Raw genomic sequence first — 112,739 nt, 5'->3', positions numbered from 1 at the left:
GGACATTGCGGGGCTCGTCCCCTAAACGCGCGTCAAACCACGTAAAAAACGAAGAATGAAACCCGGTCGGCAGCGAATCTGCGGACCCTCAGTAGACAAAGGTTGAGACCATGGCCGTCCAACAGAACAAAGTTTCCAAGTCGCGTCGCAATAACCGCCGCGCACACGACGCTCTGGTTGCTGCAAACCCGAACGAATGCGCAAACTGCGGCGAGCTGAAGCGCCCGCACCACGTCTGTGCGTCCTGCGGCCACTATGATGACCGTGAGGTCGTCGCTCAGGCCGACGAAATCGACCTGGACGAAGACGCGGCCTAAGCCTTTCAAAGCGCAGGCCAAGGCATGACGGAACAGCCCACGCAAACCGGACGGATCACAATCTCGGTTGACGCTATGGGCGGAGATTCGGGCCCCGCTATCGTTGTGGCGGGAATCGCCAAATCGGCGGACAAGAACCCCGACATCGCGTTCATACTGCACGGACCTGAAGCCGAATTGCGCAAGCTTGTTGCCAAACGACGTGTCCTGAACGGGCGCGTCGTTTTTCGTGATTGCACCGACGTGGTCACGATGGAGGATAAACCCAGTCAGGTTGTGCGCAACGGCAAGCAAACCTCGATGTGGTCGACGCTGGAATCGGTGCGTCAGGGCGAAGCGCATGGTGCAGTGTCCTGCGGCAACACCGGCGCGCTGATGGCGCTGTCGATGATACGGCTGCGCAAACTGCCCGGTGTGAACCGCCCGGCTATCGCGATTCTGTGGCCTTCGCGCAACCCGCAGGGGTTCAACGTGATGCTGGATGTGGGCGCCGATGTGCGCGCCGATGCGAAGGATCTGTTGCAATACGCGTTGATGGGCGCCTCTTACGCGCGCAACGGCATGGCGCTAGAGCGTCCCCGGATCGGCCTGCTGAATGTGGGCACCGAAGAACACAAGGGCCGCGCTGAATTGAAAGAAGCGCACGCCATGATCTCGGACTTTGCGGAACAGGCCAGCTTTGATTTCGTGGGCTTTGTTGAAGGGAGCGACATCCCCGGTGACAAGGCGGATGTCATTGTAACCGACGGGTTTACCGGCAATGTCGCAATCAAGACCGGCGAAGGCACGGCCAGCCTGATCGGGGACCTTCTGCGTCAGGCATTCAAGTACTCGCCCCTGTCCCGGCTGGCTTCGGTTCTGGCCATCACATCGCTGAACCGGTTGAAGAAACGTATCGACCCGCGCCGTGTGAATGGCGGGGTTTTCTTGGGTCTCAACGGCACGGTCGTGAAATCTCATGGCGGTGCAGATGCCACCGGAGTTTCGGCCGCCGTGAAACTGGCCTTTACCCTGGCGCAATCCGGGTTCTCTGAAAAATTGGCGGCACGGGTTGCATCGACGGTCGAGCTTGCACAAGATGCCGCCCACGCACCGTCCAAGGCGGGCGAATAACAAAAAAGGCAGTACCCCAACATGGCAGGCCGTTCAGTTGTTGTAGGTGTCGGACATTATTTGCCAGAGCGCATCGTTCCGAATTCCGAGTTTGAAGAGTCGCTTGATACATCTGATGAGTGGATCAAAACCCGCTCGGGTATCGAACGTCGTCATTTCGCAGCCGAAGGTGAAACCACCTCGGACATGGCGACCAAAGCAGCCGAAGCCGCACTGGCGGATGCCGGACTGACGGCGGATGACATCGACGCCATCGTGCTGGCAACTTCGACGGCGGACCTGACCTTTCCCTCAGCAGCCACCATGGTGCAATCACGGTTGGGTATGACCAAAGGTTTTGCCTTTGACGTCCAGGCCGTTTGTGCGGGATTCGTCTACGCTCTGACCAATGCCAACGCTCTGATCTTGTCGGATCAGGCCAAGCGGGTTCTGGTGATCGGGGCCGAGACTTTTTCCCGAATCATGGATTGGACGGACCGGTCCACCTGTGTGTTGTTCGGTGATGGCGCTGGTGCCTTGATTCTTGAACGCCAGGAAGGGGTTGGTACAGCCGAGGATCGCGGTATCCTTGCTACTGACCTGAATTCCGACGGCCGCTACAAAGACCTGCTTTACGTAGACGGAGGCGTCTCGACCCAGACCACTGGTTTTCTTCGTATGAAGGGCAACCAACTCTTCCGCCAAGCGGTGGAACGTCTGACCGCCACTGCCGAAACTTGCTTGGAAAAAGTTGGCCTTGGACATGAGGATGTGGACTGGATCGTTCCCCATCAGGCGAATATTCGCATCATTCAGGGCACCGCCAAGAAGCTGGGCGTTCCCATGGATCACGTTGTCGTGACACTTCAGGACCACGGCAATACGTCTGCTGCATCGATTCCCCTGGCTATGTCCGTCGCAAAGCAACGCGGGCAGTTCAAACCCGGCGATTTGCTGGTGACAGAGGCAATCGGGGGTGGATTGGCGTGGGGTTCTGTCCTCCTGCGGTGGTAACAGGCGCAAAACGGCTTACACACAGCCGTGCAATTCATTGATATTGACAGTGAATTTGCCCTGACCCTATGCTTTACCATCAACAGGGGAATTGGCATGGGCGACAAAACACTGACCCGAATGGATCTGAGCGAGGCCGTCTTTCGTGAGGTTGGCCTCTCACGCAATGAAAGCGCGCAACTGGTCGAAAGCGTTCTGAACCATATGTCCGACGCGCTTGTGCGCGGCGAACAGGTCAAGATTTCATCCTTCGGGACGTTCAGCGTTCGGGACAAAACTGCCCGCATCGGCCGCAACCCCAAAACCGGGGAAGAGGTTCCTATTCAGCCGCGTCGCGTGCTGACCTTTCGCCCGTCGCACCTGATGAAGGATCGCGTCGCCGCTGGGAACCGCAAGTAACATCAGGACAGCGACACCATGAGCAAGTCACCCGACGCCTTTCGCACGATCAGTGAAGTTGCGGACTGGCTGGGTGTTCAGGCCCATGTCCTGCGATTTTGGGAAAGCCGTTTCACACAGGTGAAACCGGTCAAACGCGCAGGTGGAAGGCGGTATTATCGCCCTAACGACATGCGCCTGCTTGGGGGTATCAAGAAGCTGCTGCACGAAGATGGGATCACCATCAAAGGCGTGCAGCGCATTCTGCGTGAGCAAGGCGTGGCTTATGTGGCTTCGCTGTCGCAGGGGCTTGATGAAACCGCCGAACCCGAAGCCAAGGCAAATGACGCGGTGGTGGTTCCATTTACTGCAAAACCAGAGCCCAGCCAGCAGATCACTCTGGACTTGGGAGATAGCGGCACGGCCCCCGCCCCCGCTGCGCCTAACGAAAGCCCCGTTGCAAAACCCGCTCCGTCCACGCCACAAGACACATCTATGCCGCGTGACGCGGTTGCACCTGGCCATGTCGAACGGTCATCGGCGATTTCCGGAATTGCAGCCCGCGCCTGGGCGCGAACCGATTTCGACGATGATCTTTTGCGCCGGATTGCACCCGTCGCAAAAGAACTACGCGCTGTTCTGAACAGAATTGAAAACCGATCCGCGGGATAAGAAAAAAGGCGATGATTTCCTCTTGCCCCCGCCGGGAAAGTCTTTATGAACACCTCAACGTCGGGCTATGGCGCAGCCTGGTAGCGCGTCCGTCTGGGGGACGGAAGGTCGCAGGTTCGAGTCCTGCTAGCCCGACCAAATCACACCGACGTTTATGGCAGACAGGCCAGATCCCGCTCTGGCATCAGGGGGATCGAGATGACAGGTGTATGCCCAAACCAGCAAATCGAAGGCATGATCGCACGCGGTGAAATCACTGCAAACCCAGCGGTCATCGACGCACAGGTACAACCGGCCAGTCTGGATTTACGTCTTGGAACAGTCGCTTACCGCGTGCGCGCGTCGTTTCTGGCGGGCGAAGGGCGATCCGTCGCCGACCGTCTGACCGAGTTTGAGATGCACCGCATCGACATCACCGACGGCGCTGTTCTGGAAAAGGGCTGCGTCTATCTGGTGCCGCTGATGGAATCACTCGCACTGCCCGACAGCGTGACCGCCGTGGCCAACGCCAAAAGTTCGACTGGGCGGCTGGATTTGCTGACCCGCACCATCACCGATGGCGGCACCGAGTTCGACCGGGTGCCCGCAGGCTATACCGGGCCGCTATATGCCGAGATTTGCCCGCGATCATTCTCGGTCCTGGTGCGGCCCGGAATGCGCCTGAACCAAATCCGGTTCCGTGAGGGCCAAGCGGTGCTGAGCGATGCGGAACTAAACGCGCTGCACGCCGAGTCGCCATTGGTGGATGGACCCGCAGTGATTCAGGACGGATTGGGCTTTTCGGTCGATCTGCAATTGCCCGATACCGATCTGGTGGGCTACCGTGCCAAGCCCCATACGGGGGTGATCGATCTGGACCGGATTGGTGAATACGACCCGCAGGAATATTGGGAAGAAGTGCGCACCACCGAGGGGCGCATCATCCTTGATCCCGGCGCTTTCTACATCCTGGTCAGCCGCGAGGCTGTTCATATCCCACCAATGTATGCCGCCGAAATGGCCCCTTATCTCGCTATGGTTGGTGAATTCCGGGTGCACTATGCCGGCTTCTTCGACCCTGGTTTTGGTCATGCTGCCGCTGGGGGTGCAGGTTCACGCGGCGTATTGGAGGTGCGCTGCCATGAGGCCCCATTCGTGCTAGAGCATGGGCAGGTCGTGGGACGGCTCGTCTACGAAAAAATGGCTAAAATGCCCACGCAGCTCTATGGGGCAGGCATCGCGTCAAACTATCAGGGACAGGGCTTGAAACTATCCAAGCACTTTAAAGCTGTCTCTTAAAACTTCATGAACCGCCGCATCTGGCGGGTCATCCGCTGCATCTGTTTCATGTTTTGCGCCTGACGGTCGCCGTTCTGTTTCATGTGCTGTGCAGCTTGAGGATCATTTGCAGAAGGCTGTCCCTGCTGCGGCTTTCCAACTCGGCCCGCCAAGTCGAACCCTTTATCGACGCCTTTTGTCACAAGCCGACGCATGACTTGACGCACAATCATATCTATCATTCGATTGGCATTCATTGCTTAACTCCGTTTCCTGCGCCTCAACATAGGTGATTCTTGCGTCAACAAAAGGGCTGCGCGATCACTCTTCCTCGAACAGCTCGGTCTGCTCGTCGTCATCCTCATCCTCGCGCCCTTCGCCCATTGGGATCGTTCCCGGAGGCGGCCGGTTTTCCAGCAGCCCGGCGGCGCGCAATTCTTGCAGCCCCGGAAGGTCGCGCGCGTTTTCCAGCCCGAAATGATCCAGAAACTGCGGCGTTACCACGAAGGTCACCGGGCGGCCTGGAGTCATCCGTCGGCGGCCCAGCCTGATCCACTCCATTTCCAGCAACTGGTCGATAGTCCCACGCGAGACGGACACGCCACGGATTTCCTCGATCTCGGCCCGTGTACAGGGCTGGTGATAAGCCACGATTGCCAGAGTTTCGATCGCGGCACGGCTGAGCTTGCGGGTCTCAACCGTTTCCTTCTGCATCAGAAATCCCAAATCGGGGGCGGTTCGGATGGCCCAGGCTTCGCCCACGCGCACCACGCGCACGCCGCGGCCTTGGTATCGTTTGCGCAACAGATCAACCGCTTGCGCCGCATCGCTGCCATGAGGCATCCGGGCCTCAAGATCGCCGATCGTCACCGGTTCGGCACTGGCGAACAGCACGGCTTCGACCATGCGCTCCTGTTCGGCCAAGGGGGGTGCTTCGAACAGTGTGCCGGTTTCCTCAGAGGTTTCAGTCACGTGTTTCGGTCCTCTTGCGCAGATGGATCGGAGCAAACGTCTCGCTCTGTTTGATTTCCATATGTCCCTCTTTCACCAGCTCCAACGAGGCCGCGAATGTCGCCGCCGTGGCCGAGCGCCGCCGCACCGGATCGGCGTCCCAGCCATCGGGCAGATAGGTTTCCATATCCGTCCACGCGCCCGCAAACCCGATCAGAGGGCGCATCCGTTCCAGCGCCTGTTCCATGGTAAAGACGGCATCGCGGTCCATGACAAAGGGTCGGAATTCGTCGCGGGTACGAATACGGGCATAGCCCTGCATCAGGTCAAGCAGCGTGGCCGAATAGGTCACTGTACGGATGCGGGTGATATCCTCACCCTGCCCGCGTTTGAAGAAATCGCGCCCCAGTTGGTCGCGCGCCATCAGACGGGCAGCCGCGTCGCGCATGGCCTGCAGACGTTCCAGTTGGAAAGCCAGGTGCGCGGCCAATTCCTCGCCCGACGGTCCTTCGTCATCGGGATCGGGCGGCAGCAGCAGGCGTGATTTCAGAAAGGCGAGCCACGCGGCCATGACCAGATAATCAGCGGCCAGCTCGATCCGCAGCGCACGAGCCTTTTCCACGAAGGTCAGATATTGCTGCGCCAGAGCCAGAACCGAGATTTTCCGAAGGTCAACCTTTTGCGTCCGCGACAGGGTCAACAGCACATCCAGCGGGCCTTCGAACCCGTCAACGTCGACAATCAACGCCTCGGCAGCAAGCCGATCCGCGACCGAGACCGGATCTTCGCTAAAAAGGTTATCGTTCATATACCTGCCCGCCCATTAGGGCAGATAGTTCCGCCTCGGCGGCTTCGATGTCAAGTTCCACAGGCTTTTGCCGCATCGACAGCGCCTTTTCGGCGCGTTTTTGCGCTTGCGGGGTCATCTCGCCAGCGGCGTCCAGCACCTTGGCGCGAGCCTCGAACGGGCCGTTGCAATGCAAGACCACGTCGCAGCCCGCAGCCAGCGCTTGCCCGGCGATGTCTTCGGGCGCGCCGGACAGGGCTTTCATCGAGATATCGTCGGTCATGATCAGCCCATCGAACCCGATCTTGCCACGGATCAGGCCGATCATCGTAGGTGAAATCGTCGCCGGTTGCGGGTCGATCCGGTCATAGACCAGATGCGCGGTCATCCCCATGGGCAGATCGTTCAAAGCCCGGAACGGTTCGAAATCGGCCCCTTCCAGCGCTTCTTGTGTCAGGTCCACATGCGGCAGGTCGTGGTGGCTGTCCAGCGTTGACAGCCCGTGGCCGGGCATATGCTTGATAACGGGAAGTACACCGCCCTCAAGATGCCCCTTCGCGACGGCGCGCCCAATCCTTGAAACCTTTTTAGGGTCAGACCCATAGCAACGGTTCTTTAGAAAAGCGTGCGTATCTGCGCGCGCCAGATCCAACATGGGGGCACAGTTACTGTCGATGCCCAGCTCGAACAATTCCCGCGCGATCAGGCGATAGCGCAGATACATCGCGCGTTCGGCGTGATCCCCGGCGCGTTCAGCGTTATCCAGCGGCGGCAGCCACTCGCGCGCAATGGGCGCGCGCAGGCGTTGCACGCGCCCGCCTTCCTGATCAATGGTAATTGGGCAATTGCGACCCACCGCCTCGCGGAACTCATCACATAGGGCGCGGACTTGATCCTCGGTCTCGATATTGCGGGCAAACAGAATGAACCCAAACGGGTTCGTTTCTCGAAACAGTTTCTTTTCCTGAGGCGTCAGGCGCAGCCCCTCGGCATCGGTAATCGCGGCGCAGAATGTCACCGAGCGGCCACCGGGATACAGTCAGCGCCTTGCCCTTGCAGCGCGGCACAGAACTGGCGTGAATCGCTCAGGTCATCAAAGCCCAGAACCCGCAGGCGATAAAACGTCCGGCCACCGCTTGAGGTTTTCTGGATAACACGCTGTTTTCCATCCATATACTCACCGAAACGCCCATTCAGACGATTCCATTCAGCCCGCGCGACATCAGGGCTTTCATACGCGCCCAATTGGGCCATGCGTGTACCTTTGGACAGCGCGTTCGGATCGACATCCAGCCCCACGGCCGCTTTGACAGCCGCGTTGATAGCATCTTCGGTTTTGCTGGATGCAGTAATGCCACTGGCAGTCGTTCGTGCGGGCCGCGTGTTCGGACGCAATGAGCGCCGGACGCCAGGCAGGGCTGCAACCGCAGGGTCCGGCAGTTGCGCGGCCAGATCGGCAGGATCAATCGCGGGTTCATCATCCAACGGACCCAACGAGGCCAGCTGCACACCTTCGTCTGTTTCGGGGTCGGGCGTTTCGGCCTCACCCGCCAATTCGGCAACCAACGCATCAACCGCGCCTTGACGCAGTTGAGCCGCCTCCTGGTTCGAGATTTCCTCTTCAACCACATGCACCGCAGGGGTTGCACGCAGCGGTTCAACCGGCGTGTCCTCATCCGTCAGGGAAACCGGACGCGGAGCAAGGATCAGACGATCTGCCGGAGGCGCTGCCGTCCCAACCGCAGCGACAGTATTTACTGCAAGGCCCTGATGATCAGCGGGGGTTCCACCGGGGTTTTCTGGCTGAATACGCATCGGGCCTTCAACAGCACGTACCACCGGAACGCCACTGACATCGCGCATCACAAGCTTGTAGCCCCAGACACCGATCCCCGCGACCAAGGCCAGGGATGCAACCGCGCCCAGCGCATTCACGATCCGACCTAAACCGGCGGCACGGGGCGCATCTTCGTATCCGTGCATCTCATCAGAATAGTCGTACCCATCCTGAGGATGCGGTTGATTCGTGTAATGCATCTGCTCGGGACGCATTTGCCCCGAGTAATCGTAGTTCGCCATGTCCGCCTCACCGCCCGTTTCGCGCCGGGAAATAAGGCGCGCGGGTCATTTCTTGCCTACCTCGAACCGGTGCGTCGGGCGGTGTTTGTTACCGCATCTCCTGCGCCGGGGTAACGCCAAGAATACCCAGACCCGCTGAAATCACAACAGAAACGGCACGGGCCAGAGCGATTTTTGACTGGCTTGTGGCAACATCGCCATCCTGGATGAACCGCAGCTGGGTTTCGTCGTTGCCCTTGTTCCACAGCGCGTGGAAGTCTCCGGCCAGTTCATAGAGGTAGAACGCAACGCGGTGCGGCTCATTCGTGCGGGCGGCGATTTCCACCAGTCGCGGCCATTCGGCCAGCTTTTTGGCGACTGTCAGCTCGGATACGTGATCGTTCTTACTCAGATCGGCCCCTTTGAGGGTCGCATCATCTGCGGCGATCCCGGCCTCAGCAGCGCGGCGCAACACGCTCATGACGCGGGCATGGGCGTATTGCACGTAGAACACGGGGTTCTCGCGGCTCTGCTCCAGCACCTTGTCGAAATCGAAATCCAGCGAGGCGTCATTCTTGCGGGTCAGCATCACAAAGCGGGTCACATCCGGCCCCACCTGATCCACCACATCGCGCAGGGTGACAAAGTTCCCAGCGCGCTTTGACATCTTGAACGGCTCGCCATTCTTCCACAGCTTTACCAACTGGGTCAGCTTGATATCCAGCGGCACCTTGCCATCAGACAGAGCTGACACAGCCGCCTTCATCCGTTTGACATAGCCGCCGTGGTCGGCACCAAACACGTCGATCAGCGCGTCAAAGCCACGGCTGACTTTGTCATAGTGATAGGCGATATCGGGCGCGAAATAAGTCCAAGCGCCGTCCGATTTCTTAACCGGGCGGTCCACGTCATCGCCATGTTCGGTGGATTTGAACAGGGTCTGCTCGCGCGGCTCCCAATCCTCGGGCTTTTTGCCCTTAGGCGGCTCCAGCACACCTTCATAGATCAGGCCTTTGTCGGTCAGCGACTGCAGCGCAGCCTCGATCCGACCTGTACCGTAGAGCGACTTTTCCGAGAAGAACACATCCATCTCAACGCCCAGCGCCTTAAGATCGGCGCGGATCAGGTCCATCATCGCATCGGTGGCAAAGTTGCGCAGGTCTTCCAGCCATTCGCTTTCAGGCTTGTCGATCAGGCTATCGCCGTATTTCTCTTTCAGCGCCTCGCCGATCGGGATCAGGTAGTCACCGGGATACAGCCCCTCGGCAATCTCGGGACTCAGGCCGTTGGCCTCGCGATAGCGTTCATAGGCCGAACGCGCCAGTACATCCACCTGCGCGCCGCCGTCATTGATGTAATACTCACGCGTCACATTATGGCCGGAATAGGCCAGCAGGCTTGCCAAGGCATCCCCGAAAACCGCGCCTCGAGTATGCCCCACATGCAGCGGACCTGTGGGATTGGCCGAGACATATTCCACGTTCACCTTCTGCCCATGGCCCATGGTCGAGCGGCCATAATCGGTTCCCTGTTCCAACACGGCAGCCAGCACTCCTTGCCAGACCGACGGCGCCAGACGCAGGTTCAAAAACCCCGGCCCTGCCACCTCGGCGCTGATGATCCGGTCATCTTCGGCCAGCTTACCGGCCAGCACATCGGCTATGTCGCGCGGCTTCATCTTGGCGGGTTTCGCCAACACCATCGCCGCGTTGGTCGCCATATCGCCATGCGCGGCATCGCGCGGAGGCTCAACGGCCACGTTGTCAAAGCTCAGCCCCTCGGGCAGCGCGCCTTCGGACTGCATCTGTGCCAGCGCGTCCAGTACCAGGGCGCGGATCTCGGAAAACAGGTTCATTTCGGATGTCCTTTTGCTTGCCCGGCGGTTTACCACGCAAACCAGCAAGGTCAATGGATGCCTAAAGTTTGCTCTTGGTTTAAGCGCATTCCCCATTAAAGTCGCGCAGAATTGCCTAATCGGAGACCATTCATGCGCCTTGCCCTGCCCCTAAGCCTGCTTCTGTCCTATGCCCTGCCCGTTCTGGCCGAAATGCCCGCACCGCAAGGACATGTGCTGGTGACACTGGGTGGCGCGGTCACTGAGACCAACCTGCCCGCGCGGGGCGAGAATGGCGGCGGGCTGCTTGGGTTTCTCGAAGTGACTCATGACGGGGCAGCAGGGTTTGACGCAGCCCTTCTGGACAGCCTGCCCCAGGTTCAGATCACCATTCCCTATGGCCCGCCCGATCATCAACGCGACTACACGTTTAGTGGCCCGCTGCTGTCGGATGTCATGATCCTTGCGGGGGCCGAAGGAAAAACCGCACGTCCCATGGCAATGGACGGGTATCAGGCGGAAATCCCATGGGACAGCATTTCGACGTACAAACCTATTTTAGCCACCCATGCCGACGGTGCACCGATGGGCGTCGGAGGATATGGCCCCACCATGATCGTGTTCCCGCCAACCGACGATGCAGACGCAGCCGACGCTCAAGCCAGCCAACAGGTCTGGGCGCTGGCCTATATCGGGATCGAGTGACCCGTCGGCGCGGGTCGCCCTGTCAACCGTACATGATCCTGTATCGCAAACCGGTCCGTCATTCCGGCGATATAGTCTGACACGATCCGGGCCAGAGCCGTTTTATCCGAAGCAGCCTCGATATCAGCGTGCCATCGCTCAGGCATTTGACGGGGGTCCCCGAGATAAATCGGGAACAGTTCCTCGACGATCTTGCCAACCTCGGCCCGGACCTCCATCACCGAGGGCGCGCGATACATCCGGGTGAACAAAAAGGCGCGGATATCCTGCAACTGCGCCCACAATTGCCCCGAGAACTGGATCACCGGGCGGCCCAAATGGCGGATATCTTCCACCGATAGCGCTCCGGATTCGGCAATCAACGCGGCAGATGTATCGATCACATCCGAGACCATGACCCCGAAAACGCGCCGCAGAGCTTCATGCCTGCGCCGATACGGATCAAGATTTGGATAGGCGCGATCAACCTCGGCATAGCATGCACCCACAATCGGCAGGGCTTGAATTTCATCATCGCTGAACAAATCGGCCCGCAAACCGTCCAGCAAATCGTGATTGTTATAGGCAATGTCGTCGGATAGGGCCGCAACCTGCGCCTCGGCGCTGGCATGAGTGTGCAGCTCCAGATCAAACGCGCCGTTGCACTCGGCCAGCGCCCAGGGCAATTCACCAACCACCGGACCGTTATGTTTGGCAATGCCTTCCAGGCACTCCCAAGTCAGGTTGCAACCGTCGAATTCGGCATAATGGCGTTCCAGCTTGGTGACAATCCGAATGGCCTGAGCGTTGTGATCAAACCCGCCATATGGCCGCATCAGCGCGTGCAATGCGTCTTCGCCCGTATGACCAAAAGGCGTGTGACCCAAATCATGCGCCAGCGCCACGGCCTCGGTCAGTTCGGGGTTCAGACCTAAGGCCCCGGCAATAGTCCGTGCAACTTGCGCCACTTCGATTGAATGGGTCAGACGGGTGCGGTAGCTGTCCCCTTCATGTTCGACAAACACTTGGGTCTTGTGTTTGAGCCGCCTAAACGCGCTGGCATGAATGATCCTATCACGGTCGCGCTGAAAGCATGACCGGAAACTGCTCTCGTCCTCCGGTACCAACCGCCCTCGTGCGCGGTCGGGATCCGAGGCAAAACCCGCTCTGTCCAAAGGTCTTGTCCTTGTCGCCTGTCCTTTGGTTACATATATTGTAGCGCAGCAAGGAAATAAACCTTTGGAGTCCGGCATGAATCTGCCCCCCACAGTCACCGAACGCGCCTTTGACCGTCTTGCCGAAATCGGCGCTGCGGATCAGGGGCAGGCTTTGCGCGTCGCGGTCGAAGGCGGCGGATGTTCCGGGTTTCAATATGAAATTGCGCTGGATCAGCCGAAAGACGATGATCTTGTGTTGGAAGGCAAAGGCCAAAAGGTCATCGTGGACTCGGTTTCCCTACCCTTTCTGGAAAATGCGGTCATCGACTTTACTCAGGAACTGATCGGTGCGCGGTTTGTCATCGATAATCCCAACGCCACATCGTCCTGTGGCTGCGGCACGTCGTTTTCGATGTAGCGTCGGTGGGGGCTTTGCCCCCACACCCCCAAGGTATTTTAAGCCAGATGAAGAGGGGTCCGCTCTCCGACCCTTCCGCCGGAGAGCTTCACCTGGCGCGGTCATCGGCGCCTCCGCCTGTACCGCGTCCTATAGATCGCAAAAGCTGGTTAACAATCCGTTTCTTCATCTGGCCAAAAATACCTCGGAGCGCGAGGCAGCGCCTCGCATCCCATACCGCCACTTGCCGCTGGGTTCATTCTGCGCGATAGGTTGCCAACAGCTTTGGAGGGCCGCGCATGAAAATCGCCACGTTCAACATCAATGGGATCAAAGCGCGTGCCGAGGCCCTGCCCCGGTGGCTGGACGAGGCACAACCGGACATCGCCCTGCTGCAGGAAATTAAATCGGTCGACGAGAACTTCCCCCGCGAGATATTCGAAGAACGCGGGTATAACGTTGAAACCCATGGACAAAAGAGCTTCAACGGGGTGGCGATCCTATCTAAACTCCCTTTGGAAGACGTCACACGCGGCTTGCCCGGCGATGACGAGGACGAACAGGCGCGCTGGATCGAGGCGACTGTGATTGGCAAACAAGCTCTGCGTATCTGCGGGTTATACCTGCCTAACGGCAACCCCGCCCCCGGTCCCAAATACGATTATAAACTGGCGTGGATGGAACGACTTTACGACCGCGCGCGCGACTTGATTGCAAGCGAAGAACCAGCCTTGATGGCCGGAGATTACAATATCATCCCGCAGGCCGAGGATGCTGCGCGGCCCGATGCGTGGCGTGCGGACGCCCTGTTTCGTCCCGAAAGCCGGGCAGCCTTTCGCAAGATTCTAAACCTAGGATTCACCGAGGCTTTTCGCGCACGCACTCAGGGCCCCGGCCACTATTCGTTTTGGGACTATCAGGCCGGTGCCTGGAACAAGAATGACGGCATTCGCATCGACCACTTCCTGCTGACACCACAGGCAGCCGATCTGATGCGGGATTGCCAGATTGATGCGGCGGTGCGCGGGCAGGAAAAACCCTCGGACCATGTGCCGGTTTGGGTGGATCTGGACCTTTAGGCGCTACGCCGTAGCGTCGTAGCTGTAAATCCACTCGTATTTTTTTGACAATTGCGGCCCCACTGCCATCAGGGCCATCTGCGCTGCCAGCCGCATGGGGCCGCTCAAGTGGAAATTGCGGGCGTTGGCACCTGCAGCGGCGACCACACGTGTGGCTCGGAGACGGCGACGGGCTTCATAGGAGGCCAGGGCTTGTGTAACACCCGACTGATCCTCGAAGGCGCGGGCAAGGCACCATGCATCCTCCAGCGCCAGACAGGCCCCCTGCGCCATAAAAGGTAATGTGGGATGGGCCGCATCCCCCAGCAAGGCAAGGCGTCCGTTCTGCCAGTTTTGCGCTACGGGGCGCAGGAACAGCGCCCATAGATGGGTCTCGGTCACCTGAGACAGGATATCACCCACCGGACCCCCGAAATCGGCAAACCGCGTGCGCAGGTCGTCGGGGTCGCCGGTCAGACGCCAGCCTTCTTCCTGCCAATCCGAACGTTCCTCGATCGCGACCACGTTCATCAGACGCTGGTCCCGCAGGGGATAGGTGACGACGTGGCGACCAGGTCCCATGGTCAGCGACGCGCGCGGTGTTTCATCACGATGCGACCACGGGATCGTTGCGCGCCATGCAATCTGGTGGGTGAACTGAGGCGCCTCGGCCCCGTTCAGGATCGGGCGAATGGTGCTGCGCCCCCCATCGGCCGCTATGGTGCATTCCGACCGCAGGTGTTCTCCATTGGCCAACACCAACTCGGCCTCGTTGGGATGTTTTAGGACCGTCTCGACCCGCGCACCCAGACGGATCTCAACCCCCGCCTCGATCGCTGCAGCACGCAGCAGGTCCAGCAGATCTGCGCGGTGATAATAGTAGGTCGGCCCGGCCGCAGGCGCAGGCATACGGCTGACCACACGCCCTTTGCGATAGTCGCGTAGCACCGTGCCATGGGACAGCTGGCCATGTTGCGGCTCGGCGCCAACCACGCCCAGCGCGCGCAGCACGACCATGCCATTGGCGCTGATCTGCAAGCCCGCGCCTACTTCGGTCAGGGCCGGGGCCTGCTCGAACACCGTAACTTGCGCTCCGCGTTGGCGCAGCACCAAAGCCGCTGCCAGCCCGCCGATACCGCCCCCAATGACACTGAATTTCAGACCGTCGATATTCATGACCCCGCCTTAAACGCAAAAACGCCGAGGCGACAGGCCTCGGCGTTTTGGAATCTCCCGCAGTACCAGCGATCAATCGTCGCGGTGCACCTTCTCGCGGCGCTCGTGGCGTTCCTGCGCCTCGAGCGTCATGGTTGCGATCGGGCGCGCATCCAGACGCTTCAGCGAGATCGGGTCGCCTGTTTTTTCGCAGTAACCATACTCACCCTCATCAATCCGGCGCAGGGCCGAGTCGATTTTAGCCACCAGTTTGCGCTGACGGTCGCGCGTACGCAGTTCCAAAGCTCGGTCGGTTTCCTCGCTTGCGCGGTCGGCAACGTCGGGGATGTTACGGGTGTTGTCCTGCAGACCTTCGATCGTGTCGCGGCTGCCTGCCAAAAGTTCGGTCTTCCAGTCCAACAGCTTGCGACGAAAATACTCAAGCTGCCTGTCGTTCATAAATGGCTCGTCTTCGGCTGGACGATAATCTTCGGGCAGAAATACTTCCTGCTTCATTTTTGCTCCCTCGGTGTGGCCTTCAACGCCGAGTGCACTCTCTTCACCAGACATGAGGCATTCCCTTCTGCGGAGCGTTTATCTGACGGCGCGGGGATTGTCACTATGCAAACGTAGCGCCGGACAAGTGTGATCATAATCAGTCTAAATATGAGACATCAAACAACAAAACCTTGTTTTTCTGTGAAAATTGGCGGACCTTTTCAAGGCAATCCCCAAAATGCCGCAGGGTCTGTTAGCGCTCGAATCAACCAAAGGCATTGGACTCGCTGACCAATTTGGCGCGACGGTACGCAGCGACGCGGGTTGTAAAAATCCTCACTGCTCTGTAACCCGAAGATCACAGGCCGCGCGATACAGGATGAGGACCCCATGACCGCACGTTTTCAAGGCACAGCCGAATATGTTGCCACTGATGATTTGACCATCGCGGTGAATGCCGCGGTCACACTGGAGCGTCCGCTACTGGTCAAGGGCGAACCCGGCACCGGCAAAACCGAGCTGGCCAAACAGGTGGCTGGTGCGCTGGGTCTGAAGATGATCGAGTGGAACGTGAAATCCACCACCCGCGCGCAGCAGGGCCTGTACGAATATGACGCCGTCAGCCGCTTGCGTGACAGCCAGCTGGGCGATGAGCGTGTGCATGACGTGTCGAACTATATCCGCAAAGGCAAGCTGTGGCAGGCGTTCGATGCCGACGAAAAGGTCGTGCTGCTGATTGATGAGATCGACAAGGCCGATATCGAATTTCCCAACGATCTGCTGCAGGAACTCGATAAGATGGAGTTCCACGTCTACGAGACCGGTGAGACGATCAAAGCCAAGAACCGGCCTATCGTGATCATCACCTCGAACAACGAAAAGGAACTGCCCGACGCCTTCCTGCGCCGGTGTTTCTTTCACTATATCCGTTTCCCCGATGAGACCACGATGCGCCGCATCGTCGAGGTTCATCACCCCGGCATCAAGGACGCGCTGCTGACCACCGCACTAACGCAGTTCTATGAAATCCGCGACACGCAAGGGCTGAAGAAAAAACCTTCGACCTCGGAAGTGTTGGACTGGTTGAAACTGCTTCTGGCCGAGGATCTGACCGCCGAAGATCTGAAACGCGACGGAGCGAATGCCCTACCCAAGCTTCACGGCGCGCTGCTTAAAAACGAACAGGATGTGCACTTGTTCGAACGTCTGGCTTTTATGGCGCGCAGCAAACGCTGATCATGGGGTGATCGGCCTTGCCATACGGCAAGCGGGCTGTCAGCATTGGTTAACGACAGCCCGAAGACCGGGCATCCGAGCAGATGGGACAAGCTGAGTGTCTGACACCCTTACGATCCGCGCCTTGCGGCCCGATGATCGCGCCCAATGGGCCGAACTATGGCGCGATTATCTGGCGTTCTATGAAACGACCGTTCCCGACGGCACCTATGACACCACTTTTGCCCGCCTTTTGGGGGATGACCCGAACGATTTTTCCTGCTTTGTCGCCGAAAGCGCCGGACAGTTGGTCGGGCTGACGCACTACCTGTTCCACCGTCATGCGTGGAAGGAAGAGTCTGTCTGTTATCTGCAAGACCTGTTCGCAACCCCGGCATCACGCGGTACCGGCGTCGGCCGTGCGTTGATTCAGGCTGTGTATGACGAAGCTGACCGTCAGGGCGCGCCCTCGGTCTATTGGTTGACGCAGGAATTCAACCACACTGCGCGCAAGCTCTATGACCGTATCGGCAAGCAAACGCCCTTCATCCGGTATCAACGCCCATGATCAGGCTTGGTGCGATGGTGTTCGGATTGGCCCTTGCAGGCTGCACCACGGTCACCCCACCCGAACCGCCGACGCGCGTCAAACCAACCGAAGACATCCTGCCGCCGGCCAAGTCATTCGCGACCGCGCGCCCTACCCCGCCCACGCGATCCAACGTGAATATCGCGCAGGATTTCGTGTCGCTTCATTTCGCGTTGGAAAGCGGCACTGCGCTGCCTGTCTTCACCCGGTTTGAAGAACCGGTAACCGTGCGCCTTACGGGTCAGGTCACCCCTTCAATGCAACGCGATCTCCGACGCCTTCTGACCCGCTTACAGCGTGAAGCCGAGATCGATATCCGGCAAATCCAGGACGGCCCCGCCAATATCACCATCGAAGCCGTCAGCCAGGAGCAAATCCAAAGTATCCTGCCCCAGGCGGCCTGTTTCGTGGTGCCCAACTCTTCGGACTTTGAGGAATACCGCCGGGATCGGCGCAAACAGAAAAGCAGTTGGCTCCGCCTGCGCAACCGGGAAAGACTGGGCATTTTCATCCCCTTCGACGCCAGCCCACAGGAAAAACGCGACTGCCTGCACGAAGAGCTGGCGCAGGCTTTAGGCCCTTTAAACGATCTGTATCATCTACCGGATTCGATCTTTAACGACGACAACATACACACCGTTCTGACTGGGTTCGATATGCTGGTCCTGCGCGCGGCCTATGCGCCTGAGCTGCGCAGCGGTATGACCCGCGAAGAGGTCGAGGCCGTCATACCTGACGTGCTCAAACGTCTGAACCCGCGCGGTGAAAACGTGCCGACGCAACCAACGACCCAGACCACGCGAGACTGGATCCGAGCCATCCAGAGTTCGCTCAACCCAAACCGCAGTGTTGATGCCAGACTGCGCTCGGCCAGTCGCGCCGCCCGGATAGGTGCGGAACAAGGATGGACCGACCACCGTCGTGCCTATCCCTATTTTCTGATGGGTCGGATGGAGCAGTTCGACAATCCGCAAAAAGCCTTGCGCGACTATGACACCGCCCTGCAATTCCTGCGCGCGACACCAAACACAGAAATTCATCAGGCGTATATCACGACCCAACTTGGAACTTATGCCTTGGCTCAAGGCAGCGGACCACAATTCCTGCCCGAATTGGACAAAGCCATCGACGTTATGACGCGCGCTGAAAACGCCTCGCAGCTGGCAACACTATTGCTGCTGAAATCCGAGGCTCTAAATCAGGCGGGACGCGCAACCGAAGCACGTTCCGTCAGGCTGGACAGTCTGGGGTGGGCACGCTACGGGTTTGGCTCGGAAACGGTGGTCCGGTCGCTGATGCAGGACGTTGCAGAGGCACCCGCGAATAACAGAGGCGGTTAACGCATGGTCGTAGTTCTGGGAATGGCATTACTGGGGGCGATCCTCGGAGCGATGGCCGCGCGCAAGCGTAACGGCAGTGGTGCGGACATGGCACAATACGCCGCGGGCTATGGTATCGCTTTTTCGCTGGTGGGCCTTATCCTGTCACTGATCATCGTCAGACTGATTTCGTAACCATGTTCCTGCCCTTCTTTGAGAACCTCCGCAAAGCCCGTATTCCAGTATCCCTGCGCGAATACCTGACCTTTCTGGAAGGCATGAAAAAGGGTCTGGCCACCTATGATGTCGAGGCGTTCTACTACCTCGCCCGTGTTTCGATGGTGAAGGACGAGCGCAATATCGACAAGTTCGACCAAGCCTTCGCCGCCAGCTTTAAGGGCTTGGAGGAAATCAGCTTTGATCAGGTGATCGAGGCCGTGGACATCCCCGCCGAATGGCTGGCCAAGATGGCCGAGAAACACCTGTCCGAAGAAGAAAAGGCCGAGATCGAGGCCATGGGCGGGTTCGAGAAACTGATGGAGACGCTGCAAGAGCGGCTCAAGGATCAGGAAGGCCGCCATCAGGGTGGCAACAAATGGATCGGCACTGCCGGAACCTCTCCGTTCGGGGCGTATGGCTATAACCCCGAGGGCGTGCGCATCGGCCAGAAGGAAAGCCGCCACCAGCGTGCGGTCAAGGTCTGGGACAAGCGCGAATTCAAAAACTTAGACGACACAGTTGAACTGGGCACCCGCAACATCAAGGTCGCCCTGAAACGCCTGCGCCGCTGGGCCCGCGAAGGCGCGGCGGACGAGCTGGATCTGGACGGCACCATCCGTGCCACCGCCGAACACGGCTATCTGGACGTCAAAACCCGCCCCGAGCGTCACAACGCGGTCAAAGTGCTTCTGTTTCTGGATGTGGGCGGATCAATGGACCCGCATATCAAGGTGGTCGAAGAGCTGTTCTCGGCCGCGCGGACCGAGTTCAAGCATTTGGAATATTACTATTTCCACAATTGCCTTTACGAAGGCGTCTGGCGCGACAATGCCCGTCGCTGGGATCAGCAAACGCCCACACACGAAGTGCTGCGCACCTACGGCCCTGATTACAAATGCATTTTCGTGGGCGACGCCTCCATGAGCCCCTATGAAATCGCCTATCCCGGCGGTGCCAATGAGCATTGGAACCAAGAGGCCGGGCAAGTCTGGCTGCAACGCGCCCGCGATCAGTGGAATTCAAACCTGTGGATCAACCCGGTGCCCGAGAAATACTGGGACTACACCCATTCCATCAGCATGATCCGCGAGATTTTCGAGGACCGCATGGTACCGATGACTCTGGCCGGGCTAGAGCAAGGAATGCGCGAACTGACGCGCTGAACCGGCTCTTAACTGCTTGTTGGCTCCCGGCCCGGCAATGCCAGCACTCGGGTCAGGGGTAAAGTCAGGCCCAGATAGGTTGACACCGCGCCCGAGTATTTTGGGACGTCGTCCAACTGATCTTCGACCCGCGTGCCGTAATAGATGTCGCAATCGACCTGTGGCAGTTCCATCTGCTGCGCCGTGCGGGCCGGAACCACCGACAGCGCGCCGAACAGGTAGGCCAGCATCGGATCGCCGCAGGATTTGCACAGACCGCGTGACAGAGGCGAAGGGCTTTTGGTGTGAATCCATTTGATGGTTGACGGATCAACAGGACGCGCCTGCCCCCGGCGCAGCAGCAAGGCATCCGCGTAGGGCGCCTGATAAACGGATTGGCATTTCGTGCAGTGGCAGCGGAAACGAACACGCGGCGCGGCTTTGACAATCACGTGAGTCTGGCCGCAGGTGCAGGAAGTCTGGATCTGTGTCATGCCGCAGGTTAAACACGCCACCCGCGACCGGTCAACGCGCCCTCACAGGCTGTTGCGCAGCGTCATTTTCCTGTTGCTTCGGCCTCTGCGCAGCCCCATATCTGATCTATGCTGCGCCTGACCCCGATCCTGTTGGCCATCGCCTATGCCGTCGTCATGTACCGGATTTCCGTGTGGCGTACCCATCGCGAATTGGACGCGAAATCGACCGAGTTGGCGGACCCTGCGCTGAAACGCATGACCGATCGTTTGGCGGCGGCGCTCGAGATCGAGCGGGTGCCGGTCTACATCTACGAAATCGACCCTGTAAATGGGTTGGCCGCGCCGGACGGGCGGATTTTCATCACGCGGGGGTTTTATCGCAAGTTCCGCGATGGCGACGTCTCGGCCGAGGAAATGGCCAGTGTGATCGCACATGAGCTGAGCCATGTGGCCTTGGGTCATGCGAGGCGGCGGATGATTGATTTCTCCGGTCAGAACGCGCTGCGGACGGCGTTGATGATGGTGTTGAACCGGTTCATTCCGTTTATCGGCGCGTGGATTGCGAATATGCTCGCGCATCTGCTGGCTTCGCGCTTGTCACGCGGCGATGAATATGAGGCGGATGAATATGCCGCCGCACTGCTGACCAAAGCGGGGATCGGAATAGGACCGCAGAAATCCCTGTTCCACAAGCTCGAAGAGCTGACCGAACAACGAGCCGGTGTCACGCCTGCTTGGTTGATGAGCCACCCCAAGACGGATGAGCGGATTGCGGCGCTGGAGGCGCTTGAACAGCGTTGGAGTGCGGGTGGATAGGTTGCGGCCGTGAGGGGCCAGCCCCTCACACACCCCGAGGTATTTTCAGCCAGATGAAGAGCGGATCGGGTTTAGGTGGTGAGGGCTTTGCCTAGGCGTGGGAGGCGGGCTTTTTTCATCAGTGCGCGCAGGGTCCATTGGTCGCCTGAGAGGCGGTTGGCCTCGGCTAGAACACGATTGGCAATGTCCGACAGGCCTTGCGGGTCGGCTTTCCAGAAGCCATGCAGCAGCGCGTCGGGGTCTTGGCGGATCAGGCCCTCCTCCGACAGGATGTTGCGGGGGAAATCCTTGGCGTTCATGGTGACGATCACATCTGATGACGAGGCTATGGCGGTGGCCAGCACATGAACATCAGCATCATCGGGCAGCCAGAGGCGCTGTTCCAGACCCGGTTGCGCCGCGCGTTCCGCCTTGGGCCACTGCGATTGCGTCAGGGCGATTTCGGCGCGGGCCTGTGCCTCGCCCGAAGGGCCCAGCTTGCGGGCGGCGCGGGCCCATTCTTCGAGAATGCGCGCCGACCATATGGGATCGAAATGACCTAGTTTTGCCGCGCCCAGCAGCATCTCTCGCATCACCGTGGGGTAGATGACGCAGGTATCCAGAACCGCCCTCACAGCCGGTAGAACACGGCTTTGAGGTAGCCACTTTCCGCCAGTTGCGGCAGTTGCGGGTGGTCTGGTCCGGCAGAACCCGTATGGATCAGTTGCGCCTGCCGCCCGGCCCGCCCGATCCCCCGCGATGAGGCGTCGCGGAAACGACCCAGATCGGCGGCATGGGAGCACGAGCACAGACCCAGATATCCGCCCGGTTTGACCAGCGGCGCGGCCAGACGCGCGATGCGTTCATAGGCGCGTAGGCCCGCGTCCAGTGCCAGTTTCGAGGGCGCAAAGGCAGGCGGGTCGCAGATCACTACGTCGAATTGCGCGCCCTCTTCGCCCAATTGGGTCAGCACATCGAAGGCATCGCCCTGCCGGGTTTGGAACCGGTCGGCACAGCCGGACGCCTGCGCGCCTTGGGCGGCTAATTCCAGCGCAGCGGCTGAGCCATCCACGGACAGTGCCTGCCCGGCTCCGCCAGCCAGCATCGCCAGACCGAACCCGCCCACATGGCTGAACACATCCAGCACCTGCGCGCCGGGTTGTACCAGCCGCGCCGCGAAGGCGTGGTTGGGGCGTTGGTCATAGAACAGCCCGGTTTTCTGGCCGCCGGTCAGGTCGGCCATATAGGTCGCGCCATTCATAGGCACCGGCAGCGGCGCATCGGGGGCCGTGCCGCGCAGGGTAAGGTTGGCATCGTCCAGCCCCTCAAGCCCGCGTGTCCGGCCCGAGGCATTTTTCAGCACCGTGGTCACGCCGGTCACCGCGACCAGCGCGTCGGTCAGAGTGTCCAGATGCGCCTCGGCCCATGCCGCATTGGGTTGGATGACGCAGGCGTCACCAAAGCGGTCGATGATGACGCCGGGAAAGCCGTCCGCCTCAGCATGGATCAGACGGTAATAAGGCGCGTCGAACAGGCGCTCGCGCATATCTAACGCGCGGCGCAGGCGGGTTTCGAACCACTCGGCGTTAAGTTCGGCATCCAGATCGCGGTCCAACACGCGGCACATGATCTTGGACTCGGGGTTTACTGCGACCAGCGCAATGGGCGCGCGGTTTTCGTCTTCCAACACCGCCAAAGCCCCCGCCGGAATTTTGCGGGTGCGGCGGTCGGTGACGATGTCATTGGCATAGACCCAAGGGAACCCGTGGCGCAGACCGCGCGCATTGGCTTTGGGTTTCAGGCGGATACGGGGGCGGTCGGAGGATTGGGTCATGCCGCTCCTCTTAGTGGCTCCGGCGCGCGGGGAAAAGCCCTAGCGATCGCGGGACCGCCAGCCGCCGCGGCGTTTGGGTTTTTGTGCTGCCTGCAATCCCTCGGTCAGCACCTGCGTCATCGGGTGATCCGCCTGCGCTGCGTAGACCGCGTGCAGATCGGTCAGCGCCTGCGTCTGGTCCCGATCCGCAGGCAGGCTGAGCGCCCAGTCCAGAAAGATGGTCCGGCATTCGGGCAATGTGATGCCCTCAATATTATAGGCCTCGCGGATCAGGCCCTTGTGGTCATTGGGGTCGTCACTGCGCGCCATGGGTATCCTCCGAAATCACGCGGCCGATGATCCCGGCGGCGGTGTCGTAACTGTCCTGCAGCGCGGCCTGGAGCTGTTCGACCTGTTCAAACCCGGTGGCCCGGCACAGGAAAGCGGTGCCACCTTCGCCGATCTTGTCGGCCTCGATCACCTTGCCCGACAGCAGCCGGGCCGCGCATTGCACCGACCAGCATAGATCATAGCAGCCCTTGAGCGTTTGCGCCTGCGCGACCTCCAGCAGCCCGGCAGCGACCGCACCGTCCAGCCCCGTATGCACATCGCGCTGCGGCAGACCGGACAGCAACGCGCCCGTCTCGGCCATCAGTTCGATATCCATCATGCGGCCTGCGCCGTTCTTGGCATCCCAGATACCGGCCGGAGATTTGGCAGCGGCAAGCCGCGTGCGCATCTCGGCCACTTCGCGCAGCACCTTCGCGGTATCGCGGGGACGGGTCAGGAACTCGGCGCGGAAGGTTTCGATATCCTGCGCCAGTTCAGCGGCCCCGGCCACCACACGGGCGCGGGTCAGGGCCAGGTGCTCCCACACCCAGGCCTCATTCTGCTGATAATTGGTAAAGCTGGCCCAACTGGTCGCCACCGGTCCCTGATTGCCCGAAGGGCGTAGGCGCATGTCGACCTCATAGAGCCGCCCCTGCGACATGGGCGCGGACAGGGCCGTGATCAGCGCCTGCGTGAACCGCGCGTAATAGGTGCGCGTGGCCAGCGGGCGCGGACCGTCGGACATGTCCTGATCCAGCGGGTCATAGATCACGATCATGTCCAGATCTGATTGCGAATTGATCCGCCCTGCCCCGATCGACCCCATGCCCAGCACCGCCGCCCCACGCCCCGGCGCGGGCCCGTGTTTGCGGGCGAATTGCCCGGCCACATGCGGCAAAAGCGCGGCGATCACGGCGCTGGCCAGATCGGCATAGTGCTGCCCGGCCTGCGCCCCGTCGATCAACCCGCGCAAGTGGTGGACGCCAATGCGGAAATGCCATTCCTTGCACCAGCGACGGGCGAAATCCAGCTGCGTCTCGTAATCCGCCTCTTGCGCCAGCGCCTGCTCCAGATCGGCCCGCAACACCGCTTGCCCGGGCCAGTCGTCAAAGAAACTGCCGCCAATCACCGCATCAAAGACTGAGGCATTGCGCGACAAATGTCCCGCCAGCGCATGAGACGTGCCAACAATATCCACCAGCAGGTCGATCAGATGGGGGTTGGCCTCGAACAGAGAAAACAGTTGCACACCTGCAGGCAAGCCCGACAGGAACCCATCGAGCGCCAGCAGCGCTTCGTCCGGTTTCGCGGTTTTGGCCAGACGCGACAGCAGTTCCGGTTTCAGCCGCTCGAATATACGCGCGCCCCGTTGCGAGCGCAGCGCTGGATAGGTCGGCCAGCGCGCCATGACGCCTTCGTCAAAGGTGACCTCGGGGGTCGGCGCGGGGGCTACTGCTCCGGGCGCGAAGAACCCTTCGGTCAGTTCATGCACCTCGGTCAGGCGGCGGGTGAGGTCAAAGGTTAGATCTTCGCTGTCCATCCCCATCAGGCAGGCGACGCGCGCGATCCCTTCCTCTGATTGCGGCACCTTATGGGTCTGGGCGTCGTGGATCATCTGGATGCGGTGTTCAACCTCGCGATGGGCGCGGTAATGATCGGTCAGTTTGTCGGCGACCTCCTGCGGCACCCAGCTTTTTTCGGCCAGCGCAGCCAGCCCTGGCACTGTGCCTCGGACGCGCAGATCGGGGTCACGCCCCCCAGCGATCAACTGGCGGGTCTGGGTGAAGAACTCAATCTCACGAATGCCGCCCTGCCCCAGCTTCATGTCGTGGCCCGGAATGGTCAGCGCACCGCCGGTTCCTTTGTTTTCGCGGATGCGCAGGCGCATGTCATGGGCGTCCTGAATGGCCGCAAAATCCAGATGCCGCCGCCAGACAAAGGGGCGCAGCGTGTCCAGAAACCGCTGCCCCGCCGCGATGTCCCCTGCACAGGGGCGCGCTTTGATATAGGCGGCACGCTCCCACGTGCGGCCGAGGCTTTCGTAATACCGCTCGGCGGCCTCTGCCGCTATGCAAACAGGCGTCACGCCCGGATCGGGGCGCAGACGCAAATCCGTGCGGAACACATAACCATCAGCGGTTTTATCGCTAAGCGTGGCGCAGAAGTTCCGCGTGGCACGCACCATGCCATGACGCGCCTCGTAGAAATCATCCGGGTCAAACCGAGTTTCGTCGAACAACACGATCAGGTCGATATCCGAGCTGTAATTCAGCTCATGCGCGCCCATCTTGCCCATGGCCAGAATAATCATCCCAGCGGCGGTCTCAACGTCGTCCTCGGTCATGCCCGGCAGTTTGCCGCGCCGGATCAGCGCCGCGATCTCGGCCTTAGCGGCCACATCAGCCGCCTGCGCACCGAAATCCGTCAGCGCCGCCGTGACTTTCTCTAGCCGCCACGCCCCCGCCACATCGGCCAGTGCGGTCAGCAACGCCATCCGCCGTTTGCCTCTCCGCAAACCGGGCTTCAGTTGATCCGGCGGCAGCGTGCGGGCGGCGGCCATCACTTCGGCCAGCGCCTGATCCGGCTGCTGCAAGGCCCCGGCCAGCCAGTCTTTTTCCCGCTCGATCAACCCTTTGAGATACGGGCTAGAGCCCGCGACACCCGCGATCAGATCAGCCTGTTCCGGCGTCAGATCCGCAACCAGTCCCCGTGTTTCTTCACCCAACGCGGGATCGAAAGGGCGTGGCATTCGGTGGATCGTCAGAGCGGACATGATGGGGCCTCCGGCGTGTTACTGCCCCCAAATGGCCTGATTTCAAAGGCTTGCACAAGTCCTATCTGCATCTCTGCGACACCCCCGCAAAGTCAATGTAAAACATTTTTACATATACCCCTTGCAACCTGCCGCCCAACTCCCATCTATTCAATGTGAAGGCAATTTACATCAACCCCGGAGACCAAAATGACCGCACTATCCGACCCCGCCGTCCCTTCAAATCCGGGATGGCTGCACCGTATCGAGGCCTGGCTGGACGACAAGGGCAAAGGCGCCTGGATTGCCGCCATGGTCCTAGGTTTCATCTTTTTCTGGCCTGTGGGCCTGGCCCTTCTGGCCTATATGATCTGGAGCAAACGCATGTTCAGCAAATCCTGCAGCCGTCGCACGTCCTGGAACAGCCACATGAGCGCGATGAAACCGTCGGGCAACAACGCCTTTGATGCCTATAAGGCCGACACCCTGGCCCGGCTCGAGCGCGAACAACAGGATTTCGAAGCCTTCCTGCGCCGCCTGCGCGATGCCAAAGACAAGGCCGAGTTCGATCAGTTCATGGACGAACGCGCCCGTGATAACCACGATGCAGACGAAAGCGACGCACGCGCCTGATCTGATCCTTGCCCTGCCCCGGTTTTCGGGACAGGGTGAACCCATTCAACGACGCGGATATCCCTATATGACTCATCTACCAGATCCAGATCGCCAACCGGAATTCTATCAATCGGTGGCGACCAAGCGCTTTGTTGCCTGGCTGTTCGATATCGCGCTGATATCGCTGCTTTGTATTGTGCCGGTCTTTCTAACTTTTTTTGCCGGACTGTTCTTTTTGCCTCTGATCTACGCCGTCATCAGCTTTGTCTACCGTGTCGTCACGATTGCGAACGGGTCGGCCACTTTGGGCATGCGTTTTATGGGAATCGAACTGCGCGATGCATTCGGCGCACGGATGGACCTGGGCAAGGCTATCGCCCATACAGCGGGATATTTCGTCAGCATGGCGATCTTTGTGGTGCAGGTCATCTCGGTCATCATGATGCTGACCAGTTCCCGCGGACAGGGCCTGACGGATTCCTTCCTTGGAACGGTGATGATCAACCAGCGCGCGTAATAGTAACCCTGTCGCGTGAATCACTTGGCGGCTCCGGGATCGATTGCTATCATCCCGGTCAGGAAACACGGGACTTTCATGCGACACACGCTGCCTATCGCGCCACAATTCTATGTGACGGCCCCACAGCCTTGCCCTTATCTTGAGGGCAGGATGGAGCGGAAGCTGTTCACAGCCCTACAGGGCGAAGGGGCGGATCAACTGAATAACTCTTTGTCGCAACAAGGGTTCCGGCGCTCGCAAAACGTCCTGTACCGGCCGTCATGTGCCGATTGCGCCGCTTGTCTGTCAGCGCGTATCGACGTATCCGCGTTTGCCCCCAGCAAAAGCCAAAAGCGCGCGGTCAAGCGAAACGCGTACCTGCAGCGCAAGGCCAATTCGCCTTGGGCCACCGATGAACAGTACGAGCTGTTTCGCCGCTATCTGGATACCCGCCATGCCGATGGAGGTATGGCCGATATGGACGTGTTCGAATTCGCCGCAATGATCGAGGAAACTCCGATCCGCAGCCGCGTTGTTGAATATGCGGACCCCGACACCGATGACCTGATCGCCGTTAGTCTGACCGATGTTCTGGATGACGGGCTTAGCATGGTCTACTCGTTCTATGACCCGCATCAACCGCGGAATTCCTTGGGCACCTATATGATCCTCGATCATATCGACATCGCACGCGAGGCCGGGCTGCCCTATGTTTATCTTGGATATTGGGTCCCTGGCAGCCCCAAGATGGGATATAAGGCCCGGTTTTCGGGGTTAGAGGCATATATTCAGGGTGAATGGGTCAAGGTCGGAAACCCGGATGATCTTGCAGGATCGGGCCACCACCCTCTGTCCACCGCTCCGATTGCCGAACAAGTGGCGAATATCCAATTGCCTGACCGACACCCGACCAAAGGCTGAAGTCCCATGCGTCAGAGCCTGCATGCGGTGACCCTCGTGGTGCCAGACTACGATGCTGCAATTTCATTTTACACGCAAACCCTGAGCTTCACGCTCGAGCAGGACATTGATTTGGGTGATGGTAAGCGTTGGGTGCGCGTGGCCCCTCCGAACGCGCCCGAGGGGTCTTTGCTGCTGGCCAAAGCGGCTGACGTCGATCAAAACAAGGCCATAGGCAACCAAACCGGCGGACGTGTCGGCTTTTTTCTGGCGACGGATGATTTTCACCGCGACCATGCGGCCATGACGGCAGCTGGCGTAACGTTCGAGGAAACCCCGCGTCATGAACCTTATGGAACCGTCGCGGTCTGGCGTGACCCGTTTGGAAATCGCTGGGACTTGATCGAGTTCAGCTAGCGCTTGTTCCAGCATATTGACTGTCTCGGGGCCGATCCCTCAGAAAAGATGAAGAATTATTAATCATCTAAATGGCGACTTCCCAACGCCCAGCGATTGAATCCTTACCCTACGTCACCAAGTACTCCTGATCCTCAGCCGTTCGGCCCCGTTTAGATCCGGGCGGCTGGGCTTCAATGACACAGCCCGTGATGCAACAGGTTCCCGACCTGCGGGTTTGGCTTTGGGAAAGGGAGACGGACAATGACCCATGCTATGCGACGGCTGCTTGCGGCCAACCTGACGACGCAAATTCTGACGGCCCTTGCGCTTGGTTCAGCCCTTGGACTGGCCCTGAACTATTGGCACATCCCGTTCCTTCAGGAGCACGTGGTCAACGGCCTGTTCACCATGGTCGGTCAGATGTTCCTGAACGCGCTGCAGATGCTGGTCGTGCCGCTGGTGGTGTTTTCCCTACTGTGCGGCGTGATTGGGATTGGTGATCTCAAAGTCTTGGGGCGTGTCGGAGGGCTGACCTTTGTGACCTATCTGGCGACCACGGCGCTGGCGGTGATGACGGCGCTTGTGTTTGCCAACATCATCAACCCCGGCATGGGTTTCGACGGTCTGCATATGGCCAGCGCGGATGTGTCCGTCGCAACGCAGGATACCGCGTGGCAGATACTGGCAAACATCATCCCCAAGAACCCGGTTCAGGCGCTAGCCAATGGCGAAATGCTGCAAATCATCTTCTACGTGATCGTTGTTGGTATCGCCGTACTAATGATCGGAAGCCGCGCCAAACCCTTTGTCGAGGGCTGTACCTTCATGAACGAACTGGCGATGAAAATCGTCGAGATCGTGATGGCCTTCGCTCCGATCGGCGTCTTCTGCCTGATTGCCAAGACATTTGCGCTGGAAGGGTTCGGCCTGTTTGCCCCCGTCATCGGATATCTGGCGACCATCAGCCTGACGCTTGTCTTCCACCTTTGCGTGACGTTGATGGTGCTGCTTTATGCCTGCACCGGCCTCAGCCCACGCGCGTTTCTGCGCAAGATGCGTTCGGCGCAGGTGTTTGCCTTCTCGACCTCAAGCTCGAACGCGACGATCCCGGCCTCGATGCAATGCGTGACGCAGCGCATCGGTGTAGACCGCTCGGTTGCCTCGTTCGGCATTCCGTTGGGCGCGACGATCAACATGGACGGCACCGCGATCATGCATGGCGTGGCGACGGTGTTTCTGGCCAATGCCTATGGGATTGATCTGGGCCTTGGTGGATCCATGACAATCATCTCGATCTCGGTTCTTGCCTCAATCGGCACTGCCGGAGTGCCTGGCGTTGGGATTGTGATGCTGGCCATGGTGTTGAATCAACTGGGAATGCCGCTGGACGGGATCGCCATCATCCTCGCCGTTGACCGGATCATCGACATGATGCGGACGGTGGTGAACATCACCGGAGACGCGGTTGTCACCACGATTGTCGCGCAGCGTGTCGGCAAGCTGGACAGGGCGGTATTCAATGACCCCGACGCAGGGACTCTGACCCCCGCCACGCTGGATATCGACCACGAGTCTGAGACTGCTTTTGCAAAACTGACGCATCCCAAAGCAAAAGCCTGAACAAAAAAAGACCGGAGGCCACAGGGCCTCCGGTCTGTTATTCTAATGTCGGCCTGATCAATTCGGGATCAGATCCGGCACGATGGTCACGATGGACGGGAAGAACCAAAGGATACCAATCCCGACTACCTGGATCAGTACGAATGGAATGATCCCGCGATAGATATGACCTGTTGTGACCTCTTTAGGCGCAACGCCCCTTAGGTAGAACAGCGCGAACCCGAAAGGTGGCGTAAGGAACGAGGTTTGCAGGTTCACCGCCACCATGATCGTCACCCATTTCGGATCGAACGACCCGCCATAGATCACCGGGCCCACGATGGGGATCACGATGTAGATGATCTCGAGGAAATCCAGCACAAAGCCCAGAATGAACAGTACCAGCATCACGATCAGGAAGACCGTGAACTCGTTGTCAAAACTGCGCAGGAACTGCTGGATATAGTGCTCACCCCCGAACGAGATCACCACAAGGTTCAGCAACTGCGAGCCGATCAGGATGGTGAAGACCATCGAGGTCACCTTGGCCGTCTCACGCACCACGGGCGTCAGAACCCCGCTGGTAAACAAGACCCAGCAACCAAACAGCAAGCCAAACAGGGCAAACAGATAGGCGCCATAGGCCACGATGAAGGCAATCCAGGTCTCGACGCTGACATCGCTTTGGTTGATGCGCAGGTCAAAGTTCACACCCATCAGCAAGGCCACGATCACGGCCAAAGTCGCCCAAATGATCACCTTGGCCGAGCGGCCCTGATCCTGCAGCTTGCGGTACGCGGCCAACATGATCGCCCCGCCTGCCCCCAGCGCCGCAGCGGGCGTCGGGTTGGTCACACCACCAAGGATCGAGCCCAAAACCGCGATGATCAGAACCAGCGGCGGGAAGACCACGCGGATCAGATCATTGGTCGCGCAGCGCGCAGCGGCCTCTTTGCAGCCATAGATGGCCAGCGCAAACGGCACCGCCAGCAGCATGAAGGTCGCACCGGAAGACGTAGTCGGCGCAATGAGCAGGACATCGACCAGCAGCATCAGCAACAAGCCGATTGCCCCTACGATCAGCGGCTGCGTCGGCTTCGATGGCGCAATGCCGCGACCCATGACCAGCGTCAGACCCAGCAACACGACCATGACAGCCACACCCGTGCCGATCGGCGCGGCAGCAGCAATCTTGGCTTGTTGCGCAGCAACCAGTTCTTCTTCGGTCAAGCGGGTCGATTCGGCGGCACCACCTGCGGCATCGATGGCCTCTTGCTCGGCCACCGCCTCATCCCAGGCCGATTGGCCATGCAGTTCGATCATCGAGGCTTTGCACTGCTCGGACACATTCGTGCGCAGCGACGCGCCCTCACCGATATCCGAGAAGGCCGAGACACTGATGTTCTGGCTTCCGACAACACCAGCACTGCTCAGAACCATCATACCCACGATCAGCGCAACCGGTGCACCCAGCAACCAGGTCAGACCTTCGGCACGGGTGATCGGCTCACCACTACCGCCTGACATTTCAACGGCCGGGGCCTTCTCCGGATTCAGCAACGCATAGCCAAAGGCATAAAGCGCATAAAGCAGCGCCAGCATGATCCCCGGCAGCAAGGCAGCCTGAAACAATGTCCCAACCGAGACAACGGCGGGCTCACCCAGATAGGTCAGCGCGTCGGTACATCCCGCATCCTGCGCGCGTGTTTCCTGCGCGGTGGAATAGAGATCCCCCGCCAGTGTCCCCAACAGAACGATCACGATCGAGGGTGGGATGATCTGCCCCAATGTGCCCGAGGCCGCGATCACACCAGTCGCCAGTTCCGGCGAGTAGTTGTTGCGCAGCATGGTTGGCAGCGCCAGCAGGCCCATCGTCACCACGGTCGCGCCCACGATCCCGGTCGAGGCCGCAAGAAACGCCCCCACGACCACAATCGACACGGCCAGACCACCGGGCAGAGGGCCAAAGACACGTGCCATCGTGGTCAGCAGATCGTTAGCGATCTTCGAGCGTTCCAGTGTGATGCCCATAAGGACGAACATCAGCACCGCCAGCAGGGTCTCAATCGACTGACCAGCCAGCACGCGTTCGTTCATACGGTTCACGATGAAGGACACGTTGCGGTCCAGCGCGGTTTCCCAGCCCTGCACAAAGACCGGCTCGGCGATCCTTGGTAAATCCGGGAAGCGGAACACCGACACCGTGTCAGGTTTGACGCCCGAATTCACGAGGTCCCGGTAGGCTTGGGAACTGGTATCAATCGCCTGATGTATCAGCAGTCCGGCACTGTCCAGCGCCGCGATGATCCCGAAGGAAATGATCCCTGCCCCACCGATGGCGAACGCCACCGGGAAACCGGATAGGATGCCTCCGAAAAGGCAGAAGAATACGATAATGAGGCCAATCTCGACGCCATCAAGTCCGAATAACATAGTCTGGGTCTCCGTCCCTAATGTGCGCCTTCGTAGGCTTCTTCACCCTCACCAAGGCTGTCCTTGTCGAGGTGTTTTCCGATGCTCTCGGACCCTTCCGAGTATTCCAGGAACGAGCGGTAGAGGAATGCGATGGCGTGCAGGAACACCATGGCCGCAAAAGCCACCAGCAGGATCTTGAACAGGAAGTAGGCGTTAAACCCGTTGGGGCTGAAACCGATGGTTTCCACGTTCCAGCGCAGCGCGCGAGACTTGGCAATCAGGCGATCCAACGCATCACTGGCCGAGGGTTTCGGCACGATCAGGTGCCGCCACATGAAGTACCAGCCATACATCCAGGTCAGCACGGCCATCGGCATCATGAACAGAATTGCACCACACATGTCGACTACGCGTTTCGCCCGGTGGCTGATCCCGGCATAGATCAGGTCAACGCGCACATGCCCGCCCTGCACGAACGTATAGGTACAGCACAGGCAGACCACCATGGCGTTGTATAGTTTAAGTTCTTCCGCGAACCAACTGATATCCTGAGTGAATGGGATACCAAGACCAAAGGACATATCAGGGCGGGTGAACACACGCTGCATGAAAACGATGACAATCTGCTGGATGACCATCAGCAAACCGGCCCATGCAAAGAACCGGCCAGTGGTGTTCGCAAAGCCCTCAAGAACCCGCACCATCCCCCACATGAAATTGCGGTGGTACAGGCCGACGGCGGTCAGAACCAGAAAGAAGGTGAAGATCACAAAGAAAAACTCGACCGAGCCACCGTAGTAGACAAAGCGCATGATCGACGCCTTGTCTGACCAGTCCAGCCAGAGTTGCGGATGCGTGATGGCGTATCCGAAATTATAGAAGGCTTCGGCAATGTTCTGGATGAACCATACAAGTCCATTCCACAGGGCGCCGAAGAACGAGATACCGTTTTCGTCCTGCATGTTGTCCCCAGGTCGCGTCAGTTGCACCTATGATGCGCGGCTGTCCGAACCGCGCTGTTGCAACGGGAAAGGCTTCCCCACGCGTGGTGGGGAAACCGTTTGGTCGAAGAAACGCTGCTTAGCCGCGAACGCGGTCGCGCTGGGTGGTGTAGGCACCCGACGACAGGTTGTTCCATGCCGAAGACGCTGCCATCGACGACATTGCGCTGTCGTGGATTTTCTTGAACAGCTCGTCGCCCATGTTTTCGTCCAGAACTTCCTGGCTGGCCTGACCGAAGGCATCCCAGACGCTGTCGGGGAATTCCAGAACCTTCACGCCACCCGACTGCAGGCGCTGCAGCGCCGCGCCGTTGTTGGCCAGGAATTGCGCCAGGTTCCACTGGTGTGCTTCACCAGCCGCGATCTCGATGATCTTCTGCTGTGCAGGTGTCAGTTCGTCGAACACGTCGCGGTTCGTTGCCAGCGACAGACCTGCGCCCGGCTCGTGGAAGCCCGCAGTGTAGTATGTCTTGGTAATTTCCTGGAAACCGGCTTTTTCGTCCGCCCAGGGGCCAATCCACTCGGTGCCGTCAATCGCACCCGAGGACAGCGCCTGGTACACTTCCGAGCCCGGAATGTTTTGAACCGATGCGCCCAGTTTGCCCAGTGCCTGACCACCCAGACCCGGCATGCGGAATTTCAGACCCTGGAAATCCTCGGGGCCGTTGATCTCTTTCGAGTACCAGCCGCCCGCCTGCGCACCGGTGTTCCCGGCCAGGAAGGATTTCAGGCCGAAGATTTCGCCCAGCTCGTCATGCAGCTCCATGCCGCCATCGTGGTAGTACCAGTTCACCAGTTCCTGCGCAGTCATGCCGAACGGTACAGCGGTGAAGAATGCGTAGCCCGGGTGCTGACCCACAAAGTAATAATCGGCCGCGTGGTACATGTCGGCCTGACCGGACGAAACGGCGTCAAACACCTCGAACGCACCAACCAGCTCGCCCGCAGCTTTGATTTCAACCGTCAGGTCGCCATCGGACATCGCAGTGATGCTGTCGGCGCAACGCTGTGCGCTGTCAAAAACGCCCGCCAGACCGCGACCCCACGAGGTCACCATGGTCAGAGTGCGCTTGCCCTGTGCATAAGCCGGTGCTGCCAGCGTGGTGGCCGCTGCAGCCGAGCCGCCCAGAGCAGATGTTTTTAGAAATGAACGACGATCCATATGAGTGTTCCTCCCCTACATAGTCAAATTCCCCGAGCGCTGTCGGGGCAGTCGTTTTCAGTGCGCGCCAGCCTAATGACAGGAATTTGAATGTGAATACCTACTACTACGTAGGTAAGCCGGTTTTTCTGCGGCGAGGCGTTGAAATTGCGGAAACGTCCAGTGTTTTCCGCTCGCGAACGATAGAAAAAACCGGTCGCGAGCAAAGATTTTGCATTTTCCCGCGCGCTTGCGTATCGATTCGTCCATGAAAGGATTTCGCAACCTGATCTCGCTGACCTATGGCCAGAAACTGTCACTTGTGGCAGCTATCCCGCTATTGGTGGCCGTAGCGGCAATTGCGTTCTTTGTTACACAGGAAGCCCGCGCCACGGCCGAGCGCGAAATTCAGGCACTGGAACGTCGCCTGATCGAAGCCAAGAAGGAAGAACTGCGCAACTACGTCACTCAGGCACGCAACGGGTTTGCCTATATCTATGGCCGCGCCACGCCCGACGACAAGGTCGCGCAGAATCTTGTGACGCAGATCCTGTCGGCGATGATCTACGGCAAGGACGGATTCTTCTTCGTCTATGACTATGACGGCAACAACCTTGTCAGCCCGCGTCAGACGCAATTCATCAACCGCAACTGGGAAGGGCTGACCGACAGCGATGGCACCCCTGTCGTGGATGAGTTCATTCGCCTCGCCCGTCAGGGGGCAGGATGGCACAGCTTTATGTGGCAAAAGCCCTCGACCGGGGAAGAGGCGCAGATGATCGCCTATGTGGTCGGCCTGCAGGACTGGCGCTGGGCCGTGGGAACCGGCGTTTTCATCGACGATATCGTAGCAACCGTCGCCAATGCCCGTGCCGAGGTCGAGGCCCGTGTGCAGCGCACCTTTGGATACATCGGCGCTATCGTTCTGGCGGCTGTTCTGATCGTTTTCACATCGGGGATGCTGCTGAACGTTCGCGAGCGCAGGTTGGCCGACGCAAAGCTGAAAGAGCTGACACAACGCGTTTTCGATGCACAAGAGGAAGAGCGCGGCCGCGTGGCGCGCGAATTGCATGACGGGATCAGCCAGATCCTTGTGGGCGTGCGCTATGCGTTGGATAATGCCCGCAGGCGGTTGGAACGTGGCGATGATGCGGGCGCGCGTGACCCTTTGGGCAAGGGCATCGACCATCTGGGATCTGCCATCACCGAAGTTCGTCGCATAAGCCGCGACCTGCGTCCCGGCGTTTTGGACGACCTCGGGCTTGGCCCTGCCCTCAAAGCATTGACCGATGACTTTAGGGACCGCACCGGAATCGACACCGAGTTCTCAACGGTTGTCTTCCGCAACCGTCTGGATCAGGACAGCAAGATTGCGCTCTACCGTATCGCGCAAGAGGCCCTGACCAATATCGAACGCCATTCCGGCGCAACTCGTGTTACGATAGACCTGCGCGGCCACAAAAAGGGCGCAACCATGCGGATCACCGACAACGGCCGCGGACTGCGCAGTGCACCCGGCGACGGCAGTACGGGGATCGGGCTGCGAAACATGCAGGAGCGTATCGAACAGCTTGACGGATCGCTGCGTATTCTGTCATCACGCGGCCCACGCAGCGGCACGGTGATCGAGGTCAGCCTGCCTCTCAGCCATTTGCTGCCGCCGCAGGAAGACGCCACGCCCAACCGAAAGGCCGGTACATGAGCGACGCCACAATCCGTGTCCTTATCGTAGACGACCACCCGATGGTCGCCGAAGGGATACAGTCGATCCTCGAAAGCTACGACGAAATCACTGTTGTCGGAACGCTCAGCAGCGGGCAAGACGCCGTAGATCAGGTCGCTACTCTGGCACCTGATGTGATCTTGATGGATTTGAACATGCCCGGAATGGGCGGCCTCAGCGCGACCGAGATCATTCTGGAGCGCCTGCCTCAAACCCGCGTTCTGGTCCTGTCCATGCACGACAGCCCTGAATACATTTCAACGGCCCTCAGTCACGGGGCCAAGGGATATGTCCTAAAGGATGTTCCGACGGACGAGATCAAGAAGGCCATAGATGCCGTTATGCAAGGCGAGCAATACCTGTGCACCGGGGCCAGCGGATCGCTGGAACCCAAAAGCGGTGGTGCGCGCGAGGCCCTGACGGGTCGGGAACAGACTATTCTGCTGGAGCTGGCGCAGGGAAAATCCAACAAAGAAGTAGCCCAAACGTTGGACATCTCGGTCCGCACGGTCGAGACCCACCGCAAGAACATCAAACGCAAACTGGGAATTTCTTCGACCGCCGGTCTGACTCGCTATGCGCTCGAGCATGGAGTCTTGCAGGGCACCAGCCCCGGTTTCTGACCGCAGCGCGGCACGCGCTGCCCGGCCCAACCGGCGGAGATGCGCCGCAGGCGCATTGACAACGGGCGGGAGCACTCAGCCCCGTGGCCTGATGTACTGACCGAAAAAGACCAGCGTTCCATCTTCATCAATGACGTGAAACTCGCGCTGCTGATAAGGTTGGTCAAATGGTGGCCGCACGCGCCCCTCGGGCAAACTCTCCAACCCCGCGCGCAAGGTTTCATACAGCGCGTCAACATCATCCACGTCTATGTAGAACGATTGCTCATCGCCTAACTGCCGCCCGTCTTCTCGCGGTGGACATTCCAGCAAACGAATGGCCACTGGGCCAAGCGACAGAAACGCATAATTGTCTTGCCGAAACCCGCAAGCAAACCCAAGACGGTCGCAATAGAAGTCTATCTGCTTTAGCAACGAAGAGCACAATACAAATGGGGTGAGCTGCAATATTTCAGGCATACGCGCCTCCGGTGGCAAATCTTTCTCACGCGCAGGCTACCACGTTTCAATCCAGCAATGGATCGTTTCTCAGCCCCTCCCGATCATGGTGATGTTGTAGCACCCGACCATAAAGCTGCTTGGTTCGCTCAACGCTGCCACACATCCCTTCGGCTTCGGCGAATGAGAAAATGCCGACGTAACGGCTGCGCGGCCCTTTCACAGGGGCCACCCGGTGCAACGCGTATCGCCCACGGAATATCTGCAGATCGCCGGGAAGCAGTTCCAATTCACGGACCCTTGCCCTGCTACCGTCAAGAATCGAAGCGACCGATTCAAACTGCTCGTCCTCGGCGGTTCGAAGGTTCGGGACGTATTCGAACGCACCGCCTGCCTCACCATTTTGAATGGCCAGTGTGACCGTGTAGTTGTTGGTGTCGAAATGCCATGGAAAACCCTGCCCCTCCTCCACAACGTTGATGATCACATCCGCCAACGGGTCATCGTAGCGAAAGAACTTGTCTTCCGGTTCATTCAGCGCCGCCCGGATAAAAGGCAAAAAAGGTTCAGACTCATAAATACGCCTCAGCGGCCCGGAATTCGGGAAATTATCCGCAGGCACAAACGCGTTCGAACGATCATAAAACTGCCGCACCGGGTGGCCTCTTTCCAGCGTAGGATCGTCCTGCGTGAAATAGGCGTTCGTCCGGTTAAACGAGCGATGGGCGTGACCTGCGACACGCTCAGCCTCTTGCAACAGCGACGCGACACCTTCGGCATGAACGAACCCCGGCATGACGGCGCAGCCATCCTGATCCAGTTCTTTTCGCAGATCGTTGATTAACTGCTCATATGCCCGCGAGTCCGGACAATCTATCGGATACCGTCCCAGATCAATCAGATCATGCAGCATAGCCTGCCTCCGTTGCCAGCAAAGGTCTGGATCAGGTTGCCTCAGCTTTGAGCCGCAATCATGCTCGTTTCGGACATCCTCGTGACGCTTTTGAGCACGAGCGAAACAGGCGAATGCAGGGAATCAGCGCCCCTATTTCGCAAAAATTCCAGGCATGCGGCAATCTGCGCAATAAAATGTCGCAAAATTCACTGCCTGAGATAGAAAATTGGTGCGATTGCCTGTTGACGCCCCGTCGCGCCGCCCATAATGTCCCTGCACGCAAAAAAGGAGCCTCTGGCGATGAAAGCGCTAGTCGTAATCGTAGGAAACACGCGCATGGGCCGGTGACGGTAAACCATAATCCAACCCATGCGCCTCCGAAAATCTCGGGGGCTTTTTTTTGGCAAAACGCAAGACACATGTCGCGAACGGAGCAAAGCAGATGACACGTGAGATGACCGGCGCAAAGATGGTGGTTCAGGCCCTCAAGGATCAGGGCGTGGACACGGTATTCGGATACCCCGGCGGCGCCGTGCTACCGATCTATGATGAGATTTTTCTGCAAAACGACATTCGCCACATTCTGGTGCGTCACGAACAGGGGGCCGTGCACGCCGCCGAAGGCTATGCGCGGTCGACCGGCAAGCCCGGCGTTGCGCTTGTGACCTCAGGCCCCGGTGCCACCAACGCGGTGACCGGCCTGACAGATGCGTTGCTGGATTCAATCCCGATCGTGGTTCTGACCGGTCAGGTTCCGACCTTCATGATCGGTTCGGACGCGTTCCAAGAGGCTGACACCGTTGGCATCACCCGCCCCTGCACCAAGCATAACTGGCTGGTGAAGGACACGGACTCGCTGGCCGAGACCATGCACGAGGCGTTCCACGTCGCCACCTCGGGTCGCCCCGGTCCGGTGCTGATCGACATCCCCAAGGATGTGCAGTTCGCCTCGGGCGAATATACCGGGCCGAAACCCTCGACCTCGCATTACCAACCGGTTCTGAAAGGCGATCTGGAAGAGATCACCGAGCTGGTTGCCGCGATTGAGACGGCGAAAAAGCCCGTCTTCTACACCGGTGGTGGCGTAATCAATTCGGGCCCCGCGGCCAGCCAGTTGCTGCGCGAGCTTGTGGATGCGACCGGCTTTCCAATCACCTCGACCCTGATGGGTCTGGGCTCTTATCCGGCCTCGGGCAAGAACTGGTTGGGTATGCTGGGAATGCACGGCCTGTATGAGGCCAACCTTGCGATGCATGACTGTGACCTGATGATCAATATCGGCGCGCGGTTTGACGACCGGATCACCGGGCGGATTGATGCGTTCTCGCCGAATTCGAAAAAGGCGCATATCGACATTGATCCCTCGTCGATCAACAAAGTGATACGTGTAGACATCCCGATTGTCGGCGACGTGGCGCATGTGCTGGAAGATATCCTCAAAGTCTGGAAAGCGCGTGGGCGCAAAACGGATGCAGCTGCGGTTGCCAAGTGGCAGGAACAGATCAGCGACTGGCGCAAGGTCAATTGTCTGGCCTACACCAACAGCGAAAAGACGATCAAACCGCAATATGCGCTGCAACGTCTTGAAGAGCTGACTAAAAACCACGACCGCTATATCACGACCGAGGTCGGCCAGCATCAGATGTGGGCCGCGCAGTACCTCGGGTTCGAAGACCCCAACCGCTGGATGACATCGGGCGGTCTGGGCACCATGGGCTACGGCACCCCGGCCTCGATCGGTGTGCAGATGGCCCACCCGGATGCGCTGGTGATCAACGTTGCGGGCGAAGCGTCATGGCTGATGAACATGCAGGAAATGGGCACCGCCGTTCAGTACCGCCTGCCCGTGAAGCAGTTCATCCTGAACAACGAACGTCTGGGCATGGTACGCCAGTGGCAGGAATTGCTGCATGGCGAGCGGTACTCGCATTCGTGGTCCGAGGCCCTGCCCGATTTCGTCAAGCTCGCTGAGGCGTTCGGGGCCAAAGGCATCCTGTGTTCCGACCCCGCCGATCTGGATGATGCGATCATGGAGATGATCAACTATGACGGCCCGGTGATCTTTGACTGTCTGGTTGAAAAGCACGAAAACTGCTTCCCCATGATCCCGTCGGGCAAGGCCCATAACGAAATGCTGCTGGGCGAGGCCGAGACGCAGGGCGTGATCGACTCCAAAGGTTCGGTTCTGGTTTAACAAAATTCGTCGAATTTTGTCGGGCGCTCCGGTGCCCGGCTTTTGCAGAATGATGAAAGGGACGTAAATGTCTGCCCTACATATCAAAAAAGGCTCTACCCGCCATTCCGCTTACAACCTACGGCCGACCTTCTCGGACGTGCAGGAACGTCATACAATCGCGGTTCTGGTCGAAAACGAACCCGGTGTACTGGCCCGCGTGATCGGCCTGTTTTCGGGTCGCGGTTATAACATCGAAAGCCTGACTGTGGCCGAGGTGGACCACACTGGTCACCTGAGCCGCATCACCATCGTCACCACCGGAACCCCGCAGGTGATCGAGCAGATCAAGGCGCAGCTGGGCCGCATCGTGCCCGTGCATGAGGTGCATGACCTGACGGTCGAGGGCCCATCGGTCGAGCGGGAACTGGCGATCATCAAAGTCGTCGGCGAAGGCGACAAGCGGGTGGAAGCGCTGCGTCTGGCAGATATTTTCCGTGCCAATGTGGTCGACAGCACCTTGAATTCATTCATCTTTGAGATCACCGGTGCGCCGGACAAGATCGACGCCTTTGCCGATCTGATGCGTCCGTTGGGTTTGATCGAGATCGCCCGCACAGGTGTCGCCGCACTGCTGCGCGGCGACTGAATATTCTGTCCCGTCCACTGCGCTTACGTAGCGGACGGGACAACTCGGGTTTGATAGCGGCTGCACGCGTTTTAGCAATGTGTTGCCCAAAACGGTCCAAAACACCAAAAATTCCATACAATATACTTAAAAGACTATTGCTTTTACGCATCAGGACGTTAGCCTCGTCTTGTGACGTGGCGTTGGGATGCGCTGGTCAGGGTCCTCAGTACGATTGAAGCGCAATTGTCCGGTCTATTGCTCGGACAAACAAGGTTAACACGGCAACACATAATAAGACCGGGACAGAAATGACCAACGAAACCCGCAGCCCGGCTGAGCTGCGCAAGATGTTCGGCGATAATCTTCGACTGCTGGCATCGGACTACCCCTCGATTTCTGAACTGTGCCGTCAGCTTGGGATCAACCGCACTCAGTTCAACCGGTACCTTGGCGGAGAGAGCTTTCCGCGGCCCGACGTGCTTAATCGTATTTGCAGTTTTTTCGACGTGGACGCACGTATTCTTCTACGACCCCTTAACGAAATCGATCTGCCTGCGCCTCATCCTGCTGCAACTGCTCTGACAGAATTTCTGGGTTCCGGGCCCGGCACTCTGACCGAGGACCTTCTGCCCGCCGGTTTTTATTATGTCTCGGAAACCGCTCTGGACGGGGCGCAGGCGACACGGTACCGCGTGATCCATGCGCGGCGCCTGCCGCAATGCACCATGATCCGCAGCTACGAACCGCCGACGGCCAGCGAGGCGACCCCGCCTGAGTTGCGCGAAGTTCAGGGCATCGCCGCCTGCGCAGGAAGCCAAGTCTACATATTGATGTCGAACCGTACGGCGCAAAACAGCAAAATTTACCTGATGACTCGCTGTGGAGGAGATCAGCCGGACACCTGGCGAGGTGTTGCGATTTGCTTATCCAAAACCACGGCCAACGAGACAACCATGCGTCGCTTGAATCTACGTTACCTCGGTACACAACCCGCCGCAGCCATAAGCGCAGCCCGCACCGCCCGACGTGCGCATGCCAAGGCCCTGAACGCTTAGAATAAACGTGCGTTAACCTGGCTCTGCAGCAGCGGATTCGGCTTGTGTGATCTGCCGATACAAGTGCCAGCTCGCATGTCCAAGCAGCGGCAAGATAATCAGCAGTCCCAGAAACCATGGGATCATCGCAAGAAACGTCAGCAGGGCGACGAATAGGCCCCAACCCAGCATCACCGTCAGGTTCGCACTAACATAGCTGTAGCTGGCGATCATCGCTGTCACGAAATCCAATTCCCGATCCAGCAACATTGGGATGGACAGTACAGTGATCATGTAAAGAAGGGTGGCAAAAACCGCTCCGACCAAAGTTCCGACCGCCAGCATCGTCAGGCCATTTACAGTCAGAAAAACCTCAAGAGAGGTGGAAACGTTGGTCATGGTCGACAGTCCCATGAACAGTGCAAAAATCATGTGACCAAGGAAGAACCAGAACAGGAACATGACCACGATGATCGCACAAATTGAGGGCAGCTGACGTCGACCCTGTTGCGCCACAACGCCGAAAATAGACGCGTAATCCAGTGGTTCCCCCAACTCCAACCGATGAGAGACTTCATACAGCCCAACCGCTGCAAATGGCCCCAATAGTGGGAATCCGATCGCGGCCAGCACCAGCCAATACGAGGTCTGAGTTTGTACCGTGACCCACGCCATTGCCCAGCCTGCGAGGACATAGAATCCTGCGAACACAAGGCCATAGATCGGCGCACGTCGAAAATCCGCCCAAGCCCGGCTCAAGGCTTCACGCAACATGTCTGTCGTAACCGGCCCCATTTTCGGAACTCCGAAAGGCTTCTCCATTCTGTCTCCCTCCTCCCTGTGTCGCTTATTAGCTGGCGGGTCTTTTTTGTGGCCACTCAGTCGCCGCATGATAGGCAGCCCCGATTGACAAAAGCTTTGCGTCCGTACCGCGCGGACCGAAAATCTGCATCCCCATCGGCACGCCTTCTGAGCCAAACCCCGCCGGCACTGACAGGCACGGCAAGCCAATCAGGCTCACTGGCAGAACGACCTCCATCCAACGGTGGTAGGTATCCATTTTGGTGCCAGCGATCTCGGTCGGATACGGCGTTTCGATCTCGAAAGGCCAGACTTGCGCCGATGGCAGGATCAGCGCGTCATAGGTGTTGAACATTTCAAGAGCGTGCCGGAACCATTCTGAACGCATCTCACTGGCGCGGTGAACCTGCATTGCGGTCAAGGCAAGCCCCCGATCCAGTTCCCATTGCGCCGTGTCTTTCAACATTGATCTATGCTCGGTCAGAGGGGCAAGGCTGGCGGCGATGCTCCATGATCTAAGCACCGTCCAGCTTTCCCACAGACGCTCGGCTTCGAAATCAGGCACGACTTCATCGACCTGTGCCCCCAACCCGGCAAGAACGGACACTGCATCCCGACACAGATCCGTTATCCCGTCTTCGAACGGATAGGCTTCGCCCCAATCGCCAAGCCAACCGATACGAACCCCTGTCAGGTCGTGTGCGCGAACCGGCCCAACGGGCTCAGGTTTCACACTGTAGGGCTGTCGCGCGTCACGCTCGGATATTACATCCAAAAGCAGACCCAAATCTTCGGGGCAACGCGCCATCGGACCGAGGGTCGAAAGCTGATGCAGAAACGTGTCTCCGACTGGTTCGGACGGAACCCGCCCCCAGCTTGGTCTAAACCCGTAGACATTGTTCCACGCGGCGGGATTTCGCAAACTGCCCATCATGTCCGAGCCATCCGCCAGCGTCACCATACCGGACGCCAAAGCAACCGCCGCGCCACCAGAAGATCCACCGCAAGTTCGGGATGAATCATATGGGTTACGCGTGGCACCATAAACGGGGTTGAACGTGTGTGACCCCAATCCGAATTCGGGCGTGTTGGTCTTTCCGATCAAAATCGCTCCGGCCGCCCGCATCCGGGCAGCGATCATGTCATCCTTCTGAGGGATATGATCGCGAAACAACGGCGACCCTTGGGTCGACACAACCCCGGCCACATTGACCAAGTCTTTGACCGCGATCGGAACCCCATGCAGAGGACCCCGCTTCGCCCCAATATCCAGCTCAGCCGCCTCTGCCAACAGATCGCCCTCGTCGCGCAATCCAACTATGGCGTTTAAATCGCCATTCACCGCTGCTATGCGGTCCAACGTGGCACGCATCACTTCAGACGCAGAGACCCGCCCCTCGGACAATTCGGTCACCAACGCGGTTGCGGTAATCTGGCTTAGGTTCATTCGGATCTCTTCGGCTGACAGGTCACACTGACTCGATCAGCCTATCCGGGGCTTATCCCCATTTAAACCCACTGTTTAGATGTATCTTTTACAGCAGCAACCACACGGGGATCGACTTCATCTGGCCAAAAATACCTCGGGGGAGTCGCGCATCGCGCGGCGGGGGCAGAGCCCCCTGCCCAGCTTAGTCGCCCTGCGCCTCGGACCGGGACTTACCAGCTACATCCAGCGCCAAAGTGGCCGCCATGAACCCGTCCAGATCGCCATCCAACACACCCTTTGTGTCCGAGGTCTCATGGTTGGTCCGCAGGTCCTTTACCATCTGGTAAGGCTGCAACACGTAAGACCGGATTTGGTTACCCCAGCCCGCATCGCCTTTGGCTTCATGGGCGGCGTTGATATCGGCGTTCCGGCGGTCCAGCTCTTGCTGATACAGGCGCGACTTCAGCGCTTTCATAGCGATATCGCGGTTCTGGTGCTGCGACTTTTCGGAACTGGTCACAACGATACCGGTGGGAATGTGCGTGATCCGCACCGCCGAATCCGTGGTATTCACGTGCTGACCACCCGCACCGGACGACCGGTAGGTATCAATCCGAATATCGGCGGGGTTTACCTCAATCTCGATATTGTCATCAACCACGGGATAGACCCAGACCGAACTGAACGATGTATGCCGCTTGGCCGCCGAGTCGTAGGGCGAAATTCGCACCAAACGGTGCACACCGCTTTCCGACTTCAACCAGCCATACGCATTGTGACCGGAAATCTTGTAGGCCGCCGATTTGATCCCGGCCTCTTCACCTGCGGTCTCGGACTGCAGTTCAACCGTATAGCCCTTTTTCTCGGCCCAGCGGACATACATCCGCGCCAGCATCGAGGCCCAGTCGCAGCTTTCCGTCCCCCCTGCGCCCGAGTTGATTTCGAGGAACGTGTCGTTGCTGTCGGCCTCGCCGTCCAGAAGGGCCTCAAGCTCTTTCTTGGCGGCTTTTTCGCCAAGCGCCTTGATCGCCCCCTCGGCGTCGGCGACGACCTCGTCATCCTCTTCCATTTCGCCCAACTCGATCAGCTCAATATTGTCGCTGAGATCGGTCTTGATGGTTTCATAGGTTTCAATGGCATCGACCAGCATCTGCCGCTCGCGCATCAGCTTCTGCGCGTTCTCGGGGTTGTCCCACAGGTTGGGGTCCTCAACACGCGCGTTGAATTCCTCAAGACGATGAGGTGCGGTTTCATAGTCCATACGCTGCGCCAGCAGCTCCAGCGACTTTTCGATTTCCGCCACGATATTCTGGGTTTCGGCGCGCATGGTTACGTCCCAACTTGCTTGATCAGTGCTGCGTGATAGCAAGAGCATGGGACCGCTACAAGACAGAGCGGCCCTTAAAGATTTCAGTAGAGCCCGCCGCCCTGCAGATCGCCCTGGCTGGCGTTGGGGCCAACAGTGATCGTATCACCGGTCGATGTCGTCACCTGTCGGCCCGAGCTGGCCTCTTCAAACAAAGGCAGGTCCGAGCCCATCGCAAACCCACCATCGTAAACCCGGTCGATAAAGCCATCCACACCATCGCGGAAATACTCGGCGACGACATAGTCACCGGTCGCGTCCGCAGGCAGGCGCGCCCCGCTGAAGCGGTCGATTTTGATGAAATGGCCACCCTCGGGCACTTCGAACGGACCGCCGCCATACTTCTCGGTGGCGTGTTCCATGAAACTCTGGAACACCGGGCCGCACATTGTCCCCCCATAGGCACCTCTACCCATCGGACGCGGGCGATCATACCCAATGTAGCACCCGGCCACGATGTTCGAGGTGAAGCCGATAAACCATGCATCCTTGGATTCGTTGGTCGTACCGGTTTTGCCGGCCGTTGGCACCGGCAATTTTACATGAGCAGATGCAGTCCCACGATCCACTACACCTTTCATCATCGATGTCAGCTGATACGCGGTGATAGCGTCCATGACTTGCCAGCGGTCGGTCTCGATGGTGGGCGACTCGTCAGGCTCCAACCATGCCGAGTTGCAATCCAGACACTGCCGGTCGTCATGGCGATAGATCGTCTTGCCGAACCGATCCTGAATGCGATCGACCAGAGTGGGCTCGACCCGCTCACCACCATTCGCAAACATCGCGTAGGCGGCGACCATTTTGTAAAGCGTCGTCTCCTCTGACCCCAGCGAGTTCGCAAGGAATGCGCCCATCCGGTCATAAACTCCAAACCGTTCGGCATAGCCCGCAACCACGGGCATCGTGACTTCTTGCGCCAAACGGATGGTCATCAGGTTCCGCGACTGCTCAATCCCCGTGCGCAAGGGCGTCGGGCCGTAGAATTTGTTCGACGAGTTCTTGGGCCGCCACAGACCTTGCGGCGTGTTCACCTCGATCGGGGCGTCCACAACGATGGTTGCTGGGCTGTAGCCACTGTCCAGCGCGGCGGCATAGACGAACGGTTTAAAGCTGGAGCCCGGCTGTCGTTGCGCCTGCGTGGCGCGGTTGAACACCGAGTCTTGATATGAAAACCCACCCTGCATCGCCAGAACACGACCCGAGTTCACGTCCATCGCCACAAAGCCGCCCTGCACTTCGGGCACCTGTCGGGCGGACCACTGGCCCTCTTCCCCGGCCATCACGAGAATGACGTCGCCGCGCTTGAAGTTGTCAAAGAAATTACCCTGCATCCACTGGATATCTGAACGAGGTACGGTACCGTTTGCCGGCCCGTCCTCGATACCCACGGTCAGGGACTGATCGGCAACGTTCAGCACAACGGCCGGATACCATTGCGTCGGCAGCTCAACATCACGAGGGATTTCCGTAATCGCCAGTGCTTCACGCCATTGCGCCTCATTCGACAGGGCATTTTCAGCGATCACCTCACCTGTGCCGCGCCATTTTCCGCGCGACCGGTCGTATTTCTGCAGCGCTGTGCGCAGGGCCTTGGCGGCCTCGACCTGCATTTCCTCGTCCACCGAGGCGCGGACGGTGAAGCCGCCGGTAAAGAACTCACCCTCACCGAAATCCTCGCTCAATTGGCGGCGGATTTCGTCGGTGAAATAGTCACGCGGCGGCAATGCGGTGCGGAAGCTCTCGAAATCGCCGTTTTGGACCGAGCGCAGCGGTTGCGCCACCTCGGCCTCATAGGTGGCCAAGTCGAGGTACCCGTTCTGATTCATCTCGCGCAGCACATAGTTGCGGCGCGCCAGCAGGCGCTCTTTCTCGCGCACCGGGTGGTAGTCCGAAGGCGCCTTGGGCATCGCCGCCAAAGTCGCAGCCTCATGCGGAGCTAGTTCCTGCAACGTCTTGTTGAAATAAGTCTGGGCAGCGGCAGTCACACCATACGAGTTCTGGCCCAGAAAGATCTCGTTCATATAGAGTTCGAGAATCTGTTCCTTGTCCAATGTATCCTCAAGCCGGGTGGCGAGGATGATTTCCTTGATCTTACGCTCCGCGCGGCGGTCGCCGGACAGCAGGAAGTTCTTCATCACCTGCTGCGTAATCGTGGACGCACCACGCACGTTTTCGCCCTTCGACTTCACCGCCTCGACCCCAGCAGCGACGATCCCACGTGGATCATAGCCCTGATGCGTGTAGAAGTTTTTATCCTCGGCCGATATAAAGGCCTGTTTCACCAGATCGGGAATTTCCTCGGACGGTGTGAACAAGCGGCGTTCTTGCGCGAATTCGTCGATCAAATGGCCTTCGCCCGAATAGATCCGACTGATCGTGGGCGGTTTGTACTGCGCCAGCGATTCATGGCTGGGCAGATCGCGCCCATACATCCAGAAGATCGCGCCAATCACCAGCGCGGACATGAAAACACCAAGGGTCACGAGGCTGAAGATCGCCCCGAAGATTGAAAATATGAAACGGATCACGTCACTGCCTTTTGCTCGCGGTGCGGTCTATATAAGGGCGCGCCTGCTCTGGGTCAAAACACGATGACCCATATTAGCCGGATTACGCCGCAGGGTCACTGACCAATCAGGGACCGCCGGATCACATCCTGCTGACGCCAATCCTCTAGCCCGTCACGGATCCCCCGCGCCATGCCCATGCGCCATTCGGGATCTACTATGTTTTTCAGGTCTCTGGGACTGGACAGAAAGCCCAGTTCGATCAGAACCGAAGGTATATCGGCCGCCTTAAGCACTGAAAACGACGCTGTTCTGATTGGATGGCTGTTCATCGGTCCGCCTTGCTGAGCCATTCCGTTGGCCAAAGCCCCCGCCAACGCATCTGTGCGTGGACGGGTTTCCTGACGCGCTAAATCCAGCAAAACATCCGCCACCTGATCGTCCGCACCACTCAGATCAATACCCGAGATCAGGTCGGCACGATCGTGCCGTTCGGCCAGTTTGTGACTGGCCACATCCGAGGCGTCTTGGGACAAGGTATAAACAGCGGCACCATGTGCGCGGCCTTCTGACAGGATATCCGCGTGCAGCGAGATGAACACATCCGCCCCAGCCCTGTGCGCAAGCGCAATGCGCCGCTCGAGCGACACGAAATGGTCGTCTGTCCGCGTCAGGATCACCTCATACCCGCCTTGACGCAGCAAAAGCTCGCGCAGTTCGCGGGCAAAAGTCAGCATGAGGGACTTTTCGTTCACGCCCTGAACCTCGGCCCCCGGATCAATACCGCCATGTCCGGGGTCCAACATGACACGCAGCGGACGCGGACCGTCATTGGGGTGAGCGTCGGGTAAATCAGCGGCTTCCGGCAGATCCCATCCCGGTTGTCGCGGTGCGCCGGCACTGATGGTAAAGGTTTCCGCAGTCGATCGCTTAAGGCGCAAAGACAACTCAGCGGCTCCGGACGCGGAATCAATCCGCAGGCCCGCCGTATCGACGACCATTGGCGCGCCAAGCTCCAGCACCATCCGAGACCACCCCGGCACATAGGCCCCGAATTGCACAGACGTCACGCGATCCGCCTGCAAAAGACTGTCGCTCTCAAGCCCGGTCCAATCGACCTCTTTGAAATCGAGGACGACGCGATAGGGGTTTTCCAGGGTGAACACCCGATACGGCACACCCTGGCTGAGACCAAGCTGTACACGAACCCCAGCCTGCCCATCATTTTGGACATGGCTGTTTGCAGGTTCAATCCGGGCCAATGCGCTGAAATCATGCGCAAAGGCTGAACCTGCAAGCGCGCAGATGAGCGCTATGGCAAAAAATATCCTGCTCATGGCCTCGAGTTTTCCCAAGATCGTTTGCGCACAAGACTAACCGACCTACGCCCACTTGTGAACGCCTTAGGCTTTGGCCTCGGACGATCCCCGCTCGGTCATGAAGCGCGCAAGTCGGCTTAGGCCTTCGGCGATATCATCGCTTGACCGCGCATACGAGAACCTCAAAGTCGTATGCCCACGCTGAGGGTCAAAATCCAACCCCGGGGTCACAGCGACACCGGCCTTGTCCAGAATCTCGGCGGCGAAGGCTTGGCTGTCATTGGTTAGTTCAGAGACATCCGCATAAACATAAAATGCCCCGTCAGGAGGCGCGATATTTGTAAACCCTGCCTTGGGCAACCCTTCCAGCATCAACGCGCGATTTCTGCGGTATACATCCAGATTGGCTTGCAATTCCTCGTCGCAACCCATCGCGGCCAGCGCCGCCACCTGACTGGCATGCGGAGCACAGATAAACATGTTCTGGGCAATCCGTTCGACCACTCGCACCTGATCTTCGGGCACGACCATCCAACCGACGCGCCAACCTGTCATCGAGAAATATTTTGAGAAGGAATTGATCACATAGCACTCATCCGTCAGCTCCAGCGCGGTGACAGCCTTGGCCTCGTATTCCAGCCCGTGGTAAATCTCGTCACTGATGAACGAGGCCCCCTGCCCCTGCGCCGCCTCGATCAGCGCGCCCATTGCCGTGCGATCCAGCATTGTCCCGGTGGGATTTGCCGGAGAGGCCACCATCAACCCTTGCAGGTCCAGCCCGGCAAAATCCGCCGGTACGGGCTGCAAACGATTTTCCGGTGCAGTGGGCAGGTCGACCGGCACCAGCCCCAAAGCCTTCAAAATCTGCCTGTAAGATGGATAGCCCGGTGCGCCGATTCCAACCCGGTCTCCGCCGTCGAAAAGCGCGGTGAACGCCAATAAAAACCCCCCAGACGATCCGGGCGTGACCACCACCCGATCAGGGTTGAGGTCGACATCATACCATTCACCATACATCCGAGCTATGCGTTGACGCAGCGCAGGCATACCCAGCGCGACAGTGTAGCCCAGCGGCTCATGCTGCATCGCTTGGGTCAACGCGGCTGTCGCCCCCGTGGGGGCGCCGGTGCCAGGCTGGCCGACCTCCATGTGGATGATGGTGCGCCCGGCTTCTTCCGCTTTGCGCGCGGCCTCCATCACGTCCATCACAATAAACGGATCGACCCCGGACCGGGTTGAGTTTCGCATGCCCATCTCCCATGTTGCTGACATGGCTTTTGAACGTGTATCCAGGCTGGCGTCAATCCCGGCCCTGTTGCTGCTTGTAGCGACATGGGCCGCGACAGTTGTGCAGTCCGCCGCGCAAAGCCTGATCCGCGACCCGGACATCGAATATGGCCTGCGAGAGATGGCGTTTCCCGTGCTGCGTGCTGCCGGATTGAACACCAACAGAGTTCAAATTCTGGTAGTGAATGACAGTACGTTCAACGCCTTTGTCATTGATTACAATACCATATATCTGAACTACGGCCTGATCCTGAACGTCGAGTCCCCCGAGATGCTGCAGGCCGTGATCGCCCACGAAGCCGCGCATATCGCCAATGGCCATCTGGCGCGCCGGGTTGAAAACCTAAAGGCCGCACAACGCAATTCGCAATTGGGAACAGCCCTTGCCTTGGTCGTCGCGGCCGCAGGCGGCGGCGAGGCTGCGGCTGGTATCGCCGCGGGCACATCAGGTTCAGCCTTGCGCAGCTTTCTGGGGCACACGCGGGCCGAAGAATCCTCGGCCGACCAAAGCGCCGCCAGTTACCTCAGATGGGCTGGCATTTCACCAAGCGGCATGGTTGCCCTACACCAGAAATTCGCAGGGCAGGAGTTGCTGAGCGAGATCAACCAGGACCCTTATATGCGTTCGCATCCCACAAGCCGCGAACGCTTGCGGGCCGCACAAACCTTTTTGGACGCGTTCGGGGATAGCGCTCTTCCAGATCAGAACGCCAATTATTGGTTTGCCCGTGTTAAAGGCAAACTATCCGCCTTTCTCAGATCCCCAAGCTGGACAATGCGCCGCGCCAAAGAGGAAACCGCTCAGGACATTCGCCTGATGCGCGAGGCCGCCGCCTATCACCAAAACCGGGACCTGAATAACGCGCGTGCTGCAATAAACGCAGCACTGGCTATCCGTCCTGACGATCCGTTTTACTACGAATTAAAAGGGCAGATCCTGCTTGAAAATCGGCAAGTGGAGGCAGCTGTCGCGGCATACCGCCACGCGGTCGAGATGACGCCCAATGATCCTTTAATTCTGGCAGGATACGGTCGCGCCCTTTTGGCGCATGGTGAAACGAAGAACGCCCTGCAAGTGCTTGAAAAGGCACGGGCAAGGGACTTCAAGAATGCGCGACTACTACGCGATCTGGGCGTTGCCTATTCACAAACCGGCAATAACGGCATGGCATCTACAGTCACCGCCGAACGATTTGCCTTGCAAGGCCAGCTGGCAGATGCAGGTATTCACGCAAGACGCGCCGTCGGGCAATTGCCCGAGGGATCCCCTGGTTGGCAACGGGCACAGGATGTGCTGATTGCCTCGGAACAAGCAGAAAAAAAGAAAAGGAAACGGAAATGATCCTCAGACATGCTGCACCGGCCCTTCTGGGTCTTTCCCTGATCACCGGTCCCGCACAGGCGCTGGACCTGAACGCCATGAGCGATGCCGAGAAAGAGCAGTTCGGCGCTCAGATTCGGGAATATCTTCTGGAAAACCCCGAAGTGATCATCGAAGCCATAAACGTGCTTGAACAACGCAACGCCGTTGCCGAGGCCGCTGCCGACAAGGAGCTGGTGGCCGTCAATGCAGATGAGTTGTTCAACGACGGCTATAGCTGGGTTGGCGGAAACCCGGACGGCGATATCACGCTTGTCGAGTTCATGGACTATCGGTGCGGTTATTGCCGTCGAGCCGTGCCTGAAGTGGCCGAATTGCTGGCCGAGGATGGCAACATCCGCTTGGTCATCAAAGAGTTTCCGATCCTCGGCGACGCGTCCGTCGTCTCGTCCCGCTTTGCCGTGGCGACAAAACACGTAGCTGGCGACGACGCCTATAAACAAGTCCACGATGCATTGCTGGAATTTGGCGGAGAGCCCAACGAAGTCACCCTGCGCCGCCTGTCAGATGGCCTTGGGCTGGACAGCGATGCAATCATGGAAGCGATGGACAGCGATCGTGTGACCGACGAGATCAACCAGACCCGTGAATTGGCGCGCCGGATGCAGATTTCAGGTACGCCCTCTTTCGTTTTGGGCACTGAAATGCTGCGCGGCTATCTGACTGCCGATCAGATGCTGCAGATCGCTGAGGGCGTGCGTGCCGAACAGGGATAAAAGCATGGGGGCGGCAAGACCGCCCTTTTACCCGTTAGTCGTAGGGGAAAGGCGCGTTACACTTCATCGACACGACCCATGTTGGCGAGCTATTGGTCCGAAAATCTGTTGCCGAGACTGCCTCACCCCTGATACCAGCCGGAATAACATCACGCCCCTGACGTTGGCTTTCTGACAGAATCGCCTGCAAATCTTTTGGATTTGAGTATTTGCGTATTCCCGTATTCTTGGCGATTGGTCCTGAAGGACAATAAGTGACACGCGCGATTTGCTGCGCAAACGCATACGCTGCCTGAGAATCCTGCCCATCCCGCAAGGACAGCGCCACCCGCGAGGTAAGTTGCGGATCAACCTGAATTACGGGCGTCAGTTTTCCACGTGGTTTGCCCTGCCCGCCTGGGCTTATACGAACATCGGTTCGTTTAGTGACCCCGTTTTCGTTAAAGCCCGCAACATTCACTGACAAATACCCAAGCTGGGTTCCTTGGGTCGGAGGAACCGGCACATGGATAAAACTTGGTCGGTCGTCGTAGATGTTGGAAGAGGTGCTACAAGCAGCGACAACGGTGATCATAAGCCCCGCGCAAATGGTTTTAACTTTCAGTGTTCACTGCTCCGGCTTGCGAAATCTATACCGACATAAAAACTGCAGATTCAGGCCATAACGTGACAGCTAGACTAGAAATTGGATTTTATTCCGCAGCCTCAGCTGCCGCGTCCAGTTCGGCCGCTTTCTTTTCGACCTGCTCGACGATGTGATCGATCATCTGATCGTTCGACATCTTGTGGCTGGCTTTACCCGCCAGATAGACCATGCCAGACCCCGCGCCGCCGCCGGTAAAGCCAACGTCGGTCATCAGCGCCTCACCGGGGCCGTTCACGACGCAGCCGATGATCGACAGGCTCATGGGCGTCTTGATATGCTCCAGCCGCTGTTCCAGCGCTTCGACCGTTTTGATCACGTCAAACCCCTGCCGCGCACAAGACGGGCATGAGATGATGTTCACCCCGCGATGGCGCAGGCCCAGAGATTTCAGGATCTCATAGCCCACCTTGACCTCTTCTACCGGGTCCGCGGACAAGCTGACGCGGATCGTATCGCCGATCCCCATCCACAGCAGATTGCCCAACCCAATGGCGGATTTGATGGTGCCGCTGACCAGCCCCCCAGCCTCGGTGATGCCCAGATGGATGGGGGCGTCTGTGGCCTCGGCTATACCTTGATAGGCCGCCGCCGACAGGAACACGTCACTGGCCTTCACGCTGATCTTGAAGTTGTGAAAGTCGTTGTCTTCCAGAATGCGGATATGTTCGAGCCCGCTTTCGACCATCGCCTCGGGGCATGGCTCGCCGTATTTCTCAAGCAGGTGCTTTTCCAGCGACCCCGCATTGACGCCGATCCGGATCGAGCAATTGTGGTCGCGGGCGGCCTTGATCACCTCCTGCACGCGCTTTTCGTCGCCGATATTGCCCGGATTGATCCGCAGGCAGGCAGCACCCGCCTCAGCCGCCTCGATCCCGCGTTTATAGTGGAAATGGATGTCGGCCACGATCGGTACAGGGCTTTCGCGCACGATCTCTTTCAACGCTTTCGAAGACGCCTCATCCGGGACCGAAACCCGCACGATATCCGCTCCGGCCTCGGCTGCGGCCTGCACTTGCGCCACCGTTGCTGCAACGTCGGTTGTCAGAGTGTTGGTCATGGTCTGCACAGCAATCGGGGCATCGCCGCCGATGGCAACATCGCCAACCATGATCTGACGGGATTTGCGGCGATAGATATTGCGCCACGGACGAACGTGATTGAGCGACATGGGAACAGGTCCAAAACAGACTAGGTTGCGCCTTTAGATAGTTCGCTTAACCCACTATCGCAATGGCTAGATCACTCAGATGCGGCAACAGGTTCCTGCGCCTGAAGCTCGGCCACAAGGCGCTTGAGCGCGCTGTTCTGCTCGGCTTCCAGATCCGCAACGCTGTAGGTTTCGGCCACAGCGTCCTTGGATAGAATCACGCCTTTAGCAACTGTTCCCGGCGCACCTACCGGGCCGAAATGTTCACCGTTCATTGAAAAGTAAACAGAGCCCGACGCGCCGGCCCGAAGTTGCGGAGGTTCTTCCGTCAGAGGCACCTCAAAAGTGTTGCCCTGCTCTACCGTCCCTAATGTGCCTTCGAATATGATACTGCCATCCGCAGCAGTTACGCGCATCCACGAAGGATTCACGGCCACAATCTTCAGCGTCGTATCCAGCTTTTCAACAACCTGCGGCAAGGCGGGACGTTCGACCGTGTGCACCTCGGCCACTTCGATCTGAGGCGGCTCGGGCGGTTGGAATGTTCCAACTGTGCGAGGGTCCAGCGTAGAAATCGGCGCGTCTCGGGCCACCAATACCGGCAGGTCCAACGCCTGGGGACGATACAGCCGGTCCAGAGCTTCAGCACTTGGCAAATCGGTCGCCGCCACTTGTTCGTCTGGTGTTGCACTGCGCGCAACGTCCAACGGATCGAGGTCTGACAGAACAACGGGTGCTTGCTCAACCGGGCTCACTTGAACCTGCTGAATGCGGTTCAGCACCGCCCATCCGCCGTATCCTATGCCACATATTACAGCCAGCAAAACCAGCGAAGACCCGATTGCACGCGGTTCGATCTGGCTGACAAACGACTCACGTCCGGGAACAAACGGCGTGTTAGGAGAGGTAAAAGGATCGCGCCCCATCGGACCACGCGCGGGCAGCCCTCCATTTGGTTTGCGTACAACCGATGCTTCGGCCGACATGCCATGGGCAACTTCAAACCCGCTTTCGGCACAAAAGGTTGCAAAGGTTTCATCCGGGTTCATACCCAGGTAGCGCGCGTAAGATCTGACGTAACCTGCGATAAAACCCGGTGTATCAAACGCGTCAGGGTCAGCGTCTTCTATGGCTGCAATGTAGTTGGCCTTGATCCGCAGCTCGCGTTGGACATCCAATAGGGATTTGCCCATCGTTGCGCGTTCCCCGCGCATCCGATCACCCAGACTCACCTCGTAATCGTCAAAGCCCTTTGGCCGGACGTCGGTTTCATCTTCGGATTCGCGCTGAGATCTGCGCCCAATCATCCCTGCTGCCCCATTCTGCCTACGCGTGTTTCACGCAAGAACCGAATCAATTCTACACGATTCGGTCGCTTCTTTTGTTAGCTTAAGCCTAACACGTGAAAAACACGTTGCACACTTTGGCGTGAGGTTAACCTGCGAGTTCGGCGCGATTTAGCGCACAATGTGACCAAAGTTCGTCCATCGCTTGAACCAGACTGTTCATCTCATTGGGTCCGTGAACAGGTGACGGCGTAAACCGCAGGCGTTCCGTCCCGCGTGGAACGGTCGGGAAATTGATCGGCTGGACATAGATGCCATAGTCATCCAGCAACATATCGCTCAGCTTCTTGGTGTGAACCGGGTTGCCAACAATCACCGGGACAATGTGACTGCCGTGGTCGATCAATGGCAGGCCCAACCCCTTCAGACGCAGCTTGAGAATTTTGGCCTGCGTCTGGTGCTGCTCGCGCAGTTCAGGAGCATTCTTCAGATAAGCGACCGAGGCCGCGGCACCCGCTGCGACGGCTGGCGGCAGAGACGTGGTAAAGATGAAACCCGGCGCGTAAGAACGCACTGCGTCACACATTTTCGCGCTTGCCGCGATATAGCCGCCCATGACGCCAAAGGCTTTTGCCAGCGTGCCGTTGATGATGTCGATCCGGTGGGCCAGACGGTCCCGCTCGGTCACGCCACCGCCCCGAGGGCCATACATGCCCACCGCGTGGACCTCATCGATATAAGTCAGAGCGCCAAACTCATCGGCGAGATCACAGATCTCTTCGATTGGACCAAAGTCACCATCCATCGAATAGACGGATTCGAACGCGATCAGCTTGGGCGCGGCAGGATCGTCGGCTTCAAGCAGTTCGCGCAGATGCGCGACGTCGTTGTGACGGAAAACTCGTTTTGCTCCACCATTACGACGCACACCTTCGATCATCGAGGCGTGGTTCAACTCATCCGAATAGATGATCAGACCGGGGAACAGTTTGGGCAAAGTGCTCAGCGTCGCGTCGTTGGCAATATAAGCCGAGGTGAACAGCAGTGCAGCTTCTTTACCATGCAAATCGGCCAGCTCGGCCTCAAGCTGTTTATGGTAAACCGTCGTGCCCGAAATATTGCGTGTACCGCCCGAACCGGCACCGGCGGACTCTACAGCCTCGTGCATTGCGTTCAGGACAACAGGGTTTTGCCCCATGCCAAGATAGTCGTTGCCGCACCATACCGTGATGTTTTGCTGGGACCCGTCTGGGCGGGTGTGAACCGCATGCGGGAAATGACCATTGCGACGTTCAATGTCGATGAAGGTCCGGTAGCGTCCTTCGTCGTGCAGCCTGGCAATCGCAGTATCGAGCTGAGCAGTATAGTCCACCGGTATCTCCTTAACAGCCCAGCCAATCCACATTGACCGGACATATTCCACGACCCCGTTTTCGAACGACGCCGATGTGTTCCCAAGTGCTCGGACCATATAACCGAGTCCGGGAATGCTTATTTGATTTGCATCAAATATCGCCTCACTTGTGACGCGACAAGTAAAGTTACGGCTATCGGACGTGGGGAAACGACGCAGGGCAGCGCGCCATGTTTCCGATACTACCCAATATTCGCCGGCATATGGGCTGGACGGCGCCATCCGCGCTGATAGGGTTCGGCCATAAATCCCATTGGCAGGAGCCTTCCATGACGCTTGACGCAGTTCTGAACCGTATCGACGCCGATTTGCAAACCTCAATCGACCGCCTGATGGAGCTGTTGCGCATCCCCTCCATCTCGACGGATCCCGCGTTTGACGCTCAGGTCAGCCAGGCCGCCGATTGGTTGGTCGCCGATCTGAAAACAATCGGCATTCATGCCGAAAAGCGCGAAACATCAGGTCATCCGATGGTCGTTGGTCACATCGGAGAAGACAGCGACGCCCCTCATGTTCTCTTTTACGGGCATTATGATGTGCAGCCAGTGGACCCGTTAGACCTGTGGAACCGTGATCCGTTTGACCCCGCAATCGAAGACACAGAAAACGGCCCTGTCATCCGAGGTCGCGGATCATCTGACGACAAGGGCCAACTGATGACCTTTGTCGAAGCTTGCCGTGCATGGAAAGCGGTGCACGGTACCTTGCCCTGTCGCATCACATTTTTCTTCGAAGGCGAAGAAGAGTCCGGCTCACCTTCTCTGGTGCCTTTCCTGCGCGAGAACGCCGCCGAATTGAAAGCCGACTTGGCTTTGGTCTGCGATACCTCGATGGTGTCGCGCGGCGTGCCTTCGATCGCTTCGCAACTGCGCGGGATGCTCAAGGACGAATTCACCATCATTGGTCCGCGTATCGATCTGCACTCGGGGCATTACGGCGGCCCCGGTCTGAATCCACTGCGCGAATTGTCAAGGATCGTTGCCTCTTTCTATGACGACGCGTCCGGCCGCGTCGCTGTCGAAGGCTTTTATGATGGCGTCCACGAAGTTCCAACTGACCAACTTCGTCAGTGGCAAGGCTGCGGGTTTGACGAGGAAGACTATCTTAACTCCGTGGGCTATTCTCAACCGCACGGTGAAAAAGGGTACTCAACACTCGAACAGCAATGGGCGCGGCCAACGCTCGAAGTCAACGGCCTGTGGGGGGGATACAACGGCGCAGGTTCAAAAACGGTGATTCCGTCACGCGCGCACTGCAAGATTACTTGTCGTCTGGTTGGCGACATGGATCCCGATGATTTGCGCAACAAAATCCGCAAACATGTCGAGGACCGTCTGTCCGCCGACGCAAATGTCGAATGGGACAATGATCTGGAAGGCTCTCCGGCCTCGGTCATGAATCTAGAACGGCCTGAATTCGAAGCCGCCCGCGGCGCATTGTCTGATGAGTGGGGCCGCGAGGCCGTTTTCACTGGTATGGGCGGCTCAATCCCTGTGGTCGGATATTTCAATACCGAGCTGGGTTTGGACTCGATGCTTGTCGGCTTTGCCAACGATGATGACGCAATTCACTCGCCGAATGAGAAATACGACGTCAAAAGCTTTCACAAAGGCATCCGGTCCTGGGCCCGCATCCTGGACGCGCTAACGCGCTAGGTTTTCAGCGAGGCTCTGCCTCGCGCTCCGAGGTATTTTTGGCCAGATGAATGAAGGATTCGTCTCTTCATCTGGCCGGAAATACCTCGGGGGAGTCGCCCAAAGGGCGGCGGGGGCAGCGCCCCCACTCTGGTCGATCACATGTGAATGACCTTGCCGTAAGCGTCCAATACGCTTTCATGCATCATTTCCGACAAGGTCGGATGCGGGAAAACCGTGTTCATCAAGTCTTCTTCCGTGGTCTCCAACTGACGTCCGACCACGTAGCCCTGAATCAACTCTGTGACTTCTGCGCCGATCATATGCGCGCCCAGCAATTCACCGGTTTTGGCGTCAAAGATGGTTTTGATCATCCCCTCTGGTTCACCTAACGCGATTGCTTTGCCATTTCCGATAAAGGGGAAGCGACCCACTTTGATGTCATAGCCCAGCTCTTTCGCCTTGGCTTCGGTATAGCCGACCGAGGCGACCTGCGGCTGGCAATAAGTACAACCCGCGATGCTTTCCGGTTTGACCGGATGCGCATGTTTGCCAGCGATCAACTCAGCAACCATGACGCCCTCATGGCTTGCCTTATGTGCCAACCAAGGCGCGCCCGCGATATCCCCGATCGCGTAAAGCCCATCGACCCCGGTCCGGCAAAATTCATCCGTCACAACGTGGGTTCGGTCGATTTTGACACCCAAAGCCTCCAGCCCGAGATTTTCAACGTTACCAACGATTCCAACGGCCGAGATCACGGTGTCGAACTCGTGTTTTTCGACTTTACCTTTGACCTCAATATGCGCGGTAACCTTGCCCTTGGCGCGATCCAACTGCTTAACCATCGCTTTTTCCATGATGGTCATGCCCTGTTTGGTAAAAGCTTTCTTGGCAAACGCGCTGATTTCCGCGTCCTCGACAGGCAATACGCGATCCATCACCTCGACCACGGTCGTATCCGCGCCCAGCGTGTTGTAGAAGCTGGCAAATTCGATACCGATCGCGCCCGAACCGATAACCAACAACTTCTTCGGCATCCGCGGCGGTTGCAGCGCGTGCTTGTAAGTCCAGACCAGATCACCATCTGCTTCAAGCCCCGGCAGCTCGCGCGCGCGGGCGCCGGTGGCCAGAACGATGTTCTTGGCCGTCAGTTCTTCGGTTCCCTTATCGGTCTTTACCGAAACCTTGCCCTTGGCGGGGATCGTCGCCTCGCCCATCACTACGGTCACTTTGTTCTTTTTCAACAGGTGGCCAATGCCACCCGACAACTGGCCCGCAACTCCGCGTGATCGTTTAACCACCGCATCCAGATCATAGCCAATCTTCTCGGCCTTGAGGCCGAAATCCTTTGCCCGCTCCATCAAATGGAACACCTCAGACGAGCGCAGAAGCGCCTTGGTCGGGATGCATCCCCAGTTCAAGCAGATGCCGCCCAGATGCTCGCGCTCTACCACAGCAGCCTTCAGCCCAAGCTGCGCCGCACGAATGGCGGCCACATAGCCGCCAGGGCCGGCGCCAATTACGATAAGATCAAAAGATTTTGCAGCCATGTTTCCCTCTCGGCGCAGGTCGATGCAGAAATTAGTTCACCATTAAACTATATTTAGACATGCATCAACGAAATTGCCCGCGACACTACTAACGGCGGGTCAATTCGCGCTTATCGCGCATTTTTCAGCCTATACCGCACAGTTGCTAATGGCTAGAACATAGATACCGGGGCAACCCGACCCATTATTTTTTCACGACGAATTGGAATGACTTATCATGGCCAGAACACTCTCCGACCTGTTGCTTGCTATGTTGAACGCAACGCTGATCCTGGTGGCTTTGTGTTTGTTTTTGGGCTGGAAACTAGCATCGACCGTCGAAGGCGTCACGACAGCCTTCGCAGAGAACCTTCACATCGTTGCCCCGCTTAAAGACGAGGTTCAGGGCGTGCGCGGAGAATTGACGGCCTTGCGCAGCGAGCTTTCCTCGCTGCGAGACAATACAATCCTTTTCGACAGCGCCACAGCGCAACAGATATCTGCGGCACTAGGTAAACTCGACGGGCTCGAAACTAAACTGCAAGCAGCTCAGACACGCATCGCAGACCTGACCGAAGCACCGGATGAGCTGATACAAACCGCTATTACAACCACGGCCGACGTTGCCGCCGACCGAATTATCGCTATTCGTGGGTGCGTACCAGGTAGTTAACCAGCAGCCTGCAATTCCCGCACCGTCGCCCCATAGCCACCCATGTCCACATAGGCTGCTTCGTGTTCGGTCATGGGGCGCGACAGCGCCTCGTTCCGGTACGGGAAACGACCGAATTGGCGGATCACCTCACGATGGGCTCGGGCGTGCAACAGATTGCTGGCATCGCCTTGGATGTTTTGACACATCAGTCGCACGCAGCGTTCCTGATCACACAGGTTCTCAGAGTGCATCAGTGGCAGGTAAAAGAACTGCCTGGCGGGTTCGTCGATCCTAAGATCCCAACCCTTGTCGACGGCACATTTCGCGGCCGACAACGCCGCACGATCAGACGCAAACGCCTTGGCGCTGCCTCGGAACATGTTGCGCGGGAATTGGTCCATCAGAATGATGTAGGCCAGCGCGCCGCTGGGATAGGTAAGCCAAAGTGAGAACTTGCCCTCACTCGCAGCTTCCCACGTGGTCAGGAATTTTTCCCGGATTTCGGCATCCAGCGCCTCATCCTGCAAATACCAACCCTTGGGGCCGACTTCATCCAACCAATAACTCAGTACGTCTTCAGGCCCTGCCATTGCCCTTAACTCCGTATGTTCGCCTCCCCAGGGACGTAACGTCATTTAAGGGCGTTTTACAGATTTGTGACAGTAACATATTGCAACATTTGCGCAATAATTCCGTTTTTTAGGCAACATTCTGCGTATCCTGCTCGGCCTCGGCCGCTTCCTCGGCCGCTTCGATGGCCACTTCCTGCGCGACCTCGAAGGCAACGGGCGAGGATGTTGGATAGATCGGAGACATTGTACCGGTCTCGTCGACGGGAATCGCGGCGCGCTGTGTCATGCGGTACATCGCATAAACAGCCGTCATGGCCAGCAACGCAGCAATGATCAGGAAAAAGCCCGGCGGTCCCAAGACTTTGTCCCCCATCAACCAACCTGTAATCAGCGGCCCCGAGATTGCGCCCATACCGTTAATGAACACCAGCCCTCCGGACGCAGCTGCCATATCTTCATGCTCCAGAAAGTCGTTCGTATGGGCGATCAGCATCGAGTAGAGCGGGTTAGACATGCCGCCAATGACAAAAGCCGAGACCAACAGGATCGGGAACGACACGCCGAACAGCATGCCACAGACCGCCCCAGCAGCCCCAGTGATCGCCACCAGCATAATCAGAAAACGCCTGTCCATCCGGTCCGAAAACCACCCCAGAGGGTATTGCAGCAGCACCGCTCCGACGTAGAACGCGGCCACGAAGGTCGAGATTTCGGCCAATGACAAACCTGCCCGCGCGCCATAGACCGAAGCCATGCCAAACTGGGCCGAGAACACGCCGCCCAGAAGGAACATCCCAACACATCCCAACGGAGATTTCCCCATCAACTCGCGCAGGGTCATCGGTTTGGTGGTATCGAAGGCCGGTGTCGGCGAGATCGACAGCAGGATCGGTGCAAAAGAAACCGAAACCAGAATCGAGGCGATCACGAACGTCTCATAGCCGGACGGGTCACCAATCAGGACAAGCCCCTGCGCCGAGATGATCCCGGTCATCTGCACAATCATGTAAAGCGACAGCGCTTGCCCGCGGTTTTCGTTGTTGGCCGCGTTGTTCAGCCAGCTTTCAGCGGTGACATACACACCGGAAAAGCAAAACCCGATCACAACCCGGCCCAGAATCCACGCAATCTCGTTGGTGAGCAACGGATACATGATCATCACTGCCGAAATGAATGAGGCCAGCGCAGCAAAGACACGGACATGTCCGACACGCCGGATCATCTCGGGCGCAAGGCGGGATCCGCCGAGGAATCCCACGAAATAGGCCGACATCACGAATGACATCTGGAGGGTCGAAAACCCCTCGATCTCGCCACGGACACCGAGGATCGTCCCCTGCAAGCCGTTGCCTATCATAAGAAGACCCATCCCAAGAAGAAGCGCCCATGCGCTGGAAAGGACCTGAATCATTGGGGCCTCCGAATTATGCCGACCTGACGTTTAGGTTCGTTTTGATATGAAAGCGGGTATCCGTCGTGTTTGTCTACGACATTACGATGACGTGATCCCGACACTTACGTCACTTTGGGACCAGCAGCGACGCATCCCCATATGAGAAGAAGCGATATTTCTGTTCAATCGCATGGGCATAGACGTCGCGCATCCGATCTTGCCCCATCAATGCCGATACCAGCATCAACAATGTAGATTTCGGCAAGTGAAAGTTCGTCATCAGCGCGTCGGTCACGTTGAACTGAAACCCCGGGTAGATGAAAATGTCTGTCTCACCTTCCCAAGCCTGAATGTCGCCACCGCGCGCCGCGCTTTCGATCAGTCGTAACGCTGTTGTGCCGACCGGGATCACCCGGCCACCAGCAGCTTTGGTGTCACGGATTTCTTGCGCGGCCGCTTCGCTGACCCGACCCCATTCCGCATGCATCTTGTGGGTTGCTACATCCTCGACCTTGACCGGCAGGAAAGTCCCCGCCCCGACATGTAATGTGACATGAGTAATCGCCACGCCCCGCGCTTGAAGTGCCAGCATCAACGCCGGGTCGAAATGCAACGATGCCGTAGGGGCCGCGACTGCGCCAGAATTGCGCGCCCATATGGTTTGATAGTCGGTCTTGTCCTGTTCATCTGCCGGGCGCTTGGCAGCGATATAGGGCGGCAAAGGCATCGCTCCGGCCTGCTCCAGCGCGGTGTCGAAATCCTCACCCGTCAGATTGAACCGCAGGTGGGCCTGCCCGTCTTCGACCCGGTCCAGCGTCGCGCTCAACTCATCCGAAAACCGGATATCCTCACCGGGTTTGACCTTTTTCAACGGCTTGATCAAAGCGGCCCATGTCCCGTCCGCCTGCGGCTCCAGCAGGGTCGCCTCGATCGCGGCTGAGACCGGCCCCTGCGCACTGTCCCGATGACGGCGGCCGCTCAACCGTGCGGGGATCACGCGGGTGTCGTTCAGAACAAGGCGATCTCCGGGTTGCAGCCAGTCGGGCAGATCGAAAACATGCGCGTCCGAAGTCACGTCGCCGTTTGCAACCAACAGACGCGCCGATGACCGAGGGGTCGCAGGCCGCGTGGCAATCAAATCTTCAGGCAGGTGGAAATCAAAATCGCTCAGTTTCATGCGCGCGCCTTACAAGGCCCCAGTGGATTCAGCAACAGCCCAATTCACCGATCGCCGGACGGAGACCCAAAGGTCTTTTTCGGCTTGTCGGGTCGAACGGGTTGCGCATTCGGGCCATCTGCCACGGTCGGCGCCGGTGCACGTAACAGATTACGTAAAAACAAAGGGGCCAGACCGGACAGTGGATTGACCGACACTTTAGGCGCACTCAACGGGCCGGTCAGCGTATAGTTAAAGCCGATCACCCCTTCCCCCTTCTTGGTGAAAACACTACCGATCGCATTGACCAGGTAGATCGGCGAGATCGCCCCCCGCAGATTTAGCAGCCCGTTTGCCAGATCAACCGTACCGTCGAACGACAGCCCCATTGAGGGACCAACGGCGCTGCCACTTAAGACCTTGATCTCGGTCGGCGTAATGCGCATCCGACTTTCGATAGTCGAGAAAAAGATGCCTTGCCCGGCCATTTCGTCGATCAAACCGACAAGGCTGATGGCGTTCAGCAGCGCCGCCATCGCCGGAGCATCGGTTATGCGGGTGTTTGATATTTTCAGATAGGCGTCGTAGTTGCTGTCGTTGCCTACTGGTTCCAATGTCATGGTCAAGGTTCCGCCGCGGGCCTGCGTAATCACCCCGGCAGATCGCAACGCCTCACCGGCATCTTCTGATGTCAATTCGACCGCGCTGCGTGCACCTCTGGGGGTGATAGTACCCCGAACCGGCGCAGCACCATTGATACGTGCCGTGAACGCGCCGGTGACGCCGCCCGTGGTTCGGAAATCGCCTTTGAAACCCGTCAGGGCGATGCTGTCTGTCACTTGCAGGCGGTCCAATACCACATCCAGGTTCGGCCCGTTTCCAGCGCCTCCGCCGCCACTGCCACCACTTCCTCCGAAGGTGGCCGCCCCAAGATTCATCACCCCGCCCTGTACCCGGATATCGGGCACGGATGCGCCGCGGCTGACCAGTTCCGCCGGAACTGCAAGCCAGTTCCCCAGATCGAACGAGCTGAATTCGACCTTATCGAACTCACCACCCTCGCGGAACGAAATCGACGCGGTGCTGCGAAGTCCTGCTGCATCCAGTTTCAACGAGTTGACCCGCAGCTGATCGCCCAACGTCGCATCGAGGGTCATTGCGCCTTTGGTCCGACGGCCTTTGCTCCAACCCAGTTCGGGGATCGACAGGCCGACCCCCACCAGATCAGAAGTCGCGGTGAGCTCTGTGGGCTCGCCCGCGCCGATGCCCAATGTGATGTCAGCCGTCCCTTCTCCGGTCAGCATCCCTTGCGGCAGCCCGGCCTTCAACTCGGTCATCAGACGCGGAGACAGTTCGATTTCGCCTGAGAGTTCGCTGCGTTGCGGAGCTGCCCCTCCGATGGGCTGTCGCCATGTTGCATGCATTGGAACGTCGCCAAACAGGCCGTACCCTCCGATCTCGACGGCAGTCTGATCTCCGGACAGGGTCAGCCGGTCGGCACTGACAACGAACCCCGGAACCAGACGATCGCTTTCCACGTTGTCTATGTCACCGGTAAAGTGGAACTCGGTGTCTTCGAACTTTAGCCCCTTCTTCATCGGCAGCGACAGCGTGCCTGACAGGCTGACATCTCCTGCTGCAAGATCTACTGGCAATCCGGCTTTGCTCAGCAACTCCAGTGGCGGCAGATCAAGCAGCGACAGCGCGGCAGTGGCTTTACCCTTGGCCTTGATCCGCACAATCGCGGGCGAGTTCTTTTTAAGTGTCGTGTCAGGGATGATAAACGACGTCCCCGATGCATCCACGGCGCCACCCTGATCGGCGATAACAACGCCGCTTTCTGCCGAGGCCGTAAACCGGTTTTCCAACAAACTCACCCGCCCTTGCGCGTTCTGGATGGGCGGCAGGGTCTTGGCGAATCTTATCTTTGCGTTATCGAAACCGAACCCCAAATAGATATCTGGCTTGGTTTCAGGGCGCAGGCGCAGCGAGAATTCTACGCCCGAAAAATCGCCTTCGTACAGGTTTTCTGACACCCACAAGCGCGGCTTAGGAGCCAAAATTTCGGGCCAATAGTTCAGCAATCGGTCCGCGGTCATATTGTCCAGATCAGCATCCAGCGCCGCCACCCATCCGTCCGGGCGACCCAGCAAGCGCCCCGAGGCCCGCAGCGTATGACCAGCTTCGACAAGCGTCATTTGCCCCAGGCGTAGTTCGAAAGGCAGGAGCTTCATCTGAAAGTCCAACTCAGCTCGGGCTGATTCCAACGATTCCGGGAAAAGACCACCGGGATAGATGTCGATGTCGTTCAGCTTCAACTGAGCGGTCAGGCTCTCTAGCGTACCATCTTCGATGCCCTCCAGAAACGCTTTGCCTTCAGCTTGAACCGCCCCGAGATCCGAGACCACGGATGCTTCGTTGAAGTCCAGTACGTGCTGGCTCGGGTCATAGGTGAAATATGTACGGGCCGAGTCGAACCGTATAGGGCGCGTCTCGGGCGTCGGCTGAACTGCACCCGCACCAAGGTTCAGTGTCGCGAATAGTGGGCCCAGAGACGCCTGGTCATCGACGCTGCCACGCAAAGATCCTGAAATCGGGGCTTTCAGAACCTGCAACCACGACAGGGCGAGGCTTTGCCCCGCTATATCTTCAGCTGGTAAGTCTGTGATCGAAAACCCGAAACTCGCCTGTGGGCTGCCTAGAAGGCTTGTGTAGTTTGCCTCAATCGAACTGGCATAGTCCCGTCCCGTCAGAACCGAGAACCCGGTGGCAAGGCGCATCTCGTCCCCATCGCGCGTTACGTTGATATGACCGCCATCAAACACCCAAGCCCGTCCCAGCCGCAGGTCTTGGTAATCCAACGTCAGCGATTGCAGCTCGACCGAGCGCAAACCGGACAAGATCGGTGACAAGAACACGTCATCCGATTCTTCAATCAACTCGGCCAGCGTCGGCGCTTCTTGCACCGGAGAGCTGCCGGATCCGACCGTCAGCGACAGCGCTCCGTCCTTGTTACGCGTCAGCGCGATCTGCGCATCCTGCAGGATGATGCGGCGGGGCCGGATTTGCCCGCGCAGGAGGCCCCGCATTGACAGGCGCGTGCGCAGATCTCCGACCTGAGCGATCTGTTGCCCGGTCGCGTCGCTGATCGTCACGTCACTTAACTTGAGGCGAGGAAGCCACTGCTCATTAACAAAAAACGTCGCCTCTCCAAACCTGACCTTCAAACCGCCCAACGTCTGATCCAGCCGTTTTTCAGCCTGAGTGCGCATCCATTGCGGCGCGTGCAACTGGTGACCGATCAGAAAGAACCAACCGGCAACAGCCAACCCGCCCAGTGTCAAAGTAACGCCAAGGGTCACATAGGCGGCCAACCGGCGGCGCGACCTGCGACGCCGAGGTGTCTGGCTCTGGTCTGCACTTTTTTCGTCGTGCTGCACCAAATTGCTATCCACGCCTTTCAACCCGCTCGTACCGCCCTATGATCCCGAGCAGCACATAAAAACCTTTAACGGAGTTTCCAATGCCCGACGTTACAGACATCGCCCCTGATTTCACTTTGCCCCGTGACGGCGGTGGCGAGGTCACGTTGTCGGATCTGCGCGGAGGTGCCGTCGTTTTGTTTTTCTATCCCCGTGATGATACGCCGGGCTGCACCAAGGAATCCATCGGTTTCTCGGAACAACTTCAGGCCTTTGCCGATGCCGGGGCTCACGTTTTCGGCATTTCGCGCGACAGCGTCGCCAAGCATGACAAATTCGTCGCCAAACACAGCCTGACCACGCCGCTTTTGTCCGACGAAGGATCAACCGTCTGCGAAGACTATGGCGTCTGGGTCGAAAAGAACATGTATGGCCGCAAGTCGATGGGGATCGAACGGTCTACATTTCTGATCGACGCCGAGGGCAAGATTGCCCGCGTTTGGCGCAAGGTCAAAGTGCCCGGCCATGTGGACGAGGTGCTTGAGGCGGTGCGCGCGCTCTGACGGCTCTTTCCTGCGGTTGCCATCCGGTTTAAGACCCGCCCAAACCTGAACGGAGCGGACCTGTGCCCAAAACACTGACCCAGATGGCAACCGAAGTTCTGACCACGGCGGATGGGCGGGCCAAGACCGCCCTGTCCAAACGTTATGCTGCCGAATGGTTCACGGCGCGGAAAGGCGATACACCCGAGATCGAGGTCGGCACCTCGACGCCTCCGCTACAACCGGCGCGGCCGGAACGGCCTGAACTGCTGTCTCCCCGCGAAGTACCCAAACGCAAACCTGGCACCGAAGCGGGACGGATCGCTCTGCTGCACGCAGTCGCCCATATCGAGTTGAATGCGGTTGACCTGCATTGGGATATCATTGCGCGGTTCGGGCATGTTCCCATGCCAATTGGGTTCTATGACGACTGGGTCAAATGCGCCGAAGAAGAATCGCGCCATTTCGAAATGGTTTGCGATTGCCTTGAACGCATGGGCAGTCACTATGGTGCCCTGCCCGCCCATGCCGGCATGTGGCGCGCCGCAGAAGACACGGCCGAGGACTTGATGGGCCGCCTAGCGGTTGTTCCAATGGTGCTTGAAGCTCGCGGGCTGGACGTCACGCCGGGCATGATCGACATCTTCCGCAAAGCCAAGGACGACCACGCGATCGCCGCGCTTGAGGTCATCTATGCCGAAGAGGTGGGACATGTCGCCTATGGATCAAAATGGTTCCACTTTTTGTGCGGAAGAGAGAATGCAGATCCCAAGGATGTGTTTCATGAGCTTGTACGGCGCTATTTCCACGGGGTCCTTAAACCTCCGTTCAACGAGGAAAAACGCGCTGAAGCCGGGTTGCCACCCGACTTTTACTGGCCTCTGACCGAAGACCTGCCTGCGCCAGGTCAAGCCCATTAAACATGCGCAAGTTGACGCTATCGGCAACTTCCCGCCTAAAACTGGCGGGAAAAAACCGGTTTCATGTGTGAACTAGTTAACAAACTTGCCCAAATCACATGTCCCCTCTATGCAATTGCCCCAAGGGACGGAGAACACTCACAACCGGTCCCGAATTTGGGGATGGACAGAGGGAAGACGCGTGCGAACACGTCTGGCAATCAAACTACACTCACTGCTCGAGCGGCACTTTCCTGAACGCCGGGTTTTTCTGAAATCTGATAATGATACGCAGTTTATCCGTCTCAGTTCCGAGACGCAGGTGATTGCCGTTGCGGGCGTCGCTGTCTTCGTTGGCTGGACTGCCGTCGCAACCGCAATCCTGCTGATGGACAGCATTGGATCAGGTAATTTCCGCGAGCAGGCCAAGCGGGATCAGACAACCTATCAGGAACGTCTGAACGTACTTTCGGCTGAGCGGGATATGCGTGCCTCTGAGGCTCTAATGGCCCAGGACCGTTTCAACACGGCGCTTGAACAAATTTCGACGATGCAATCCGAGCTTCTGGCGTCGGAAAACCGCCGCCGCGAGTTGGAAACGGGCATTGAAGTCATTCAGACTACTTTGCGTGCGACCATGAAGCAGCGCGAAGACGCGCGTCTGGAGTTGGTCAGCCTCAAGCAGGAGGATGGCGCGGACGCTTACATGGCAAATGTAAGCAATCCGGCTCAGATGGATTTCATGACCCAGGCATTGGCCCGTACGGCCTTGGAACGGGACCAGATCGCAGCCGACGCCAGGGACGCGCTTGAACAGCGTGATGACCTTGAGCTGGAAATCCGGCTCATGCAGGAACGCAGCGACGAAATCTTCCGTCAGCTGGAAGAGGCGATGGTTATCTCGGTCGAGCCGCTCGACAAGATGTTCCGTCAGGCAGGAATGCCCACAGACCGTATCATTGAAGAAGTACGGCGCGGGTACAGCGGCATGGGCGGCCCCCTAACCCCCATATCCTTCAGCACGCGCGGCGAGGAACTGACCCCCGACGAAGTCCGCGCGAATACTCTGCTGCAGCAGATGGACCAGCTGAACCTCTATCGCATTGCCGCCGAAAAGGCGCCGTTTGCAAGCCCCGTGAACGCGGTGGTGCGTTACACCAGTGGCTTCGGCACCCGTCGCGACCCCAAAACGGGCGGACGCCGCATGCACAACGGTGCCGATTTCGCTGGTGCGCATGGAACGGATATCTTCGCGACCGCCGATGGTGTGGTCACCCATGCTGGCTGGCAGTCAGGGTTCGGGCGATTGGTAAAAATTAAGCACGCCTTCGGAATTGAGACACTTTATGCTCATAACACCAAGATACGCGTAAAGGTTGGTCAAAGGGTCTCGCGCGGGGATCATATTGCTGATATGGGTAGCACCGGACGGTCGACCGGCACGCATCTTCATTACGAGGTACGCGTGAATGGAAAACCTGTTAACCCAATGACTTACATCAAGGCTGCGAGAAATGTTTTCTAAGAGCAAAATCAACGAGCCCGGAACCAAAGACACAGAGGCCGCAAAACCGGCTGCCCCCGCGACGCCTGCCGCGCCTGCGCCGTCAGAAGCCAAGGCCAGCACTGCGCCCAAGCCCAAGCCCCCGGCTTCGGTTCTGTCGTCAGATCTGCACATCACCGGCAACCTGAAAACATCCGGCGATATTCAGGTGGAAGGCACTGTCGAAGGTGACATTCGCGCCCATCTGCTGACCATCGGTGAAACTGCGACCATCAAGGGTGAGGTCACTGCAGATGATGTCGTGATCAACGGCCGCATCGTAGGCCGCGTGCGCGGTCTGAAAGTCCGTCTGACCTCGACCGCACGTGTCGAAGGCGACATCATCCACAAGACCATCGCCATTGAAAGCGGCGCGCATTTCGAAGGTTCGGTTCAGCGTCAGGACGACCCGCTGAACCCCGGCCGCAGCGCCAAGGGTGGTGCAAACCCGGCTGCAGAGGTCAAACAGTAAAGCAGGCTCTGCCTTATTCTATGAACGCCGCGGGGAAACCTGCGGCGTTTTTGGTTTCAAGCCTCGGTTGCGCATAGTAGTCTTTGCAAATGCTGTTTTTTTTCTCGGTTCTGCTGTTGGTCATCGGCTTTTTTGCCTATCGCCATTGGTCCAAGACTCAGGCGCGCAATGCGCTGCTGGCCGCCCCGCTGTCCGATCATCAGCGTCGTGTGATCGACGCTCAGGTGCCTTTGATACGCCGCCTACCGAAAGATCTGAGGGCCAAGCTGGACGGCAAGGTCAATCTATTCCTGGATCAGGTCCGCTTTTTTGGTTGTGACGGGTTGGACGTCACCGAAGAGATGGAACTGGCCATCGCCGCACAGGCCAGTCTGTTACTGGTCAATCGGGATATTTGGTACGACAACCTGACCACGATCCTGATCTACCCCGCTGCATTCAAGTCGCGTCAGCGCAGGCAGGATGGCTATGTTGTCAGCGAGAAAGAGATCGTGCGCACGGGCGAAAGTTGGGATCGCGGCCCGGTGATCCTGTCTTGGACGCACAGCCAGCAAGGCGCGCTGAATGATCGCGACGGGCAGAATGTCGTGTTGCACGAGTTCGCGCATCAGGTCGACGACCTCTCGGGGGGCACAAACGGAGTGCCAATCCTCAGCAACGGTCAGAGCTTTGCGGAATGGGAACGGGTGTTCCTGACCGCCTATGACGCGCATGTCAGCGCCGTCGAACATGGTCGACACACCGTTATCGACCCCTATGGCGCTACCGGGCATGAGGAGTTCTTTGCAGTCTCGGTCGAAGTTTTCTTTGAACGGCCCGTCGCGCTCAAGTCCGAGGCGCCCGAGGTCTACGAACAACTGGCCAAATTATTCCAACTGGACCCTGCAAGCTGGGCCTGACAGTACAGTTTCACAAAAATTCATTTTTGAATTATAGTGAACCCATTGTTTTTGGGAGGGCTTTTCATGTCATCAAAACTCATGGCCGAATTCTTCGGCACGTTCTGGCTGGTTCTGGGCGGATGCGGCAGCGCCGTTCTGGCAGCTGGTGTGGCCGATGTGGGCATCGGCTGGCTGGGTGTATCCTTTGCCTTTGGCCTGACGGTTCTGACCATGGCCTATGCGGTCGGTCAAATCTCGGGCGGGCATTTCAACCCGGCAGTCAGTCTCGGCCTTGCAGTTGGTGGCCGGTTTTCGCCAAAGCTTCTCATCCCGTATTGGATCGCTCAGGTTGCGGGCTCTGTCGCTGCCGCCGCCGTCCTATACGTGATCGTCAGCGGCGCGCCGGGTTTCGAAGGGGTTGGCAGTTTTGCCACCAACGGTTTCGATGAGGCCTCGCCGCAGGGGTATTCAATGGCATCGGCGCTTGTGATCGAAATCACGCTGACCGCTTTCTTCCTATTAATCATTCTGGGTTCGACGTCGAAATTTGCACCAGCCGGGTTTGCGCCGATTGCCATCGGCCTTGGCCTGACACTGATCCACCTGATCTCGATCCCGGTGACAAACACATCGGTCAATCCGGCCCGATCAACCGGAGTTGCCCTGTTTGCCGAAGGCCCCGCGATGGAGCAGCTATGGCTGTTCTGGGCGGCCCCATTGGCGGGGGGCATCATTGGCGCGATCATCTGGAATGTGATCGGCGACGATTGAGCCTTTAAAAAAAGGCCCCGAAGCGCATTGCCACGGGGCCTTTTCTGTTACTCGGTCACTGTGACCTTTTTCATTACATCAGGCTGTCCGATCACTGCGCCGTTAGGTCCGTCACCACGCTTGATGGCATCGACGACGTCCATCCCGCCCGTTACCTGACCTACAACCGTGTATTGGCCGTTCAGGAACGGCCCCGGCGCAAACATGATGAAGAATTGCGAATTTGCACTGTTGGGGTCCTGGGCTCGCGCCATACCGATCACGCCACGATCATAATTGTAGTCCGAAAACTCGGCTGCCAGATCGGGACGATCCGACCCGCCTGTCCCGGCGCGGCGCAGGTCACTGCCCAGACGGCCATGTTCAACATCGCCGGTTTGCGCCATGAACCCTTCGATCACGCGGTGGAAGACCACCCCGTCATATTTGCCTTCAGCCGCCAGAGCGCTGATCTGCTCGACATGTTTCGGGGCAAGGTCATCAAACAGATCGACAGTCACGGTGCCATTGGCGCCCTCACCTTCAATCTCGATCTCAAGGCCAGTGGCCAGCGCGGGGCTGGCCAAAACGGCAAAGGCGGCGGCTAGCTTATACATCGGCCGCCACCTTGACGCTGATCATCCGGTCGGGGTTCATCGGCGGCTCGCCGCGAACAATCGCGTCTACATGCTCCATCCCGTCGATGACGCGCCCGTAAACGGTGTATTGGCCGTTCAGGAAGTGATTGTCCTTGAAGTTGATAAAGAACTGAGAGTTGGCTGAATCCGGGTTCTGCGACCGCGCGGCACCCAGCGTGCCCCGGTCATGCGGCAGTTTCGAAAACTCAGCCGGAACGTTGGGCAGCGACGACCCACCTGTGCCTGCCATACGGATGTTGAACCCGTCTTCCATGTCGCCGTGCTGAACGTCGCCGGTCTGGGCCATGAAACCCTCGATCACACGGTGGAAGGCCACGTTGTCATACTCACCGCCGCGCGCCAGTTCCTTCATCCGGGCCGAGTGCTGGGGGGCCACGTCGGGCAGCAGCTCGATGACGACATTGCCGCCTTTGAGTTCGATGATGATGGTGTTTTCGGGATCCTTGATCTCGGCCATGAGGCCCTCCTGTCGTTTGTCTTGCGCAAATACCTATGCGGCATGGGCGTGAATGCCAAGTGACGCATTGACCTGAGGGCAAAATGCAGGAAAAGAACCGCCTAAATCGTATTTAACGGCAAGGATGGAACGATGGGCTGGAAAACGCTGGACGATATGGATCTGAACGGCAAGCGCGTGCTGGTGCGCGTGGATATCAACGTGCCGGTCGTTGACGGCGTTGTGACCGACGCCACCCGTATTCAGCGCATCGTACCCACCGTGCGCGATATCCTTGCAGCAGGCGGCAAGCCGATCTTGCTGGCGCATTTCGGCCGTCCGGGTGGCGAGCGCCGCGAGAACCTGTCGCTGAAACAGCTGATCCCCACCCTGACCACCGCCTTTGACGCAGATGTTCTGTTCGCCGCCGATTGCGTCGGGACCGAGGCCGAACTGGCCGCTGAACTGCTGCAGCCCGGCCAGGTGCTGCTGCTGGAAAACACTCGCTTCCATGCGGCTGAAACCAAGAATGACGCCGATCTGGCCGCAGGTATGGCGCGTCTGGGCGATGTCTATTGCAACGACGCGTTTTCCGCCGCGCACCGCGCCCACAGCTCGACCGAGGCCATTGCCCGGCTGCTGCCCGCCTGTGCAGGTCGCCTGATGCAGGCCGAGCTTGAGGCGCTCGAGGGCGCATTGGGCGCACCGAAACGCCCGGTGACGGCCGTGGTGGGCGGGGCCAAGGTCTCGACCAAGCTGGAGCTGCTGGGCAATCTGATCACCAAGGTGGATTATCTTGTGATCGGCGGCGGCATGGCCAACACCTTCCTCGTGGCCAAAGGCGTGAATGTCGGCAAGTCCCTCGCCGAAACCGCGATGAAGGGCACCGCGGCCGAAATCATGGCCAAGGCCGACGGCGCGGGCTGCACCATCGTTCTGCCCACTGACATCGTTGTCGCCGAAAAGTTTGAGGCCGGTGCGCCGCACCAGATCCTGCCTGCGGACCAGTGTACTGACGAGGGCATGATCCTAGACGCAGGCCCCGACAGTGTCGCAGCGATCTCGGATATCTTCGACCAAAGCCAGACGCTGATATGGAACGGCCCGCTGGGCGCGTTCGAGATCGAGCCGTTTGACGCCGCCACCAACGCCGCCGCGCTCAAGGCCGCCGCCCTGACCCGTTCGGGCCAGTTGGTATCCGTCGCGGGCGGAGGCGACACGGTCGCGGCACTGAACGCGTCGGGCGCGGCCAAGGATTTCTCGTATATCTCAACCGCGGGCGGCGCGTTCCTGGAATGGATGGAAGGCAAGACTCTGCCGGGTGTCGCCGCGCTGGATCAATAAAAATCCGACCTTTGACGCATTTTTGCGAATCAGGGGATTCACAACCCGAATCGCCTGTGACATAGTACTTTCAGAGGTCCAAAAAGGGCCCGTTATTGAGGCGTTTCATACGGCGGTAAACAGAGTGTCCCGTTCCCATCGGCCCGGTTTGGGCGCAGTCGCATTCTTTATGGTAGCTTTTATGCTGGGTGTGTATTTCACCTTTGCTGCCGTTCAGGGTGACTATGGCCTGTTCCGACGGGTCGAGATTGCAGCGGAACGGGACGCCCTGTCGCGCGATCTAGGGAATCTGGAAGCCGAGATTGCTCAGATGGAAAACCTCACACGCCGTCTGTCAGATACATATTTGGATCTGGACCTTTTGGATCAGCAGGCGCGTTCAGTATTGGGCATGATCCGTTCGGATGAGATCGTTATTCAGTGACCCTTTCTACTGAGTAAACCCAAAACACCTTCGCGACGATTTCCGCAGGTTTCGACGCGGCGTCACATTTCTCCTCGCCACAAAGCGACAAATGCTTTATTGAATAGTTTAACGCTAAACTATCTTGCCGAGAGGGGGAGATCGCCGATATGGCTGCGCGAAAAACCACAAAGAAACCAAATGTTTCTGCGGAAGAACTCACCACATATTACCGGGAAATGCTGCTGATCCGCCGATTCGAGGAGAAGGCTGGTCAGCTATATGGCATGGGCCTGATCGGTGGGTTCTGCCACCTGTATATCGGGCAAGAGGCTGTTGTCGTCGGACTTGAGGCGGCTGCCGAAGAAGGCGACAAGCGGATTACTTCCTATCGCGACCACGGCCACATGCTAGCCTGCGGCATGGACCCGGGCGGCGTGATGGCGGAACTCACCGGACGTATTGGCGGCCTGTCCAAAGGTAAAGGCGGCTCGATGCACATGTTCTCGAAAGAGAAGCACTTCTATGGTGGCCATGGCATCGTCGGCGCGCAAGTTCCGCTGGGTGCGGGTCTGGCCTTTGCCGACAAGTACAAGGAAAACGGCGGCGTCACCTTCACCTATTTTGGCGACGGCGCGGCGAACCAAGGTCAGGTTTACGAGACGTTCAACATGGCCGCCTTGTGGGACCTTCCGGTGGTTTTCGTGATCGAGAATAACCAATACGCCATGGGTACAGCGCAAGCGCGCTCCACCTCTTCGGCAGATATCTATCACCGCGGACAAGCATTCGGAATCCCGGGCGAAATGGTCAACGGCATGGACGTGCTTGCGGTCAAAGCCGCTGGTGAGAAAGCCGTCGCACACTGCCGCTCCGGAAAAGGCCCTTATATCCTTGAGGTCAAGACCTACCGCTATCGCGGCCACTCGATGTCAGACCCAGCCAAATACCGCACCCGTGAAGAGGTTCAGAAGGTCCGCGAACAAAGCGACCCCATTGAACACGTGCGCGAACTGCTGCTGACCGGCAAACACGCGACCGAGGACGACCTGAAGGCGATCGACAAAGAGATCAAAGAGGTCGTCAACCAGGCCGCCGAATTCTCAAAAGAAAGCCCCGAGCCTTCCGTCGAAGAGCTCTGGACCGACATTTACGCCTGAGAGGACGACTAAGACATGGCAACCGAAATTCTCATGCCCGCCCTTTCGCCCACGATGGAAGAGGGCACGCTGGCCAAATGGCTGGTCAAAGAAGGCGATACTGTATCATCCGGCGATATCATGGCCGAGATCGAAACCGACAAGGCGACGATGGAATTCGAAGCCGTCGATGAAGGCATCGTCGGCAAGATCCTGATCGCTGAAGGCACCGAAGGCGTCAAGGTCAACACCCCGATTGCGGTCCTTGTGGAAGAAGGCGAAGACGCTTCCGCCCTGCCCGCGGCTGCGCCCGCAGCCGCAGCGGTGACCGAAGCCGCCCCGGCGGCGGTTGAGGCCCCCGCGCCTGCACCTGCCGCGCCCGTGGTTGATCTGTCGCCCGATTGGCCCGCAGATGCCGAGATGAAGTCCGAAACCGTCCGCGAAGCCCTGCGCGACGCGATGGCTGAGGAAATGCGCGGTGACGAAGACGTCTATCTGATGGGCGAAGAAGTCGCCGAATATCAGGGTGCGTACAAAATCTCCCAAGGTCTTCTGGACGAATTCGGCAGCAAGCGCGTGATCGACACCCCCATCACCGAACATGGTTTTGCCGGCATCGCCGTGGGGTCTGCCTTTGGCGGCCTGAAACCGATTGTCGAGTTCATGACCTTCAACTTCGCCATGCAGGCGATTGACCAAATCATCAACTCCGCCGCCAAGACGCTCTATATGTCCGGTGGCCAGATGGGCTGCCCCATCGTATTCCGCGGCCCCAACGGTGCCGCTGCCCGCGTGGCCGCGCAGCACTCGCAGGACTACGCCGCGTGGTACATGCAAATCCCCGGCCTGAAAGTCGTAATGCCCTATTCGGCCGCTGATGCCAAAGGTCTTCTGAAATCGGCCATCCGCGACCCCAACCCTGTGATTTTCCTGGAAAACGAAATCCTCTACGGTCGCTCCTTCGACGTGCCTCAAGTGGATGATCTGACCATCCCACTGGGCAAAGCACGCATCTGGCGTGAAGGCTCGGACGTGACCATCGTCAGCTTTGGCATCGGGATGCAATACGCGCTGGAAGCCGCCGACAAGCTGGCCGAAGAAGGTATCAGCGCCGAGGTCATCGACCTGCGCACCATCCGTCCGATGGACACCGGCGCGATCATCAATTCGGTGATGAAAACCAACCGTTTGGTGACCGTCGAAGAGGGCTGGCCGCAAGGCTCGGTTGGCAGCTATATCAGCTCGGTCGTGATGCAGGAAGCGTTCGATTACCTCGACGCGCCGGTCATCAACTGCACCGGCAAGGACGTTCCGATGCCCTATGCCGCGAACCTCGAAAAGCTGGCCCTGATCACCACCGATGAGGTGATCGCCGCCGTCAAACAAGTGACCTACCGGTAAGGAGCGACACAGATGCCTACAGAAATTCTGATGCCCGCCCTATCCCCGACCATGGAGGAAGGCACGCTTGCCAAATGGCTGGTCAAAGAGGGTGACACTGTCTCGTCCGGCGACCTGCTGGCCGAGATCGAAACCGACAAAGCCACGATGGAATTTGAGGCCGTCGACGAAGGTACGATTGGCAAGATCTTGATCCCCGAGGGCACCGAAGGCGTGAAGGTAAACACTGCCATCGCTGTTCTGCTGGAAGACGGTGAAAGCGCTGACGACATCAGCGCAGCACCTGCCGCAGCCCCCGCGGCTGCCCCGGCAGCCGCCGCAGGTAACGAGGCCGCCGCGCCAGCGGCGTCCGAGGCGCCTGCCCCTGCCCCGGCTGCTCCGGTCAAGGCCGATGGCGGTCGTATCTTTGCCTCGCCGCTGGCCCGCCGGATTGCCGCGCAAAAAGGCCTTGATCTGGCGCAGATCACCGGCTCTGGCCCGCATGGCCGCATCGTCAAAGCGGATGTGGAAGGCGCGACAGCCACCGCCACGGCTCCGGCCCCAGCACCGGCTGCGGCGGCTCCGGCGGCGGCAGCTCCGGCTGGCCCCTCGGCAGATGCGGTTGCCAAGATGTACCAGGGTCGCGACTACGAAGAAATCAAGCTGGACGGGATGCGCAAAACTATTGCCGCGCGCCTGTCCGAGGCCAAGCAGACCATCCCGCATTTCTACCTGCGTCGCGATATAAAACTGGACGCGCTGCTCAAATTCCGTAGCCAGTTGAACAAACAGCTGGAAGGTCGGGGTGTGAAGCTCAGCGTCAACGACTTCATCATCAAAGCCGTTGCCAACGCGCTGCAACAGGTTCCGGCCTGTAACGCGGTATGGGCCGGTGACCGGGTGCTGCAACTGAAGCCGTCGGACGTGGCCGTCGCTGTCGCGATCGAGGGCGGGCTGTTCACCCCGGTTCTGCAGGACGCCGACACCAAATCGCTGTCCGCGCTATCGACCGAGATGAAAGATCTGGCCGGGCGCGCGCGTGAACGCAAACTGGCACCGCATGAATATCAGGGCGGCACCTTTGCGATCTCGAATCTGGGCATGTTCGGCATCGACAATTTCGACGCTATCGTGAACCCCCCGCACGCGGGAATTCTGGCAGTGGGCACCGGCGTCAAGAAACCGGTTGTCGGCGAGGATGGAGAGCTGACCGTAGCAACCGTCATGTCCGTCACCATGTCAGTGGATCACCGGGTTATCGACGGTGCGCTTGGGGCTGAATTGTTGCAGGCCATCGTGGAAAACCTTGAAAATCCAATGGTTATGCTGGCCTGATTCCCGTTGACTTGCAGAGGCCGCGTCGGGTAACCCCGGCGCGGTTTTTTGATGGCCTGACGGGATGTGAGCCGACGTGATCGGGCGAACTATTGCTCGGGGACCTGTGGGACTCCAGATTAGTGGTACGACATTCAAAGACGCACAGGTGCCATATGACCATCACTCAAATTACACGCACATTTCTGGTTCTGCTGATGCTGGCGGCGCTTGCCCCTGCCGACGCCTACGCCAAACCAAACAGCTATCCAGGAGAGAACTCGAAGTTCAATTCCAAGAGTGCGGTTGGCAAATGGGAAGCCGATCGTGCGAAACGCATTGAAGAGCGCAAAAAGCGCCGGGAAGAACGTCGTCTCAAGCGGTTGAACGAAAAGAACAACCCCTCGAACTAAGACTGCTTACTGGTTTTTACCCAGCATGTGGTCCATTGAGATCGAGGGCTGGTCGCACCCGGCCTCGCCCACGATCTTGGCGGGAATACCCGCAACGGTTTTGCAGGGGGGGACCTCCTGCAGAACAACCGAACCGGCCGCTATGCGGCTGCAATGGCCGACTTCGATATTCCCAAGCACCTTGGCTCCCGCCCCAATCAGAACTCCGTTCCCGATCTTGGGGTGACGCTGTTCCTCTTCTTTGCCGGTTCCGCCCAGCGTCACCGAGTGCAACATCGAGACGTTGTCGCCCACCACGGCAGTTTCACCGATCACTATGGAATGCGCATGGTCGATCATGATCCCCTTGCCAATCTTCGCTGCAGGGTGAATGTCGATGCCAAAAATCTCGGATGAACGCATCTGGAAGAAGTAAGCCAGGTCATACCGACCCTTACGCCAAAGCCAATGCGCCACACGATAGGCCTGCATCGCCTGGTAACCCTTGAAATAAAGAATTGGCTGCAGCAACCGGTGGCAGGCCGGATCACGTTCATATACGGCCATCAGGTCTGCGCGCGCGGCCTCGATCAGTGATGGGTCGTCGGCATATGCCTCGTCCACGATTTCACGCAGAACCATCATCGACATCTCGTTCGAGCACAGCTTGGCAGAAACGCGATATGACAACGCCCGCTCAAGACTTTTGTGATGAAGGACACAAGCATGGACAAGCCCGCCCATGAGCGGTTCATTCTCGACGGCCGCCTGAGCTTCGGTCGTGATACGATCCCAAACGGGATCGACGGGGGTCACGTGACTGCGCTTTTCCAACATGGCTTTTCATCCTTTGCTGCGCCTAAGATGCCATTTAGTGGCAAAAACACCAAACGCAAACCCGTGATCCGCACGATAACGAAAATGAATGACTCGGAACTGGCACATTTTAGCGCTTTGATCCTCGCTCGTCTGGACGAGTTGGCAGACAGCACAGCATCGGGCAAAAGCGCGCAGGCTGTGGTTGAGTTGGATCAGCAGGCTGTTGGCCGCCTTAGCCGGATGGACGCGTTGCAAAACCAGGCTATGGCCAAAGCACATCAAGCCAATCGGGATCTGGAACGGCGCAGACTGACCGCCGCTCTGAACCGGATTCGGGACGGCGAGTATGGTTTCTGCGAAGATTGCGGAGAAGAGATTCCTGCAGGTCGGCTAAAACTGGATCTGGCAGCCACAAAATGCGTCAGCTGCGCGTCTGGCTAAGATGAAGCCGTACCAGACTGTTCAAAACCATCGCGAAACACTGACAGTATTGTAGATCGTCAAAACTGGGTTCAACGTCCAAGGGCCGGATACACGCTGCGGTTACCAGCAATCTATTGCCGAATACCGGATGAAGATGACCGGTTCGACGCATGTACCGATCTGCCAACTCGGCCTCGGTAAGCATGCGCCGACACAGGCAAAACCGGTCAGGTGCCGGCGCACGCAATAGCACGCGCGCCGCAGCACCTACATCTCTGTGAAGAGCCGGACGTATGACTTAGCTTACGTCAAGGCTGACAGGCAGACCCGGACCATAGCTGGCCGAGACCTGCGCAACCTGCACGGTGTATCCCGCGTTTACTCCGTCGGCTAATTTCATTGCGGCCGTGTATATCCAACTTGGATTGGCTGAGATCAGTTCGCGCACCAACGCCCCTTCGGCGCGCACTTGCACCAGATAGGATTCCGTTTCTTCGCCTAATGGTACGTCGATACCCGACCAATCATCTCCGTCGATGCGCGTGCGACGTATCCACGACAGTTGATCGTCACCCGCAGATTTGGCAACTCGCAAATGGGATGGCGCATAAGGGCGTAGACCATTGCCGTTGAATGCCTCGACCCTGTAGACGAAGGACGGATCATCATAACTGCGCGCCGCAGGACCTATCCGGTAGTGCTTGGCCACACGGCGCTCAGACCTCAGCAGGTTGGTTTGATACACCCGTTGGTCCAAAAGCACAAAAGTCGAGCCTTCGGGCCATACATCCGGGATTTTGGCATCTGTCCCCAGTTGTCCCCGAAGACGACCTGACAGAGTGTAGATGCCGCGTTCTTGCAGAGTGGCGCGTTCAAACTGAAACAGTTCCCAGTTATCCGGTGATCCATCGCCGATTGCCGCAAGGTTTGCGCCGTTCAGCAACGCGTCGCGTGGTCGGGATTCCAAAACACCCGCAATCAGTTCAACACTCAGGGGCGCCCCCTCATCCCACAGCCCCGCACCTGCCCGGCGCATCGGCGATTGCGTGAATCCGACAACGGCCTGCCCACTGACCACCTCTTGCAAAGCATAGTCCTCATCAGTCGCAGAGGAGTAAACCGCTGCACTTCCCGGCCATGGATCAGCCGAGATCGCCAGATAAGGTGCGTGGGGCACCTCGGATCCTGTGATAAGCGGCAAGTCCAGGAAAACTGGAAATACGGGAACTGGCGCCACAAACGGGTTTTCCGTGATGTCGTCGTCCGGCAGATCGGAAGGCGTATAAACACCCGGTTCAACGCGAACTGCGTCTGCCATCTGCATTTCGGCCTGTTCGAGCCGGTCGATACGATACCGCGCGCCCTGCTCACCGGACAGGGTGATGATATCACCCGCGCCGACATTCAGCATCGAAGGCGGCAATGCAAACCGGACGCTCTCTCGCGATACGCGAGATTCGCTCAGCCACCGCTCGGCGGTTTGACGGCCTTCGGCGCGTGTCATCGACAACGGCATCTCATTGACGGAAACCGAATGGGTACTCGTGTCCGGTAAAACGGCTTCTTCCGAGACGATATCATGATCCGCATCGGACTGGACAAATCGCAGTCGGACACGACCGGTCATCTCCGCCTCGGCTTCGCGGCGATGTTCGATGGTGCCATCGATCTCGGAACTGGCTGCAAGCAGGTCGCTATCAAGCTGAACCGGAGCCCGCCCGTTGCGCATCTGAAAACGCAACACGCCGTCGCGTTCGATAGCGTCAAAGCCATACCGAAGCATCAGTGGCTGCAACGCGGCGCGCCCGTCCGAAACCTGTTCGATCACATATCCACGCACGACTCCGTGCAACTCCGTGGTGTCAATATCCGTGACGCCCGCGCCATGACAGATCTCGGCGACCACAGAGGCCAAAGTTCGCGATCCCGAGCGCCCATTCAGCCAATGGCCGCGGGCATAGTTTTCGCCATCGCTCCATTGACTGCGCAGGTTCGGAAAGGCGGGAAATGGGCGCGCGTCCCAGGCCCAGACATAGGCATTGGACATGTCCACCATCGGGCCGCCATATACGTTCGAGATCGGGTTGATCTTTGGGTCGGACCAATACCCCAGAACCGCTCGTAGGTATTGAACTTGCATAAAATCGTCGCGCTGGCCGTTGGAATACACGGGCAAGCTCGACTCCGATGACTTTGGGTCCAGAAATTTGTTCGGCTGGTTTGTTCCTTTGTCTATCGCGGCACAGCCCAATTCCGTGAACCAGATCGGTTTGGACCCAGGCACCCAAGCGGTGCGATCTGGTTGGCGGACGCCACCGATCCGTTCGTGGTGTGGCTGCGACCACCAATTCCGCAGATCTTTGTACCGCCATATCCATGGCTCGCCATGAGCGTCATCCTCGATCGGGGCCCGTATTTGCGCTTGGGCCTCTTCGGGTGACGCATAGAACCAGTCGTACCCTTCACCACCCTCGATGTTGCCGCGAAGGTAGTCGAGGTCATAGATGGACTTTGCCCCGTCGCGGGCGTCCACATGACCTTCGCCATCACGCCAGTCGGACAACGGCATGTAGTTATCGACACCGATAAAGTCGATATTGCTATCTGCCCAAAGCGGGTCCAGATGGAAGTATCGATCGCCACTGCCATCCGCGGGTTGATAGCCGAAATACTCGCTCCAGTCGGCAGCGTAGCCGATCTTGGTCTGTGATCTCAAAATCTTGCGCACTTCGGCTGCGAGAACACGCATCTGCGCCACCGCCGGAAAGCCTGATGCACCGCGAATTTGTGTCAGTCCGCGCATCTCGGACGCGATGCAGAACGAGTCAACGCCCCCCGCAGCTTGGCACAACGCTGCATAGTGCAGGATGAAACGGAACAGGCCCCATTCTTGCGGGCCGGAATAGACCACCTCGCCGTTAACGACGGTAAAATGGTCCGCACGGGCGTTTCCAAAAAACGAAGCCACCTGAAGGTCTGCCGCGACTGTTCCGTCCGGCGAGCTGCTGCGTCCCGGAGCCCGACTGAGGGTGATACGCCCCCGCCACGGAAGATGAGGTTGATCCGACGCGTCAGACCAAGGATCCGGCAGACCGTTATTGCGCAACTGGTCCATCAGAATGAACGGGTAGAACATCACGCGCTTGCCGGTCTGTTTCAAATGCTGAATCGCCTGAATCACCGACTGGTCTGTTGGGGTGGCGCCATAGACAGGGCGATCCTGTTCGTGCTTCACCACCTCGGCAGCGCCGCGTGTCACGCCAGCCACGCGCCATGGCATGTTTTCACCTTCCAGTTCTTTATGCAGAACCTTCGGCTTCACCTGGCATACGCCGCAACGAAGATCATCACCGAACCATGAAACGATAAGCGAAGCGGCGTCGCAGGCAGGTAGTTCCTTGCTTAAAGCTCTGGTCGAGGTCACAAGATCCGGCACGCCCGAGCCCGAGTTCACATTCGCCGCCCAGCTTTGGCCGGGACCTTTGGTATAATTCACCTGTGTGCTCGCCAATGCGTATTCGCCGGTGCCCGGCATCAGCGCTACGCCTTTCACGATACGGGACAACGCATCATGTGTTTCCGGCAGACCCGCCTGATCGGGGCGCACGACTTCGAATGAGAACTGTGGAACACGATTTCCGAAAGCCGCCAGCTGCAGATCTTCAATCACGACATACGCTGTCCCGCGATAAGCCGGAACATTGCCCGCGCCCTCAACCGCTTCGATAAGCGGATCGGGCAACTGATCATCCGTTCCATGATACACGCGCATGTTCAGGCCTGCGCGCTCAAGCTCTTCACCGTCGGCCCAGATACGGGGCACGTCAGCAATCTGCCCCGCGCCAACCGCGATCGCCAGTGAAACGGAATAGCTGTAGCTATGGGTGGTCGTCGTGACTTCGGGCGCTTTGGGTGCGCCCTTGCCACCTCCTCCCGATTGCGTCGTCGTAGAGGTGCTGCGCGTTTCCAGAAAATCCGAGGCCCAGATCACTTGCCCACCAACGCGCATCCGTCCAAACAGGGTCGATACGGGTGCTCCCTCGCCGGTTTCAGTCAGGCGAAAGCGGTCCAGACGGCCGGTCTCAACAACTTCACTGCCGCCGCCCATAACGGACTGGCTCATCAAACGCTGGTCGATGACCCGACCCAGCGTCGCGCCGATGGCACGGCCAATGATAGCCGTCGAAAGACCAGCGACCGTTCCGCCAATCGCGCCACCAATCGCAGCCCCTGCTGCCGAGAGTACAATTGTAGCCATCTAGAAATCCTCCAGCGGGAAACCGAAACAAGCGACAACCCGGCGGCGCCAGGGGTCGCTCAACGTGTTTTCAACAACGCCGTGCCCGGAATAGGCATGAATAAAACGCGAGGCTTCACCACCCTCGCTGACAATGCCCACGTGCTTCGCAACGCGCCCGTCACGCATCCGAAACAACAACACATCGCCGGGTTCCATGTCTTCAACAGCCTTGCTTGTCAGATGTCGCCTTGCAGCCTGCCACATGCGCTCATCCCCTTGCGGCTCGGACCAATCCATACTGTAGCTCGGAACGGATTCGGGTTCGGGCCCCAAGACCGCGCGCCAGACACCGCGCAGCAACCCAAGGCAGTCACTGCCCGCGCCTTTGCACGAAGCTTGATGCACATACGGCGTCCCCAGCCATGTTCGGGCTTCCGCCACTATTTGATCGCGGATCGTGCTCATCGCAGGCTGCCCCCTGTATTGGGATTGCCCTTTTTGGGAACAGCCATGACCCAATCTTCGCTGGGCAAATCGGGAAATCCCTGAAAGTTCAGCAAGTTGTTGAACTTCTTCCGGCATGTTTCCATGCGCTTGTCGCACCCGGCGGTCAACCGGACTCTGTCACCCACGGCCAGACCACCACTGATCCCAGACCACAAGGTAACGCTGCGGCCACCCGGTCTGAGGCTGTCCTGCTTGATCGACGCCCACAAGCCGATGGCCTGACCCGAGATAACGTCCAAGCGACCCCGCTCGAACCACGCTGCATCCGGCCCCAAAGCGCCGCTCAGTTCCAACACACTGCCTGCGGTCAACTCGGTAACCTCGGCCTCAGCTTGATAGCCCGCGGCAGAAGCATTGAACCGGCAGACGCTATCGCCAAGTACAGCCGTACAGGGTTTTTGATAAATCCTTCCCAGAGGGCGATTCAGCAAATCCGTCAACCCGCGCAATTCGGCATGAAAAGCCCCACCCGAGCGGCGAATTTCCCCGATGGACCCGCGAAACTGCAGGACGCGCTGTTCCGGCGCGGCCCAGTTGACCAGCCAAGCCCGGACTTCCGCGCCATCAAAACGTCCGGCCTCGATATCATCGTCCGTAACGGCTGCATCCGACAGTGCACCCATGGCTTCTGAGTTATCAATGGACAAACCAGTCGCCTGCTCGATTGCTGCAGCCGTCAACCCCGAACTTGCCTTGAAGGTCAGACCCTCAAAACCAAGTTCCCTGTCGTGATCCGTGAAGCCAAAGACCTGACCATCCGCACGCTGGATCGCCCAGCATCGGCAAGTCGTGGTCAGGCCTGTTTTCAAGTGGTCCTCAAGGGTATCTTTTGCGCTGTTCATCAGACCCGCACCTCGACCACTGGAACATTCGGTACGTCACCGGCCTGAAAGCTGGCGACGCTGGTTTGAATCTTGTCGGTGTCAAACCGGACCGGAACATCGAACTCGAACCCAGCAGTGATTTCGACCTCTTCCGGAGGCGGGTCGGCAAATGTCACGTGGCCGCGCGCCAGATTGACCTCGAAATCCACACCTTCGCGAACCTCATCCTGTTCAAGCCCGAGCTTTACGGTTCCCAGGACGGGTTTGAGGATCGGCCGGATATACTCAAACCCACCAGACGTGTAGGTTTTGACCAACTGGAATACGGTCGTGACCCCATCGCCACGCGCGATGACCTGATCAGCCTTGTCGACCTCAGCGGTCGCCGCGCCGGATTTATAGTCCGACCAGTCTTTCCAGCGAAACCCGAACATCTGCCCTTGCCGCGCCTCGAAGAACGAAATCAACGTTTCGATGTCGTCCAGAGACCGCATTCCAAAACCCGCATCATAGCGTCTGCGTGAATGCGCCCACGGGGTGTTACGCTCTTCAAATCCGTTAGCCAGCGTTACGATGTCCGTACGCCGTTCCGGACCACCGACCGAGCCAAAACTGAGGCTGGCGGGAAATCTGACTTCGTGGAAATTCATGACCTGCTCCCTTATCTATTGCGATTGCCGCGACCCAAGGCGCGGCTCATCTGTGCGGCGATCTGGCTTTGGCTGCGGCGGAAGCCCTGCACGTCCGGCGTGGTGATGTTCATCACGACGTTCACCGCGCCTCCGCCGCCCGAGGTGCGCACGCCCAGTTTGCCATCGGGGCCGCGTGCCAGAGGCATGATCGCCTCGGGTCCGGCTTCGCCCATCAGACCGGTGCCGCCGCGCATCGGAAATGTGGTGGGGCCGCTGACCACGCCGCCATTGGCAAAAGGCATCACCCGGCCCTGACTGAAACTGCCGCCATTGGCAAAGGGCAGAATACCCTGAACAAGACCACCGATGCCGTTGGCCAGCATGCCGCCGAAATGGTCCGTCACGGGTTTGATCGCCGCCGAATAGGCCGTGCGGATCATCGAGTTCTTCAGCACGTCCAGCGCATCCGACAGGTTCATCCCGTCCAGCACCACGCCGTCAAACGCCTTGCGCAGCCCGCCGGACATGCCGCGCTCCAGCGTCGCCACATCCTTGCCGGTCTCTTCAAACGCGGCCTTGATCCGCTTCATCTGGCCGTCAAACGCCGCCGCCATCGACGCGGCATCCCCAAGCGAGTCGCCCAGCGCCTCGCCCCGTTCCTGCAGGTCGTCCAACCCGTCACGATCCGTCGTCATCACGCTCTCCTTGTTCCTTGTCCGGGTAAGCCGCCAACAATGCGTCCAGCCCCGCCCGGTTCATCGCGGGCATCCCCGCGCCCTGCCCCAGCATCAGCCTCAGCTCGGCCGGGGTCAGACGCCAGAACTGGTCCGGCGTCAGACGCAGGCCGGTCATCCCGGCCCGCATCAGGGCGGGCCAGTCGAACCCGCTCAACGATCCGGCACCATGAAGGCACGGGCCAGCAGCTCGGCCGCAGCACGGGCACCCGCCATGGGGCCACCCTCGATCTCGGCGTGCAGCATGTCGGCGCGGGTTACATCCGACCCGCCGCCCCGCAGCCCCGCCACAATCAGCGCCAGCACATCAGCGCTGGAATAGGCCCCGCCTTCGAAGCGCTGCACCAATTCCACCAAAGTCCCGGTGCCCAGTTCCTGTTCCAGTTCCGCCAAAGCCCCCAGCGTTAGCTTGAGTGCCCGAGGCTGCCCATCGATGGTCAAAGCCACCTCACCCGTCCACGGATTGGCCATCGGCTTACAGCGCTGTGAAGGTCAGGGCACCGGCGCTGGCCAGGCTCATCTCATAGGTGGCCTCACCGTTGTGCGAACCCGCGTACTCGATTCCAGTCACCTGAAACGCGCCTTCAACGATGCCGAAATCAGGGATGATCACCTGAAAATCCGGCGTCTCACCATCAAAGAACAACTGACGCGCGCGTTCATCGGTGCCCGCGTCCTTGAACACGCCCGAGCCCGAGATCGAGGCCGATTTGACCCCCGCCCCCGACAGCAGCTCGCGCCATCCGCCCTGGCTTTCAAGGCTGGTAATATCCACACTTTCCGCGTTGAAACTGACCCGCGTGGCGCGCAGGCCCGCGATGGTCTCGAACACGCCCGAGCCGTTCATATCCACTTTGACCAACAGGTCTTTTCCGTTCTGGGCAGCCATATGCTCTCTCCGTTGATTGCTTAGTCGTCTTCCACGCGGGCGCGGAATCTCAGGTCGATCTGGCGGATCGCGCCGCCCGTTCCCGTGCGCCGGGCGCTGGCGCGTTCGAACCACAGGCCCACAAGGCGTCCCCGATCCAAGCTTAGTGCCGCGCCTTCCAGCGCGTCGCACACTGCGCCAGCCAGCGTCTTGGCCGTGCCAAAGCCCGCGGCCTCGGACACCACCGACACGGTGAACCGATGCACTGCCCCCGCGCCCGACCGGTCCGAGGCATCGCGCACCTCTTCCGGGCCCAGCGTCACATAGGTCTGGGGTACCGCCCCCGCCGGAACCGCGTCATAGATCGCGCCGCCCGACAGCGTGCTGACCTGCCCATCGCCCGACAGCTGTTGAAACACCGCCGCCTGCAAAGCAGCTGAAACGCCGTAACTCATGCCGCCACCTCTTCGTCTGCGAAACAGGTCAGGTACTGGCCGCTCGGGTCGCGCTCGGCCACGGCGCGGATCACAAACCGGCGCGGGCCCTCAGAGAACCGCTGATCCGGGCTTGGGCGCATGGACGCCCCCTCGGGTGCGCCGCGCACCACGATGCGATAGCCAACACGCGAGACCGGGATGCCGGCGACAGACCGCTCGGACCCGCTGCGCGCGGTGACCTCGGCCCAAACCGTGCCAACCGCAGCCCATGTCTCGGTATAGCCTCCAGCCCCATCTGCGCTGCGCACCGGAGCTTCAAGCACCAGCTTTCTGTTCAATCGGGGCGTCTTCATTGCGCCACCCCGGCACCAAAGCGCACAATCCGGTAGCGTTGGATCAGGCTGGTGACGCCAAAGGGCATACAGCCCGCGCCCAGCGCCGTCTCATCTCGGTATTCATAGTAGTGCGCGGCCAGTAACAGCACCGCCTGCCCCAGATCAGCGGGCAGAGCCCCCCAATCCGCAGCCATCCCTGCGGTAAAGGCGATCTTGACCGACCCGCCCGTGGGAATGGTTGGCAGGGTTGCACCCGCCGGACGCAGACGCGGACGCTGGCTATCTTGCGCCAGACGATACCGGCCATTGTCCACAACCGTACCGGTGCCGGCCGCGTCGGTCACCGTCACTGCGCTGATTGCCGTGACCGGGGCCACCGGCAGCACCTCGCTCGCCGCATCGCGCCAGCTGTTCAGATCCCATGAAAATCCGCGCGTGATCAGCACCTTGCCGGTACGCGCTTCAATCGCTGCAATCGCCGCCCGCAGAAAGCCTTTCAGCACTTCATCCTGCACGCTGTCTTCGGTAAAACCCGTTCCCAGCCGCAGATGAGCCTTGAACTGATCCACCGGCAGCGCCGCATCCGCGATGGCGGTCTCTTCGATCAACATCATCCATACACTCCGCAATCTCGGACCCCTCCGGGGCCGTAACTTCAGGAATTGACGGGCACGCGCCGCCCCACGTTGCTCGGACGGAGGGGAGCAGCTAGACAACGCAAGGGATTTCACCCCGGCCCGCGCCCGCCGCCCCAGGGGACCAATGGCCCCCCGAGGATTCAGACCGCTTTAGGCGGTGCCGAATTTCACCAGCTTGATCGCGGCAAAGTCGCTTACGTCGCCGCCGACGCGTTTGGTCGCATAGAACAGGACATGCGGCTTGGCGCTGAACGGGTCGCGCAGGACGCGCAGGTCGGGACGCTCGGCAATGGTGTAGCCCGCCTGGAAGTCACCGAAGGCAATCGAGAAGCTGTCGGTGCCCGCATCCGGCATGTCTTCAGCGATCAGCACCGGATAGCCCATCAGGCGCGCAGGCTCACCCGCGGCCAGACCGTCCGACCACAGGAAGCGGCCATCGCTGTCCTTCAGCTTGCGGATCAAACCGGCGGTTTTCGAGTTCATGACGAAGGTGCCGTTCACGCGGTACTGCGCGCCCAGCGCATAGACCACGTCGACAATCGCATCCGCCTCAATACCGCCGTCGATGCCGGTGGGTACATAACCAATGTTGCCCCAGTCCCAAACGTCATTGTCGACCTTGGTGTGGTTCAGAATACCCTTGGGTTTGTCGGCACCATCACCGTTGATAAAGGCCGAAGCCTCGGCGCGGGCGAACTTGTCTGCAATACGACCTGCCAGCCAGCCTTCGACGTCAAAGGCGCTGTCGTCCAGCAGACGCTGCGAGGCTTTGGGCAATGCGCTCAGTTCGTGCAGCGGGATCGAGATGCGGTCGATCGACGGGGTCGCCGTCTCGGTCGCGGCGGCGTTCTCATCGGCCCAGCCAGCGCCCACATCGGTGTGATCGATCAGCACGTCGAACGAGTTCGCCTCGACATTCACCACCGACGCGATCGAGCGGATCGAGGCGGTGGATTTCAGAACCGACTTTATGATCTCGGCGGTCTGCGGGTCGATCAGATAGCCGCCATCGCTGTTCACGGCGCTGGACAGGGATTTCGACTCCATATCAAGCCCGCGCAGGCCGTCATCCTCGCCCGAACGCACATAGGCGTCGAACGCCTTTTGATGCGGTGCGCCGTCCTCAATCGAGGCCGCAAGGTGCGGACGCGCCGCGATGGTTGATTTTCGATCCAGCATGGTCAGTCGCTCTTCTGTCTGTTGCAGTTGGGTTTTCACTTCAGCCTTGAGGCCCTTGAATTCATTCACGAAGCCAGTCATCGCCTGCTTCACCTCCTGAACCAGGGGCGCACCCTCTCCGGTCAAGGCCGGGGTTTCGGTCTTGCTCATCAGCACTTCCATTTCTTGGGTGGGGGTTGAGGCGCGCTAGGTCCGCGCCAGCTCCTGCCGGGCGGTGTTGAACACCTCGGCAATACTGCGCCAGGTGTCTTGCGCGTCAGGCTCAACGCCCTTCGCTGCCACCCGCGCACTGGGCAGCATCGGGAACGTCACCAAGGACACCTCCCACAGCTCCAGTTCGGTCAGGACCCGCTGGCCCTTTTCATTCTTCACGGCCCGCTTGGTGCGATAGCCAATCGACAGACCATCCATCGCACCCGCGCGGATCAATTCAGCCGCCTCACGGCCCTTTTGCGTGGCCTCCAGCAGACGCCCCTTGACCCACAGGCCCCGGTCATCCTCGCGCACCTCATCCCAGACGCCGATGGGTTGCGCCGGATCGTGCTGCCACAGCATCTTGACCCGTTGCCCCGCTTTCGCCAGACCGTCAAGCGAGGCTCGATACGCCCCACGCTGCACCACGTCACTGCCTTGATCCACCTGACCAAACAGGCTGGCATAGCCCTCGATCACCGCATCATCCGTTACCGAAAGCCCGTCTCCGAACCGTGCGAATTTGTGTTCCAAATCCATGAAAACCTCCTCGTAAGCCTCTGATTTCACGGCGTCGCCGCAAGGAAGGACTGAAACACCTGCGCCAGGATCACTGCCGCCACGCCATAGACCGTCAGCCACAACCGTTTCTCCAGCCGTTCCATCATCTCTTCGATCTGATCCAGCCTTCGGCACAGATGGTCGTGCTGGATCTCGGCCACCCTCTCATGCGCGGCCAGACGCAGGCCCGGCGCGCAATCGAACGGGGGATACCCCTCAGCCATCCGCACGCTCCGGCAGCCCCAGCAGCGCGCGTTTTTCAGCATCCGTCAGGAAATCGGCGCCATTGACCCGCGCCCATTGCGCATCGCGTTCCGCCGACAGCGCAGGCACCTGATCCAGATCGGGTTTCAGCATCAGATCCTCGCCCGAATACCCGGCCAGCCATTCCGACACCGCCGCCGCCACCCGCGTCACCAGAGGCAGCACGGTCAGACGGTAAAACGCCCGGTTGGCCTCCTGATAGTTCGAATAGGTCGCGTCGCCCTGTATTCCCAGCAGCATCGGCGGGACTCCAAAGGCCAGCGCGATCTCGCGGGCGGCGGCTTCCTTGGTCTTTTGAAACTCCATATCGGACGGCGAAAAGCCCATCGGCTTCCAATCCAGGCCCCCTTCCAGAACCATCGGTCGCCCCGCATTGCGCGCCCCGCGATAGTTCTGTTCGATCTCGTCGGACAGACGGCGGAACTGATCTTCGGCCATCACCCCATGGCCGTCTCCCTTCCACACCAACGCCCCCGAAGGCCGCGCCGCGTTATCGAGCAGCGATTTCGACCACCGCGACGCGCTGTTATGCACGTCAATCGCCATCGCCGCCGCCTGCATCGGCGAGAACCCATAATGGTCGTCCTGTGGGTGGAAGGATTTGATGTGACAAATCGCATCCGCCGGGAACCGGTGTGTCTTTCCCCCCGCCGTATAATCATAGGCTTTGGGCCATCCATCCGCGCCCGGCACCACGCTCATCCGGTCCGAGCGCAGGACGTGCAGTTCAACCGGCAGGCCTTCCTCTGCCTGCACGGCCTCGACATAAGCGTTGCCCGACAGCAGCAACTGCCCGAACAAGGCTTCCATCAACTCCGCTCGCCCCTGTGCCGCATTCGGGCGGCGCATCAGCGACAGGATCGGATGCGCGTCATAGCGCTGCGCCTGATCCTGCAGAACCAACGGCAGCGCCGCTGCCGCCTCGGCAATCAGCTTGACTGACCGGAACCCCACCGGGTTGCCCGAGAACCCCGTGCGGGTCAGCGACACCGCATCCCGAGGGCTCCACGCCACGCGTCCGCCCGTCTGCCACGCCACCACGGGACCCGCCGCGCTGGCTTTCGCCTCGGGCGCTTCCCCGGCCGCTCCACGACGCAAGAAATCGAATACCATCTGTGCTCCTTTCTGTCGCCGCTGTGTCCGGCTTGTTGAAAGGAGTTATGACGGAAAGAAGTTTAAGCCTTGGGAATGGGGCGTACGGGGGTTGGGCAACGGCAGTCTTGATCCGATAGCGTGATCCGGCTCAGCCACATCTTCAAATGGCCGCTGCCATTAAGAAAACGGCCATTCAAACCTCAGCAACATAAGATCAGATATAGAATGTGTCAGCGCACCCAAAGTCGCCCCGAAACATTACTGGGTTTCTGCGGCTATCTTTCGATTTAGCGAAGCCGCTCTCGGAATCTTGCTCAAGTACGGCACTTTGGTTGGGTCTTGACCGAGCCACTTTGCAAAATGCTCAGGATAGTACCTACCACGATCAGGTATCACCAGCGGAGTGTTACCCGCCTTCAAATTGTACGGATTGCCCTTCAGTATGTCTGTGTTCGAATAAGGTGCAGGAGAGCACTCCCACGATCCACCACTTTGTTTGGTTACTGGATTGTAAGTGTTCGCACCATACCGATGACAAAGCTTGGGGCTAGAAGCACCTATCGCTTGCACCTGCCAATCCCCAACTACAACTCGACTATTGCCTGGATACCAAAGATACGATTTGCCGTTTGGCGCATAGTGTTCAACCTGCGTTCCATGTTGTTGAATGAACTGATTTGGATCTCGGTAAATGACGGTGGAATTCGATATGGCTTTCTCCAGTGCTTCCGGAGAACTAACGATCTCTCGCCGCAGCAAAAATTCCTGCCGCTCTTCCGGCGTAACCGGATCGCACGCAGCTAGAAAAAGCGGTAGTAATGCCGCCAAAAGCAAACTTGAAATCTTCGATTGATTTGCCATTAAAATGTTCCCGGCTCCGACAATGAATGTTGTCCCTGTAGAAACCTCTATACGATGAGAACCGGGTTACAAGAGTGGAAACCAAGCAATTTTGAAGGTGTAAAAAGTGTTGGAAGTGGTTGATCGACTTTACGAACAATTGAACACAATCGTTACAAACTCCGCACCCTCGGCCTTCTAAACACCCCCGCAGGCCCCACAACCAGCTCATGCAGCGCCCAAACCAGCGCATCGACACGATCGGGCGAGCCCTGCCCTTGATACCCGCGCGCGGTCATCTGGCACATCTGCTCCTCCAGCGCGTCCAACTGCGCCACATGGCTTACCCGCCCCTGTTCGTACAGCGCCGCCACGGGCTCGGCTCGCGCGACCTTGCCGCGTGAGGCCCGCACAGCGCGATAAGGCACCAGAGGGTCCACCTGCCGCACGACCTCTTCCACCAGTTGCCCGCCCTGATTGACCTCGGCCACCAGCCGTTCGGCCCCGAACTCATCCATCGCGTCAATCGCCGCCTGCGCCCAGCCCGCCGGGCCAACGCCCTGTACTGTGCGATCAGCCAGCACGTAGGTCCGCCATTCCTCGGGCGGCCCCTGTAGCTGAGCCCCCACAACCACGATCCCGCAGGCATCCGCACTGGACCCCGCCGTTACTGCCGGGTCCAGCGCCACCACGATACGGTCCAGTTCAGGCACAGTGTCTACCCGCGCCGCATCTAGCATCGAGCCCGTCCAAAGCGCCCCCTCGGCATCCGACAGCAGCACCCCGTCCAGCTCCTGCCGCCCCAGCCGCGTGCCCGCATAGCGCGCGCGCACCTCGTCCAAGAAGGACTCCGCCAGATTGGCCCGGTTCGCCTCGGTCGGCGCATGGGTCTGCACGGTGGAGGGCGAGGCCAGTAAATCTTTCAAAACCCTCACATTACGCGGTGTTGTCGTCACACAGACCCGGGGCCGATCCCCCAGCCGCAGCGCAAATTGCAACATATCCCAGGTCTCCCCGGCCTTCTTCCACTTGGCCAACTCATCCACCCAAGCCGCATCAAATTGCGGCCCGCGCAATCCCTCGGGGTCATGCGCCGAAAACGCCTGCGCTTCGGCCCCGTTGGGCCAAATCAGCTTGCGCTCGGATGCCTTCCACGTGGGCCTGCGATCCGGCGGCGAGCACTGTAAAATCCCGCTATCGCCAAAGATCATCACATCGCGCACCTGATCAAAGGTCTCACCGACCAAGGCCACCCGACACGCCTCACCCTTATCCAACGGCAAAGACCCCTCGACCATCGACCGTACCCATTCAGCCCCGGCCCGCGTCTTGCCCGCCCCGCGCCCGCCCATGATCACCCAGGACCGCCAGTCGCCCTCGGGCGGCAGTTGATGCGGCAGCGCCCAGAATTCAAACAGGAAAGGGAGGGCGCACAGCCCCCCCTCCCCGATCTCACTCAGAAATCTGTCCCTCACCGCAGCATCGGCGGAGGCGAGCCAGCCTGCACCCGATTTCAAATCGAGCGCGCTCAAGGTCGAGCGCGTATCCCCCTTGGGCAATTCCGGCTTGTCTGTGATGTTGTTCGACAAAGCTTGTCTCCACTTTCTGACAACTTCGGATCAGCCCCTCTAACTGACCCAGTTGTTTTGCCGTTCCGGCAAGATCTGCATCCTCCCCGGTTCCGATTTGCCTGCGCAGTTCTTCTGCTGCTTGGCGCAAACCGCGAATGGATGTTTCCAGCGACTGCAACAGTTCCGCCGTCTGGGACATCCGCTCTTCCGGGGTAATCAAAGTCATGTGTGCCTGTGACCTCATGCGTGAGTTTTCTCCGCACGACAGAAACGAAAAACGGCCACCGGGGTCACCCCGGGGCCGTTGCCCATCTCTCCTAGCATGACACAAACACTACGGAAAAAAGTGCGCAAAGTCAATATGTTGTGCAACACCCATGCAACGGGAACCGCACTGCCTGTTAAGACTGTTGGCGTTTGATCTATCTAGCCACCGGTAAATTCGCTCAGCCCCGAGCGATCTCCAGCACGGCGGCACTCACAATCAGTACCGCCCCCGTGGCCTCGCGCAGCCCAAAGGGCTCGCCCGAAAACACAGCAGCCGAAATCAGGCCGACCACAACCTCGCTCATCAATAACAACCCCACCCGGGCCGGTGTCAGTAAAGTCGCGGGCCAGATCGTCAGAAAGATCATCGGCAAAGTGTACAGCACTGACAGCACCGCAATGGGCAGTACACCGACAACAACCGCGCTTTGCTGTTGCACCGCGCCTGCGCTGAACACCAGGCTGATCAGCGACAGCAACAGAGCCCCGGCAATAAACGCAAAAACCTGCCCCGGAACTGAAATACCCGAGGAGCGATACAAACCCAGCGTGCCCACCGCCCAAGCCATGCCGGATACCAGCGCCGCCCAATCCCCTGCATTGCTGGGCCAAGGGATGCCGTGGCCGCTGCCAAGGACGATCGCCATGCCGCAAAGGCCACATACCAACCCCAAAACGCGGGTTCCGGTTAGATGCTCGCCAAGAAAAACCCGACCTAAGATCGTGCCCCAAACCGGCGTCAGGTAGAACAGCAGGATGGCTCGAACGACATCCGTATAGACCAGACTGATCGTGAACAGACCAAAGGCCGCACCGGTGAACATGCCGCTGAACATCAAATCCTGCCAGCGCCGTGCCAGATCGTGCCGGTCGCGCCACAAAAGCGGCAAAAGGCCAAGCAGCGCGACCGAATACATCACAATCCCCGGCCAAGCCCCGTCCAGCCCCTGATCTACGAAGTAGCGGACAGGGATCCAGTACAGTCCCCACATCATACCGCCCAGAACCAGGGCACCGCTGGCGAGCTTCAGGCTATCGCCCTGCCGTGCACTTCCCTTCATTCCCAACCCCAAACTTCGCCCCGAAGCGTCACCACGCGCTAAACCGCCACTCGGAAATCGATGGCTCAAACTGATTGAGAACGCCAGAAGAATTTGGAACTCCGACCGCCGGTCCTTCAGACAAATACTTGACAAAGCCCGCGCCAACCCTCATGTGCACGCCATCAGCGCCGCCGCGTGAGCATTCGGGCCTTAGCCCCACCGGCGCACCATATCTCTCCTGGTTCCCCTTCACGCAGGGTTCTTGATGCGACGGCCAGACGGTGCAGGATACGCCTGTGCGTCCCGAGGTCTCGCTAAACCCTGCCTGCCGCGCTTTTGCGCGGCAATACGCATCCGCGCTCAAAGCTGCGGATATTAAAGGATTATTACGTGTTCGACTTTGACATGCTGGGCCTTGCCCCGGCTTTGAACGACGCCCTGAAACGGGCGAACTTTACCCAACCCACCCCGATCCAAAACCAGGCCATCCCGATGGCGCTGAATGGGCATGACATTCTTGGGCTGGCCCAGACCGGCACCGGTAAAACGCTGGCCTTTGGCCTGCCGCTGATTGATCACCTGCTTGCGCAACCGGCCAAACCTGCACCCAAGACAGTCAAGGCTTTGATCCTTGCGCCTACGCGCGAACTGGTGAACCAGATCGCGGACAGCCTGCGTACCCTCACGCAAAAGACAAAACTACGCGTCGCCACCGTTGTCGGTGGCCAATCCATCGGTAAGCAGATTTCGTTCCTGTCGCGCGGCACCGATATTCTGGTCGCCACCCCAGGCCGTTTGATCGACCTGATGGAGCGCGGAGCCGTCGACCTTGGTTCAGTGCGCCATCTGGTGTTGGACGAGGCCGACCAGATGCTGGACATGGGCTTTATCCATGCGCTCCGAAAAATCGCACCCGCATTGGGCACGCCGCGCCAGACGATGCTGTTCTCGGCCACCATGCCGAAACAGATGGAAGAGCTGAGCCAATCTTACCTCAACAACCCGCAGCGCATTCAGGTCTCGCCCCCGGGTAAAGCAGCGGACAAGATCACTCAATCCGTTCACTTTCTGTCGCGGGCGGACAAGCCTCGCAAGCTGCGTGAAATCCTCTCGGCCGATATGGACGCTCTGACGTTGGTCTTCTCGCGCACCAAACACGGGGCCGAGCGGCTGATGAAAGACCTCGTCAAAGACGGGTTCAACGCGGCATCGATCCACGGCAACAAAAGCCAAGGTCAGCGGGATCGCGCCATCAAGGCCTTCCGCGCTGGCGAGGTCAATGTGCTGGTCGCAACCGACGTTGCTGCGCGTGGCATCGACATTCCAGGCGTCGCTTACGTGATCAACTATGACCTGCCCGAAGTGCCTGACAATTATGTCCACCGCATTGGCCGCACGGCGCGCGCAGGGCGCGAGGGTGAGGGCATCGCTTTCTGCGCTCCGGATGAGTTGGACCAACTGAAGCAAATACAAAAGCTGATGAAAATCGACATTCCGGTCGCCAGCGGAACCATGCCTGAATTCGCCGAGCCCAAGAAGCCTCGCAAACAGGGCGGTTTCCGGGCGCGTAAGCCACAAGGGGCCAAGTCCGGGTCCAAACCCGCCGCCTCTAAACGGCGCCGTCCCCGCAGGCGTCCAGCAGCATAATAAAAAAGGGCCGCGTTTCGGACGCGGCCCTTTTTTAGTTGCCCGAGCTGTTCCTCTGGGCTTCAATCTCGCGCCACTTGGCGACGTTTCGGTTGTGCTCGTCCAGCGTTTCCGCGAAAGCGTGCCCCCCCGTTCCGTCCGCCACGAAGAACACATAGTCTGTCTCCTCGGGTGCTACGGCGGCCTCAAGACTGGCCAACCCCGGATTGGCAATTGGCGTGGGCGGCAAGCCGTCAATCACGTAAGTATTCCAAGGGGTTGCTCGACGAAGCTCACTTCTGCGCAATCCGCGTCCCAACGTGCCTTGTCCCTTGGTAACGCCATAGATCACCGTCGGGTCGGTTTGCAGCTTCATGCCGCGCTCCAAACGGTTGACGAATACACTGGCCACCTGCCCACGCTCATGTGGAACACCGGTTTCTTTTTCGATGATCGAGGCAAGGATCAGCATCTCTTCGGGGTTCGAGATCGGTAGATCATCTTGACGGCTTTCCCAGATCGCGTTGATCCGAAGTTGCTGCTTGTCCTGCATTCCCTTCAGCACGGCCATCCGATCAGTTCCGCGCGCGATGTCGTAGCTATCAGGCGCCAACATCCCTTCGGCTGGAATCTCAGTCACTTCACCGGTCAAGGCCCCAATCTGTTTCAAACCTTCAACCACCTGCCACGAGGTCACGCCCTCGGCAACTGAAACGCGATAGCGCGTGTCCGCATCTTCGCTTTTCTCAGTATACGCGGCGGGCACGTCTTCATCGGTGACGTCAAAAGATGCAATTTCGTCAAAGGCCAGAGTGGCAGGATTCAGTTCACGCACACGGGTCTGGATACGGGTCACACCGATGCGATATTCGATCTCGGACCCGCAGGTGCTGGCGCCACTGCTGGTGATTTCGCCGATGATCTGTTCCATCGACGCGCCTTCGCGAACCAGAAAGCTGCCAGCCTTCAACTGCTGGGACCGGTCAGTGTAATCCGCCGCCATACGAAAAACCGTGGCACTGCTGATTGCACCCTGATCCTGCAGAAGCTGGCTGACCTCCCCCATATTCGATCCGCGTTCGACCCTTAAACAGATCGCCGTTTCCAACGGGCCTTCGTTTTTGTACCGCGACTGCCCCCACAGGATCAGACCACCCATCAAGAACAAGCCGACCACTAGAATGGTCAGCATGTTCGATGCCAGGGCCCGCCACATTTAGCTGACCTTTCCGAAGATCACGCTGGCATTGGTGCCGCCAAAGCCGAAAGAGTTTGAAAGCGCCACATCGATCTTGCGTTCGCGCTTGGCGTTAGGGGCCAGGTCGATCGGAGTTTCAACCGCCGGGTTATCCAAGTTGATCGTCGGAGGCGCAACCTGGTCACGGATTGCGAGGATCGAGAAGATCGCCTCTATCGCGCCCGCAGCACCCAACAAGTGGCCCGTTGCGGATTTTGTCGAGCTCATCGTGGCATTCGCCGCATGATCGCCCAGCAAACGCTCGACCGCGCCCAATTCAATGGTATCCGCCATGGTCGATGTGCCATGCGCGTTGATATAGTCCAGATCCTTGGGCTCAAGGCCCGCGCTGCGCAGCGCGGCCTGCATCGAGCGTTCAGCCCCATCGCCATCTTCGCTAGGCGCAGTGATGTGATAGGCGTCACCAGACATGCCATAGCCCAGAACCTCGGCATAAATCTTCGCACCACGCGCCTTGGCGTGCTCGTATTCCTCCAGCACCACGATCCCAGAGCCTTCACCCATGACAAAACCGTCACGATCAATGTCATACGGACGGCTGGCTTTCTTGGGGTCATCGGCAAACTTGGTGGAAAGCGCCTTGCACGAATTGAATCCCGCGATGCCGATCTCGCAGATGCAGCCTTCACCACCGCCAGCAACCATGACATCCGCATCGCCTGCGCGGATAATGCGGCTTGCATCACCGATAGCATGCGCACCAGTCGAGCAGGCCGTTACAACCGAATGGTTTGGCCCCTTAAACCCACGTCGGATCGACACTTGCCCCGAGGCCAGGTTGATCAGCGCGCCCGGAATAAAGAACGGTGAGACGCGGCGCGGACCCTTGTCGCGGATCAGATTGGCTGTTTCCGCAATGGACCCAAGACCGCCAATCCCGGAGCCGATCAGGACTCCGGTGCGCAAGCGCGCTTCTTCATCTTCGGGCATCCAGCCCGCATCTTCGCAGGCCATATCGGCCGCTGCGATGGAATACAGGATGAAATCCTCGATCTTGCGCTGCTCTTTCGGCGGCATCCAATCGTCGGGGTTAAACGTCCCATTGGTGCCGTCCCCGCGCGGGACTTCGCAGGCGTAGGTCGTTGTGACCCCACTGCCTTCGGCATCAAACTGAGTGATCGGACCAGCGCCGGATTCTCCATCCAGCAGCCGCGACCAGGTTTCCTCGACCCCGCTGGCCAACGGAGTGACCAATCCCAGACCGGTTACGACGACTCTGCGCATGAAGTGCCTCTTGCCTGCTTCGTGTTTAAGAAACGCTCATACCCCGGCCCGGGGTGTGGGGGCAAGAGCAAGGGTACATTCCGCCGGAAAGCTATTCTCGCCGACTTGGTCTCGGCACACTGGCAAACAGCATAAAAGGCGGAAAACCGCCCTTGCTATAGCTTGAAAGGGCGGCGTCCTTGGGTTGGTCTTCGATTATTGGAACTCTGCGACCGGTTCATGCGCAGCGGTGGCAACCTCCAACGCATCGGACAGTTCCAATGTCTTACGGAATAGCGCGCGCCCAACCAGCGCACCCGAGATATTCGGGATGTAAGCCAGCCGTGAGATATCGTCGGCAGAACGCACCACGCCACTGGCAATAATCGGCGTGCGCGACTTTTCTGCCAACCCGGAAATCAGACCCAGCTGAGCTTCGACATCGCTCATATCGCTATCAATATCGGTCACCAGAATGGCCGCAAAAGGCGTGTCTGCAAATGCTTCGACAAATGCGTCCGGCGTAAAGGCGCTTTGGCTGCGCCACCCCTCTGTCATGACGTAGCCCTGCCAGACATCAACAGCCAGAACGATTTGATCCGGATACAGCTTGGCCAATTCCTTCACCAGATTGGGGTCCCAAGCAGCTAAGGTCCCGATGACGATCCGGCCCGCTCCCTTGTCAATCCAGCGTTCGACCTGTTCGCGCGTGCGCATACCGCCAGCCAACTGCACCGGGATTTCGGCTGACCGGATGATCTCTTCGACCAGCTCCGAATTGCTATCACGCCCTTCGATGGCGTCGAAATCCGTCAGGTGCATCCATTCCGCCCCTGCGGCCGCCCAGCTACGGGCTGTTTCGGCAGGGTTCACATGCCAGATCATAGCTTCGTCCAGACGGCCCTTGTCCAGCGTGACACACCGGCCGTTCTGCAATTCCATAGTGGGGTAAATCCTCATGAGCCTGATCCTCCGCTCAATCCTTTGCACATGAGATCAGAATACACGCAGTACCGGTCCGCGAAATTACCAGTTTCGGCAAACCGCAGGCTTTTTGCGGCATCGCAAACCGAACTGTCAGTGCCGCGTCGGAGGACCATTTCGCCGCAACAGGCACACGCGAGACCCCTGATAATCATCCTCGCGCATTTCGACATATCCCAACCGCGCCGCTAGTTTTTGCGAAGCCAAGTTGTCGGAATTTACCATTGCAACCAACGGTCCGGGCATAATCCGGTCGAACCAGTCATGGGCGGCCTGCGCGGCCTCAAGGCCCATGCCCTGCCCTTGGGCTTCCGGCGCAAGAACCCAACCTGCTTCGGGAAAGCCGTCGAAATCCTCGCCCAGCGCGCGATTGCCGTAGAAAAATCCGGCCTGTCCAATCATCTGCCGATTCGATTGCTGAATTACAGCCCATTGGCCGAATCCGGCCATCTGCCAATGACCCGCATTGCGCAAGAACGAATCCCAGGCTTCGCCGCGCGACCTTGGCTTGCCCCCGATATGCCGCACGACACACGGGTTACGCCAGATCTCGGCGAACCGGTTGAAATCCTCAGGCCGCATGGCGCAGAGCGTCAAGCGTGCCGTATTTATCATCGGGGTGGATCGTATCATGCCCTGCCCGCTCTGAATTTTTTGCCTCAGCGGAAAGGGTGCGGACGAAAACAGCCCCTGACAAGCCCGAATAACGTCCACGCAATAAAAAACGGCGCCTCCGTTGCCCGGAAGCGCCGCTTTTTTGGATTCTCTAAGGTCTTAGGACGCTTCAGAGATGAATTTGACGGCGTCGCCAAAGGTCTGGATGGTCTCGGCTGCGTCATCGGGGATCTCGATGCCGAACTCTTCTTCGAAGGCCATGACCAGCTCAACGGTGTCCAAGCTGTCTGCGCCCAGATCGTCGATGAAGGAAGCGTTTTCCGCTACTTTGTCTTCTTCAACACCCAGGTGCTCAACAACGATCTTCTTAACGCGATCTGCGACGTCGCTCATGTCTATTCCTCATTCCATTTCAGGGCATAGTGCCCGGTTCTGCCCTTGCCCGCTCAGGCTGGCCTTGATTTGCCCGTCTGGGCGGTTTGGGTTCCCGATTGCCGGGAAACTAGAAGGCCGACCCTGTGGCCGACCCCCGAATTGATGCGCCGCCTATAGCACAGACAACGCCCAAGGCAAACGCTTTCGCGACTGCCCCGACAGGTGGTCACAACATGGCCATACCGCCGTTTACATGCAAGGTGGTTCCGGTCACATATCCGGCCTCGGGGCTGGCAAGATACAGAACTGCCGCGGCAATTTCCGACGCGTCCCCCATACGTCCGGCCGGAACCTGACCCAGGATGCCCGCCTTCTGATCGTCGGTCAGCTTGTCGGTCATCGCCGTAGTGATAAAGCCCGGCGCCACCGCATTGGCCGTGATTCCGCGGCTTGCGACCTCGTATGCCAGCGACTTGGTCATCCCGACCATCCCCGCCTTGGACGCGGCATAGTTCGCCTGACCGGGGTTGCCCGTCGCGCCCACCACGGACGAAATGTTGATGATCCGGCCCCAACGCGCCTTCATCATGCCGCGCAGCACGCCTTTGCAGAGTTTCGCGGTCGAGGTCATGTTAACGTCGATTACGCTCTGCCATTCGTCATCCGACATGCGCATGAACAAGTTGTCACGCGTGATACCCGCGTTGTTGACCAGAATATCGACCGACCCCATCGCATCCGCCGCCTGCTTTGGCAGGGCGGCCACAGCCTCAGGGTCGCTCAGATTACAGGGCAGCACATGGGCACGATCGCCGAGTTCGGCGGCCAGCGCCTCCAGCGGCTCAACACGCGTGCCCGAAAGCGCCACCGTAGCGCCTGCGGCATGCAGAGAGCGCGCGATCTCACCACCGATCCCGCCCGAGGCACCGGTGATCAGTGCGTTCTTACCTGTCAAATCAAACATTCTCTTATCCTTTAGCTACGCGTCACGCGACGCGCGGTATCTTACGATTCGGCTTGGGTCACATTCTGCACGTCATCCGGCGTGCCGACAGCTTTACCCGCGATCGAACGGTCGATTTTGCGGATCATCCCGGACAGAGCTTTCCCCGCCCCGATCTCCCACGTCTCGGTCACGCCCTGCGCGGCCATATACTGCACACTTTCGCGCCAGCGGACCGAGCCGGTGACCTGCTCGACCAACAACTGACGGATCAGATCGGCGTCACTGACCGCCTCGGCGCGCACATTGGCAATCAGCGGCACGGCAGGCGCTTTGATTTCAACCCCTGCCAAAGCTTTGGCCATCACGTCAGCAGCAGGCTGCATCAAGGCACAATGGAAGGGCGCGCTGACAGGCAGCATGACCGCGCGCTTGGCGCCCTTTTCCTTAGCAATCTCGGCCGCGCGTTCCACAGCAGCCTTCGCGCCCGAGACCACAACCTGCGTCGGGTCGTTGTCGTTTGCGGCCTGACAAACCTCACCCTGTGCGGCCTCATCTGCCACGGCGCGCACGGCCTCAAGGTCCAGCCCAAGGATCGCGGCCATCGCACCTTCGCCCACTGGCACGGCGCTTTGCATCGCCTGACCGCGGGTGCGCAGAAGACGCGCAGTATCCGCAACCGTCAGCGCACCAGCAGCGGCCAGCGCGGAATATTCTCCCAGCGAATGCCCCGCCACAAAGGACGCATCGGTGATCGAGACGCCCTCGGCCTCCAGCGCGCGCATCGCCGCCATGGACGTGGCCATCAGAGCCGGCTGTGCGTTTTGCGTCAGGGTCAGCTCGGCAATATCGCCTTCCCAGATCAGGCTGCTCAACTTTTCGCCCAAGGCTTCGTCCACCTCGTCAAACACCGCCTTTGCGGCAGGGTAAGCCTCGGCCAGAGCTTTGCCCATTCCGATGGTCTGGGCACCTTGCCCCGGGAAAACAAATGCGCGTGTCATTGCAACCTCTTGGATGACGTTAGGTTGCGGCGGGGTGTAAACTGTGAAACCGCGCGGCACAAGCACTGCCTGATCTCTGCACAAAGGCACCGTCGCTGTGCGCCCTGCCCCCTTGAGTCCTGATCCCATGGCTTTAGTTTGAGCGAAGCCACCTAACCCCCGGAGCGCCAGATGCCCTCGACCAATACATTCTCAAGCTATGGCAGTGTCACCAAGGCCTTCCACTGGCTGACCGCACTGCTGATCTTTACCGCGTTCCCTCTGGGGTATTTTGCCAACGAACTGGCTCAGGCGATCTATGATCCGAACATCCCAACGACAGAAGATGACATCTCACGTGCGGCGCGCCTGTTCTCGCTACACAAGACTGTCGGCGTGGCCGTCTTTTTCGTCGCCCTCGCACGCATCCTGTGGGCCCTGACGCAAACCAAACCCGGCCTTCTGAATGCCGATAATAAGCCCGAGGCTTTTGCCGCGGAAACCGTACACTGGCTGCTGTACGGCTCATTGGTACTGGTGCCACTGACTGGTTGGATTCACCACGCGGCAGCCGAGGGATTTGCGCCGATCCTTTGGCCATTTGGGCAAAACCTGCCTTTGGTCCCCAAATCCGAGCATCTGGCCGAATTCACCGCCAGCCTGCATTGGCTTTTCGTATGGACGCTTGGCGGCTCTCTGGTGCTGCACATTGCCGGGGCGGTGAAACACCATGTCATCGACAAGGACAGCACGTTGAGGCGTATGCTGCCCGGTTCTGCGCAGTCACCGGAACCTCCAGCGCAGCATCATTCGGCAACACCAGCGTTTGCCGCGCTGGTTGTCTGGGGTGCCGTGTTGATCGGTGGCTGGGGAATCGGCGCGTTCAGCCATCACTCTCACGCCCATACCGATGCCGCCGAACTGGCCGAGGTTCAATCGGATTGGCAGGTACAAGAAGGCACATTGGGTATCACCATTAGCCAATTAGGCAGTCCCGTAACTGGCAGTTTCGCCGACTGGACTGCTGCAATCGCGTTTGACGACCCAGCAGAAGCCGGTTTGGCCGGATCGGCAAATGTAACGATCTCAATCCCTTCCCTGAGCCTCGGCACAGTCAGCGGACAGGCAATGGGGTCTGATTTCTTCGACAGCGCGCAATTTCCGACAGCGCAATTCACAGCCGATCTGTTCAAGACCGAAACCGGGTACGAGGCACGCGGGCCTCTGACTATTCGCGACAAATCTGTCGACGTGGTGTTGCCCTTCACTCTGGATCTGCAGGGCGATACCGCCACAGTCTCTGGCAAGTTGGAGTTGAACCGAATGGATTTCGACGTCGGCACCTCGCAGCCTACCGAGGACTCATTGGGGTTCGCGGTCATCGTTTTGGTAGACTTGATCGCGACACGCGGAGAGTAAAAAAACCGCCGGAGCCTGAGCTCCGGCGGTTTCGATTTCAACGGATAAAAGCGGCTTATTCTGCTTTCTGCGCCTCAACCGAAATCTGGATTTGAACTTCGTCGCTTACGAACGGGGCAAACTGGCCCAACTCGAAATCGCTGCGGATCAGCGTGGTCGTTGCGTCGAAACCGGCCCAAGGCTTGCCAGCCATCGGGTGTTCTCCGACCTGGTTCAGTTTGGCGTCCAGCACAACCGATTTGGTAACACCGTTCATGGTCAGGTCGCCGGTGATGTTGGCGGTGTTCTCACCGGTAACTTCGATCCCGGTCGACGTGAATGAGATCAGGTCGCCTTCGGTCACGCCAAAGAAATCTTCGGTCATAAAGTGATCTTCACGCGGTTTCCAACCGGTGAACATCTCAACGACTGGCATGGACACAGAAACGCTGGACGCTGCCGGGTTTTCCTGATCGAACATGATCTCGCCTTCAAAACCCGAGAACATGCCATAGGTCGTCGAGAAACCAAGGTGATTGTAGTTGAAGATGACCTGGCTGTGGCTTGGGTCCAGAACGTATTTCTCGGCGCTGGCAAACGCCGAAGTCGCCGACACGGCCAGTGCAGCAGCAAGAAGGGTGGATTTCATGACAAACTCCGCAATGTTGTGGATGCAAACCTGTTGGGTTGCTCGATAACGAAAATGTGCCGCCCAAGGGCAGCACACAAGCTTTATTCTCTCACAACTTCTGTTCTTATATGAACAGAATAAAAATCAGGCGAAGATTGTTACACTTCCACTCAGCTGACCCTTGAGCGCTCGGCTGACATCCGCCGATTGCAACGGCAGCTTCATCAGCAGGCTACCATCAACGTCAAACAGCTCGACCTGATCATCGCTGAACTTAGCACCACCCAGCGTATCATAGCTGCGGCGCAAGACAGTCTGGGGCCGACCATTTTCGTTCTTTTGCAAAACGCGCACCTCACGGCGGATCGGATCGAAATACGCATCAGGACGGGCATCCATAACCTGAATGGTCAGAAGGCTTACACCGACAACAAGAAAGGCAAGCGATGCGGCCAGCTTGATTGGCCAGACCTCGGCAGCCATGGCAGAGCCCGGAGCGAGCCACATTGAAAATGCCATCACAATCAGGAACGCACCAACCATGCGCGCAAGGATCATGCGGACTTTCCAGTTCGGCGCGAACGCGATCAGAACTGGAACGGATTTCTCAAAACTCGCGTTTGACGCGGTCTGTTCTAGTGTATTCGTATTAATCGCGGTCATTTCTCTCACCCTGTTTCTCAGGTTGCCGACTTGGGTCCGGTGTGTCCGGTTATTGTCCCGGTATGAGAGTTAAGATCGAATTGAAAAGCGTCAGGAATTGGGCGTCGCGGTGGAAATAGCACGACTTCACCAAGGCATATGTGACGGGACTTGCCCCGTCGCAATAAACGTGTATACGGGGCCATCCTTCGCTAATCGTATGAATCGCGCAGCCTCTCGTGGCAGGGTCGCGAAGGAGCAGATGGCCCCGCCTATGAAATGCGCCTTGATATAAACAGGAGTGCACATGCCACTGTATGAGCATGTAATGATCGCGCGTCAGGATCTGTCCAACGCGCAGGCAGAAAGCCTTGTCGAACATTTCGGCACCGTTCTGGCTGACAACGGCGGCAACGTCGTCGAAAGCGAGTACTGGGGTGTCAAGACGATGGCCTACAAGATCAACAAAAACCGCAAAGGCCACTACGCCTTCCTGAAAACCGACTCGCCTGCTGGCGCGGTTCAGGAAATGGAGCGCCTGATGCGCCTGCACGAAGACGTCATGCGCGTTCTGACCATCAAGGTCGACGAACATGCCGAGGGCCCCTCGGTCCAGATGCAGAAGCGCGACGAGCGCGAAGGCCGCCGCGAGCGCCGCTGATCAACGCCTGACGAAAGGACATAAACCATGGCCGCAAAACCATTTTTCCGCCGCCGCAAGGTCTGCCCGTTCTCGGGCGATAACGCGCCGAAGATCGACTATAAAGACACCCGTCTGCTGCAGCGCTACATCTCTGAGCGCGGCAAGATCGTACCTTCGCGCATCACCGCCGTTTCGGCGAAAAAGCAGCGTGAACTGGCCCGTGCTATCAAGCGCGCCCGCTTCCTCGCCCTGCTGCCCTACGCCGTGAAGTAAGGAGAGACTGACATGCAAGTTATCCTACTGGAACGCGTTGCGAAACTGGGTCAGATGGGCGACGTCGTTGACGTCAAGCCCGGCTACGCCCGCAACTTCCTGCTGCCCCAAGGCAAAGCCCTGAGCGCGTCCGAGTCGAATATCGCCTCGTTCGAAGCCCGCAAGGCGCAGCTTGAAGCGCACAACCTGGAAACCAAGAAAGAAGCTGAAGCACTGGCTGAAAAGCTGGACGGTCAGCAGTTCATCGTGATTCGCTCGGCATCGGATGCTGGCGCACTGTACGGTTCGGTCACTCCGCGTGACGCCGCAGATGCTGCAACCGAAGCTGGTTTCACCGTCGACAAGAAACAGATCGCCCTGATCGCACCGATCAAGGAACTGGGTCTGCACTCGTTGGCAGTCAAACTGCACCCCGAGGTCGAAGTCGAGATTCAGATGAACGTCGCCCGTTCGGAAGAAGAAGCCGAACTGCAAGCTTCGGGCAAGTCGATCCAGGAACTGGCTGCCGAAGAAGAAGCAGCCGCTGAATTCGAAATCGCCGAGCTGTTCGACGACATCGGTTCGGCCGCGTCGGACGACGATGACCTGGGTGCTGACGAAGCACCCGCTGCGGAAGAAGACGAAGCAAAAGCCTGATCTTCTTCACTGGATTTGAGAAAGGCCGCGTCATCATGCGCGGCCTTTTTTCATTCAAGGTCTCAACGGCATATTTCAGCCGGAATTTTCCGCTACCCTTGCGGACGAAACCAAGTTTCCTAGTATCGCGACAAACGACGGAGATCTCGATGACCAAAATCATGCGCCGTAATCTGATTGCCCTGTTGCTCGCCGCGCCTCTTGCTGCATGCGGAAGCCCAGACACCCCGACACGTGCCGCATTTGATCCTCCGCTTTACCCCAATGAGACGCCCGAGTTGCGGGCCTCCATCAACAAATGGGCCGATCACTACGAGCTCCCGCGAGAGTTGGTTCACAAGCTCGCCATCCGAGAAAGCACGCACCGGCCGTGGGCGGTGAACCGTCCCTATTATGGCCTGTTGCAGATCCTGCCGGCGACAGCCCGGTCCATGGGTTACAGTGGTGACCCACAGGGCCTGTTGGACGCCGATACCAATCTGGAATTTGCGGGAAAATACCTGCGCGGAGCATGGTTGTTATCCGATGGCGATCAGCAGCGCGCGATCTTTCTTTACGCCAAGGGCTATTGGCCTGAGGCCAAGGCCCGCGGATTGCTGGTCGAGACTGGGTTGAAACCCGAGTGAGACAACTTGTCCTGCAGTCGGCAACAATCCGCAAAATACCGCTGCAAAAACAGGCCAGTTCCTACGTATCTATTGCCATTTCGCTGCATTAACACCATGCAAAGCGAACTATTTGCTTGCGTCACATCATCAAGGTGACGCAACGTATACTTTAATTTGGACAGATACGACTATGCTCTGGGGAGAGGATAGTCATCATGAAGGTTAGACACTTGAAGCTCATCGACCTGGCCAGGATCGAACAAGAAGAAAGGTCTGCGGCGGACATTATCAATGCCGTTTGCAACGAACTTGGCTTTGATTACGCATCCTATGCAACTTTCAACCCCGTCAAAGGGGATGTTCAGGGCTATGCAAATTACCCCGATGAATGGAAGATCCACTACGGAAGCCAAGGGTTTCATCACTTCGACCCGACTTTATACCAATCCATGCTTAGCATCGCACCGGTGGACTGGAGTCGTTTTAGCCAAGATGAAAAGTTTCACACGGTTTTCAAAGATGCCCACGACTTTGGAATTACCCCCCGGGGGCTGACCGTTCCGGTCCGGGGCCCCTATGGCGAATGTGGCTTGCTGAACGTGACCCGCAACTGCTCGGATGAGGAATGGGAAAGACTGAAGCGACACGTTATGGGAGACCTGCAATTGGCGGCAGTGCAGGCACACGACACCGTTATGCAATCCGGTCTTTTGGCAAAAGCCCTGTATCTTCCAACCCTGTCCACTCGCGAGAAAGAGATTATGCAATGGGTGGCCGAGGGTAAGTCACAGCAGGACATCGGAGATATTCTTTCGATCTCGCACCGCACAGTTGAAGTTCACGTTAGGTCCGGCCGCGAGAAACTCGGGGCTTTGACCACGCCACAGGCGATTGGTCGCGCCATAGGACTTGGAATAATCGCCCCTGGTTAACCAAAAAACCGCTTCTCTACGGGAAACCCCCAATAGTCTCAGATCATAACTTGGTTAATTTTCCATTCACGGTAACCAATCTGTAGGGGGATGGAAATGATCATCGTGATTGATGGTATAAACCAACATAAATTCAAAGACGTCTTGGACGAAATGTATCAACTGCGCGCGCGCGTTTTCGGCGACCGCTTGGGATGGGATGTGAACATCCGCGACGGTCGGGAAGTCGACAAATTTGATACGCTTAATCCTGCACACGTGGTCAGCCTGAACGACGAGGGGGACGTCGTAGGCTGCATGCGGCTGCTGCAGACCACGGGGCCACATATGTTGGCAGACGTGTTTAACTCGATCCTGGACGGCGAACCGCCTGTGCGCAGCGCGCAAGTGTGGGAAGCAACCCGTTTTTGCGTCGACACAAAGAAACTGGGGCGTGGCAGGGGCGAAAATTCGGTCTCGTACGTAACCAGCGAGGTCATGATAGGGTCGTTCGAATACGCAAAGATGGCAGGGGTGCTGGATTCGATCGCTGTGATTGATCCTGTCATGAACCGGGTTCTGCAACGGTCTGGTAACGCTCCGTATGACTATTTGGGCTCTGCCAAACCAATGGGCAAAGTTGTTGCCATGGCCGCACTTATGGATTGCTCGGAGGAAAGGATTTCCGGAATTCGGAAATATGCAGGAATCGCGCACGATGTGTTTCTAAGCGACGAACAAGCACGCGCGTTGTTCGACAAGACCAAAGCAGCACCCAAGGCTGCAAACTACGACCGTAAGCCGCTCAATCAGCTCGAAAAGTACTTTGTGGAACAAATGGGTGCAGCCACCTCGAAAGACGAAGTTGACGCTGTTCTGAGGCTGATTGAAGAACTTTCGGATAAGTTTACGCCAGAGCAGAAGTTCGCTCTGCTGAGTACCCCCCGTGCTTTCGCTCATGAGGCCTGACCCCCTCACCTCATAGCGTAAGCCACTCAAGCGGAGCCGTTGTTTCCAGACGGCTCCGCGTTTTATCTTGCTCGCCCGAAAGGGGCGAAAGAGACTTATTCCTCTTCCAAAGCCTCGACAGCTTTCTGCAGGTCGTCTTTGCTGACGTCCTTGTCGGTGACCTGAGCCAGCTCGACAATATAGTCGATGACCTTGTCCTCAAAAATCGGGGCACGCAGTTGCTGCTGCATCTGAGCGTTCTGCTGCACGAACTCAAAGAACTGACGTTCCTGACCCGGGTACTGACGTGCCTGGTTCATGATCGCCTGAGTCATCTCGGCATCGGTGACTTCAACTTCGGCTTTCTGCCCCAGCTCGGCCAACAGCAGGCCCAAACGCACGCGGCGCTCGGCCAATGTGTTGTGCTCGTCGGTGGGTTCGACCGGATCGTGGTCATGACCTTCAACGTCCGGGTTTTCTTCGTGCCACAGCTGGTGTGCGATCTGTTTGGCTTCCGCCTCAACCAACGACGGCGGCAAGTCGAACGAGACTTTCTCGTCCAGCGCATCCAGCAGGGCACGCTTCATGACTGCGCGCGAAGCGCCGGCATATTCGGCTTCCAAACGCTCGGCGATCTGGCCCTTCAGGGCTTCCAGGTCTTCAGCGCCAAACTTGGTGGCCAGCTCGTCGTTCACTTCGGCTGCGACGGGCTCTTTCACTTCTTTCACGGT

At 58.8% G+C, this 112,739-nt stretch carries 116 protein-coding genes and 1 tRNA gene (1 of these 117 only partly in view); 51 read left to right on the top strand and 66 right to left on the bottom strand.

Translation table 11 applies throughout. The features are described 5' to 3' along the window. The first annotated feature begins 110 nt into the window (after nt 1–110). From rpmF to ACR3EG_RS08745, 7 genes are all read left to right on the top strand, one after another. Nucleotides 111–317: a 50S ribosomal protein L32 gene (gene rpmF, locus ACR3EG_RS08775; RefSeq protein ID WP_037316137.1), complete on the top strand. Its 207-nt coding sequence runs from the start codon at nt 111–113 to the stop codon at nt 315–317. Nucleotides 318–341: 24 nt separating this feature from the next. Beyond that, the gene (plsX, locus tag ACR3EG_RS08770) at nt 342–1,430 is read left to right on the top strand and encodes a phosphate acyltransferase PlsX (RefSeq protein WP_209194409.1); all 1,089 of its coding nucleotides are present in this window, start codon (nt 342–344) and stop codon (nt 1,428–1,430) included. A gap of 21 nt (nt 1,431–1,451) precedes the next feature. Beyond that, a complete protein-coding gene (locus ACR3EG_RS08765; protein WP_480494954.1) occupies nt 1,452–2,423 on the top strand; it encodes a beta-ketoacyl-ACP synthase III in 972 nt (323 codons plus the stop codon). Nucleotides 2,424–2,519: 96 nt separating this feature from the next. Then, complete coding sequence (gene ihfA, locus ACR3EG_RS08760) at nt 2,520–2,822, top strand: integration host factor subunit alpha (protein ID WP_008755922.1); 303 nt, start codon at nt 2,520–2,522, stop codon at nt 2,820–2,822. Between the two features lie 18 nt (nt 2,823–2,840). Then, nucleotides 2,841–3,473: a MerR family transcriptional regulator gene (locus ACR3EG_RS08755; protein ID WP_480494952.1), complete on the top strand. Its 633-nt coding sequence runs from the start codon at nt 2,841–2,843 to the stop codon at nt 3,471–3,473. 61 nt (nt 3,474–3,534) lie between these two features. Beyond that, nucleotides 3,535–3,611, top strand: a tRNA-Pro gene (locus ACR3EG_RS08750). 60 nt (nt 3,612–3,671) lie between these two features. Further along, entirely contained in the window at nt 3,672–4,751 is a 1,080-nt protein-coding gene (locus ACR3EG_RS08745; protein ID WP_480494950.1) for a 2'-deoxycytidine 5'-triphosphate deaminase, read from the top strand. On the opposite strand, the gene ACR3EG_RS08740 is transcribed toward ACR3EG_RS08745, so the two are convergent. The 6 genes from ACR3EG_RS08740 to argS form a co-directional block, all read right to left on the bottom strand. Beyond that, nucleotides 4,748–4,987 (bottom strand): hypothetical protein, encoded by a 240-nt coding sequence (locus tag ACR3EG_RS08740; RefSeq protein WP_170354446.1) that lies wholly within the window; start codon nt 4,985–4,987, stop codon nt 4,748–4,750. The genes ACR3EG_RS08745 and ACR3EG_RS08740 overlap by 4 nt on opposite strands. 64 nt (nt 4,988–5,051) lie before the next feature. Then, nucleotides 5,052–5,702, bottom strand: a complete 651-nt coding sequence (scpB, locus tag ACR3EG_RS08735) for an SMC-Scp complex subunit ScpB (protein ID WP_480494947.1) — start codon at nt 5,700–5,702, stop codon at nt 5,052–5,054. Then, complete coding sequence (locus ACR3EG_RS08730; RefSeq protein WP_170354448.1) at nt 5,695–6,489, bottom strand: segregation and condensation protein A; 795 nt, start codon at nt 6,487–6,489, stop codon at nt 5,695–5,697. The genes scpB and ACR3EG_RS08730 overlap by 8 nt, the downstream gene beginning before the upstream one ends. After that, nucleotides 6,479–7,486, bottom strand: a complete 1,008-nt coding sequence (gene nagZ, locus ACR3EG_RS08725; RefSeq protein WP_480494945.1) for a beta-N-acetylhexosaminidase — start codon at nt 7,484–7,486, stop codon at nt 6,479–6,481. Before nagZ ends, ACR3EG_RS08730 begins: the two co-directional genes overlap by 11 nt. Beyond that, on the bottom strand, nt 7,483–8,547 hold the full coding sequence (locus tag ACR3EG_RS08720) for an SPOR domain-containing protein (protein WP_480494943.1): 1,065 nt from the start codon (nt 8,545–8,547) through the stop codon (nt 7,483–7,485). The genes nagZ and ACR3EG_RS08720 overlap by 4 nt, the downstream gene beginning before the upstream one ends. Nucleotides 8,548–8,635: 88 nt before the next feature. Further along, entirely contained in the window at nt 8,636–10,381 is a 1,746-nt protein-coding gene (gene argS, locus ACR3EG_RS08715) for an arginine--tRNA ligase (RefSeq protein ID WP_480494941.1), read from the bottom strand. A 132-nt stretch (nt 10,382–10,513) separates the two neighbouring features. On the opposite strand from argS, the gene ACR3EG_RS08710 reads away from it, so the two are divergent. Beyond that, nucleotides 10,514–11,065, top strand: a complete 552-nt coding sequence (locus tag ACR3EG_RS08710) for a putative pterin-binding protein (protein ID WP_170752687.1) — start codon at nt 10,514–10,516, stop codon at nt 11,063–11,065. Here the strand turns inward: ACR3EG_RS08710 and ACR3EG_RS08705 are convergent. After that, entirely contained in the window at nt 11,047–12,219 is a 1,173-nt protein-coding gene (locus tag ACR3EG_RS08705) for a deoxyguanosinetriphosphate triphosphohydrolase (RefSeq protein WP_480494939.1), read from the bottom strand. The genes ACR3EG_RS08710 and ACR3EG_RS08705 overlap by 19 nt on opposite strands. Nucleotides 12,220–12,295: 76 nt before the next feature. Between ACR3EG_RS08705 and ACR3EG_RS08700 the strand changes: the two genes are divergently transcribed. Then, a complete protein-coding gene (locus ACR3EG_RS08700) occupies nt 12,296–12,619 on the top strand; it encodes a HesB/IscA family protein (protein ID WP_170354454.1) in 324 nt (107 codons plus the stop codon). A gap of 278 nt (nt 12,620–12,897) precedes the next feature. Further along, complete coding sequence (xth, locus tag ACR3EG_RS08695; RefSeq protein WP_480494937.1) at nt 12,898–13,677, top strand: exodeoxyribonuclease III; 780 nt, start codon at nt 12,898–12,900, stop codon at nt 13,675–13,677. A gap of 3 nt (nt 13,678–13,680) precedes the next feature. Here the strand turns inward: xth and ACR3EG_RS08690 are convergent, their stop codons facing one another. Beyond that, entirely contained in the window at nt 13,681–14,832 is a 1,152-nt protein-coding gene (locus tag ACR3EG_RS08690; RefSeq protein ID WP_480494935.1) for an FAD-dependent monooxygenase, read from the bottom strand. 72 nt (nt 14,833–14,904) lie between these two features. Beyond that, nucleotides 14,905–15,327, bottom strand: coding sequence for an RNA polymerase-binding protein DksA (dksA, locus tag ACR3EG_RS08685; RefSeq protein WP_170354457.1), 423 nt, complete (start codon nt 15,325–15,327; stop codon nt 14,905–14,907). 372 nt (nt 15,328–15,699) lie between these two features. Between dksA and ACR3EG_RS08680 the strand changes: the two genes are divergently transcribed. The 5 genes from ACR3EG_RS08680 to ACR3EG_RS08660 all read left to right on the top strand — a co-directional run bounded on the left by ACR3EG_RS08680 (nt 15,700) and on the right by ACR3EG_RS08660 (nt 19,814). After that, entirely contained in the window at nt 15,700–16,545 is an 846-nt protein-coding gene (locus tag ACR3EG_RS08680) for an AAA family ATPase (protein WP_353390247.1), read from the top strand. A gap of 97 nt (nt 16,546–16,642) precedes the next feature. Continuing rightward, complete coding sequence (locus ACR3EG_RS08675; RefSeq protein ID WP_170354459.1) at nt 16,643–17,092, top strand: GNAT family N-acetyltransferase; 450 nt, start codon at nt 16,643–16,645, stop codon at nt 17,090–17,092. Next, entirely contained in the window at nt 17,089–18,453 is a 1,365-nt protein-coding gene (locus tag ACR3EG_RS08670; protein WP_480494932.1) for a DUF2927 domain-containing protein, read from the top strand. Before ACR3EG_RS08675 ends, ACR3EG_RS08670 begins: the two co-directional genes overlap by 4 nt. A gap of 3 nt (nt 18,454–18,456) precedes the next feature. Further along, nucleotides 18,457–18,627 (top strand): hypothetical protein, encoded by a 171-nt coding sequence (locus ACR3EG_RS08665; protein WP_209194394.1) that lies wholly within the window; start codon nt 18,457–18,459, stop codon nt 18,625–18,627. A 2-nt stretch (nt 18,628–18,629) separates the two neighbouring features. Beyond that, complete coding sequence (locus ACR3EG_RS08660; RefSeq protein WP_480494930.1) at nt 18,630–19,814, top strand: vWA domain-containing protein; 1,185 nt, start codon at nt 18,630–18,632, stop codon at nt 19,812–19,814. Between the two features lie 8 nt (nt 19,815–19,822). Here the strand turns inward: ACR3EG_RS08660 and ACR3EG_RS08655 are convergent, their stop codons facing one another. Further along, nucleotides 19,823–20,287, bottom strand: a complete 465-nt coding sequence (locus tag ACR3EG_RS08655) for a GFA family protein (RefSeq protein ID WP_480494929.1) — start codon at nt 20,285–20,287, stop codon at nt 19,823–19,825. Nucleotides 20,288–20,395: 108 nt separating this feature from the next. On the opposite strand from ACR3EG_RS08655, the gene ACR3EG_RS08650 reads away from it, so the two are divergent. Beyond that, the gene (locus ACR3EG_RS08650; RefSeq protein WP_480494927.1) at nt 20,396–21,085 is read left to right on the top strand and encodes a M48 family metallopeptidase; all 690 of its coding nucleotides are present in this window, start codon (nt 20,396–20,398) and stop codon (nt 21,083–21,085) included. 71 nt (nt 21,086–21,156) lie between these two features. Here the strand turns inward: ACR3EG_RS08650 and ACR3EG_RS08645 are convergent, their stop codons facing one another. The 4 genes from ACR3EG_RS08645 to ACR3EG_RS08630 are packed head-to-tail and all read right to left on the bottom strand — an operon-like array spanning nt 21,157 to nt 25,980. Then, the gene (locus tag ACR3EG_RS08645) at nt 21,157–21,699 is read right to left on the bottom strand and encodes an RSP_2648 family PIN domain-containing protein (RefSeq protein WP_480494925.1); all 543 of its coding nucleotides are present in this window, start codon (nt 21,697–21,699) and stop codon (nt 21,157–21,159) included. Further along, entirely contained in the window at nt 21,696–22,898 is a 1,203-nt protein-coding gene (locus tag ACR3EG_RS08640) for an RSP_2647 family RNA methyltransferase (protein ID WP_480494923.1), read from the bottom strand. The genes ACR3EG_RS08645 and ACR3EG_RS08640 overlap by 4 nt, the downstream gene beginning before the upstream one ends. A 39-nt stretch (nt 22,899–22,937) precedes the next feature. Further along, nucleotides 22,938–23,207 (bottom strand): hypothetical protein, encoded by a 270-nt coding sequence (locus ACR3EG_RS08635; RefSeq protein WP_480494921.1) that lies wholly within the window; start codon nt 23,205–23,207, stop codon nt 22,938–22,940. Next, nucleotides 23,194–25,980 carry a [protein-PII] uridylyltransferase family protein gene (locus ACR3EG_RS08630; protein ID WP_480494919.1) on the bottom strand — a complete coding sequence of 929 codons (2,787 nt, stop codon included), beginning with the start codon at nt 25,978–25,980 and terminating at the stop codon, nt 23,194–23,196. Before ACR3EG_RS08630 ends, ACR3EG_RS08635 begins: the two co-directional genes overlap by 14 nt. A 189-nt stretch (nt 25,981–26,169) precedes the next feature. Between ACR3EG_RS08630 and ACR3EG_RS08625 the strand changes: the two genes are divergently transcribed. The 5 genes from ACR3EG_RS08625 to ACR3EG_RS08605 all read left to right on the top strand — a co-directional run bounded on the left by ACR3EG_RS08625 (nt 26,170) and on the right by ACR3EG_RS08605 (nt 29,992). Then, a complete protein-coding gene (locus ACR3EG_RS08625; RefSeq protein ID WP_480494917.1) occupies nt 26,170–26,592 on the top strand; it encodes a DUF2852 domain-containing protein in 423 nt (140 codons plus the stop codon). A 67-nt stretch (nt 26,593–26,659) separates the two neighbouring features. Beyond that, nucleotides 26,660–27,091, top strand: coding sequence for an RDD family protein (locus ACR3EG_RS08620; RefSeq protein WP_209194620.1), 432 nt, complete (start codon nt 26,660–26,662; stop codon nt 27,089–27,091). A gap of 78 nt (nt 27,092–27,169) precedes the next feature. Continuing rightward, nucleotides 27,170–27,994, top strand: coding sequence for an arginyltransferase (locus tag ACR3EG_RS08615; protein ID WP_480494915.1), 825 nt, complete (start codon nt 27,170–27,172; stop codon nt 27,992–27,994). Between the two features lie 6 nt (nt 27,995–28,000). Beyond that, nucleotides 28,001–28,390, top strand: a complete 390-nt coding sequence (locus tag ACR3EG_RS08610) for a VOC family protein (RefSeq protein WP_209194386.1) — start codon at nt 28,001–28,003, stop codon at nt 28,388–28,390. A gap of 243 nt (nt 28,391–28,633) precedes the next feature. Further along, complete coding sequence (locus ACR3EG_RS08605; protein ID WP_480494913.1) at nt 28,634–29,992, top strand: dicarboxylate/amino acid:cation symporter; 1,359 nt, start codon at nt 28,634–28,636, stop codon at nt 29,990–29,992. Between the two features lie 57 nt (nt 29,993–30,049). On the opposite strand, the gene ACR3EG_RS08600 is transcribed toward ACR3EG_RS08605, so the two are convergent. From ACR3EG_RS08600 to ACR3EG_RS08590, 3 genes are all read right to left on the bottom strand, one after another. Next, nucleotides 30,050–32,404, bottom strand: coding sequence for a TRAP transporter large permease (locus tag ACR3EG_RS08600; RefSeq protein ID WP_480494911.1), 2,355 nt, complete (start codon nt 32,402–32,404; stop codon nt 30,050–30,052). A gap of 17 nt (nt 32,405–32,421) precedes the next feature. Next, nucleotides 32,422–33,348: a TRAP transporter small permease subunit gene (locus ACR3EG_RS08595; protein WP_480494910.1), complete on the bottom strand. Its 927-nt coding sequence runs from the start codon at nt 33,346–33,348 to the stop codon at nt 32,422–32,424. A gap of 118 nt (nt 33,349–33,466) precedes the next feature. Further along, nucleotides 33,467–34,549: a TRAP transporter substrate-binding protein gene (locus tag ACR3EG_RS08590; protein WP_480494908.1), complete on the bottom strand. Its 1,083-nt coding sequence runs from the start codon at nt 34,547–34,549 to the stop codon at nt 33,467–33,469. 247 nt (nt 34,550–34,796) lie between these two features. Between ACR3EG_RS08590 and ACR3EG_RS08585 the strand changes: the two genes are divergently transcribed. Both ACR3EG_RS08585 and ACR3EG_RS08580 read left to right on the top strand, forming a co-directional pair. Next, entirely contained in the window at nt 34,797–36,230 is a 1,434-nt protein-coding gene (locus ACR3EG_RS08585; RefSeq protein ID WP_170354475.1) for a cache domain-containing protein, read from the top strand. Continuing rightward, nucleotides 36,227–36,874 carry a response regulator transcription factor gene (locus tag ACR3EG_RS08580; RefSeq protein WP_170354476.1) on the top strand — a complete coding sequence of 216 codons (648 nt, stop codon included), beginning with the start codon at nt 36,227–36,229 and terminating at the stop codon, nt 36,872–36,874. Before ACR3EG_RS08585 ends, ACR3EG_RS08580 begins: the two co-directional genes overlap by 4 nt. Before the next feature lie 75 nt (nt 36,875–36,949). Here the strand turns inward: ACR3EG_RS08580 and ACR3EG_RS08575 are convergent, their stop codons facing one another. Further along, nucleotides 36,950–37,333, bottom strand: a complete 384-nt coding sequence (locus ACR3EG_RS08575) for a bleomycin resistance protein (protein ID WP_480494906.1) — start codon at nt 37,331–37,333, stop codon at nt 36,950–36,952. A gap of 46 nt (nt 37,334–37,379) precedes the next feature. Beyond that, a complete protein-coding gene (locus tag ACR3EG_RS08570) occupies nt 37,380–38,225 on the bottom strand; it encodes a HalD/BesD family halogenase (protein WP_480494904.1) in 846 nt (281 codons plus the stop codon). 424 nt (nt 38,226–38,649) lie between these two features. Here ACR3EG_RS08570 and ACR3EG_RS08565 point away from each other — a divergent pair, with 424 nt between their 5' ends. From ACR3EG_RS08565 to ACR3EG_RS08555, 3 genes are all read left to right on the top strand, one after another. Beyond that, nucleotides 38,650–40,401: an acetolactate synthase 3 large subunit gene (locus ACR3EG_RS08565; protein ID WP_480494902.1), complete on the top strand. Its 1,752-nt coding sequence runs from the start codon at nt 38,650–38,652 to the stop codon at nt 40,399–40,401. Nucleotides 40,402–40,468: 67 nt separating this feature from the next. Next, nucleotides 40,469–41,029 (top strand): acetolactate synthase small subunit, encoded by a 561-nt coding sequence (gene ilvN / locus ACR3EG_RS08560; RefSeq protein ID WP_170354480.1) that lies wholly within the window; start codon nt 40,469–40,471, stop codon nt 41,027–41,029. Nucleotides 41,030–41,319: 290 nt separating this feature from the next. Beyond that, the gene (locus ACR3EG_RS08555) at nt 41,320–42,066 is read left to right on the top strand and encodes a helix-turn-helix domain-containing protein (RefSeq protein ID WP_480494900.1); all 747 of its coding nucleotides are present in this window, start codon (nt 41,320–41,322) and stop codon (nt 42,064–42,066) included. A gap of 12 nt (nt 42,067–42,078) precedes the next feature. On the opposite strand, the gene ACR3EG_RS08550 is transcribed toward ACR3EG_RS08555, so the two are convergent. The 6 genes from ACR3EG_RS08550 to ACR3EG_RS08525 form a co-directional block, all read right to left on the bottom strand. Beyond that, on the bottom strand, nt 42,079–42,867 hold the full coding sequence (locus tag ACR3EG_RS08550) for a DUF2189 domain-containing protein (protein WP_480494898.1): 789 nt from the start codon (nt 42,865–42,867) through the stop codon (nt 42,079–42,081). A gap of 28 nt (nt 42,868–42,895) precedes the next feature. Further along, a complete protein-coding gene (locus ACR3EG_RS08545) occupies nt 42,896–44,293 on the bottom strand; it encodes an amidase (RefSeq protein ID WP_480494896.1) in 1,398 nt (465 codons plus the stop codon). 184 nt (nt 44,294–44,477) lie between these two features. After that, a complete protein-coding gene (gene prfB / locus ACR3EG_RS08540) occupies nt 44,478–45,602 on the bottom strand; it encodes a peptide chain release factor 2 (RefSeq protein WP_170752641.1) in 1,125 nt (374 codons plus the stop codon). Nucleotides 45,603–45,685: 83 nt separating this feature from the next. Beyond that, nucleotides 45,686–48,172: a penicillin-binding protein 1A gene (locus ACR3EG_RS08535; protein WP_480494893.1), complete on the bottom strand. Its 2,487-nt coding sequence runs from the start codon at nt 48,170–48,172 to the stop codon at nt 45,686–45,688. Between the two features lie 95 nt (nt 48,173–48,267). Next, entirely contained in the window at nt 48,268–49,488 is a 1,221-nt protein-coding gene (locus tag ACR3EG_RS08530) for an N-acetylmuramoyl-L-alanine amidase (protein ID WP_480494891.1), read from the bottom strand. A gap of 66 nt (nt 49,489–49,554) precedes the next feature. Further along, nucleotides 49,555–50,718, bottom strand: a complete 1,164-nt coding sequence (locus ACR3EG_RS08525) for a pyridoxal phosphate-dependent aminotransferase (protein WP_480494889.1) — start codon at nt 50,716–50,718, stop codon at nt 49,555–49,557. Here ACR3EG_RS08525 and ACR3EG_RS08520 point away from each other — a divergent pair. Next, a complete protein-coding gene (locus ACR3EG_RS08520; RefSeq protein WP_480494887.1) occupies nt 50,717–52,099 on the top strand; it encodes a M48 family metalloprotease in 1,383 nt (460 codons plus the stop codon). The genes ACR3EG_RS08525 and ACR3EG_RS08520 overlap by 2 nt on opposite strands. After that, the gene (locus ACR3EG_RS08515; protein ID WP_480494885.1) at nt 52,096–52,854 is read left to right on the top strand and encodes a DsbA family protein; all 759 of its coding nucleotides are present in this window, start codon (nt 52,096–52,098) and stop codon (nt 52,852–52,854) included. Before ACR3EG_RS08520 ends, ACR3EG_RS08515 begins: the two co-directional genes overlap by 4 nt. 34 nt (nt 52,855–52,888) lie before the next feature. Here the strand turns inward: ACR3EG_RS08515 and ACR3EG_RS08510 are convergent, their stop codons facing one another. From ACR3EG_RS08510 to hemA, 4 genes are all read right to left on the bottom strand, one after another. Next, nucleotides 52,889–53,428 (bottom strand): hypothetical protein, encoded by a 540-nt coding sequence (locus ACR3EG_RS08510; RefSeq protein WP_480494883.1) that lies wholly within the window; start codon nt 53,426–53,428, stop codon nt 52,889–52,891. A gap of 118 nt (nt 53,429–53,546) precedes the next feature. Continuing rightward, nucleotides 53,547–54,668: a flavodoxin-dependent (E)-4-hydroxy-3-methylbut-2-enyl-diphosphate synthase gene (ispG, locus tag ACR3EG_RS08505; protein WP_170782593.1), complete on the bottom strand. Its 1,122-nt coding sequence runs from the start codon at nt 54,666–54,668 to the stop codon at nt 53,547–53,549. A 71-nt stretch (nt 54,669–54,739) separates the two neighbouring features. Further along, nucleotides 54,740–55,954, bottom strand: a complete 1,215-nt coding sequence (locus tag ACR3EG_RS08500) for a helix-turn-helix domain-containing protein (RefSeq protein ID WP_170354492.1) — start codon at nt 55,952–55,954, stop codon at nt 54,740–54,742. A 127-nt stretch (nt 55,955–56,081) separates the two neighbouring features. Next, nucleotides 56,082–57,305, bottom strand: coding sequence for a 5-aminolevulinate synthase (gene hemA, locus ACR3EG_RS08495; protein WP_480495931.1), 1,224 nt, complete (start codon nt 57,303–57,305; stop codon nt 56,082–56,084). Between the two features lie 311 nt (nt 57,306–57,616). Between hemA and ACR3EG_RS08490 the strand changes: the two genes are divergently transcribed. Then, complete coding sequence (locus tag ACR3EG_RS08490; RefSeq protein WP_480494881.1) at nt 57,617–59,002, top strand: M20/M25/M40 family metallo-hydrolase; 1,386 nt, start codon at nt 57,617–57,619, stop codon at nt 59,000–59,002. A gap of 137 nt (nt 59,003–59,139) precedes the next feature. Here the strand turns inward: ACR3EG_RS08490 and lpdA are convergent, their stop codons facing one another. After that, nucleotides 59,140–60,534: a dihydrolipoyl dehydrogenase gene (gene lpdA, locus ACR3EG_RS08485; RefSeq protein WP_480494879.1), complete on the bottom strand. Its 1,395-nt coding sequence runs from the start codon at nt 60,532–60,534 to the stop codon at nt 59,140–59,142. A gap of 217 nt (nt 60,535–60,751) precedes the next feature. Here lpdA and ACR3EG_RS08480 point away from each other — a divergent pair, with 217 nt between their 5' ends. Then, nucleotides 60,752–61,186 (top strand): hypothetical protein, encoded by a 435-nt coding sequence (locus tag ACR3EG_RS08480; RefSeq protein ID WP_170752621.1) that lies wholly within the window; start codon nt 60,752–60,754, stop codon nt 61,184–61,186. Here the strand turns inward: ACR3EG_RS08480 and ACR3EG_RS08475 are convergent. The 4 genes from ACR3EG_RS08475 to ACR3EG_RS08460 all read right to left on the bottom strand — a co-directional run bounded on the left by ACR3EG_RS08475 (nt 61,183) and on the right by ACR3EG_RS08460 (nt 67,744). After that, the gene (locus ACR3EG_RS08475) at nt 61,183–61,758 is read right to left on the bottom strand and encodes a DUF924 family protein (protein WP_170752620.1); all 576 of its coding nucleotides are present in this window, start codon (nt 61,756–61,758) and stop codon (nt 61,183–61,185) included. The two genes, ACR3EG_RS08480 and ACR3EG_RS08475, sit on opposite strands and share 4 nt — an antisense overlap. A gap of 109 nt (nt 61,759–61,867) precedes the next feature. Further along, nucleotides 61,868–63,151 (bottom strand): MFS transporter, encoded by a 1,284-nt coding sequence (locus ACR3EG_RS08470; RefSeq protein ID WP_170354497.1) that lies wholly within the window; start codon nt 63,149–63,151, stop codon nt 61,868–61,870. Between the two features lie 109 nt (nt 63,152–63,260). Next, entirely contained in the window at nt 63,261–64,310 is a 1,050-nt protein-coding gene (queA, locus tag ACR3EG_RS08465) for a tRNA preQ1(34) S-adenosylmethionine ribosyltransferase-isomerase QueA (protein WP_480494876.1), read from the bottom strand. A 44-nt stretch (nt 64,311–64,354) separates the two neighbouring features. Beyond that, nucleotides 64,355–67,744 carry a YhdP family protein gene (locus ACR3EG_RS08460; RefSeq protein WP_480494874.1) on the bottom strand — a complete coding sequence of 1,130 codons (3,390 nt, stop codon included), beginning with the start codon at nt 67,742–67,744 and terminating at the stop codon, nt 64,355–64,357. Nucleotides 67,745–67,812: 68 nt separating this feature from the next. On the opposite strand from ACR3EG_RS08460, the gene ACR3EG_RS08455 reads away from it, so the two are divergent. The 6 genes from ACR3EG_RS08455 to aqpZ all read left to right on the top strand — a co-directional run bounded on the left by ACR3EG_RS08455 (nt 67,813) and on the right by aqpZ (nt 72,819). Then, on the top strand, nt 67,813–68,274 hold the full coding sequence (locus tag ACR3EG_RS08455) for a peroxiredoxin (protein WP_480494872.1): 462 nt from the start codon (nt 67,813–67,815) through the stop codon (nt 68,272–68,274). Nucleotides 68,275–68,357: 83 nt separating this feature from the next. Further along, a complete protein-coding gene (locus ACR3EG_RS08450) occupies nt 68,358–69,173 on the top strand; it encodes a ferritin-like domain-containing protein (protein ID WP_480495929.1) in 816 nt (271 codons plus the stop codon). Nucleotides 69,174–69,354: 181 nt separating this feature from the next. Continuing rightward, a complete protein-coding gene (locus ACR3EG_RS08445; RefSeq protein WP_480494870.1) occupies nt 69,355–70,677 on the top strand; it encodes a DUF5930 domain-containing protein in 1,323 nt (440 codons plus the stop codon). Then, a complete protein-coding gene (locus tag ACR3EG_RS08440) occupies nt 70,667–71,167 on the top strand; it encodes a bactofilin family protein (protein ID WP_170354502.1) in 501 nt (166 codons plus the stop codon). The genes ACR3EG_RS08445 and ACR3EG_RS08440 overlap by 11 nt, the downstream gene beginning before the upstream one ends. Before the next feature lie 89 nt (nt 71,168–71,256). After that, a complete protein-coding gene (locus tag ACR3EG_RS08435) occupies nt 71,257–72,066 on the top strand; it encodes a M90 family metallopeptidase (protein WP_480494868.1) in 810 nt (269 codons plus the stop codon). A gap of 66 nt (nt 72,067–72,132) precedes the next feature. After that, on the top strand, nt 72,133–72,819 hold the full coding sequence (aqpZ, locus tag ACR3EG_RS08430) for an aquaporin Z (protein ID WP_170354504.1): 687 nt from the start codon (nt 72,133–72,135) through the stop codon (nt 72,817–72,819). A 47-nt stretch (nt 72,820–72,866) separates the two neighbouring features. Here aqpZ and ACR3EG_RS08425 read toward each other — a convergent pair whose 3' ends face one another. Together ACR3EG_RS08425 and ACR3EG_RS08420 are read right to left on the bottom strand one after the other, a co-directional pair. Continuing rightward, the gene (locus ACR3EG_RS08425) at nt 72,867–73,415 is read right to left on the bottom strand and encodes a peptidylprolyl isomerase (protein WP_170752611.1); all 549 of its coding nucleotides are present in this window, start codon (nt 73,413–73,415) and stop codon (nt 72,867–72,869) included. Beyond that, entirely contained in the window at nt 73,408–73,914 is a 507-nt protein-coding gene (locus tag ACR3EG_RS08420; protein WP_480494865.1) for a peptidylprolyl isomerase, read from the bottom strand. Before ACR3EG_RS08420 ends, ACR3EG_RS08425 begins: the two co-directional genes overlap by 8 nt. Before the next feature lie 132 nt (nt 73,915–74,046). Between ACR3EG_RS08420 and ACR3EG_RS08415 the strand changes: the two genes are divergently transcribed. The 6 genes from ACR3EG_RS08415 (at nt 74,047) to ACR3EG_RS08390 (ending at nt 79,886) form a co-directional block, all read left to right on the top strand. Beyond that, nucleotides 74,047–75,237: a phosphoglycerate kinase gene (locus ACR3EG_RS08415; protein WP_480494863.1), complete on the top strand. Its 1,191-nt coding sequence runs from the start codon at nt 74,047–74,049 to the stop codon at nt 75,235–75,237. 124 nt (nt 75,238–75,361) lie between these two features. Further along, complete coding sequence (locus tag ACR3EG_RS08410; RefSeq protein WP_480494861.1) at nt 75,362–75,661, top strand: FtsB family cell division protein; 300 nt, start codon at nt 75,362–75,364, stop codon at nt 75,659–75,661. A 149-nt stretch (nt 75,662–75,810) separates the two neighbouring features. Then, nucleotides 75,811–76,800, top strand: coding sequence for a pyruvate dehydrogenase (acetyl-transferring) E1 component subunit alpha (gene pdhA, locus ACR3EG_RS08405; protein ID WP_480494859.1), 990 nt, complete (start codon nt 75,811–75,813; stop codon nt 76,798–76,800). Between the two features lie 15 nt (nt 76,801–76,815). After that, nucleotides 76,816–78,180, top strand: coding sequence for a pyruvate dehydrogenase complex E1 component subunit beta (locus tag ACR3EG_RS08400; protein WP_480494857.1), 1,365 nt, complete (start codon nt 76,816–76,818; stop codon nt 78,178–78,180). 12 nt (nt 78,181–78,192) lie between these two features. After that, a complete protein-coding gene (locus tag ACR3EG_RS08395) occupies nt 78,193–79,494 on the top strand; it encodes a pyruvate dehydrogenase complex dihydrolipoamide acetyltransferase (protein WP_480494856.1) in 1,302 nt (433 codons plus the stop codon). A 155-nt stretch (nt 79,495–79,649) separates the two neighbouring features. Then, nucleotides 79,650–79,886 (top strand): hypothetical protein, encoded by a 237-nt coding sequence (locus tag ACR3EG_RS08390; protein WP_480494854.1) that lies wholly within the window; start codon nt 79,650–79,652, stop codon nt 79,884–79,886. Nucleotides 79,887–79,892: 6 nt separating this feature from the next. On the opposite strand, the gene cysE is transcribed toward ACR3EG_RS08390, so the two are convergent. After that, nucleotides 79,893–80,702, bottom strand: a complete 810-nt coding sequence (gene cysE / locus ACR3EG_RS08385; RefSeq protein WP_170354513.1) for a serine O-acetyltransferase — start codon at nt 80,700–80,702, stop codon at nt 79,893–79,895. On the opposite strand from cysE, the gene ACR3EG_RS08380 reads away from it, so the two are divergent. Next, nucleotides 80,592–81,125, top strand: coding sequence for a TraR/DksA family transcriptional regulator (locus ACR3EG_RS08380; RefSeq protein WP_480545804.1), 534 nt, complete (start codon nt 80,592–80,594; stop codon nt 81,123–81,125). The genes cysE and ACR3EG_RS08380 overlap by 111 nt on opposite strands. Here ACR3EG_RS08380 and ACR3EG_RS08375 read toward each other — a convergent pair. The 19 genes from ACR3EG_RS08375 to ACR3EG_RS08285 form a co-directional block, all read right to left on the bottom strand. Further along, entirely contained in the window at nt 81,106–81,402 is a 297-nt protein-coding gene (locus ACR3EG_RS08375; protein WP_480495927.1) for a DUF7742 family protein, read from the bottom strand. The two genes, ACR3EG_RS08380 and ACR3EG_RS08375, sit on opposite strands and share 20 nt — an antisense overlap. A 3-nt stretch (nt 81,403–81,405) precedes the next feature. Continuing rightward, nucleotides 81,406–85,365: a baseplate multidomain protein megatron gene (locus ACR3EG_RS08370; protein WP_480494848.1), complete on the bottom strand. Its 3,960-nt coding sequence runs from the start codon at nt 85,363–85,365 to the stop codon at nt 81,406–81,408. Next, nucleotides 85,366–85,812: an NlpC/P60 family protein gene (locus ACR3EG_RS08365; RefSeq protein WP_480494846.1), complete on the bottom strand. Its 447-nt coding sequence runs from the start codon at nt 85,810–85,812 to the stop codon at nt 85,366–85,368. Further along, the gene (locus tag ACR3EG_RS08360; protein ID WP_480494844.1) at nt 85,809–86,696 is read right to left on the bottom strand and encodes a DUF2163 domain-containing protein; all 888 of its coding nucleotides are present in this window, start codon (nt 86,694–86,696) and stop codon (nt 85,809–85,811) included. Before ACR3EG_RS08360 ends, ACR3EG_RS08365 begins: the two co-directional genes overlap by 4 nt. Next, nucleotides 86,696–87,328: a phage distal tail protein, Rcc01695 family gene (locus ACR3EG_RS08355; protein WP_480494842.1), complete on the bottom strand. Its 633-nt coding sequence runs from the start codon at nt 87,326–87,328 to the stop codon at nt 86,696–86,698. The genes ACR3EG_RS08360 and ACR3EG_RS08355 overlap by 1 nt, the downstream gene beginning before the upstream one ends. An 11-nt stretch (nt 87,329–87,339) precedes the next feature. After that, nucleotides 87,340–88,005 carry a phage tail tape measure protein gene (locus ACR3EG_RS08350; protein WP_480494840.1) on the bottom strand — a complete coding sequence of 222 codons (666 nt, stop codon included), beginning with the start codon at nt 88,003–88,005 and terminating at the stop codon, nt 87,340–87,342. Then, nucleotides 87,989–88,201 (bottom strand): rcc01693 family protein, encoded by a 213-nt coding sequence (locus ACR3EG_RS08345; protein WP_170724446.1) that lies wholly within the window; start codon nt 88,199–88,201, stop codon nt 87,989–87,991. The genes ACR3EG_RS08350 and ACR3EG_RS08345 overlap by 17 nt, the downstream gene beginning before the upstream one ends. After that, nucleotides 88,198–88,515: a gene transfer agent family protein gene (locus tag ACR3EG_RS08340; protein WP_480494838.1), complete on the bottom strand. Its 318-nt coding sequence runs from the start codon at nt 88,513–88,515 to the stop codon at nt 88,198–88,200. Before ACR3EG_RS08340 ends, ACR3EG_RS08345 begins: the two co-directional genes overlap by 4 nt. A 4-nt stretch (nt 88,516–88,519) precedes the next feature. Further along, nucleotides 88,520–88,933 carry a phage major tail protein, TP901-1 family gene (locus ACR3EG_RS08335; protein WP_480494837.1) on the bottom strand — a complete coding sequence of 138 codons (414 nt, stop codon included), beginning with the start codon at nt 88,931–88,933 and terminating at the stop codon, nt 88,520–88,522. Nucleotides 88,934–88,953: 20 nt separating this feature from the next. Then, the gene (locus tag ACR3EG_RS08330) at nt 88,954–89,367 is read right to left on the bottom strand and encodes a DUF3168 domain-containing protein (protein WP_480494835.1); all 414 of its coding nucleotides are present in this window, start codon (nt 89,365–89,367) and stop codon (nt 88,954–88,956) included. After that, nucleotides 89,364–89,702, bottom strand: coding sequence for a phage head closure protein (locus tag ACR3EG_RS08325; RefSeq protein ID WP_480494833.1), 339 nt, complete (start codon nt 89,700–89,702; stop codon nt 89,364–89,366). Before ACR3EG_RS08325 ends, ACR3EG_RS08330 begins: the two co-directional genes overlap by 4 nt. Next, a complete protein-coding gene (locus tag ACR3EG_RS08320; protein ID WP_480494831.1) occupies nt 89,699–90,298 on the bottom strand; it encodes a head-tail connector protein in 600 nt (199 codons plus the stop codon). Before ACR3EG_RS08320 ends, ACR3EG_RS08325 begins: the two co-directional genes overlap by 4 nt. A gap of 174 nt (nt 90,299–90,472) precedes the next feature. After that, nucleotides 90,473–91,651, bottom strand: a complete 1,179-nt coding sequence (locus tag ACR3EG_RS08315; protein WP_480494829.1) for a phage major capsid protein — start codon at nt 91,649–91,651, stop codon at nt 90,473–90,475. Nucleotides 91,652–91,687: 36 nt separating this feature from the next. After that, nucleotides 91,688–92,233, bottom strand: coding sequence for an HK97 family phage prohead protease (locus tag ACR3EG_RS08310; protein ID WP_480494827.1), 546 nt, complete (start codon nt 92,231–92,233; stop codon nt 91,688–91,690). A gap of 26 nt (nt 92,234–92,259) precedes the next feature. Next, a complete protein-coding gene (locus ACR3EG_RS08305; RefSeq protein WP_170770510.1) occupies nt 92,260–92,478 on the bottom strand; it encodes a GTA head formation protein, RCAP_rcc01685 family in 219 nt (72 codons plus the stop codon). Further along, entirely contained in the window at nt 92,471–93,631 is a 1,161-nt protein-coding gene (locus tag ACR3EG_RS08300) for a phage portal protein (RefSeq protein ID WP_480494825.1), read from the bottom strand. Before ACR3EG_RS08300 ends, ACR3EG_RS08305 begins: the two co-directional genes overlap by 8 nt. A gap of 240 nt (nt 93,632–93,871) precedes the next feature. Then, nucleotides 93,872–94,474 (bottom strand): hypothetical protein, encoded by a 603-nt coding sequence (locus ACR3EG_RS08295; RefSeq protein WP_480494823.1) that lies wholly within the window; start codon nt 94,472–94,474, stop codon nt 93,872–93,874. A 152-nt stretch (nt 94,475–94,626) separates the two neighbouring features. Continuing rightward, nucleotides 94,627–95,970 (bottom strand): DNA-packaging protein, encoded by a 1,344-nt coding sequence (locus tag ACR3EG_RS08290; RefSeq protein ID WP_480495925.1) that lies wholly within the window; start codon nt 95,968–95,970, stop codon nt 94,627–94,629. Between the two features lie 500 nt (nt 95,971–96,470). After that, nucleotides 96,471–97,352: a DMT family transporter gene (locus tag ACR3EG_RS08285; RefSeq protein ID WP_480494821.1), complete on the bottom strand. Its 882-nt coding sequence runs from the start codon at nt 97,350–97,352 to the stop codon at nt 96,471–96,473. Nucleotides 97,353–97,724: 372 nt separating this feature from the next. On the opposite strand from ACR3EG_RS08285, the gene ACR3EG_RS08280 reads away from it, so the two are divergent. Further along, nucleotides 97,725–98,981 carry a DEAD/DEAH box helicase gene (locus ACR3EG_RS08280; protein ID WP_480494819.1) on the top strand — a complete coding sequence of 419 codons (1,257 nt, stop codon included), beginning with the start codon at nt 97,725–97,727 and terminating at the stop codon, nt 98,979–98,981. Nucleotides 98,982–99,015: 34 nt separating this feature from the next. Here ACR3EG_RS08280 and mltG read toward each other — a convergent pair whose 3' ends face one another. The 7 genes from mltG to fabD form a co-directional block, all read right to left on the bottom strand. Further along, entirely contained in the window at nt 99,016–100,176 is a 1,161-nt protein-coding gene (gene mltG, locus ACR3EG_RS08275) for an endolytic transglycosylase MltG (RefSeq protein WP_480494817.1), read from the bottom strand. Next, nucleotides 100,177–101,442 carry a beta-ketoacyl-ACP synthase II gene (gene fabF, locus ACR3EG_RS08270; protein ID WP_209194334.1) on the bottom strand — a complete coding sequence of 422 codons (1,266 nt, stop codon included), beginning with the start codon at nt 101,440–101,442 and terminating at the stop codon, nt 100,177–100,179. 195 nt (nt 101,443–101,637) lie between these two features. Further along, the gene (locus ACR3EG_RS08265; RefSeq protein WP_480494815.1) at nt 101,638–102,381 is read right to left on the bottom strand and encodes a 1-(5-phosphoribosyl)-5-[(5-phosphoribosylamino)methylideneamino]imidazole-4-carboxamide isomerase; all 744 of its coding nucleotides are present in this window, start codon (nt 102,379–102,381) and stop codon (nt 101,638–101,640) included. A gap of 117 nt (nt 102,382–102,498) precedes the next feature. After that, the gene (locus ACR3EG_RS08260; RefSeq protein ID WP_480494813.1) at nt 102,499–103,038 is read right to left on the bottom strand and encodes a GNAT family N-acetyltransferase; all 540 of its coding nucleotides are present in this window, start codon (nt 103,036–103,038) and stop codon (nt 102,499–102,501) included. A 141-nt stretch (nt 103,039–103,179) separates the two neighbouring features. Beyond that, nucleotides 103,180–103,413, bottom strand: a complete 234-nt coding sequence (locus tag ACR3EG_RS08255; protein ID WP_008756330.1) for an acyl carrier protein — start codon at nt 103,411–103,413, stop codon at nt 103,180–103,182. Nucleotides 103,414–103,621: 208 nt separating this feature from the next. Beyond that, nucleotides 103,622–104,359, bottom strand: a complete 738-nt coding sequence (fabG, locus tag ACR3EG_RS08250) for a 3-oxoacyl-[acyl-carrier-protein] reductase (RefSeq protein WP_170770491.1) — start codon at nt 104,357–104,359, stop codon at nt 103,622–103,624. Between the two features lie 41 nt (nt 104,360–104,400). Then, complete coding sequence (gene fabD / locus ACR3EG_RS08245) at nt 104,401–105,339, bottom strand: ACP S-malonyltransferase (protein ID WP_480494811.1); 939 nt, start codon at nt 105,337–105,339, stop codon at nt 104,401–104,403. A gap of 171 nt (nt 105,340–105,510) precedes the next feature. Here fabD and ACR3EG_RS08240 point away from each other — a divergent pair, with 171 nt between their 5' ends. After that, nucleotides 105,511–106,737 carry a cytochrome b/b6 domain-containing protein gene (locus tag ACR3EG_RS08240; protein WP_480494809.1) on the top strand — a complete coding sequence of 409 codons (1,227 nt, stop codon included), beginning with the start codon at nt 105,511–105,513 and terminating at the stop codon, nt 106,735–106,737. Nucleotides 106,738–106,792: 55 nt separating this feature from the next. Here ACR3EG_RS08240 and ACR3EG_RS08235 read toward each other — a convergent pair whose 3' ends face one another. Further along, a complete protein-coding gene (locus tag ACR3EG_RS08235; RefSeq protein WP_209194329.1) occupies nt 106,793–107,365 on the bottom strand; it encodes a YceI family protein in 573 nt (190 codons plus the stop codon). Nucleotides 107,366–107,491: 126 nt separating this feature from the next. Continuing rightward, the gene (locus tag ACR3EG_RS08230) at nt 107,492–108,010 is read right to left on the bottom strand and encodes a hypothetical protein (RefSeq protein WP_209194328.1); all 519 of its coding nucleotides are present in this window, start codon (nt 108,008–108,010) and stop codon (nt 107,492–107,494) included. 286 nt (nt 108,011–108,296) lie between these two features. Here ACR3EG_RS08230 and rpsF point away from each other — a divergent pair, with 286 nt between their 5' ends. From rpsF to ACR3EG_RS08200, 6 genes are all read left to right on the top strand, one after another. After that, entirely contained in the window at nt 108,297–108,650 is a 354-nt protein-coding gene (gene rpsF / locus ACR3EG_RS08225; protein WP_170354526.1) for a 30S ribosomal protein S6, read from the top strand. Between the two features lie 27 nt (nt 108,651–108,677). Further along, nucleotides 108,678–108,905, top strand: a complete 228-nt coding sequence (rpsR, locus tag ACR3EG_RS08220; protein WP_005982441.1) for a 30S ribosomal protein S18 — start codon at nt 108,678–108,680, stop codon at nt 108,903–108,905. Between the two features lie 12 nt (nt 108,906–108,917). After that, the gene (gene rplI, locus ACR3EG_RS08215) at nt 108,918–109,541 is read left to right on the top strand and encodes a 50S ribosomal protein L9 (protein ID WP_480494805.1); all 624 of its coding nucleotides are present in this window, start codon (nt 108,918–108,920) and stop codon (nt 109,539–109,541) included. A 149-nt stretch (nt 109,542–109,690) separates the two neighbouring features. Further along, a complete protein-coding gene (locus ACR3EG_RS08210) occupies nt 109,691–110,167 on the top strand; it encodes a transglycosylase SLT domain-containing protein (RefSeq protein ID WP_170354528.1) in 477 nt (158 codons plus the stop codon). 212 nt (nt 110,168–110,379) lie between these two features. Next, a complete protein-coding gene (locus ACR3EG_RS08205) occupies nt 110,380–111,081 on the top strand; it encodes a helix-turn-helix transcriptional regulator (protein ID WP_480495923.1) in 702 nt (233 codons plus the stop codon). 96 nt (nt 111,082–111,177) lie between these two features. Further along, a complete protein-coding gene (locus ACR3EG_RS08200; RefSeq protein ID WP_480494803.1) occupies nt 111,178–112,029 on the top strand; it encodes an acyl-homoserine-lactone synthase in 852 nt (283 codons plus the stop codon). Nucleotides 112,030–112,124: 95 nt separating this feature from the next. Here ACR3EG_RS08200 and tig read toward each other — a convergent pair whose 3' ends face one another. Then, nucleotides 112,125–112,739 carry the 3' end of a trigger factor gene (gene tig, locus ACR3EG_RS08195; protein WP_480495921.1) on the bottom strand. 717 nt of this gene lie beyond the right edge of the window, so only the last 615 of its 1,332 coding nucleotides appear in the window; the start codon falls outside the window, past its right edge; its stop codon occupies nt 112,125–112,127.

It is taken from the genome of Ruegeria sp. AM7, from assembly GCF_056535965.1.
Note: the sequence above shows the minus strand (reverse complement) of the source record. Positions and strands in the feature narration are given on the sequence as shown.

Coding starts and splice junctions, on each gene's coding strand:
- rpmF (WP_037316137.1), top strand. CDS start 111: ATGGCCGTCCAACAGAACAAAGTTTCCAAGTCGCGTCGCAATAACCGC.
- plsX (WP_209194409.1), top strand. CDS start 342: ATGACGGAACAGCCCACGCAAACCGGACGGATCACAATCTCGGTTGAC.
- ACR3EG_RS08765 (WP_480494954.1), top strand. CDS start 1,452: ATGGCAGGCCGTTCAGTTGTTGTAGGTGTCGGACATTATTTGCCAGAG.
- ihfA (WP_008755922.1), top strand. CDS start 2,520: ATGGGCGACAAAACACTGACCCGAATGGATCTGAGCGAGGCCGTCTTT.
- ACR3EG_RS08755 (WP_480494952.1), top strand. CDS start 2,841: ATGAGCAAGTCACCCGACGCCTTTCGCACGATCAGTGAAGTTGCGGAC.
- ACR3EG_RS08745 (WP_480494950.1), top strand. CDS start 3,672: ATGACAGGTGTATGCCCAAACCAGCAAATCGAAGGCATGATCGCACGC.
- ACR3EG_RS08740 (WP_170354446.1), bottom strand. CDS start 4,987: ATGAATGCCAATCGAATGATAGATATGATTGTGCGTCAAGTCATGCGT.
- ACR3EG_RS08730 (WP_170354448.1), bottom strand. CDS start 6,489: ATGAACGATAACCTTTTTAGCGAAGATCCGGTCTCGGTCGCGGATCGG.
- ACR3EG_RS08720 (WP_480494943.1), bottom strand. CDS start 8,547: ATGGCGAACTACGATTACTCGGGGCAAATGCGTCCCGAGCAGATGCAT.
- argS (WP_480494941.1), bottom strand. CDS start 10,381: ATGAACCTGTTTTCCGAGATCCGCGCCCTGGTACTGGACGCGCTGGCA.
- ACR3EG_RS08710 (WP_170752687.1), top strand. CDS start 10,514: ATGCGCCTTGCCCTGCCCCTAAGCCTGCTTCTGTCCTATGCCCTGCCC.
- ACR3EG_RS08700 (WP_170354454.1), top strand. CDS start 12,296: ATGAATCTGCCCCCCACAGTCACCGAACGCGCCTTTGACCGTCTTGCC.
- xth (WP_480494937.1), top strand. CDS start 12,898: ATGAAAATCGCCACGTTCAACATCAATGGGATCAAAGCGCGTGCCGAG.
- ACR3EG_RS08690 (WP_480494935.1), bottom strand. CDS start 14,832: ATGAATATCGACGGTCTGAAATTCAGTGTCATTGGGGGCGGTATCGGC.
- dksA (WP_170354457.1), bottom strand. CDS start 15,327: ATGAAGCAGGAAGTATTTCTGCCCGAAGATTATCGTCCAGCCGAAGAC.
- ACR3EG_RS08680 (WP_353390247.1), top strand. CDS start 15,700: ATGACCGCACGTTTTCAAGGCACAGCCGAATATGTTGCCACTGATGAT.
- ACR3EG_RS08670 (WP_480494932.1), top strand. CDS start 17,089: ATGATCAGGCTTGGTGCGATGGTGTTCGGATTGGCCCTTGCAGGCTGC.
- ACR3EG_RS08665 (WP_209194394.1), top strand. CDS start 18,457: ATGGTCGTAGTTCTGGGAATGGCATTACTGGGGGCGATCCTCGGAGCG.
- ACR3EG_RS08660 (WP_480494930.1), top strand. CDS start 18,630: ATGTTCCTGCCCTTCTTTGAGAACCTCCGCAAAGCCCGTATTCCAGTA.
- ACR3EG_RS08655 (WP_480494929.1), bottom strand. CDS start 20,287: ATGACACAGATCCAGACTTCCTGCACCTGCGGCCAGACTCACGTGATT.
- ACR3EG_RS08650 (WP_480494927.1), top strand. CDS start 20,396: ATGCTGCGCCTGACCCCGATCCTGTTGGCCATCGCCTATGCCGTCGTC.
- ACR3EG_RS08640 (WP_480494923.1), bottom strand. CDS start 22,898: ATGACCCAATCCTCCGACCGCCCCCGTATCCGCCTGAAACCCAAAGCC.
- ACR3EG_RS08635 (WP_480494921.1), bottom strand. CDS start 23,207: ATGGCGCGCAGTGACGACCCCAATGACCACAAGGGCCTGATCCGCGAG.
- ACR3EG_RS08630 (WP_480494919.1), bottom strand. CDS start 25,980: ATGTCCGCTCTGACGATCCACCGAATGCCACGCCCTTTCGATCCCGCG.
- ACR3EG_RS08625 (WP_480494917.1), top strand. CDS start 26,170: ATGACCGCACTATCCGACCCCGCCGTCCCTTCAAATCCGGGATGGCTG.
- ACR3EG_RS08620 (WP_209194620.1), top strand. CDS start 26,660: ATGACTCATCTACCAGATCCAGATCGCCAACCGGAATTCTATCAATCG.
- ACR3EG_RS08615 (WP_480494915.1), top strand. CDS start 27,170: ATGCGACACACGCTGCCTATCGCGCCACAATTCTATGTGACGGCCCCA.
- ACR3EG_RS08610 (WP_209194386.1), top strand. CDS start 28,001: ATGCGTCAGAGCCTGCATGCGGTGACCCTCGTGGTGCCAGACTACGAT.
- ACR3EG_RS08605 (WP_480494913.1), top strand. CDS start 28,634: ATGACCCATGCTATGCGACGGCTGCTTGCGGCCAACCTGACGACGCAA.
- ACR3EG_RS08600 (WP_480494911.1), bottom strand. CDS start 32,404: ATGTTATTCGGACTTGATGGCGTCGAGATTGGCCTCATTATCGTATTC.
- ACR3EG_RS08595 (WP_480494910.1), bottom strand. CDS start 33,348: ATGCAGGACGAAAACGGTATCTCGTTCTTCGGCGCCCTGTGGAATGGA.
- ACR3EG_RS08590 (WP_480494908.1), bottom strand. CDS start 34,549: ATGGATCGTCGTTCATTTCTAAAAACATCTGCTCTGGGCGGCTCGGCT.
- ACR3EG_RS08585 (WP_170354475.1), top strand. CDS start 34,797: ATGAAAGGATTTCGCAACCTGATCTCGCTGACCTATGGCCAGAAACTG.
- ACR3EG_RS08580 (WP_170354476.1), top strand. CDS start 36,227: ATGAGCGACGCCACAATCCGTGTCCTTATCGTAGACGACCACCCGATG.
- ACR3EG_RS08575 (WP_480494906.1), bottom strand. CDS start 37,333: ATGCCTGAAATATTGCAGCTCACCCCATTTGTATTGTGCTCTTCGTTG.
- ACR3EG_RS08570 (WP_480494904.1), bottom strand. CDS start 38,225: ATGCTGCATGATCTGATTGATCTGGGACGGTATCCGATAGATTGTCCG.
- ACR3EG_RS08565 (WP_480494902.1), top strand. CDS start 38,650: ATGACACGTGAGATGACCGGCGCAAAGATGGTGGTTCAGGCCCTCAAG.
- ilvN (WP_170354480.1), top strand. CDS start 40,469: ATGTCTGCCCTACATATCAAAAAAGGCTCTACCCGCCATTCCGCTTAC.
- ACR3EG_RS08555 (WP_480494900.1), top strand. CDS start 41,320: ATGACCAACGAAACCCGCAGCCCGGCTGAGCTGCGCAAGATGTTCGGC.
- ACR3EG_RS08550 (WP_480494898.1), bottom strand. CDS start 42,867: ATGGAGAAGCCTTTCGGAGTTCCGAAAATGGGGCCGGTTACGACAGAC.
- ACR3EG_RS08545 (WP_480494896.1), bottom strand. CDS start 44,293: ATGAACCTAAGCCAGATTACCGCAACCGCGTTGGTGACCGAATTGTCC.
- prfB (WP_170752641.1), bottom strand. CDS start 45,602: ATGCGCGCCGAAACCCAGAATATCGTGGCGGAAATCGAAAAGTCGCTG.
- ACR3EG_RS08530 (WP_480494891.1), bottom strand. CDS start 49,488: ATGAGCAGGATATTTTTTGCCATAGCGCTCATCTGCGCGCTTGCAGGT.
- ACR3EG_RS08520 (WP_480494887.1), top strand. CDS start 50,717: ATGCCCATCTCCCATGTTGCTGACATGGCTTTTGAACGTGTATCCAGG.
- ACR3EG_RS08525 (WP_480494889.1), bottom strand. CDS start 50,718: ATGCGAAACTCAACCCGGTCCGGGGTCGATCCGTTTATTGTGATGGAC.
- ACR3EG_RS08515 (WP_480494885.1), top strand. CDS start 52,096: ATGATCCTCAGACATGCTGCACCGGCCCTTCTGGGTCTTTCCCTGATC.
- ACR3EG_RS08510 (WP_480494883.1), bottom strand. CDS start 53,428: ATGATCACCGTTGTCGCTGCTTGTAGCACCTCTTCCAACATCTACGAC.
- ispG (WP_170782593.1), bottom strand. CDS start 54,668: ATGTCGCTCAATCACGTTCGTCCGTGGCGCAATATCTATCGCCGCAAA.
- ACR3EG_RS08500 (WP_170354492.1), bottom strand. CDS start 55,954: ATGATTGGGCGCAGATCTCAGCGCGAATCCGAAGATGAAACCGACGTC.
- ACR3EG_RS08490 (WP_480494881.1), top strand. CDS start 57,617: ATGACGCTTGACGCAGTTCTGAACCGTATCGACGCCGATTTGCAAACC.
- lpdA (WP_480494879.1), bottom strand. CDS start 60,534: ATGGCTGCAAAATCTTTTGATCTTATCGTAATTGGCGCCGGCCCTGGC.
- ACR3EG_RS08480 (WP_170752621.1), top strand. CDS start 60,752: ATGGCCAGAACACTCTCCGACCTGTTGCTTGCTATGTTGAACGCAACG.
- ACR3EG_RS08475 (WP_170752620.1), bottom strand. CDS start 61,758: ATGGCAGGGCCTGAAGACGTACTGAGTTATTGGTTGGATGAAGTCGGC.
- ACR3EG_RS08470 (WP_170354497.1), bottom strand. CDS start 63,151: ATGATTCAGGTCCTTTCCAGCGCATGGGCGCTTCTTCTTGGGATGGGT.
- queA (WP_480494876.1), bottom strand. CDS start 64,310: ATGAAACTGAGCGATTTTGATTTCCACCTGCCTGAAGATTTGATTGCC.
- ACR3EG_RS08455 (WP_480494872.1), top strand. CDS start 67,813: ATGCCCGACGTTACAGACATCGCCCCTGATTTCACTTTGCCCCGTGAC.
- ACR3EG_RS08450 (WP_480495929.1), top strand. CDS start 68,358: ATGGCAACCGAAGTTCTGACCACGGCGGATGGGCGGGCCAAGACCGCC.
- ACR3EG_RS08440 (WP_170354502.1), top strand. CDS start 70,667: ATGTTTTCTAAGAGCAAAATCAACGAGCCCGGAACCAAAGACACAGAG.
- ACR3EG_RS08435 (WP_480494868.1), top strand. CDS start 71,257: ATGCTGTTTTTTTTCTCGGTTCTGCTGTTGGTCATCGGCTTTTTTGCC.
- aqpZ (WP_170354504.1), top strand. CDS start 72,133: ATGTCATCAAAACTCATGGCCGAATTCTTCGGCACGTTCTGGCTGGTT.
- ACR3EG_RS08425 (WP_170752611.1), bottom strand. CDS start 73,415: ATGTATAAGCTAGCCGCCGCCTTTGCCGTTTTGGCCAGCCCCGCGCTG.
- ACR3EG_RS08420 (WP_480494865.1), bottom strand. CDS start 73,914: ATGGCCGAGATCAAGGATCCCGAAAACACCATCATCATCGAACTCAAA.
- ACR3EG_RS08415 (WP_480494863.1), top strand. CDS start 74,047: ATGGGCTGGAAAACGCTGGACGATATGGATCTGAACGGCAAGCGCGTG.
- pdhA (WP_480494859.1), top strand. CDS start 75,811: ATGGCTGCGCGAAAAACCACAAAGAAACCAAATGTTTCTGCGGAAGAA.
- ACR3EG_RS08400 (WP_480494857.1), top strand. CDS start 76,816: ATGGCAACCGAAATTCTCATGCCCGCCCTTTCGCCCACGATGGAAGAG.
- ACR3EG_RS08395 (WP_480494856.1), top strand. CDS start 78,193: ATGCCTACAGAAATTCTGATGCCCGCCCTATCCCCGACCATGGAGGAA.
- ACR3EG_RS08390 (WP_480494854.1), top strand. CDS start 79,650: ATGACCATCACTCAAATTACACGCACATTTCTGGTTCTGCTGATGCTG.
- ACR3EG_RS08380 (WP_480545804.1), top strand. CDS start 80,592: ATGGACAAGCCCGCCCATGAGCGGTTCATTCTCGACGGCCGCCTGAGC.
- cysE (WP_170354513.1), bottom strand. CDS start 80,702: ATGTTGGAAAAGCGCAGTCACGTGACCCCCGTCGATCCCGTTTGGGAT.
- ACR3EG_RS08370 (WP_480494848.1), bottom strand. CDS start 85,365: ATGGCTACAATTGTACTCTCGGCAGCAGGGGCTGCGATTGGTGGCGCG.
- ACR3EG_RS08365 (WP_480494846.1), bottom strand. CDS start 85,812: ATGAGCACGATCCGCGATCAAATAGTGGCGGAAGCCCGAACATGGCTG.
- ACR3EG_RS08360 (WP_480494844.1), bottom strand. CDS start 86,696: ATGAACAGCGCAAAAGATACCCTTGAGGACCACTTGAAAACAGGCCTG.
- ACR3EG_RS08355 (WP_480494842.1), bottom strand. CDS start 87,328: ATGAATTTCCACGAAGTCAGATTTCCCGCCAGCCTCAGTTTTGGCTCG.
- ACR3EG_RS08350 (WP_480494840.1), bottom strand. CDS start 88,005: ATGACGACGGATCGTGACGGGTTGGACGACCTGCAGGAACGGGGCGAG.
- ACR3EG_RS08340 (WP_480494838.1), bottom strand. CDS start 88,515: ATGGCCAATCCGTGGACGGGTGAGGTGGCTTTGACCATCGATGGGCAG.
- ACR3EG_RS08335 (WP_480494837.1), bottom strand. CDS start 88,933: ATGGCTGCCCAGAACGGAAAAGACCTGTTGGTCAAAGTGGATATGAAC.
- ACR3EG_RS08330 (WP_480494835.1), bottom strand. CDS start 89,367: ATGAGTTACGGCGTTTCAGCTGCTTTGCAGGCGGCGGTGTTTCAACAG.
- ACR3EG_RS08325 (WP_480494833.1), bottom strand. CDS start 89,702: ATGAAGACGCCCCGATTGAACAGAAAGCTGGTGCTTGAAGCTCCGGTG.
- ACR3EG_RS08320 (WP_480494831.1), bottom strand. CDS start 90,298: ATGATGTTGATCGAAGAGACCGCCATCGCGGATGCGGCGCTGCCGGTG.
- ACR3EG_RS08315 (WP_480494829.1), bottom strand. CDS start 91,651: ATGAGCAAGACCGAAACCCCGGCCTTGACCGGAGAGGGTGCGCCCCTG.
- ACR3EG_RS08310 (WP_480494827.1), bottom strand. CDS start 92,233: ATGGATTTGGAACACAAATTCGCACGGTTCGGAGACGGGCTTTCGGTA.
- ACR3EG_RS08305 (WP_170770510.1), bottom strand. CDS start 92,478: ATGGCTGAGGGGTATCCCCCGTTCGATTGCGCGCCGGGCCTGCGTCTG.
- ACR3EG_RS08300 (WP_480494825.1), bottom strand. CDS start 93,631: ATGGTATTCGATTTCTTGCGTCGTGGAGCGGCCGGGGAAGCGCCCGAG.
- ACR3EG_RS08295 (WP_480494823.1), bottom strand. CDS start 94,474: ATGGCAAATCAATCGAAGATTTCAAGTTTGCTTTTGGCGGCATTACTA.
- ACR3EG_RS08285 (WP_480494821.1), bottom strand. CDS start 97,352: ATGAAGGGAAGTGCACGGCAGGGCGATAGCCTGAAGCTCGCCAGCGGT.
- mltG (WP_480494817.1), bottom strand. CDS start 100,176: ATGTGGCGGGCCCTGGCATCGAACATGCTGACCATTCTAGTGGTCGGC.
- fabF (WP_209194334.1), bottom strand. CDS start 101,442: ATGCGCAGAGTCGTCGTAACCGGTCTGGGATTGGTCACTCCGTTGGCC.
- ACR3EG_RS08265 (WP_480494815.1), bottom strand. CDS start 102,381: ATGAGGATTTACCCCACTATGGAATTGCAGAACGGCCGGTGTGTCACG.
- ACR3EG_RS08260 (WP_480494813.1), bottom strand. CDS start 103,038: ATGATACGATCCACCCCGATGATAAATACGGCACGCTTGACGCTCTGC.
- ACR3EG_RS08255 (WP_008756330.1), bottom strand. CDS start 103,413: ATGAGCGACGTCGCAGATCGCGTTAAGAAGATCGTTGTTGAGCACCTG.
- fabG (WP_170770491.1), bottom strand. CDS start 104,359: ATGTTTGATTTGACAGGTAAGAACGCACTGATCACCGGTGCCTCGGGC.
- fabD (WP_480494811.1), bottom strand. CDS start 105,339: ATGACACGCGCATTTGTTTTCCCGGGGCAAGGTGCCCAGACCATCGGA.
- ACR3EG_RS08240 (WP_480494809.1), top strand. CDS start 105,511: ATGCCCTCGACCAATACATTCTCAAGCTATGGCAGTGTCACCAAGGCC.
- ACR3EG_RS08235 (WP_209194329.1), bottom strand. CDS start 107,365: ATGAAATCCACCCTTCTTGCTGCTGCACTGGCCGTGTCGGCGACTTCG.
- ACR3EG_RS08230 (WP_209194328.1), bottom strand. CDS start 108,010: ATGACCGCGATTAATACGAATACACTAGAACAGACCGCGTCAAACGCG.
- rpsF (WP_170354526.1), top strand. CDS start 108,297: ATGCCACTGTATGAGCATGTAATGATCGCGCGTCAGGATCTGTCCAAC.
- rpsR (WP_005982441.1), top strand. CDS start 108,678: ATGGCCGCAAAACCATTTTTCCGCCGCCGCAAGGTCTGCCCGTTCTCG.
- rplI (WP_480494805.1), top strand. CDS start 108,918: ATGCAAGTTATCCTACTGGAACGCGTTGCGAAACTGGGTCAGATGGGC.
- ACR3EG_RS08210 (WP_170354528.1), top strand. CDS start 109,691: ATGACCAAAATCATGCGCCGTAATCTGATTGCCCTGTTGCTCGCCGCG.
- ACR3EG_RS08200 (WP_480494803.1), top strand. CDS start 111,178: ATGATCATCGTGATTGATGGTATAAACCAACATAAATTCAAAGACGTC.